This is a genomic window from Flexivirga alba, assembly GCF_042661025.1.
GTDB lineage: Bacteria > Actinomycetota > Actinomycetes > Actinomycetales > Dermatophilaceae > Flexivirga > Flexivirga alba.
The window spans coordinates 1,643,969-1,755,607 of record NZ_JBHSWH010000001.1 but is presented as its reverse complement, the minus strand read 5'-3'; the positions used below and the strand labels follow the sequence as shown (position 1 = coordinate 1,755,607).

109 protein-coding genes, 4 tRNA genes, 3 pseudogenes and 1 riboswitch (2 of these 117 only partly in view) are annotated in these 111,639 nt (G+C 67.2%); of the genes and pseudogenes, 40 read left to right on the top strand and 76 right to left on the bottom strand.

Annotated features, from left to right (window positions below; translation table 11 throughout):
- On the top strand, window positions 1–180 hold the 3' portion of the coding sequence (locus tag ACFQDH_RS08560; protein WP_382400344.1) for a type II toxin-antitoxin system PemK/MazF family toxin. Its footprint begins 123 nt before the window's first position; the window shows 180 of its 303 coding nt (coding positions 124–303); its start codon lies off the left edge, out of view; its stop codon occupies window positions 178–180.
- Here ACFQDH_RS08560 and ACFQDH_RS08555 read toward each other — a convergent pair whose 3' ends face one another.
- Window positions 181–1,974, bottom strand: coding sequence for an alkaline phosphatase family protein (locus ACFQDH_RS08555; RefSeq protein WP_382400342.1), 1,794 nt, complete (start codon window positions 1,972–1,974; stop codon window positions 181–183).
- A gap of 124 nt (window positions 1,975–2,098) precedes the next feature.
- A complete protein-coding gene (locus ACFQDH_RS08550; RefSeq protein WP_382400340.1) occupies window positions 2,099–3,574 on the bottom strand; it encodes an MFS transporter in 1,476 nt (491 codons plus the stop codon).
- Between the two features lie 126 nt (window positions 3,575–3,700).
- On the opposite strand from ACFQDH_RS08550, the gene ACFQDH_RS08545 reads away from it, so the two are divergent.
- Window positions 3,701–3,955 carry a hypothetical protein gene (locus ACFQDH_RS08545; protein WP_382400338.1) on the top strand — a complete coding sequence of 85 codons (255 nt, stop codon included), beginning with the start codon at window positions 3,701–3,703 and terminating at the stop codon, window positions 3,953–3,955.
- Here ACFQDH_RS08545 and ACFQDH_RS08540 read toward each other — a convergent pair.
- From ACFQDH_RS08540 to ACFQDH_RS08515, 6 genes are all read right to left on the bottom strand, one after another.
- Window positions 3,928–4,227 (bottom strand): metal-binding protein, encoded by a 300-nt coding sequence (locus tag ACFQDH_RS08540; protein ID WP_382400336.1) that lies wholly within the window; start codon window positions 4,225–4,227, stop codon window positions 3,928–3,930. The two genes, ACFQDH_RS08545 and ACFQDH_RS08540, sit on opposite strands and share 28 nt — an antisense overlap.
- Before the next feature lie 6 nt (window positions 4,228–4,233).
- On the bottom strand, window positions 4,234–4,848 hold the full coding sequence (locus ACFQDH_RS08535) for a methylated-DNA--[protein]-cysteine S-methyltransferase (RefSeq protein WP_382400334.1): 615 nt from the start codon (window positions 4,846–4,848) through the stop codon (window positions 4,234–4,236).
- Window positions 4,845–5,345, bottom strand: a complete 501-nt coding sequence (locus ACFQDH_RS08530; protein WP_382400332.1) for an RNA polymerase sigma factor — start codon at window positions 5,343–5,345, stop codon at window positions 4,845–4,847. Before ACFQDH_RS08530 ends, ACFQDH_RS08535 begins: the two co-directional genes overlap by 4 nt.
- Window positions 5,346–5,390: 45 nt before the next feature.
- Window positions 5,391–5,873: a hypothetical protein gene (locus tag ACFQDH_RS08525; RefSeq protein ID WP_382400330.1), complete on the bottom strand. Its 483-nt coding sequence runs from the start codon at window positions 5,871–5,873 to the stop codon at window positions 5,391–5,393.
- 102 nt (window positions 5,874–5,975) lie between these two features.
- Complete coding sequence (cspE, locus tag ACFQDH_RS08520) at window positions 5,976–6,179, bottom strand: transcription antiterminator/RNA stability regulator CspE (protein ID WP_382400328.1); 204 nt, start codon at window positions 6,177–6,179, stop codon at window positions 5,976–5,978.
- Window positions 6,180–6,419: 240 nt separating this feature from the next.
- Window positions 6,420–7,841 (bottom strand): MFS transporter, encoded by a 1,422-nt coding sequence (locus ACFQDH_RS08515; protein ID WP_382400326.1) that lies wholly within the window; start codon window positions 7,839–7,841, stop codon window positions 6,420–6,422.
- A gap of 75 nt (window positions 7,842–7,916) precedes the next feature.
- On the opposite strand from ACFQDH_RS08515, the gene ACFQDH_RS08510 reads away from it, so the two are divergent.
- Window positions 7,917–8,792 (top strand): EamA family transporter, encoded by an 876-nt coding sequence (locus ACFQDH_RS08510; protein WP_382400324.1) that lies wholly within the window; start codon window positions 7,917–7,919, stop codon window positions 8,790–8,792.
- Between the two features lie 60 nt (window positions 8,793–8,852).
- Here ACFQDH_RS08510 and ACFQDH_RS08505 read toward each other — a convergent pair.
- Window positions 8,853–8,937, bottom strand: a tRNA-Tyr gene (locus ACFQDH_RS08505).
- Between the two features lie 125 nt (window positions 8,938–9,062).
- Here ACFQDH_RS08505 and ACFQDH_RS08500 point away from each other — a divergent pair.
- Window positions 9,063–9,560, top strand: a complete 498-nt coding sequence (locus ACFQDH_RS08500; protein ID WP_382400322.1) for a YajQ family cyclic di-GMP-binding protein — start codon at window positions 9,063–9,065, stop codon at window positions 9,558–9,560.
- Between the two features lie 24 nt (window positions 9,561–9,584).
- Here ACFQDH_RS08500 and ACFQDH_RS08495 read toward each other — a convergent pair whose 3' ends face one another.
- From ACFQDH_RS08495 to ACFQDH_RS08485, 3 genes are read right to left on the bottom strand one after another with little or no spacing between them, the layout of a single operon-like run.
- The gene (locus tag ACFQDH_RS08495; protein WP_382400320.1) at window positions 9,585–10,376 is read right to left on the bottom strand and encodes an SRPBCC domain-containing protein; all 792 of its coding nucleotides are present in this window, start codon (window positions 10,374–10,376) and stop codon (window positions 9,585–9,587) included.
- 24 nt (window positions 10,377–10,400) lie between these two features.
- On the bottom strand, window positions 10,401–10,862 hold the full coding sequence (locus ACFQDH_RS08490) for an SRPBCC family protein (protein ID WP_382400318.1): 462 nt from the start codon (window positions 10,860–10,862) through the stop codon (window positions 10,401–10,403).
- Window positions 10,863–10,893: 31 nt separating this feature from the next.
- A complete protein-coding gene (locus ACFQDH_RS08485) occupies window positions 10,894–11,499 on the bottom strand; it encodes a TetR/AcrR family transcriptional regulator (RefSeq protein ID WP_382400316.1) in 606 nt (201 codons plus the stop codon).
- A 134-nt stretch (window positions 11,500–11,633) separates the two neighbouring features.
- Between ACFQDH_RS08485 and ACFQDH_RS08480 the strand changes: the two genes are divergently transcribed.
- From ACFQDH_RS08480 to ACFQDH_RS08460, 5 genes are all read left to right on the top strand, one after another.
- A complete protein-coding gene (locus ACFQDH_RS08480) occupies window positions 11,634–12,437 on the top strand; it encodes an SDR family oxidoreductase (protein WP_382400314.1) in 804 nt (267 codons plus the stop codon).
- A complete protein-coding gene (locus ACFQDH_RS08475) occupies window positions 12,434–13,420 on the top strand; it encodes an NADPH:quinone oxidoreductase family protein (protein ID WP_382400312.1) in 987 nt (328 codons plus the stop codon). The genes ACFQDH_RS08480 and ACFQDH_RS08475 overlap by 4 nt, the downstream gene beginning before the upstream one ends.
- 42 nt (window positions 13,421–13,462) lie before the next feature.
- Window positions 13,463–14,218: a 3-oxoacyl-ACP reductase FabG gene (gene fabG, locus ACFQDH_RS08470; protein WP_382400310.1), complete on the top strand. Its 756-nt coding sequence runs from the start codon at window positions 13,463–13,465 to the stop codon at window positions 14,216–14,218.
- A 280-nt stretch (window positions 14,219–14,498) separates the two neighbouring features.
- A complete protein-coding gene (locus ACFQDH_RS08465) occupies window positions 14,499–14,705 on the top strand; it encodes a hypothetical protein (RefSeq protein WP_382400308.1) in 207 nt (68 codons plus the stop codon).
- Between the two features lie 128 nt (window positions 14,706–14,833).
- A complete protein-coding gene (locus tag ACFQDH_RS08460; protein ID WP_382400306.1) occupies window positions 14,834–17,707 on the top strand; it encodes a helix-turn-helix transcriptional regulator in 2,874 nt (957 codons plus the stop codon).
- A gap of 3 nt (window positions 17,708–17,710) precedes the next feature.
- Here the strand turns inward: ACFQDH_RS08460 and ACFQDH_RS08455 are convergent, their stop codons facing one another.
- From ACFQDH_RS08455 to ACFQDH_RS08375, 17 genes are all read right to left on the bottom strand, one after another.
- On the bottom strand, window positions 17,711–18,514 hold the full coding sequence (locus ACFQDH_RS08455) for a serine hydrolase (protein WP_382400304.1): 804 nt from the start codon (window positions 18,512–18,514) through the stop codon (window positions 17,711–17,713).
- Complete coding sequence (pepN, locus tag ACFQDH_RS08450) at window positions 18,511–20,988, bottom strand: aminopeptidase N (RefSeq protein WP_382400302.1); 2,478 nt, start codon at window positions 20,986–20,988, stop codon at window positions 18,511–18,513. The genes ACFQDH_RS08455 and pepN (ACFQDH_RS08450) overlap by 4 nt, the downstream gene beginning before the upstream one ends.
- Window positions 20,989–20,993: 5 nt before the next feature.
- Entirely contained in the window at window positions 20,994–23,534 is a 2,541-nt protein-coding gene (gene pepN, locus ACFQDH_RS08445) for an aminopeptidase N (protein WP_382400300.1), read from the bottom strand.
- Window positions 23,535–23,596: 62 nt separating this feature from the next.
- Window positions 23,597–24,478: a zinc metalloprotease HtpX gene (htpX, locus tag ACFQDH_RS08440; protein ID WP_382400298.1), complete on the bottom strand. Its 882-nt coding sequence runs from the start codon at window positions 24,476–24,478 to the stop codon at window positions 23,597–23,599.
- 42 nt (window positions 24,479–24,520) lie between these two features.
- The gene (locus ACFQDH_RS08435) at window positions 24,521–25,969 is read right to left on the bottom strand and encodes an NADH-quinone oxidoreductase subunit N (protein WP_382400296.1); all 1,449 of its coding nucleotides are present in this window, start codon (window positions 25,967–25,969) and stop codon (window positions 24,521–24,523) included.
- Window positions 25,966–27,468, bottom strand: coding sequence for a complex I subunit 4 family protein (locus ACFQDH_RS08430; protein ID WP_382400294.1), 1,503 nt, complete (start codon window positions 27,466–27,468; stop codon window positions 25,966–25,968). Before ACFQDH_RS08430 ends, ACFQDH_RS08435 begins: the two co-directional genes overlap by 4 nt.
- Entirely contained in the window at window positions 27,462–27,857 is a 396-nt protein-coding gene (locus tag ACFQDH_RS08425; RefSeq protein WP_382400292.1) for a hypothetical protein, read from the bottom strand. Before ACFQDH_RS08425 ends, ACFQDH_RS08430 begins: the two co-directional genes overlap by 7 nt.
- Entirely contained in the window at window positions 27,818–29,518 is a 1,701-nt protein-coding gene (locus ACFQDH_RS08420) for an NADH-quinone oxidoreductase subunit 5 family protein (RefSeq protein ID WP_382400290.1), read from the bottom strand. Before ACFQDH_RS08420 ends, ACFQDH_RS08425 begins: the two co-directional genes overlap by 40 nt.
- Window positions 29,515–29,820 carry an NADH-quinone oxidoreductase subunit NuoK gene (nuoK, locus tag ACFQDH_RS08415; protein WP_382400288.1) on the bottom strand — a complete coding sequence of 102 codons (306 nt, stop codon included), beginning with the start codon at window positions 29,818–29,820 and terminating at the stop codon, window positions 29,515–29,517. Before nuoK (ACFQDH_RS08415) ends, ACFQDH_RS08420 begins: the two co-directional genes overlap by 4 nt.
- Window positions 29,817–30,368 (bottom strand): NADH-quinone oxidoreductase subunit J family protein, encoded by a 552-nt coding sequence (locus ACFQDH_RS08410; protein WP_382400286.1) that lies wholly within the window; start codon window positions 30,366–30,368, stop codon window positions 29,817–29,819. Before ACFQDH_RS08410 ends, nuoK (ACFQDH_RS08415) begins: the two co-directional genes overlap by 4 nt.
- Complete coding sequence (locus tag ACFQDH_RS08405; RefSeq protein ID WP_382400284.1) at window positions 30,355–30,903, bottom strand: NuoI/complex I 23 kDa subunit family protein; 549 nt, start codon at window positions 30,901–30,903, stop codon at window positions 30,355–30,357. Before ACFQDH_RS08405 ends, ACFQDH_RS08410 begins: the two co-directional genes overlap by 14 nt.
- The gene (nuoH, locus tag ACFQDH_RS08400) at window positions 30,900–31,862 is read right to left on the bottom strand and encodes an NADH-quinone oxidoreductase subunit NuoH (RefSeq protein ID WP_382400282.1); all 963 of its coding nucleotides are present in this window, start codon (window positions 31,860–31,862) and stop codon (window positions 30,900–30,902) included. Before nuoH (ACFQDH_RS08400) ends, ACFQDH_RS08405 begins: the two co-directional genes overlap by 4 nt.
- Complete coding sequence (locus ACFQDH_RS08395) at window positions 31,863–32,366, bottom strand: NADH-quinone oxidoreductase subunit C (RefSeq protein ID WP_382400280.1); 504 nt, start codon at window positions 32,364–32,366, stop codon at window positions 31,863–31,865.
- Between the two features lie 15 nt (window positions 32,367–32,381).
- Entirely contained in the window at window positions 32,382–32,972 is a 591-nt protein-coding gene (locus ACFQDH_RS08390) for an NADH-quinone oxidoreductase subunit B (RefSeq protein WP_382404836.1), read from the bottom strand.
- A gap of 7 nt (window positions 32,973–32,979) precedes the next feature.
- Entirely contained in the window at window positions 32,980–33,390 is a 411-nt protein-coding gene (locus ACFQDH_RS08385; protein ID WP_382400278.1) for an NADH-quinone oxidoreductase subunit A, read from the bottom strand.
- 192 nt (window positions 33,391–33,582) lie between these two features.
- Window positions 33,583–34,455, bottom strand: coding sequence for an SGNH/GDSL hydrolase family protein (locus ACFQDH_RS08380; RefSeq protein WP_382400276.1), 873 nt, complete (start codon window positions 34,453–34,455; stop codon window positions 33,583–33,585).
- 161 nt (window positions 34,456–34,616) lie between these two features.
- A complete protein-coding gene (locus tag ACFQDH_RS08375; protein ID WP_382400274.1) occupies window positions 34,617–35,021 on the bottom strand; it encodes an NUDIX hydrolase in 405 nt (134 codons plus the stop codon).
- Between the two features lie 159 nt (window positions 35,022–35,180).
- Window positions 35,181–35,309, top strand: a riboswitch (SAM riboswitch).
- A 90-nt stretch (window positions 35,310–35,399) separates the two neighbouring features.
- Here ACFQDH_RS08375 and ACFQDH_RS08370 point away from each other — a divergent pair.
- The 4 genes from ACFQDH_RS08370 to ACFQDH_RS08355 all read left to right on the top strand — a co-directional run bounded on the left by ACFQDH_RS08370 (window position 35,400) and on the right by ACFQDH_RS08355 (window position 39,186).
- On the top strand, window positions 35,400–36,374 hold the full coding sequence (locus tag ACFQDH_RS08370) for a MetQ/NlpA family ABC transporter substrate-binding protein (RefSeq protein ID WP_382400272.1): 975 nt from the start codon (window positions 35,400–35,402) through the stop codon (window positions 36,372–36,374).
- Entirely contained in the window at window positions 36,371–37,441 is a 1,071-nt protein-coding gene (locus ACFQDH_RS08365) for a methionine ABC transporter ATP-binding protein (RefSeq protein WP_382400270.1), read from the top strand. Before ACFQDH_RS08370 ends, ACFQDH_RS08365 begins: the two co-directional genes overlap by 4 nt.
- Window positions 37,438–38,100, top strand: coding sequence for a methionine ABC transporter permease (locus ACFQDH_RS08360; RefSeq protein ID WP_382400268.1), 663 nt, complete (start codon window positions 37,438–37,440; stop codon window positions 38,098–38,100). The genes ACFQDH_RS08365 and ACFQDH_RS08360 overlap by 4 nt, the downstream gene beginning before the upstream one ends.
- Before the next feature lie 129 nt (window positions 38,101–38,229).
- The gene (locus ACFQDH_RS08355; RefSeq protein ID WP_382400266.1) at window positions 38,230–39,186 is read left to right on the top strand and encodes a GNAT family N-acetyltransferase; all 957 of its coding nucleotides are present in this window, start codon (window positions 38,230–38,232) and stop codon (window positions 39,184–39,186) included.
- Window positions 39,187–39,188: 2 nt separating this feature from the next.
- On the opposite strand, the gene ACFQDH_RS08350 is transcribed toward ACFQDH_RS08355, so the two are convergent.
- The 4 genes from ACFQDH_RS08350 to ACFQDH_RS08335 form a co-directional block, all read right to left on the bottom strand.
- Window positions 39,189–39,986 carry an isocitrate lyase/PEP mutase family protein gene (locus ACFQDH_RS08350; RefSeq protein WP_382400264.1) on the bottom strand — a complete coding sequence of 266 codons (798 nt, stop codon included), beginning with the start codon at window positions 39,984–39,986 and terminating at the stop codon, window positions 39,189–39,191.
- A gap of 49 nt (window positions 39,987–40,035) precedes the next feature.
- The gene (locus ACFQDH_RS08345) at window positions 40,036–40,725 is read right to left on the bottom strand and encodes a hypothetical protein (RefSeq protein ID WP_382400262.1); all 690 of its coding nucleotides are present in this window, start codon (window positions 40,723–40,725) and stop codon (window positions 40,036–40,038) included.
- Window positions 40,726–41,250: 525 nt separating this feature from the next.
- Complete coding sequence (locus ACFQDH_RS08340; RefSeq protein WP_382400260.1) at window positions 41,251–42,327, bottom strand: DNA polymerase IV; 1,077 nt, start codon at window positions 42,325–42,327, stop codon at window positions 41,251–41,253.
- A gap of 36 nt (window positions 42,328–42,363) precedes the next feature.
- Window positions 42,364–42,807, bottom strand: coding sequence for a carboxymuconolactone decarboxylase family protein (locus ACFQDH_RS08335; protein WP_382400258.1), 444 nt, complete (start codon window positions 42,805–42,807; stop codon window positions 42,364–42,366).
- 161 nt (window positions 42,808–42,968) lie between these two features.
- Between ACFQDH_RS08335 and ACFQDH_RS08330 the strand changes: the two genes are divergently transcribed.
- Window positions 42,969–43,604, top strand: coding sequence for a GNAT family N-acetyltransferase (locus ACFQDH_RS08330; RefSeq protein WP_382400256.1), 636 nt, complete (start codon window positions 42,969–42,971; stop codon window positions 43,602–43,604).
- 52 nt (window positions 43,605–43,656) lie between these two features.
- On the opposite strand, the gene ACFQDH_RS08325 is transcribed toward ACFQDH_RS08330, so the two are convergent.
- Window positions 43,657–43,884 (bottom strand): helix-turn-helix transcriptional regulator, encoded by a 228-nt coding sequence (locus ACFQDH_RS08325; RefSeq protein ID WP_382400254.1) that lies wholly within the window; start codon window positions 43,882–43,884, stop codon window positions 43,657–43,659.
- A complete protein-coding gene (locus ACFQDH_RS08320; RefSeq protein WP_382400252.1) occupies window positions 43,884–44,297 on the bottom strand; it encodes a hypothetical protein in 414 nt (137 codons plus the stop codon). The genes ACFQDH_RS08325 and ACFQDH_RS08320 overlap by 1 nt, the downstream gene beginning before the upstream one ends.
- Before the next feature lie 191 nt (window positions 44,298–44,488).
- Between ACFQDH_RS08320 and lon the strand changes: the two genes are divergently transcribed.
- Window positions 44,489–46,867, top strand: coding sequence for an endopeptidase La (gene lon, locus ACFQDH_RS08315; RefSeq protein WP_382400250.1), 2,379 nt, complete (start codon window positions 44,489–44,491; stop codon window positions 46,865–46,867).
- A gap of 19 nt (window positions 46,868–46,886) precedes the next feature.
- Window positions 46,887–47,321, top strand: a complete 435-nt coding sequence (locus ACFQDH_RS08310) for a CoA-binding protein (RefSeq protein ID WP_382400248.1) — start codon at window positions 46,887–46,889, stop codon at window positions 47,319–47,321.
- Here the strand turns inward: ACFQDH_RS08310 and ACFQDH_RS08305 are convergent.
- Genes ACFQDH_RS08305 through ACFQDH_RS08290 form a run of 4 tightly spaced genes read right to left on the bottom strand, consistent with a single transcriptional unit; the run spans window position 47,281 to window position 50,871 of the window.
- Entirely contained in the window at window positions 47,281–48,135 is an 855-nt protein-coding gene (locus ACFQDH_RS08305) for a hypothetical protein (RefSeq protein WP_382400246.1), read from the bottom strand. The two genes, ACFQDH_RS08310 and ACFQDH_RS08305, sit on opposite strands and share 41 nt — an antisense overlap.
- Before the next feature lie 48 nt (window positions 48,136–48,183).
- Complete coding sequence (locus tag ACFQDH_RS08300; protein ID WP_382400244.1) at window positions 48,184–48,783, bottom strand: AAA family ATPase; 600 nt, start codon at window positions 48,781–48,783, stop codon at window positions 48,184–48,186.
- A gap of 4 nt (window positions 48,784–48,787) precedes the next feature.
- Window positions 48,788–50,104 (bottom strand): cytochrome P450, encoded by a 1,317-nt coding sequence (locus ACFQDH_RS08295; RefSeq protein ID WP_382400242.1) that lies wholly within the window; start codon window positions 50,102–50,104, stop codon window positions 48,788–48,790.
- 5 nt (window positions 50,105–50,109) lie between these two features.
- Entirely contained in the window at window positions 50,110–50,871 is a 762-nt protein-coding gene (locus tag ACFQDH_RS08290) for an alpha/beta fold hydrolase (protein ID WP_382400240.1), read from the bottom strand.
- A 53-nt stretch (window positions 50,872–50,924) separates the two neighbouring features.
- On the opposite strand from ACFQDH_RS08290, the gene ACFQDH_RS08285 reads away from it, so the two are divergent.
- The 5 genes and pseudogenes from ACFQDH_RS08285 (at window position 50,925) to ACFQDH_RS08265 (ending at window position 56,308) form a co-directional block, all read left to right on the top strand.
- On the top strand, window positions 50,925–51,827 hold the full coding sequence (locus tag ACFQDH_RS08285) for a GNAT family N-acetyltransferase (RefSeq protein WP_382400238.1): 903 nt from the start codon (window positions 50,925–50,927) through the stop codon (window positions 51,825–51,827).
- A 95-nt stretch (window positions 51,828–51,922) separates the two neighbouring features.
- Complete coding sequence (locus tag ACFQDH_RS08280; RefSeq protein ID WP_382400237.1) at window positions 51,923–52,351, top strand: carboxymuconolactone decarboxylase family protein; 429 nt, start codon at window positions 51,923–51,925, stop codon at window positions 52,349–52,351.
- Window positions 52,303–53,208: a sigma-70 family RNA polymerase sigma factor gene (locus ACFQDH_RS08275; protein ID WP_382400236.1), complete on the top strand. Its 906-nt coding sequence runs from the start codon at window positions 52,303–52,305 to the stop codon at window positions 53,206–53,208. The genes ACFQDH_RS08280 and ACFQDH_RS08275 overlap by 49 nt, the downstream gene beginning before the upstream one ends.
- A 144-nt stretch (window positions 53,209–53,352) precedes the next feature.
- Window positions 53,353–55,227 carry a 2-oxoacid:acceptor oxidoreductase subunit alpha gene (locus ACFQDH_RS08270; protein WP_382400235.1) on the top strand — a complete coding sequence of 625 codons (1,875 nt, stop codon included), beginning with the start codon at window positions 53,353–53,355 and terminating at the stop codon, window positions 55,225–55,227.
- Window positions 55,224–56,308 (top strand): annotated as a pseudogene (locus ACFQDH_RS08265) (2-oxoacid:ferredoxin oxidoreductase subunit beta). Before ACFQDH_RS08270 ends, ACFQDH_RS08265 begins: the two are co-directional and overlap by 4 nt.
- Window positions 56,309–56,320: 12 nt before the next feature.
- Here ACFQDH_RS08265 and ACFQDH_RS08260 read toward each other — a convergent pair.
- Complete coding sequence (locus ACFQDH_RS08260) at window positions 56,321–57,247, bottom strand: hypothetical protein (protein WP_382400234.1); 927 nt, start codon at window positions 57,245–57,247, stop codon at window positions 56,321–56,323.
- Between the two features lie 153 nt (window positions 57,248–57,400).
- On the opposite strand from ACFQDH_RS08260, the gene rarD reads away from it, so the two are divergent.
- On the top strand, window positions 57,401–58,369 hold the full coding sequence (gene rarD, locus ACFQDH_RS08255) for an EamA family transporter RarD (RefSeq protein WP_382400232.1): 969 nt from the start codon (window positions 57,401–57,403) through the stop codon (window positions 58,367–58,369).
- A 5-nt stretch (window positions 58,370–58,374) separates the two neighbouring features.
- On the opposite strand, the gene ACFQDH_RS08250 is transcribed toward rarD, so the two are convergent.
- From ACFQDH_RS08250 to ACFQDH_RS08145, 22 genes and pseudogenes are all read right to left on the bottom strand, one after another.
- Window positions 58,375–58,917 carry an SRPBCC domain-containing protein gene (locus ACFQDH_RS08250; protein ID WP_382400230.1) on the bottom strand — a complete coding sequence of 181 codons (543 nt, stop codon included), beginning with the start codon at window positions 58,915–58,917 and terminating at the stop codon, window positions 58,375–58,377.
- Window positions 58,847–59,230, bottom strand: coding sequence for an ArsR/SmtB family transcription factor (locus tag ACFQDH_RS08245; protein ID WP_382400228.1), 384 nt, complete (start codon window positions 59,228–59,230; stop codon window positions 58,847–58,849). The genes ACFQDH_RS08250 and ACFQDH_RS08245 overlap by 71 nt, the downstream gene beginning before the upstream one ends.
- A 180-nt stretch (window positions 59,231–59,410) precedes the next feature.
- Window positions 59,411–60,709 carry a D-arabinono-1,4-lactone oxidase gene (locus ACFQDH_RS08240; RefSeq protein WP_382400226.1) on the bottom strand — a complete coding sequence of 433 codons (1,299 nt, stop codon included), beginning with the start codon at window positions 60,707–60,709 and terminating at the stop codon, window positions 59,411–59,413.
- Window positions 60,702–61,880, bottom strand: a complete 1,179-nt coding sequence (locus tag ACFQDH_RS08235; protein ID WP_382400224.1) for an alanine racemase — start codon at window positions 61,878–61,880, stop codon at window positions 60,702–60,704. Before ACFQDH_RS08235 ends, ACFQDH_RS08240 begins: the two co-directional genes overlap by 8 nt.
- Window positions 61,877–62,479 carry a TetR/AcrR family transcriptional regulator gene (locus tag ACFQDH_RS08230; protein ID WP_382400222.1) on the bottom strand — a complete coding sequence of 201 codons (603 nt, stop codon included), beginning with the start codon at window positions 62,477–62,479 and terminating at the stop codon, window positions 61,877–61,879. The genes ACFQDH_RS08235 and ACFQDH_RS08230 overlap by 4 nt, the downstream gene beginning before the upstream one ends.
- 80 nt (window positions 62,480–62,559) lie before the next feature.
- Window positions 62,560–63,546 carry a polyprenyl synthetase family protein gene (locus ACFQDH_RS08225; RefSeq protein WP_382400220.1) on the bottom strand — a complete coding sequence of 329 codons (987 nt, stop codon included), beginning with the start codon at window positions 63,544–63,546 and terminating at the stop codon, window positions 62,560–62,562.
- Window positions 63,543–65,030, bottom strand: a complete 1,488-nt coding sequence (gene nuoN, locus ACFQDH_RS08220; protein WP_382404835.1) for an NADH-quinone oxidoreductase subunit NuoN — start codon at window positions 65,028–65,030, stop codon at window positions 63,543–63,545. The genes ACFQDH_RS08225 and nuoN overlap by 4 nt, the downstream gene beginning before the upstream one ends.
- Window positions 65,031–65,083: 53 nt before the next feature.
- Window positions 65,084–66,751 (bottom strand): NADH-quinone oxidoreductase subunit M, encoded by a 1,668-nt coding sequence (locus ACFQDH_RS08215; RefSeq protein WP_382400218.1) that lies wholly within the window; start codon window positions 66,749–66,751, stop codon window positions 65,084–65,086.
- Complete coding sequence (gene nuoL, locus ACFQDH_RS08210; protein WP_382400216.1) at window positions 66,751–68,646, bottom strand: NADH-quinone oxidoreductase subunit L; 1,896 nt, start codon at window positions 68,644–68,646, stop codon at window positions 66,751–66,753. Before nuoL ends, ACFQDH_RS08215 begins: the two co-directional genes overlap by 1 nt.
- 22 nt (window positions 68,647–68,668) lie before the next feature.
- Window positions 68,669–68,968, bottom strand: a complete 300-nt coding sequence (nuoK, locus tag ACFQDH_RS08205; RefSeq protein WP_325550996.1) for an NADH-quinone oxidoreductase subunit NuoK — start codon at window positions 68,966–68,968, stop codon at window positions 68,669–68,671.
- 67 nt (window positions 68,969–69,035) lie between these two features.
- On the bottom strand, window positions 69,036–69,830 hold the full coding sequence (locus ACFQDH_RS08200; RefSeq protein WP_382400214.1) for an NADH-quinone oxidoreductase subunit J: 795 nt from the start codon (window positions 69,828–69,830) through the stop codon (window positions 69,036–69,038).
- Complete coding sequence (gene nuoI, locus ACFQDH_RS08195; RefSeq protein WP_382404833.1) at window positions 69,827–70,396, bottom strand: NADH-quinone oxidoreductase subunit NuoI; 570 nt, start codon at window positions 70,394–70,396, stop codon at window positions 69,827–69,829. The genes ACFQDH_RS08200 and nuoI overlap by 4 nt, the downstream gene beginning before the upstream one ends.
- 67 nt (window positions 70,397–70,463) lie before the next feature.
- Window positions 70,464–71,842, bottom strand: a pseudogene (nuoH, locus tag ACFQDH_RS08190) (NADH-quinone oxidoreductase subunit NuoH).
- A pseudogene (locus ACFQDH_RS08185) lies at window positions 71,839–74,324 on the bottom strand (NADH-quinone oxidoreductase subunit G). The pseudogenes nuoH (ACFQDH_RS08190) and ACFQDH_RS08185 overlap by 4 nt, the downstream one beginning before the upstream one ends.
- Window positions 74,321–75,643 (bottom strand): NADH-quinone oxidoreductase subunit NuoF, encoded by a 1,323-nt coding sequence (gene nuoF, locus ACFQDH_RS08180; protein ID WP_382400212.1) that lies wholly within the window; start codon window positions 75,641–75,643, stop codon window positions 74,321–74,323. The pseudogene ACFQDH_RS08185 and the gene nuoF overlap by 4 nt, the downstream one beginning before the upstream one ends.
- Complete coding sequence (gene nuoE / locus ACFQDH_RS08175; protein WP_382400210.1) at window positions 75,643–76,506, bottom strand: NADH-quinone oxidoreductase subunit NuoE; 864 nt, start codon at window positions 76,504–76,506, stop codon at window positions 75,643–75,645. The genes nuoF and nuoE overlap by 1 nt, the downstream gene beginning before the upstream one ends.
- Window positions 76,506–77,789 carry an NADH-quinone oxidoreductase subunit D gene (locus tag ACFQDH_RS08170; RefSeq protein ID WP_382404832.1) on the bottom strand — a complete coding sequence of 428 codons (1,284 nt, stop codon included), beginning with the start codon at window positions 77,787–77,789 and terminating at the stop codon, window positions 76,506–76,508. The genes nuoE and ACFQDH_RS08170 overlap by 1 nt, the downstream gene beginning before the upstream one ends.
- Before the next feature lie 128 nt (window positions 77,790–77,917).
- Window positions 77,918–78,679, bottom strand: a complete 762-nt coding sequence (locus tag ACFQDH_RS08165; RefSeq protein ID WP_382400208.1) for an NADH-quinone oxidoreductase subunit C — start codon at window positions 78,677–78,679, stop codon at window positions 77,918–77,920.
- Window positions 78,676–79,230 (bottom strand): NuoB/complex I 20 kDa subunit family protein, encoded by a 555-nt coding sequence (locus tag ACFQDH_RS08160; RefSeq protein WP_188836747.1) that lies wholly within the window; start codon window positions 79,228–79,230, stop codon window positions 78,676–78,678. The genes ACFQDH_RS08165 and ACFQDH_RS08160 overlap by 4 nt, the downstream gene beginning before the upstream one ends.
- A gap of 11 nt (window positions 79,231–79,241) precedes the next feature.
- A complete protein-coding gene (locus ACFQDH_RS08155; RefSeq protein WP_382400206.1) occupies window positions 79,242–79,607 on the bottom strand; it encodes an NADH-quinone oxidoreductase subunit A in 366 nt (121 codons plus the stop codon).
- Window positions 79,608–79,651: 44 nt separating this feature from the next.
- Window positions 79,652–80,965, bottom strand: a complete 1,314-nt coding sequence (locus ACFQDH_RS08150; protein ID WP_382400204.1) for a geranylgeranyl reductase family protein — start codon at window positions 80,963–80,965, stop codon at window positions 79,652–79,654.
- 147 nt (window positions 80,966–81,112) lie between these two features.
- Complete coding sequence (locus ACFQDH_RS08145; RefSeq protein WP_382400202.1) at window positions 81,113–81,814, bottom strand: demethylmenaquinone methyltransferase; 702 nt, start codon at window positions 81,812–81,814, stop codon at window positions 81,113–81,115.
- A gap of 70 nt (window positions 81,815–81,884) precedes the next feature.
- Here ACFQDH_RS08145 and ACFQDH_RS08140 point away from each other — a divergent pair, with 70 nt between their 5' ends.
- Window positions 81,885–83,150 carry an isochorismate synthase gene (locus tag ACFQDH_RS08140; RefSeq protein ID WP_382404831.1) on the top strand — a complete coding sequence of 422 codons (1,266 nt, stop codon included), beginning with the start codon at window positions 81,885–81,887 and terminating at the stop codon, window positions 83,148–83,150.
- Here the strand turns inward: ACFQDH_RS08140 and ACFQDH_RS08135 are convergent.
- The 3 genes from ACFQDH_RS08135 to ACFQDH_RS08125 form a co-directional block, all read right to left on the bottom strand.
- Entirely contained in the window at window positions 83,123–83,434 is a 312-nt protein-coding gene (locus ACFQDH_RS08135; RefSeq protein WP_382400200.1) for a DUF1330 domain-containing protein, read from the bottom strand. The genes ACFQDH_RS08140 and ACFQDH_RS08135 overlap by 28 nt on opposite strands.
- Before the next feature lie 31 nt (window positions 83,435–83,465).
- The gene (locus ACFQDH_RS08130; protein WP_382400198.1) at window positions 83,466–84,347 is read right to left on the bottom strand and encodes a diacylglycerol/lipid kinase family protein; all 882 of its coding nucleotides are present in this window, start codon (window positions 84,345–84,347) and stop codon (window positions 83,466–83,468) included.
- A gap of 82 nt (window positions 84,348–84,429) precedes the next feature.
- The gene (locus ACFQDH_RS08125; RefSeq protein WP_382400196.1) at window positions 84,430–86,004 is read right to left on the bottom strand and encodes an FAD-binding oxidoreductase; all 1,575 of its coding nucleotides are present in this window, start codon (window positions 86,002–86,004) and stop codon (window positions 84,430–84,432) included.
- A 63-nt stretch (window positions 86,005–86,067) separates the two neighbouring features.
- On the opposite strand from ACFQDH_RS08125, the gene ACFQDH_RS08120 reads away from it, so the two are divergent.
- The 3 genes from ACFQDH_RS08120 to ACFQDH_RS08110 are packed head-to-tail and all read left to right on the top strand — an operon-like array spanning window position 86,068 to window position 88,225.
- Entirely contained in the window at window positions 86,068–86,712 is a 645-nt protein-coding gene (locus ACFQDH_RS08120; RefSeq protein WP_382400194.1) for a TetR/AcrR family transcriptional regulator, read from the top strand.
- On the top strand, window positions 86,709–87,218 hold the full coding sequence (locus ACFQDH_RS08115; RefSeq protein ID WP_382400192.1) for an FAD-dependent oxidoreductase: 510 nt from the start codon (window positions 86,709–86,711) through the stop codon (window positions 87,216–87,218). The genes ACFQDH_RS08120 and ACFQDH_RS08115 overlap by 4 nt, the downstream gene beginning before the upstream one ends.
- Complete coding sequence (locus ACFQDH_RS08110) at window positions 87,182–88,225, top strand: glycerol-3-phosphate dehydrogenase/oxidase (RefSeq protein ID WP_382400190.1); 1,044 nt, start codon at window positions 87,182–87,184, stop codon at window positions 88,223–88,225. The genes ACFQDH_RS08115 and ACFQDH_RS08110 overlap by 37 nt, the downstream gene beginning before the upstream one ends.
- Before the next feature lie 3 nt (window positions 88,226–88,228).
- Here the strand turns inward: ACFQDH_RS08110 and ACFQDH_RS08105 are convergent, their stop codons facing one another.
- The gene (locus ACFQDH_RS08105; RefSeq protein WP_382400188.1) at window positions 88,229–89,464 is read right to left on the bottom strand and encodes a polysaccharide deacetylase family protein; all 1,236 of its coding nucleotides are present in this window, start codon (window positions 89,462–89,464) and stop codon (window positions 88,229–88,231) included.
- A 237-nt stretch (window positions 89,465–89,701) separates the two neighbouring features.
- Here ACFQDH_RS08105 and ACFQDH_RS08100 point away from each other — a divergent pair, with 237 nt between their 5' ends.
- Genes ACFQDH_RS08100 through ACFQDH_RS08090 form a run of 3 tightly spaced genes read left to right on the top strand, consistent with a single transcriptional unit; the run spans window position 89,702 to window position 92,503 of the window.
- On the top strand, window positions 89,702–90,952 hold the full coding sequence (locus tag ACFQDH_RS08100) for an MFS transporter (RefSeq protein ID WP_382400186.1): 1,251 nt from the start codon (window positions 89,702–89,704) through the stop codon (window positions 90,950–90,952).
- A 28-nt stretch (window positions 90,953–90,980) separates the two neighbouring features.
- Window positions 90,981–91,544 carry a hypothetical protein gene (locus ACFQDH_RS08095; RefSeq protein ID WP_382400184.1) on the top strand — a complete coding sequence of 188 codons (564 nt, stop codon included), beginning with the start codon at window positions 90,981–90,983 and terminating at the stop codon, window positions 91,542–91,544.
- Window positions 91,541–92,503, top strand: a complete 963-nt coding sequence (locus ACFQDH_RS08090) for a threo-3-hydroxy-L-aspartate ammonia-lyase (protein WP_382400182.1) — start codon at window positions 91,541–91,543, stop codon at window positions 92,501–92,503. Before ACFQDH_RS08095 ends, ACFQDH_RS08090 begins: the two co-directional genes overlap by 4 nt.
- 13 nt (window positions 92,504–92,516) lie before the next feature.
- On the opposite strand, the gene ACFQDH_RS08085 is transcribed toward ACFQDH_RS08090, so the two are convergent.
- The 3 genes from ACFQDH_RS08085 to ACFQDH_RS08075 form a co-directional block, all read right to left on the bottom strand.
- Window positions 92,517–93,389 (bottom strand): arylamine N-acetyltransferase family protein, encoded by an 873-nt coding sequence (locus ACFQDH_RS08085; protein ID WP_382400180.1) that lies wholly within the window; start codon window positions 93,387–93,389, stop codon window positions 92,517–92,519.
- Window positions 93,390–93,456: 67 nt separating this feature from the next.
- Window positions 93,457–95,535: an acyltransferase family protein gene (locus tag ACFQDH_RS08080; protein ID WP_382400178.1), complete on the bottom strand. Its 2,079-nt coding sequence runs from the start codon at window positions 95,533–95,535 to the stop codon at window positions 93,457–93,459.
- Window positions 95,536–95,621: 86 nt separating this feature from the next.
- Window positions 95,622–96,089 (bottom strand): hypothetical protein, encoded by a 468-nt coding sequence (locus ACFQDH_RS08075; RefSeq protein ID WP_382400176.1) that lies wholly within the window; start codon window positions 96,087–96,089, stop codon window positions 95,622–95,624.
- 42 nt (window positions 96,090–96,131) lie between these two features.
- Between ACFQDH_RS08075 and ACFQDH_RS08070 the strand changes: the two genes are divergently transcribed.
- The 4 genes from ACFQDH_RS08070 (at window position 96,132) to ACFQDH_RS08055 (ending at window position 97,549) form a co-directional block, all read left to right on the top strand.
- Window positions 96,132–97,178 (top strand): PHP domain-containing protein, encoded by a 1,047-nt coding sequence (locus tag ACFQDH_RS08070; protein WP_382400174.1) that lies wholly within the window; start codon window positions 96,132–96,134, stop codon window positions 97,176–97,178.
- A gap of 101 nt (window positions 97,179–97,279) precedes the next feature.
- Window positions 97,280–97,352, top strand: a tRNA-Glu gene (locus ACFQDH_RS08065).
- Between the two features lie 31 nt (window positions 97,353–97,383).
- Window positions 97,384–97,457, top strand: a tRNA-Asp gene (locus ACFQDH_RS08060).
- 16 nt (window positions 97,458–97,473) lie between these two features.
- Window positions 97,474–97,549 (top strand) — tRNA-Phe (locus ACFQDH_RS08055).
- Window positions 97,550–98,389: 840 nt separating this feature from the next.
- Here ACFQDH_RS08055 and ACFQDH_RS08050 read toward each other — a convergent pair.
- Window positions 98,390–100,219: a LuxR C-terminal-related transcriptional regulator gene (locus ACFQDH_RS08050; protein ID WP_382400172.1), complete on the bottom strand. Its 1,830-nt coding sequence runs from the start codon at window positions 100,217–100,219 to the stop codon at window positions 98,390–98,392.
- Window positions 100,220–100,317: 98 nt separating this feature from the next.
- Complete coding sequence (locus tag ACFQDH_RS08045) at window positions 100,318–101,106, bottom strand: AAA family ATPase (RefSeq protein WP_382400170.1); 789 nt, start codon at window positions 101,104–101,106, stop codon at window positions 100,318–100,320.
- Window positions 101,107–101,219: 113 nt separating this feature from the next.
- Here ACFQDH_RS08045 and ACFQDH_RS08040 point away from each other — a divergent pair, with 113 nt between their 5' ends.
- The 4 genes from ACFQDH_RS08040 (at window position 101,220) to ACFQDH_RS08025 (ending at window position 104,956) form a co-directional block, all read left to right on the top strand.
- Window positions 101,220–102,299 (top strand): class I SAM-dependent methyltransferase, encoded by a 1,080-nt coding sequence (locus ACFQDH_RS08040; protein ID WP_382400168.1) that lies wholly within the window; start codon window positions 101,220–101,222, stop codon window positions 102,297–102,299.
- A gap of 127 nt (window positions 102,300–102,426) precedes the next feature.
- Window positions 102,427–103,665, top strand: a complete 1,239-nt coding sequence (locus ACFQDH_RS08035; RefSeq protein WP_382400166.1) for a glycosyltransferase — start codon at window positions 102,427–102,429, stop codon at window positions 103,663–103,665.
- A gap of 20 nt (window positions 103,666–103,685) precedes the next feature.
- Window positions 103,686–104,063 (top strand): nuclear transport factor 2 family protein, encoded by a 378-nt coding sequence (locus ACFQDH_RS08030; protein ID WP_382400164.1) that lies wholly within the window; start codon window positions 103,686–103,688, stop codon window positions 104,061–104,063.
- A complete protein-coding gene (locus ACFQDH_RS08025; protein WP_382400162.1) occupies window positions 104,060–104,956 on the top strand; it encodes an alpha/beta fold hydrolase in 897 nt (298 codons plus the stop codon). The genes ACFQDH_RS08030 and ACFQDH_RS08025 overlap by 4 nt, the downstream gene beginning before the upstream one ends.
- A gap of 246 nt (window positions 104,957–105,202) precedes the next feature.
- Here ACFQDH_RS08025 and ACFQDH_RS08020 read toward each other — a convergent pair whose 3' ends face one another.
- From ACFQDH_RS08020 to ACFQDH_RS08010, 3 genes are all read right to left on the bottom strand, one after another.
- Window positions 105,203–105,508, bottom strand: a complete 306-nt coding sequence (locus ACFQDH_RS08020) for a type II toxin-antitoxin system PemK/MazF family toxin (RefSeq protein ID WP_382400160.1) — start codon at window positions 105,506–105,508, stop codon at window positions 105,203–105,205.
- A 405-nt stretch (window positions 105,509–105,913) separates the two neighbouring features.
- On the bottom strand, window positions 105,914–106,588 hold the full coding sequence (locus tag ACFQDH_RS08015) for a response regulator transcription factor (protein ID WP_382400158.1): 675 nt from the start codon (window positions 106,586–106,588) through the stop codon (window positions 105,914–105,916).
- Between the two features lie 30 nt (window positions 106,589–106,618).
- The gene (locus ACFQDH_RS08010; RefSeq protein ID WP_382400156.1) at window positions 106,619–107,842 is read right to left on the bottom strand and encodes a sensor histidine kinase; all 1,224 of its coding nucleotides are present in this window, start codon (window positions 107,840–107,842) and stop codon (window positions 106,619–106,621) included.
- A 164-nt stretch (window positions 107,843–108,006) separates the two neighbouring features.
- Between ACFQDH_RS08010 and ACFQDH_RS08005 the strand changes: the two genes are divergently transcribed.
- The 3 genes from ACFQDH_RS08005 to ACFQDH_RS07995 all read left to right on the top strand — a co-directional run bounded on the left by ACFQDH_RS08005 (window position 108,007) and on the right by ACFQDH_RS07995 (window position 109,751).
- On the top strand, window positions 108,007–108,729 hold the full coding sequence (locus tag ACFQDH_RS08005) for a DUF4352 domain-containing protein (protein WP_382400154.1): 723 nt from the start codon (window positions 108,007–108,009) through the stop codon (window positions 108,727–108,729).
- 50 nt (window positions 108,730–108,779) lie between these two features.
- The gene (locus tag ACFQDH_RS08000; protein ID WP_382400152.1) at window positions 108,780–109,400 is read left to right on the top strand and encodes a copper resistance CopC family protein; all 621 of its coding nucleotides are present in this window, start codon (window positions 108,780–108,782) and stop codon (window positions 109,398–109,400) included.
- 153 nt (window positions 109,401–109,553) lie between these two features.
- Window positions 109,554–109,751 (top strand): DUF3073 domain-containing protein, encoded by a 198-nt coding sequence (locus ACFQDH_RS07995; protein ID WP_382400150.1) that lies wholly within the window; start codon window positions 109,554–109,556, stop codon window positions 109,749–109,751.
- Window positions 109,752–109,810: 59 nt separating this feature from the next.
- Here the strand turns inward: ACFQDH_RS07995 and purM are convergent, their stop codons facing one another.
- Window positions 109,811–110,920, bottom strand: a complete 1,110-nt coding sequence (gene purM, locus ACFQDH_RS07990) for a phosphoribosylformylglycinamidine cyclo-ligase (protein ID WP_382400148.1) — start codon at window positions 110,918–110,920, stop codon at window positions 109,811–109,813.
- 34 nt (window positions 110,921–110,954) lie between these two features.
- On the bottom strand, window positions 110,955–111,639 hold the end of the coding sequence (gene purF / locus ACFQDH_RS07985; protein WP_382400146.1) for an amidophosphoribosyltransferase. The gene runs 905 nt beyond the window's last position; 685 of the gene's 1,590 nt are visible here — the last part of the coding sequence; the start codon falls outside the window, past its right edge; it ends in the stop codon at window positions 110,955–110,957.

Genomic DNA, 111,639 nt, shown 5'->3' with positions numbered 1-111,639 from the left:
CTGCACAGCGAGGTGGCGGTCGGGCGGGACAACGGGCTGGACCATGAGTCGGCCGCCAACCTCGACTTCATCACCACGATCTCGCGAAGCGCCCTCATCCGCCCACTAGGGGCATTGCTGCCGCAGCAAGAGCGTGATCTGACGAGGGCCTTCCACGAGGCATTCGACCTGGAGGACTGATCACCGCGCCGATCGTGCAGTGATCCCTGGCAATACGCGCGTGCCCTCGGTCTGAACGGCAGTCAGCTTCGTCGGTTGGAGCCCGAGTAGCGCCAGGACTGTCGGCGCGACCTGTGTGGTCTCGACCGGAGCGGACTCGACACCGGACCGGACGCCCGCGCCGCTGACGAGCATCAGCACGTGCCGATCACCGGCGTTCATACCGCCGTGCTCGGCCAGTTTTGTGGGGCCGCCGTACACGATGCCCTCCTGAACCTTGCCGAACACGTCGGGGTAATGCCCGTTGTCGACGGCAACGCCGAAGAATTTGGCGGCGCCGGCACCCGCCCAGACCTGGGCCAGACCGGAGTGCTGGACCGTGACCGGCTTCTTGTTGACGTCATACCCCTGCGCGGTGTGGTCCCACAGGTAGCCCTTGACGAATTCGTCTGCGGCCGCTGAGTTGTCGGAGAGGTAGGACTGCCACAGGTCGTCGTTCGTCCCGGCCACGATCAGCTTGGCGTTGCTCGGGTGCGTCTTGTGCCAGGCGGCATTGACCGCGTCGACGATCGGGCCGTCCGGCACCGTCGTGAGCTTGTTCGGGTCCTGCGGCGACTGTCCGTGCTTGGCGGTCACGATGATCGTCGTCGAGCTCGCCAGACCGTCCTGGTGAACTCGGGAGGCCATCCGGCCGAGTTGCGTGTTGACGTAGTCCAGGGCGCTCGAGACGACCGGCCCGGGCACGAGCTTGCCGCCGGCCCACTGATAACCGCCTGCCTGCGGAGCACTCGTCGTGTACGTACCGTCGGCGTGCTTGATCAACGTCGTCGACGTCGAGCGGCTCTTCTGCGCGACCGAGAGCGCCTGGAAGTTCATGCCGAAGATCGCCGGCGTGCCCACTGTCGTCTTACCCGTGTGGTCCCGGCCGTTGATCTCGTTGAGAACGGCGTTCACCTTGTAGCCGTCGTACTGCTTGGTGGCGGCGTCGATGTGGGCCCAGTCGTCATCCTGCGGATACGGGACGCCATTCGGCTCGACGGCCTGCGAGTCGATCTCCGGCCCGAAGTAGTCGTCGATGCTCTTGCCGTTCGAACCCGGACCGTTGAACGACATGTAGACGGCGTGCTTGTCGGACCACGCGGTGCGCAGGCCGGCCCGGTGGATGACCTTGAAGATCGTGTTGTCGCCCAGGTAGTCCCACGGCGTGATGCTCTTGCAGGTCGCCGGGTCGACGGGGAACGTCTTGCTGTTGAACGACGATGCGTTGTTCTGCAGCCGCATGATCGCGGCCGGGTTCTTGTCGACACCGTTCGCATAGACCGAACCGTTCTCGTCGAACGACGGGAACGTCCCATTCGTCGGGTTGATCAAGTCCGGCACGTTGGCCAGGGCGTCGTCCGGGGAGTCGTAGACGACGTCGCCGCCGGTGGCCGGTTGGCCCGGGGTGCACGCAGCACCCGGCTCGTCGGTCTTGTGGCTGTACTCGACGTCGTAGTAGACACCTGTCGTCCTGGGGTTGCCACCCGTCATCAACGCGGTGCCGCCCGGATCGGAGTCCGACGGGTTCGAGGTCGCCGCGTGCGTGTACTGGAGCCCGGTGTGCGCCAGCTTGGCGAGGGTCGAGCTCGGATGGTGGGCGACATACCAATCAAGATCGCTCTGGTGCATACCGTCGACGGAGACCAGGAGGACGTGCCTCTGCTTGTGCCCGGTCGGGTGGTTCGGCGACGCTTGCGCGGTTGCGGCCGTGGCGGCGCCGAGGCTGACGGCGACAGCGGCGGCCAAAGTCATGGCCGTGGTGCGATGACGATGCATCAACAAATCTCTCTTCTGGTGACGATCCCGAGTGCTCGCCAACACCATCGGCCGAAGCTGGGACGACCCTTCGAGCACGGCCAACGGCACGTGAACCCCAGCCGAAGGCTAGAAGAGCGCTCGCTCAGCTCTCCTCGACCGCGTGGGAGTCGGTGAGGGTCAGAGCACCGACGGTGGCGATGACGCCGACCACTACGGCCAGCACGGCATACGTGATGCGTTCGCCGTGGAAGAAGGACTGCACGAGGCTGTTGCTCCACGTGCCGGCCGGCAATTGGGCGGTCACGAGTGCCGCGATGAGAGTGCCGACGACCGCGACGCCCACGCTCGTGCCGACTTCCTGAGCGGTGTCGTTGAGCGCGGTGCCGATGGACGTGCGGTTCTCCGGCATGGCGTCGACGAGGGCGACCGCGCAGATCGTCATCACGGTGCGTAGGCCGACGGTCATGACCACCATCGAGACCGCGATCGCGACGTAGCCGTGTTCGACGCCCCACGCCATACCCGCTAGCGAGGCAGCCAGGCAGGCGGCACCGACCAGGCAGGCGATGCGGTGGCCGAAACGCTTGGCGAGCCACTCCGACAACGGGGTCGCGACGAGCATGGTCGCGATCATCGGCAGGTTCGCCAGGCCGGCACGGACCGGACTCCAGCCGTAGGCGTACTGGAAGTGCAGGATGAGCCCGAACATCACTGACGCCATGGCGATCGCGGTGCCGATCTGCGCGAGGAGAGCGCCGCGGACGGTGCCGTTCGACAGGACTGAGAGGTCGAGCATCGGCGACTTGGTGGTGCGTTCGCGACGGACCCAAGCGACGGCGGCAAGGATCGCGCCGGCGATCGATCCGAGGGTGGCCGGTGCCAGCCAGCCGTGCTGGACGCCGCTGGTCAGCGAGTAACACGCGAGGCCGATCATGGCGATGCTGAGTGCCGCACCGGGCAGGTCGAGCTTGTCGTTGGTCAAGTCTTCGCGTCGGTCGGCGGCCACACCCCGCCATACACCGATGGCAGCGATCAGGGCGATCGGCGCGTTCACGACCAGCAGCCATTCCCAGCGGATGTGCGCCAGGGCGGTGCCACCGAGGAGTGGGCCGAGGATGAAGCCGGACATGCCGACGACAATCATCACTGTCATCGCCCGCATCCGCAGGGCCTTCTCGTCGAAGAGCCGGAAGACCAGTGAGTTGGTGATCGGCGCCATCCCGGCGGCCGCGACCCCGAGTGCGGCGCGCAGGGCGATGAGCTGGCCGGTCGAGTCGACGAAGATGACGCCCAGGCTGAGTAGCCCGAAGAGACCGAGTCCGATGAGCAGCACCCGGCGTCGGCCGAAGCGGTCGGCGATCGAGCCGGCGGTCAGCAGCAGTCCGCCGAAGGTCAGCGAGTAGGCGCCGCTGACCCATTGCAACGCGGTCGTGCCACTGCCGAGATCGCGGCCGATGGTCGGGAGCGCGATCGACAACAGGGTGTTGTCGACCATCTCGACGAAGAACGCCAGGCACAGCGCGGCAAGCGGGATCCAGGCAGCACGTATTGACGGATAGGCCCGTGCCTCAGGTGTTTTCGTGGGTGGTGGAGTGGGAGTGAGAGTGGTGTTCGTCATGGCGGCCTCCTGGCAGCGTGCGTGGAAGATCTGTCTGCCAAGGAAGCTAGGGAGCGCGACTTTCAAGGTGGTTTCGCCGCGCCTTCACGGGTTTCACCGGCGGTTTCAGGTGCGACAATCCGTCCCATGGATCTCGTCATGGAACCGGTGGCCGTTGTCCGCGAGGGACGAGCCACGCCGGAGGACGACTACTGGGGCGACTCGGTATGCCGGATCGAGCTGACCGCGGCATACGAACCGGACAGCCTGGCGGGGCTCGGCGACTTCTCGCACCTCGAGGTCGTCTACGTCTTCGACCGGGTGGATCCGGAGTCGGTGGAGACGGCCGCTCGGCATCCGCGCAAGCCAACTCGTTACCGCTGCTGGGCCTTCCACTCCTGATACTTCTCCCGAAGACACGTACCGCACGGTCTGAATCCCGCTGCGACAGCAGTGGATTCGTCGGCGAAGAACACCCGGTGCTCCACGTAACCACCGCACTCGATGGCTCGTAGCGCCGACGGGCAGTCGAGCTTGCCGTAGAGACGCCCGAGACCGTTGCCACCGAGCCGGCCCGGGCTTGCCGACAAATATGGCACTCGGTCGGCGCCGAGCAGTGTGAACCGCTTGGCGTCAGTGCTGGTTTCGCGTGTCGAGAACTTTTCGGGTTGCATGACTGGTCACGCGGCACCTTCCATGGTCAGCAGCGTCGTCTTGGCGTCGACTCCCCCGACATACCCGCCGTAGGAACCGTCGCTACGCACCACACGGTGGCACGGCACGACGATCGGCAACGGATTTGTTGCGCAGGCAGTGCCCACTGCTCGCACCGCGCGCGGCCGGCCGACCAGCGTCGCGATATCGCCGTATGACGCTGTGTGGCCGTAGCCGATCGTCGGCAGGCTGCGCTGCACCTCGGCGCGGAATCCCGAGGAGAGCGAGTGGTCCAGCGCCAGGTCGAAGGTCGTACGCCGGCCGGTGAAGTATTCGTCCAGCTCGCGCGCCACGGCGTCCAGTCGTGCCGGCGTCCGCAGAATGCGCGAGCTCACCCGCTGGGCGATCGTGTCGAGCACCCGCTCGAACTCCTCGCGTTCGTAGGCGACCCGCACCAGTCCGCGCTCGGTGGCCGCGAGCAGGAGCGTGCCCAGTGGTGAGTCGATGGTCCGGTAGGTGACGTCGAGCAGCCCGTCCTGATCCGCTGCGCGCGCCAGTCGGTCGCGCAGTGTGTCCAGCTCTTCCGGCTTCACCGGCAGGGCCGCGGACAGGTCGAGCGCCGGAGTGTCATTGGTGTTCATCGTGCTGTTCCTTCCTGAGCTGCGCCCGATGCGTAGGTCTTTCGCAGCGTCTTGATGCCGTCGGCAGCGGCTCGGCGAACCGCGTCAGTGGTGCCGCCGATCAACTCGGCGGTCTCCTTGTGCGGCAGGCCACCGACGTAGTGATAGGCCACGGCAAGCCGCTGCCGATCGGGCAGCGACGCAACCGCGGACCACAGGTCCGGGTCCTGGTCGTGGGGTATGCCGTCAGTGCTCGGCGCCGACATCGGCAGGTCGTCGACCGGCACAGGCTGCCGCTTGCGCACCCGGGTCACGTCGATCGCCTTGCGATGGGCGACCCGCACCAGCCATGCCTCGACGTTGGTGTCGTCGGGCAGGTCCGGCCAGGCACGCAGCGCGGCCAGGAACGTCTCGGACCAGGCATCGTCGGCATCCGCTGTCACACCGAGGACAGCTCGACATACCCGCAACACGGTCGGACCGTGTGCGTCGATCGCGTTCTCGAATGGTTGCTTCATCATCACCGGGTAGTCGCTGTGGACCGCCGAAACGTGAGGTCGCGGTCAGCCCTCGCCGTATGAGTAGATCCGCCACTGTTGCGAGCTGCCGTGCCGGACGAGTTCGAACGAGTACACGTGGCCCTCGGGGTCCGGCTGGCCGTCGAAGTTCACCACCGTTTCCGTCGTGTCCACCACGACGGTCTGCTCCCAATGGCGCAGGTCCGGATCGGACCACGGGTCCTTCGCTGCCAGACGACCCGTGGTGACGTCGGCGACGTCGTCGATCTTCAGGTCGCGGATCTCGGGACCGTGCAGAGTCGTCCAGTTGGCCCGGGCGTCGCCGGCGTCGCCCACACCCATCCGCTTGCAGGCACCGAAGTCGCGTTCGTTCATCGCCCGCGCGTAGCTCCGAATCACTTCGGTCGGTGTCGTGGCCGCGGTCGGCAACGGCACGTGCGCCCGCGGCCGTCCCCACAACCACAACCCACCGACCGGCACCGCGACGATCAGCACGATCGCCAGCAACATCCCCCAATACCACCGCATCTGCTGAGTATGGCGGAACGGGGCGCCATACAACGAGCAAAGCGAAGCGGGCGCACCCGGGAAGTCCCGGATGCGCCCGCTTCGGTTAAGCGGTTCAGACGATCAGATCGCGCGAACGTTCTCGGCCTGCGGGCCCTTCTGACCCTGGGCGGAGTCGAACTCCACGCGCTGGTTCTCCTCCAGCGACTTGTAGCCGCTGCCGCTGATCGCGGAGAAGTGGACGAACACGTCGGGGCTCCCGTCCTCGGGGGCAATAAAGCCGAAGCCCTTTTCCGCGTTGAACCACTTCACGGTTCCTGTTGCCATAATGGCGATTCCCTTCGATTGCTTCCGGGCCGTGCACCTTGCGCGGACCGGGGCCAAATGTTGACGTCAAGTATGTCGGACATTGGGTCGTCTATACCTTTTCGTCGAGCGCTGCGTGTATCCAGCGCGCTCAAGACGTGAAGGAACAACTGCAAACAACTGCTGACCGCTGAACAGTCTACCTGCCGCCGGGGGTGCACGTGGCACGCCGGCCCGTCCGTCTCAAATTCGTGGTGCAAATCAATTCACGTCGGCCGTCGTCGCAGAGGTGCGACGCAGGCCGACCGCGGCGAGCAGACCACCGGCCAGGACGAGTCCGGCGCACCACCACATCGAGGCACGGTAGGAGTGCCCGACGGCAATTCCGTCGCGGTATGCCGTGCCCGACAATCCGGTGAGCAGCGGCAGCACCGCGACGGCAATGAGACCGGCCGTGCGGGACACCGCGTTGTTGACGCCGCTCGCGAGCCCCGACTGACCGTCCGGCACGGCGGCCAGCACTGCACCGGTGAGCGGCGCGACGAGTATCGACAGGCCCAGCCCCATGACGAGCACGCCCGGCAGGATCTGGCCGATGTATGACGGGTCGTCCGGCGCGAGCGCCAGCCAGGCGAACCCGACAGTGAGCACGGCCGCCCCGCAGACCATCAACGGACGCGCCCCGAATCTCGTTGCGAGTGAACCGAATCGGGATGCCAGGAAGAACATCAGCACCGAGATGGGGACAGTCGCCGCACCAGCCTCCAGTGGCGTCCAGCCGGCACTGACCTGCAGGAAGATCGCCAGGAAGAGCAGGGCTCCGGTGAGCGCGGCATACACGAAGAGCGTGACGATGTTGATCACCGAGAAGTCGCGCGAGGCGAACAAGCGGGGCGGCACCATCGGATGCCGCGTGCGCAACTCAACCACGACGAACGTCATACCGGCGAGCACGCCGACCGCGAGCGCGCCGACAGTGGTCGGCGACGCACCCGAATCGGGCCACGAGGTCAACGCCCAGGTGACTCCGGCCAGCGAGACCGGGGCCAGCAGAACCGCCCACCAGTCGAGCCGGTGCGATGCTGCCTGGTCGCGGGATTCAGGTGCAGAGCGCAGCAACCAGAGGACGACCGCCGCGATCGGCGGGTTGATCCAGAAGGCGATCCGCCAGTCGATCCCGACCAGCCAACCGCCGACGACCGGCCCGGCCGCGGTCGCGATGCCCAACGTGCCGGTCCAAGCACCGACCGCCCGCATCCGGTCCTCCTTGCGGAAGGACGCCTGCAGCATCGCCAGCGAGCCGGGGGTGAGCAGGGCGGCGGCTACTCCTTGCAGGACGCGAGCGAGCACCAACAGTTCGATGGTCGGACTCAGCGCGACCAGGGCTGACGCTACGGCGAATCCGGCGATGCCCCAGCCGTAGACGCGCTTGCGGCCCAACCGGTCGCCCAGCGATCCGCCGACCAGGATCAGCGAGGCCAGCGCGAGCGTGTAGCCGTTGACCACCCACTGCAGCCCGGCGAGGTCGGCGTGCAGGTCGTCGCCGATGTGCGGCAGGGCGACATTCGCGATGGTGCCGTCCAGGAAGCCGAGTCCGGAACCGAGGACCGTCGTCGCGAGCAGGCGACGGCCGGCCGGCTCGCCCATCGCGAGCAGCCGGGTCGGCTCGGTTTCCTCGGTCACCTGCAGGTCAAGGTCGCCATGGCCGACAGCATTCCCTACGCAGGCCGATCCGGCGCGTTCGATAGCGTGAAGTGGGTGACGGCATCCGCTCTGGCCATGGTCCTCAGCGCGGCCGTGTTGCACGCGATCTGGAACATCGCTGCCAAACGCGTCGCCGACGGCGGCTACCCCTTCGTCTTCTGTTATGCCGCACTGTCGGCCGTGCTGTGGCTCCCCGTCGGGCTGATCGTGCTGGCAGGGAGCGACGCCGGTCTCAGCTGGGCCCTGCTCGGAGCGTCCGCGTTGTCGGGTGTGCTGCACATCGCCTACGCGAACGCGCTGCAGACCGGTTACGCCAGAGCCGAACTCGGCGTCGTCTATCCCGTCGCGCGCGGCAGCGGGCCGCTGCTGACGATGCTCTTCGCGGTCCTGGTGCTGGCCGAGCGGCCAGGCACCGTCGGGGTGGTCGGTGGACTCGTGGTCATTGCCGGGGTCGCGATCGTGGCATCGGCGCGCCCGCCGGGTGCGGGGACGCCCGGATCGAAGGGGGCCGCCATACGCGGGGTGAAGTGGGGTGCGCTGACCGGGCTGGCCATTGCGTCATACACGTTGTGGGACGACCGATCGATGACCAGCCTCGACCTGCTGCCGATCCCCTACTTCGCGATGGGCACCGCCTGGCAGAGCGTGCTGATGGTGCCCGGGCTGCACGGCCGGGGAGCGGGGCTCTGGCGGGTGGCCCGGAACCATTGGCGCGAAATCCTATGTATCGCAGTGCTTTCGCCACTCGCGTACGTCCTCGTGCTGCAAGCGATGACGACGACTTCGGTCGCGCTGGTCGCGCCCGTCCGCGAGTCGAGCATCGTGGTCGGGTCGCTGCTGGCCTGGAAGCTCTTCCACGAACCCGCTCCGGCACGGAAGTTCGCCGGCGCAGTCGTGGTGCTGGCCGGCATTGCCCTCATCGCGGTATGACGTCCGGTCGCACCCGCCGCATGACGAAGGCCCCGACAATTTGTCGGGGCCTTCGTGCACTGGTGCCAGGTCTAGGATTCGAACCTAGGTAGCTTTACGCGGCGGATTTACAGTCCGCTCCCATTGGCCGCTCGGGCAACCTGGCGTGGTGCGTGGATGAGGATAACAAGCATCGGGCGGCCTGGGCCAATCGGAGTCCCCTGCCCGTCATACCTGCTGCGGCGCGGCATACTCGGGGCGAGGACCGCACCCGCCCGAAGGAGCAGCACCATGGCCGACTCGTCGTTCGACATCGTCAGCAAGACCGACAAGCAAGAGGTCAGCAACGCGCTGAACCAGGCGGCCAAGGAGATCTCCACCCGCTACGACTTCCGCAACATCGGCGCAGTGCTGGAGTGGTCCGGGGAGAAGATCCTGATGAAGGCCAACTCCGAGGAGCGCACGCTCGCGGTGCTCGACGTCTTCCAGACCAAGCTGGTCAAGCGCGGCGTCTCGCTGAAGTCGCTGGAGCTGTCGAACGACGGCGAGCCGGAGCTGTCCGGCAAGGAGTACCGCCTCGAGGCGACGCTGAAGAACGGCATCAGCCAGGAGGACGCCAAGAAGATCTCCAAGATCATCCGCGACGAAGGCCCGAAGTCGGTCAAGTCCCGCATCGAGGGCGACGAACTGCGTGTCACCAGCAAGTCACGCGACGACCTGCAGGAGATCCAGCGGATGCTGAAGTCGGCCGAGTTGGACGTCGCGCTGCAGTTCACGAACTATCGGTAGACCCACTGGGTCAACGCCGCGCGATCAGCTGTCGTCGGCGAGGGCTTCTTGGAGGGCGTCAAGCAGTTGGCTCCAGCCGATGTCCAGTCCGGCGACAGCCGAAGCCGCTTCGCGGTGGACGTCGGAAACCTCGATCGTCAACCGCAGGAGTGTGGGTCCGGCGCCGTCGATCGTGACGGTGTGGACCGCGGTGAATAGCGGCTGCCCTTCGGCGTCCAGCGGGGCCAGGCTGAAGACGAGGCGACGGCCGGGGTCGACCGCGGTCACCTGCCCGGCCGACCTGTAGGTGTCAGACCTTCCTTCGCGCAGAACCAGCCGGATCGGCGCACCGACGTGCGGTGCGATCTCGAAAGCCTGGACCGCGAAGTGTCGTGGCGCCCACCAGGTGGCGGCACGTTCGGGGTCGGTCCACGCGCGCCATACCTTGTCCGGCGAGGAGGCAAACGAGCGCTCGAAGTGCAACGTGCGAACCGCTGCCGTCCCCGCATCCGCTGCTGCCTCGACGGCGATCGCGCGTTCGTAGGACTCCAGCGCCGCGTCGTCGGGATTCCTCCTGGCGAGGCCATCGAGGTAGCCGGCCAACTCCCCGAACGTGTCGCGATTGAGGTTGGCGACCCGGCGGCGCCCGAGCTTGTGCACCTCGATCACGCCGGCGGCCGCGAGCGCCTGAAGGTGTTTTGTCGTCTGTGGTTGCAGGGCCCCCAGTGCGTCGGCGACCTCGCCCACTGTCATCGCCCGCTCACCGAGCAACTCCATGATCCGGAAGCGGGTCGGCTCTCCGATCGCTCCCAACGCCTGTTGGATGTCGAGACTCATGGTCTCCCTTCAGTGCTTGCAACGTCAGGCGAGCAGCCGGGCGAGGTTGTCCAGCTCATTGGACCGGCCCGCCACCAGCCGCTCGGTCCAGACCTCATCATGCATCGGCTCGACGCGCATCACGATCCGGGTGCCGCCGTCGACCGGCTCGAGGTCGATCTCGGTGAGTTGCTCGTATGGCGCGTGGTCTGGCACGAAGTCCACCAGCGACTGATAGCTGAGCTTGGTCGGCTCCGCGATCTCGACGAAACGCTTCCGCGACTCGGTGACCAGCGGCATTCCGTTCTGCTCCATGAAGGCGACCTGCTCCGGGCCGACAGCGGTCATGGTGTAGACGAGTTCGCCGTCAGGCCGCAGATCGAGCCGGGTGACGTCGGTGCGGAATCCATCCGGAGCCCACCACTGGCAGATGCCTTCGGGCGTGACCCAGAGGTTCCAGACGCGGTCAGGGGTCGCGGTCACGGTGCGTTCAATGAGTGTCGTCATGACTGCCAATATATTCGTTTACACGAATGTGTCAATGCCGCGAGTCGGTCGCCCCCGCCATCCGCAGCGCCATCCGCGCACCGTGCTCGGCGATGCGCTCCGGCTGCCAGGCATCGCGCTCGTCATACCAACGGGCGACGTCGATGGACATGCCCATGATCGCGTTGGTCGTCATACCGACGTCGACGCAGTCGAATGCGCCCGTCTCCACGCCGTCGACCAGTGCCGTCCGGATGGATTGCTGGATGTCGTGTCGCAGGGCGTCGATGATCACCCGATGCTCGGGCGTCAGGGCGGCGAGTTCGTAGTTCACCACTCGCGCCATCGTGTGGTCGAGCACGTGGCCGAGGACAAGTCGCCGCACCATCGCCGCGAGCCTCCCGCCCGGCTCGGCCTCGCCGGCAGCGGCGTCAGCGAGAGCCCGCAAGGTCGCCTGGTGGCCGTCCAGCGAGATCGCGAAGAGCAGCGACTCCTTGGTGCGGTGATGCACGTAGACAGCCGCCGGCGACATGCCAGCCGCTGCCGCGATGTCTCGGGTCGTGGTGCCGTGAAAACCCTTGGCGGCAAAGGCATCCCGCGCGGCGTCGAGCAATCTGCGCTGCGTGGCGCTCGGCGGCGCATCCACCGGCTCGGCCATCGCGCTCCCTTGTCGTCGACTCACGCCGGACGATTCCCGGTGCGTTGACGAGCATGCCGCAGCGTGCCACGCTAAGCAAGCGCTTAGTAGCGTGCATTCGGCACGCCCCATTGACCAAGCCCGAAGGAGCCGCGGTGCCCAGACCACTCACGACCTGGCAGGACCAACGAGTGGTGGTCACCGGGGCCGCGCGCGGTATCGGCGCTGCGATCGCCGAGCGCCTGGTGTCGCTCGGGTCACGGGTGCTTGTGACCGACCTCTTGCAGGACGAGCTCCGTCGGACAGCGGATCGCATTGGCGCGCAGTACATTTCGGCAGACATCTCGACGGAGGAGGGCGTTCGCTCCGTTGTGGATGGCGCACGCGACAGACTGACTGGAGTCGACGTCTGGATCGGCAATGCAGGCGTCGCGCGGGGATCCGGCCTCGAAAGCCCCGACCTCGACTGGGAGATCTCCTGGTCGGTCAACGTGCTGGCTCACGTGCGAGCGTCCCGGCTGCTCCTTCCCGAGTGGCTTGAGCGGGGGTCGGGGCGTTTTGTCATCACTGCCTCCGCGGCCGGGCTGCTCACGGTGCTCGGCCAGCCGTCATACGCAGTGACCAAGCACGGTGCCGAGGCATTCGCCGAGTGGCTGGCCGTCACCTACGGGCATCGCGGCATCGACGTCCATGCGATCTGCCCGCAGGGCGTGCACACCGACATGTATCCCGGCCCCGGCAACGACCCGGTTGCCGATGTCATCGGCCACGACGGCGCTCTCCAACCGGCGGATGTCGCCGATGCTCTGGTGAAAACCCTTGCGAACGGCGACTTTCTGGTGCTTCCGCATCCTGAGGTGAAGGACTACTTCGCGATGCGTGCAGCGGACACTGACCGGTGGTTGACGGGTATGCAGCGACTACAGGCTCGGGTCGACGAAGCAGGAGAAGCGCGATGAAGGCATGGCAGGTGCAGGAGCTGGCAAAACCGGCAGATGCGTTGGAGCTGACCGAGGTGGCCGCGCCCACGCCCGGGACGGGTCAGGTGCAGGTGCGGGTTCTCAGCGCTGCGCTGAACTTTCCCGACGTGTTGATGTGCCAGGGGCTCTACCAGATCCGGCCGGAGCTGCCCTTCACTCCCGGCGCCGAACTCTGCGGCGAGATCACCGCTCTCGGCGACGGCGTGACTGACCGCAAGGTCGGCGACCGGATCATCGGGATGGCTGCACTGCCGCACGGCGGGTTCGCCGAAACCGCGCTGATGCCGGCGGACAGCCCGCTCGCGCCCGAGCAGCTCGATGACGACGCGGCCGCCGTTCTGACCATCGCCTATCAGACCGCGTGGGCGGCGTTGTTCCACCGCGCGCAGCTGACCAAGGACGACACCGTGCTCGTCCAGGCGGCCGCCGGCGGAGTCGGATCGGCCGCCGTACAGCTGGCGAAACTCAACGGCAACCGGGTGATCGCAGTCGTCGGCGGGCCTGAAAAGGCCCAGGCCGCAAAGGGTTTAGGGGCTGATGTAGTGATCGATCGCAAGGTCGAGGACGTCATCGCGCAGGTCAAGGCGGCAACCGATGGGCGCGGCGCCGACGTCATCTTCGATCCCGTCGGGGGCGATGCCTACGACTTGCTGGCCAAGTGCGTGGCGTTCGAAGGACGCATTGTCGTGGTCGGTTTCTCCGGCGGTCGCATCCAGGCGCCGCCCCTCAACCACGTCCTGCTGAAGAACTACTCGATCCTCGGATTGCACTGGGGCTATTACCAAACGATGCGCCCGTCGGTCATCGCCCAGGGCTATGCGGAGCTCTCCCGGCTTGCCGCCAACGGCGACATCCGGCCGTTGATCAGCGGGCGGCTCAGCTTCGATGAGCTCCCGCAGGGCTTGACCGAGCTCGCCGCCGGCAAGACCGTCGGCCGGCTGGTCTGGCACCCGACCCACTGAACCCAACGAAACACTGAACCCAACGAAACACCCAGGAGAAAAATGACGGAGAAACGAACCGCCATAGTCACCGGATCGGCGCGTGGTATCGGCGCGGAGATCGCCCAGCGGCTCGCCGCTGATGGCCTTGCCGTCGCCGTGCTCGACCTCGACGAAGGCGCCTGCCAGACCGTCGTCGACGACATCACGGCGGCCGGCGGCAAGGCCCTCGCCGTCGGCTGCGACGTCAGCGACGAGGAGTCCGTGGCTGCTGCGGTCGAACGCGTCGCGACCGAGCTCGGCGCACCGACAGTGCTGGTCAACAACGCCGGAGTGCTGCGCGACAACCTCATCTTCAAGATGTCCGTCGATGACTGGGACACGGTGATGAACGTGCACCTGCGCGGCAGCTTCCTGATGACCCGTGCCGCCCAGAAGTACATGACCGAGGCGCGCTACGGCCGCATCGTCAACCTGTCGAGCACCTCGGCGCAGGGCAACCGCGGCCAGGTGAACTACTCCGCTGCCAAGGCCGGCCTGCAGGGCTTCACCAAGACGCTGGCCATCGAGCTGGGGAAATTCGGAGTCACCGCGAACGCCATCGCACCGGGTTTCATCGTCACCGACATGACCAAGGCGACCGCCGACCGCGTCGGCATCGACTTCGACGAGTTCCAGCAACTGGCCGCCAAGGACATCCCGGTCCAGCGCGTCGGCCGCCCGGCCGACATCGCCAATGCCGCCGCCTTCTTCTGCGGCGAGGGCGCCGGCTTCGTCAGCGGTCAGGTCTTGTATGTCGCCGGCGGCCCCTACGACTGATCGGGCGGGCTGCGATCGGACACCACCCTCACCGAGAGGACACCCAATGACCGAGGGGACAGGGGAAACCGCCCGATTCGGGCCTGTTTTCCCTGTCCCCTCGGCGAACGGGTGTCCTCTCGGTAGTTGGGGTGTCCGCTCGGTGTGAGGAGTCGGGAGGTGCCGGCGCCCGTCTGAGGTAGTACCTCAGAGCAGGAAATAAGGCATCCGCCCGACGCGGTGGGCTACCTCAGGCGACGACTGTCGATGTCACAAGCACAAGACATCGAAAGGCACGCTGATGAACTTCTCGTATTCCACTTCACCCATCGTCGACGCAGAGATCGCGTTCCGGCAGCAGCAGATCGCGCACGACTTCGCAGTCGCGCACGGCTGGGAGCTGAGCGTCCGTCGCCTCTTCGGGCGCCGCCGCCGTCCCGCGGAGCGCAAGCCCGCGCCTCGGCCCAGCACCGACCTGGTGACGCCGGGCCGCCTCGGATGGCGCTGAACGTCGGCGGATCGGCTGTCCGGCCGAAGGACGGCCATGGGCACCAGCGCTGGCGCAAAGATGAGGGACGAATCTTCGCGCCAGTATTATCCGATCCGCCGGAGTCGGAGACAGGGAACAATGGTCCGGTGATCTCCGACGCCGCTCCCGATGGACCGATCTTCGGCCGAGTTGCAGAGATCGACGACTTCGCACGGTTGTTACGCGACCGCGCGCAGTCGTCGATCACCCTGCTCGGCGGAGATGCAGGCATCGGCAAAACCCGCCTCGTGCGGGAGATCGCCGCATCCGGTCGGCAGGCCGGCGGCGTGGCGCTCGTGGGGCGTTGCCTGGACCTGGGCGACAGCGCGGCGCCATACCTGCCGATCACTGACATCGTGCGATCGCTGCGCGACCTGCCGACGGCGGACGGCGTGGAGTCGATCGAACGGCTCGTCCCGACCGACAGCCCGCGACCGATCGAGTTCTTCGAAGCCATCGCGACGATGCTCGACGAGCTCGCCGGCCGCGCACCCGCGCTGGTCGTCTTCGAGGACGTCCACTGGGCCGACCGGTCCACCCGCGAGCTGCTGACCTACCTCTTCACCCACGGCGTCCCGGCCGGAGTGCACCTGATCGCCACCTACCGCACCGACGACCTGCATAGGCGACACCCGTTGCGCCCGGCGCTGGCCGAGTGGTCCCGCCTCCCCCAAGTGCGGCGAGTTGCGCTGGAACCACTCGAGGTTCAGCCCGCCCGCGACTTGGTGCGACACCTGCAGCCCGAACTCGCCGATGACGCTGCTCGCCAGATCATCCGCCGCGCCGGCGGAAACCCGTTCTTCACCGAAGAACTCGTCGCCACCTCGATGTGCTGCGACCCCAACGAACCCTTCCTGCCCGCCGACCTTGCCGACCTTCTGCTCGTGCGGACCGACGCCCTGACCGACGATGCGCGGCTCACACTGCGCGCCGCATCGGTTGCCGGTTCCGACGCATCGGAGGCCACGCTGCTGGGCCTGACCGAGTTGCCCACCGACCGCGTACACACTGCTCTCCGGGCTGCCGTCGATGCGCGTCTGCTGATCACCACCCGTAACGGACTCTTCGACTTCCGCCACGCACTGCTGGCCGAGGCAATGTATGACGATCTGCTGCCCGGCGAGCGAGTGCGTCTGCATGACCGCCTCACCGATCTGCTTCTCGCGCAGGGCGGTCCGGGCACCGCGGCCGCCGTCGCACTCCACGCCGAACGCGCTGCCCGATTCGGCGACGCCCTACAGGCCAGAGTGGTGGCCGGGCAGGAAGCGCTCGACAAGGCGGCGCCGGCGAACGCCGCACGGCACTTCGAGAGCGCGATCGCAATCGCCGCCGGTCATCCGGAACTGACCGAGGTCCCCAGCAACCTCTCTGAGCGCGCCGCTGAAGCGCTGCTCGCCGCCGGCGACCCGCATCGGGCCGCAGGCCTGATCCGACACGTTCTCGCCGGCTTCAGCGGGACCGATCTCGACCGGGCTCGCCTGCTGCGGCTCTACCTCTCCGCGGTGCTGCTGACCGACATGCCGACGATTGAGGTCAAGCTCCGTATCCCGGACCTGCCCAACGAGGCGGACAAACTGCTCGACGCCGCGATCGGCTGGACGAGGGACGCCGGCGACGACGTGTTGCTCGGCCAGTTGCTGGCCCTCAAGGCGCACTACCTGCTCGCATACGAGCGGCATGACGAGTCGGCCGTCGCGGCCAACGACGCGCTGACCATCGGCCGCGTGGTCGATGAGCCGTCGATCATCAGCGATGCCATGACCACCCAGGCGAAGCTCGACGGACTCGCCGGAGACATGACGTCCGCGTTGGCGACCCTCGGGCAGGTTCGAGAGCGGGCAGCGGCCGAGGACGACATCCGGGCGGAACTGCGTGCGCTGCATCAGATCGCCGGCTTGCAGTTGCGCACCGACCAGAACGCCGAAGCCGCCCGCACCTATACCGAGGTGATCCGCCGCGCGGCCGAGGCCCACGCCCGAACCGAGATCTATGCCATCGACTCGGTCATCTTCGCCGCAACCCTCGCGGCGAAGATGGGCGACTGGGAGTCTGTCGACCGTTTGCTCGCCGAGACCGAGGACCTTCCGCCGTTGGCGCAGGCCTCCGCCGGCGCTGTGCGGCTGACCGTCGACGTCGCGCGTGGCCGGTTCGACCAAGCGCTGTCCACCCACGAGGCGCTGCATCAGCACTGGTCCCGTGAGATGTTCATCCTTGTCAACGATGCCGCGGGGACGATCGACGTGCTCGGAGCGACCGGTGATCTCGACGGGGCTTTCGCCACGTTCGACGAAGCAGTCGCCACCGTGGACAAGGTATGGCGCCTGTCGGTCTTCGACGCCCAGATCCGAATGGCGGCGCTGCTCCTGACGCATCTGGCCGACGACGTTGCCGAGAAGCCACGTTCGGCGGCGGGGTGGGCGCCGCGCATCGAGCAGTTGGATCAGGTGCTGGACGCCGTCCTCGCCGTGCGCGGCTGGCGGGAGTCGCTGGGCGTGGAGTCACGTGCCTGGTTCGCGCGTGCCCGAGCCGAGCTCGCACGTCTGGCGAGCGACGACGAGCTGGCAGTCACCGAATACCGTGAGTCGATAAGGCTTTTCGACGAAGCTGGGTTTGTCTACGAGCGAGCAGTCGTCGAGTTCCTCCTGTCGCGTGAGCTGCAGGCACGCGGTGAACGATCGGAGGCACGAGCACTGTCGGAGCAAGCGCTCGCGACCGCTCGGCGACTCGGCGCGGCATACCTCGTCACCCAACTGCGCGGTCGGTCCCACGGCGAGAAGCCTCGCGACAGCGCGCTCACCCCACGGGAACTGGACGTGCTGCGACTGGTCGCCGAGGGTATGACGAACGGGCAGGTCGCCGCCCGGCTCTTCATCAGCACCAAGACGGCCAGCGTCCACGTCTCGAACATCCTGGCCAAGCTGGGCGCCGCGACTCGCACCGAAGCCGCCGATCTGGCCCGGCAGCGCGCACTGCTTGACTGACGGTCAGACCTGGGCCATCCGGTCGCGAATCTCCGCGCCGATACGCCGCATTCGTTCCATCACCGAGGCAAGACCGGGCGGAGACTCGTCGGTCGGCCAGTTGGCGATCACTGCATAGCCGACGGCACGGGCGCCGTCGCGGACCAGTCCGACGTCGGCTCGAATGCCGTCGTCGGTTCCGGTCTTGTTGATCAGCCTCGGATGACCCGGCTCACCGATCGTGTTGTGCGCCAACGGATCCTCGCCGAAGGCAGCGGCGACCATGGACAGGTCGGTGCTCAGCGACATCCACTCCTCCACCCTTGGCGAGACGGTGCCGTCATACAGCCGGCGTAGGTAGTGCACGAGTGACGCCGCGCTGGCGCGCGAAAGTGTCGGCGGGGTGCCTGGGACGGAGAGGTCGCGGGCTTCACCACTCACGTAGTCGAGCATCTCCATCGGCTTGGCACCGATCGAATCACCGTATGCCGCAACGGCATCCAGCCCGACAAGATCGATCAGCACGTTGGTCGCAAGATTGTCACTCACGGCGCCGACCAGTCGACAAGCATCGACGACGGTCAACTCCTCCTGGTCGAGTGCGTGCCACAGGCCGGAGTCCCGCACGAAGCGCGCCTCGGTCTTGCTCACCCGCTGGTCCGCTGCCAACTCCCCGCCGTCGATCCGGCGGGCGACGTCCCCGAGCACCAGCAGCTTGCCCACCGACGCGGTCTTCAGGACGAGGTCGGACGACTGCTCGATCCACGGCTCGGCATCCGGCTGGTCGAGCCGCACCGCGAGGACGCTCCAGTTGATCCCGTTGGTCATCCGAACCTCTCCTGAGAACGCAACTGCTCCCGCAATCTGCTGGTGGCGTCGACGAAGGAGCGGCGGACGCCTGCCGGCAGGTCGCCGTGCAGGGCGCGCTCGGCCAACTCGACGGTGCTTTCCTCCACCACAGTGGTGGGGTAACCATCCGCGGCGAGCAGGTGCAGCACCATGTCACCGAGCTTGCTGGACAGTTTCGGCAACTCGGTGAAGAAGCGCTCGACATACGGTCGGGTGATCTCCTGTTCGGTCGCACCGAAGAAGGACCGCGCCACTGCGCCGAGCTCATGGCTGCTCGGGTTGTCGTTGGCCTCAGTGAGCTGCGACCAGGCCCACGCCTTCGTCTCTTCGGAGGGGATCCGGGTCCGTGCCGACAGCGACCTCAACACCCCGCTGACAGAGGGGTCCTTCGTCCGCCAGTCCTCGATCTCCGCGATCTCCATCGCCCCCAGAGACGCCAGGCGGCCGATGACCGACCACCGGAACTGGTCGTCGTCCGTCAGGAAGGCGGGGAGCCCACGACCCGCGAGCCATTCGCGCAGCAGCTGGATATCTGCCGAGGTGGCGACCACCAGGCGGGCCGCGGTCAGGCGCCGCGAGTCACTGGCCGCCGCTGCCTCGAACACCCGAATCCCTGTGGCGGCAAGGCGATCAAGCGCGGCCGGGGTGTGTGCCACCGTCAGGAACCTGCCCGGCAGGAGCCCGGTCGTCATGGTTGCGACGGCTTCCAGCAGCGGGTCGACGTCTTCGACCGGCCAGGCCGCCTCGAAAGTGTCGAGCAGCAGTGCCGGGTTGACGGTGCCGAGCGCGAGGCCGTTGAGCAACGACGACCACACGACCCCGCGGACGGTCGCGTCCTCAATGTGAGGCAGCTCGTCCGGTAGCTTCGCCTGGGTCGTTTCGTCAAGCGCGACGATCGCCCAGGTGCGGTCAGATTCATTGGGCAGCAAGAGGTTCGGGGCCTGCCCGAGCTTCAACCCGTGCACCTCGGTCCGATCGGAGTCGATGCGCACGTCCGCCCGAGCAACCTGCACGCCGTGCCGGTAGGCCGCGATGTCGGTGACGTGCGGCCGTTGTGCCGGGAACTGCTCCGGCGTCGACCTGTTGATCACCACGCGGTCGCCGTCAGTGGAGATCTCCAGAACATCGGTGCCGGGTGTCAGCAGCCACGCCTGCGCCCAGTCCTCGATGTTCTGGCCGCTCGCCTCGCTCATCGCGTACAGAAAATCCTGCAGGCTCGCGTTCCCGAACTCATGTGTTTGCAGGTATTTTCGCACTCCGGAGAGGAAGACGTCCTCCCCGATGTATGCCGCGAGCTGACGCAACGCCGAAGCGCCTTTGGGATAGGTGATGCCGTCGAGGTTCTCCAAAGCCGAGTTCGCGTCGGGCGCGGGCGTCCCGGCGATCGGGTGGGTGGACGGCGCGCGGTCGGCGGCATACCCCCAGTTTTTGCGTATGGCGGAGAAGTCGACCCATGCCTCGGAGAACTCCGTCGCCTCCGCCGTGCCCTGCTGGGCGAGGAACTCGGCGAAGGATTCGTTGAGCCACAGGTCGTCCCACCACTGCATGGTGACCAGGTCGCCGAACCACATGTGCGCCATCTCGTGGATGATGACGGTCGCCCGCAGCAGGTGCTCCGCCCGCGAGGCGTGTCCCTGGAAGACGAACTCGTCCCGCAGGGTCACGCAACCCGGGTTTTCCATTGCGCCCATGTTGAATTCGGGCACGAAGACCTGGTCGTACTTACCCCATGGGTACCGGATGCCGTAAACGCGGTGGTAGTAGTCGAAGCCCTGTTGCGTGACGGTGAAGATCTCGTCGGCCTGCTCGGCGAGCTGGTCGGCGAGCGTCGCTCGCACGTAGATGCCCAGCGGGATCCCGTCGTGTTCTGCCTGCTGGACCGCGAACGGTCCCGCGCATACCGTGAAGAAGTAGGTCGCGATCGGGCGAGTGGTCTCAAAGGTGCGCCAACCGTCGGCGGCCTCACGTGCAGCACCGTTCGCGATGACGGCCCACTCCTGCGGCGCCTTCACGCGCACGTTGTATGGCGCCTTCAGGTCGGGTTGCTCGAAGCAGGCGTAGATCTTCCCCGCCGTCGAAGAAGCCGGGCTGCCGTAGAGATATGCCTGCCCGTCCTGCGGATCGATGGCCCGGTGCATGCCCTCGCCGTCACGGACGTAGGCCATCGTCGCGTCCACGACCAGCTCGTTGTCTGCTTCGAGGTGGTCCAGCCACAAGCGACCGTCTTTCACGTCGGAAACGTCAATCGGGTTGCCGTTCAACGTGATTGAGTGGACTTCCTGAGGTCTGAGCTCCACGAACGTCGAGGCGTGCGGCGTGGTGCAACCGAAGCGGATGGTGGTGGCAGAGCCGAAGAGCTCATCGCCCTTCGTCAGATCCAGAGCGATGTCATAGGACCGGACGTCGACGAGCGACGCACGTTCCTCCGCCTCGGTGCGCAACAGGGACGGCACTGTGATCAACCTTCCGTGGTCGGGTGTTTCGGGGACTCGGTCGTGAACCGCCGATGAGCGACCAGTGCACGATCCGTGCGGTCCAACGCATCGACCAGTGCTCGACGGACGCCGGCCGTGTTGGCGCGGTCATCGATCGCCGATCGGGCAGCATCCGCGATTCCCTGTTCGACAACACCGTGCGGGTATGCCGTCAGCACGAATTGTTCGGACGACATGTCACCGAACTTCTTGGGGACACAAGCTAATTCGGTGAAGAATCGGTCAGCGTAGGCCCGCAGCAGCGCTGTTGCGTCGTTCTCGCCGTACCCGGCGAAGAAGCCCTGCGCGATCGCCATACCTTCGTAGTTGGACAGCTGATGCTCGTCGCCATACAGCTGGCTCCACGCCCAGGTCTTGGACTCCTCGAGCGGCAGAGCTGCTCGCGCCTGTAGGGCGGAGAGGTGACCGTTGAGGCTGTCGTCGCGACCGGCAGCCTGCTCGATCGTCTCCCGGTCGATGAGACCGAGTTCGGCCTGGCGGGCAAGGGCGATCCAGCCGAAGTCCTTGTCACCTGCGGCAGCTGCGGGGCGATCGACATCCGCGGCCCATGCCGACAGCAGGACGGCGTCGCTGCTCGTGGCGGCCACGAGTCGCGCACCGGTAAGGGCCGCCGGTGCTGCTGGGTCGACGAGCGCCAGCCGACGTTGGCCGGCTTCGGCGAGCGCTGCCTTGGCCGCGGCCGAATCACGCTGCGGCACCAAGCGATAGGGGTAGTACGTGTCGATCAGCCGAGCGAGCGCGTCACCGAGTGAGGCCACTGTCTCCGCCGGCCACGTGGCAGCGAAGGTCCGCACCACCATGCGCGGGTCGATCTGCCCCGTGTCGGCACCGCCCAACAGCGCCGACCACAGCGCGAGGCGGACCAGCGGGTCCTGCGCAGCCGCCAGCTCCGTGTCGACGGCTTCCAACGAGGTGGGGTCCAGGATCGTCGTCGCCCAGGTCAGATCCGAGATGTTCGGAAGCAGCAGTTTGGCGCGCGGAGAGCCGGCAAGCTCGGGCAGCTCGGTGCTGGCGGCATCGGTCTCTACACGGATCCGCTGCAACTCCCGGGCGTCACTGATCGCGCCGATCTCGAGGACGTGCGGCCGGCCACCCGAAGCGCCTACCGGCGGCGTCACGACGAGGTCGGCACGTTCGATCACGCCATCCCGCTCGTGCACGTCGAGCCGAAGATCGTCGACGCCCGACGACAGCAACCACGCCTTGGTCCACGCAGCAAGCGACTTGCCGCTCTCGTGCTCGACCGCACCGAGAAAGTCGCTCATCGTTGCGTTCCCGAAACTGTTGTCGCTCAGGTGCTTTCGTACGCCCGCGATAAATGCGTCGTCACCGACAAATGCCGAGAGCTGGCGCAGTGCGGAGGCGCCCTTGGCGTAGGAGATGCCGTCGAAGTTGGTGAGCGCCGATCCCGCATCGGGTGCGTCCGCACCGGCTACCGGGTGGGTTGCCGGGCTGCGGTCCACGCCGTACCCCCACGTCTTGCGTGAGATGCCGAAATCGACCCAGGCCTCGGTGTAGCGGGTCGCGTCCGCGGTCGTGCGATGGGCCATGTATTCGGCGAACGACTCGTTGAGCCACAGGTCGTCCCACCACTGCATGGTGACCAGGTCGCCGAACCACATGTGCGCCATCTCGTGGGCGATCGTGTTCGCGCGGGTCAACAGCTCGGTGCGGGTGTGCGCGCCGCGGAAGATGTATTGGTCGCGCAGCGTGACACAGCCGGGATTCTCCATCGCACCGGCGTTGAACTCGGGCACGAAGAACTGGTCGTATTTGCCCCAGGGATAACGGATTCCGAAGAGCCGGTGGTAATAGTCGAAGGACTGCTTGGTCACCTCGAAGATGTCGTCGCGTTGCTCGTGCAACTGCTCGGCAAGCGATGCGCGCACGTAGATCCCGAGCGGGATGCCGTCGTGCTCGTCGGTCTCGACGGCATACGGGCCGGCACAGATCGTCACGAAGTATGTCGACAGCGGTGGCGTCGTTGCGAGCGTCCACTCACCGGGCGCGGTCTGCTCCGCGGCGCCGTTGCCGGCGACGATCCACTCCTGCGGGGCACGCACCCGCACGTCATACGGAGCCTTGAGGTCGGGCTGGTCGAAGCACGCGAAGATCGACGGTCCGGCGTCCAGGAACGACATGCCATAGACGTAGTGCTTCCCGTCGGCGGGGTCGACCGCGCGATGCAGGCCCTCGCCGTCGTGCCGATAACGCATCGTCGCCACAATTCGCACGGTGTTCTCGGCACGCAGGTTCGAGAGCGTCACGCGCTGATCGGCGACCGACGCCGGATCGATCTCGTTGTCGTTCAGAGTGATCGACGTGATCGAGACTGCGTCCAGGTCGAGAAACGTCGACGCCTCCGGCTCCCGGCAACTGAAACTGATCGTCGTCTCGGAGCCGAACGTCTCCTCGCCCTGGTCCAGGTCGAGCGCCACGTCATACGAAGTGACAGCGATCAGATCGGCACGTGCCTGTGCCTCGGTGCGTAGCAGAGAACCCATGTGCCGACCTTCTCACGTCCTGGACAACGCGGTTTCGATACGCTCCCCCGCTACTCAACCCGCTAGGACCGGATCTGCCGACCGTATGCCTGATCCTCGAGCCGCTTGATGCGCTGCTCGGTCGGTGGATGTGTCGACATCAGCCGCGAAACATCCTGTGCCCGGAAGGGATTGGCGATCATCATGTGGCTCGCGTTGACGACCTTCGGCTCCGGCGCGAGCGGCGTCTGCGCGGTGCCGACCTCCAGCTTGCGCAGCGCCGACGCGAGAGCGAGCGGGTCTCCGGTCAGCTGCGAGCCGTCCTCGTCCGCGTCGTATTCACGAGTCCTGCTGATCGCCAGCTGGATCATGCTCGCGGCGACCGGCGCCAGGAAGGCCATCGCCAGCATCGCCAATGGGTTGGGGCGGTCGTCGTCGTTGCCGCCGCCGCCACCGAACATGCCGAACCACATCATCATCTGCGCGATGGAGGTGATGATGCCGGCGAGGGCGGCGGCGATCGACGAGGTCAGGATGTCGCGGTTGTAGACGTGCATCAGCTCGTGGCCGAGCACGCCGCGCAGCTCGCGCTCGTCGAGCAGGTCGAGGATGCCCTGGGTGCAGCAGACGGCCGCGTGCTGTGGGCTGCGCCCGGTCGCGAACGCGTTGGGTGCGTCGGTGGGCGAGATGAACAGGCGCGGCATCGGCTTGCCCGCCTTGGTCGACAGCTCCCGGACGATGCGGTACATCGCCGGCGCCTCCATCTCACTGACCGGGTAGGCCCGCATCGCCTTGATGGCGAGCTTGTCGGAGTTCCAGTAGCTGTAGGCGGTGGTTGCCACGCCGATCAGCGCGAAGATCCAGATGTAGCGGCCGCCTGCGACCAGCCCGCCGATGCCGAGCAGGACGACCCAGATACTGCCGAAGAGCGCGGCTGTCTTCAGGCCGTTGAAGTGACGGTGCATACCGGGGAAACGTGCACGACCAGCGGGTTTGTTCCGGAGCCGTTACCGGCCCACGAGTTGCAGCAAGGAGTGCGGTGCGATGCTCGTCACCACCAGCGCCAGCGCGCCGACGATCACCAGAGCACGATGCACCGGGTGCAGCGGCGCCGCGTGCTCGGGATCCTTGCGCGCACCGAAGAGGATCCGCAGCCAGCGCAGGTAGACCGCGACACCGAGCATGGCGTTGATCGCGGCGATAATCGCCAGCACCCACAGCCGGCTGCCCGCGACGGGGCCGATCGCGGCAACCTTCGCGACCAGGCCGATCAGTGCAGGGGGCAGACCCATCAGGGTCAGCAGGGCGAGTGCGAGCGTCACCGCGAGCAACGGCCGCCGCTGCAGCAATCCCCCGTATGACGACAGGCGTCTCGCGTGCTCACGCCCGTCGGCATGGGCGAGGGCGGTGACCACGATGAAAGCGACCAGCGTCGCGACGGCATAGACGATCAGGTAGGCGGCGGCCGACCGCACCGCGCGCGAGGAGACCGTCGCGAGCGGCAGCACGACCCAGCCGGCCTGCGACACGGTCGACCAGGCCAGGAAGCGCAGCGTGCTCTTCTCGCGCAGCGCCATCAGGTTGCCGAGCGTCATGGACAGCGCCGACAACACACCGATCGCGGCCAGCGCCGAGGTGCCGAGCACGGTCACTCCGCGGAAGATCACCAGCAACGCCGCGAGCGCCGCGACCTTGGAGGTGACCGCGAGGAACGCGCCGATCGGGACGGACGCCCCGCCGAACGCCTCGGGTGTCCAGGCATGGAACGGGACCAGGGACAGCTTGAACGCGAGCCCTGCAACGATGAAAACGACTGCAAGCACGAGGATTCGGCGTGAATCGGGGTCCTGGGAAGCCTGCAGCACGGCGTTGCCGGAGAAGAACGCGGACCCGGTCGCCGCGAACCACAGAGCTGCGCCCATGACCGTGATCGCGAAGCTCACCAGTGATGTCGTCAGCAGCGCCAGGGAACCGTCGACGGCGGCGCGGCGGGCGCGCAACGCCACCAGTGCGATCGCCGGCAGCGTGGCCAGCTCGAGCATGACGAGCCAGGACCCGAGGTCGCGTGCCGCCACCACTCCGGTGGCCCCAGCGGTCGCCGCGAGCACGAGGGTCGCCTGCACGGCGGCGCGTTCGGCGGGGACGCGGATCGGCAAGGCCAGCAGCGCGACCACCGCGCCACTGACCAACGCGGTCAGCTGCAGTCCGACGCCGACGTGGTCGACGGCATACAGGCAGGTGTTCTGGGGCAGGCAGAGCGTCTGGCGCGGGTTGTCGGCCGACGGCAACGCACCCGGCACCGCGGTGCCCGCGCCGATCAGCAGCAGCACGGCAGCGAACGCCCAGTGCAGCCGACCGAGGCGGGGTGCGATGGCATCGACCATCAGAAGAAGGATGGCGCCGACGGCGGGTACGAGGACGGGTGCGAGCAGCCACCAGTCGTAGGTCAGCTTCATCGGCCGATCACCGCCATCAATTGGTCAACGGCACCGGAGGTGGTGTTCAGCAGGATCAGAGGTATGACGCCGAGCACGACGACTGCAGCACTGAGCACGCCGGTGACCAGCCATTCGTTGCCACGGGCATCCGTGGCCGGCTCCGGCTCGGGCGGCGCGTCACCCTGGGACGAGCCCTGCCAGACGATCCGCAGCACTCGAAGCGCGTAGCCGGCAGCAAGGACAGCACCGATCGAGGCGAACGCCGTCAGCACCCGGAACCAACCGATCGGTCGGTCGCCGCCCGGGGTCCAGGCTCCGAAGATCGCCAGCACTTCGCCCCAGAAGCCGGCCAGGCCGGGCAGGCCCATCGACGCCGCGAAACCGATGACCAAGGCCAGGCTCAGCCGCGGTGACACATCCCGCAACGACCGCGGTATGACGTCCAGGTCGTCGTCGCCCCAGCGGTGCTTGAGCCCGCCGACGACGGCGAAGAGCAGCGCGGAGATTGCGCCGTGCGCGATGTTGGCGAACAGCGCCGCCTGCAATCCGATGGTGGTGCCGCTCATCAGGCCGAGCATCACGAAACCCATGTGCGCGACGGACGACCAGGCAACGAGCCGCTTCAGATTGCGCTCGACCAGGCAGACCAGGCCGCCCCAGATGATGCCGATGACCGCGCAGGTCCCGATGTATGGCGCCAGGCGCTCGACACCGGCGGGCAGTGGCGCCACGACCAGGCGGACCACGCCGTAGGTGCCCATCTTCAGCAGCACCGCGGCGAGCAGCATCGACCCGGCTGTCGGCGCGATGGTGTGCGCACGGGGCAGCCAGGAGTGCAGCGGCCACATCGGCACCTTGATGCCGAGACCGATCAGCAGGATGAGGGCGACGGCGGTCTGCTTGCCGGGCGACATCTGGTTGGCGGCGATGCCGGCCAGATCGGTGGTGCCGGCGGCGAACGACATGGTCAGGATGCCGACCAGCATCAACGTGGAGCCGAGCACCGTGTAGAGCACGAAAGTGTTTGCCGCACGGGAGCGTTCGCGCGCGGCGCGTCGGTCGCCGAAGCGTCCGATGAGCACCCACATCGGCACCAGCACGACCTCGAAGGCGAGGAAGAAGCTGATCGCGTCCTGCACCAGGAAGGTGGCGATGCCGCCACCGATCACCAGCAGCAGACAGCCGAAGAACGTCGCCGGCGTGCCACCCGCGGGGAGTTCGTGCCGGGCGTGCAGCACGACGAGTACGCCGACGGCGGCGGTCATCAACAGCAGCGGCACGCTGATGCCGTCGACCGCCAGATGCAGGCGCATCCCGATCTCGGGCACCCACTGCCGGTCAAGCACCGGACGCTGTATGGCGATCAGGATCGACGCAACGAGGGCGGCGAGAGTCGCGACCAGGGACACGATGTATGCCGTGTGGCGGCCCACCGAGCGGATGCTGCGGTCTCCCACGACGAGGGCCAGTCCGGCGACGACGGGCGCCAGCGGTGCGACGAAAAGCGTTGCTACCACAGGATGACCCCCATCAGACCGACCACGACGAGTCCGACCGACACAGCCATCAGTCCACTCGTCGGGCGGTGCGTGTGCACGCGCTCGGCACGCTTGACCAACTCACCGGACAAGGCAGGGAGTCGTTGCACACCGTCGTCCAGTCGTTCGTCGGTCCGCGCGACCAGGTGCGCGAGACCGAGGACCGAGCGACCGAAGGCGACATACAGCCGATCGACGTCGAAGCCCCGGGATGCGGAGGCTCGCGCGAAGGTCGGGATGCGGGCGGCGGCATCGCCGTAAACGGTGCCGACGGACATCAACCGCACCAACAGGGCGACCGCAGCCATCAGCAGCAGCGAGGCGCCGATCAGCCAGACGTTGGGGTGCTTCCAGTCGACGTCGAGCATCGGCGAGAAGACCAGCAGGCCGCCGACGACGGACAGCAGCGCGAGCAGTTGGAGGCCGAATCGCGCTCCCCGCCTGGCTGTTGGTCGGACAGCGGCGGCTCGTCATCGTCCAGCGGTTGCTCGATCGGACCGGTCTGATCCGTCTGCCGTCCGTGGATGTCGACCTGCGGCAGGTCGGTCAGCATCTCCACGATGCCGACGTCCTGCACGTCGTAACTGTCGTCGACCCATTCGCGCACCTGCACCCGCTGAGCGCCGGTGCGATGGATCAGGATGAGCCACATCCGCATCGTGTAGGCCGCGGTGAGCAGCACGACACAGGCCAGCGCGGCGAACGCGATGCGGGCGGTGAAGTCGCCGTCGATGCCACGTCGGGCGGCCTCGTCGATGATGAGGTCCTTGGAGGCGAAGCCGGCCAGCGGCGGCACGGCAGCGAGCGCGAGCAGGCCGATGCCGACCATGCGTCGGGCCTCCGGATGCTTGCTCAGCGCACCGGACATCCGCTCGACCGTCGTGCCACTCACCAGCACCGACACCCAGCCGATCATGAGGAACAGCAACGCCTTGAACATCGCGTGCGAGAGCAGGTGGGCGATCCCGAGGTCCGCGGATCCGTCGGTCGCGACCACGGCGAGACCGAGCAGCATCAATCCGACTTGGGACACGGTCGACCAGGCGAGCAGTCGCTTCAGGTCGTGCTGGCAGAAGGCGAGGATCCCGGCACCGACCATCGAGACCGACGCGATGATCGCGAGGACGACGCGCGCGGTGTCGGACAGCTCCAGCAGCGTGATCAGCTTGCCGAGCACCACGGTGCCCGCGGCGACCATCGTCGCGGCGTGGATCAGTGCGGAGGCCGGGGTCGGGCCCTCCATCGCGTCGGGCAGCCAGTCCTGGAAGGGCACCTGCGCGGACTTGCCGGCCACCGCACAGATCAGGCAGAGCAGCGCTGCGGTCAGTGCGCCGCCGCTCGTGTCGGCGACCGCCGACCAATGGCGAACGATGTCGCCGATGCCGGTGCTGTGTGCGCCGAGCGACAGGATGGCCAGGCCGATCACCAACGGGGTGTCGGCGACGCGGGTCACCATGAACGCCTTGTATGACGCCCGGCGCGCCTTCTTCCGCTCGGACTCGTGACCGATGAGCAGGTAGGAGCACCAACCCATCAGCTCCCAGCCGACCAGGATCAGCAGCACGTCGCCGGACAGCACCACCAACTGCATGGCAGCGGTGAAAAGGCCTACGCCAGCAGCGAACTGGCGATACCGAGGATCGCTGTAGAGGTACCAGCGGGTAAACAGTTGGACCGCCCAGGAGACCAGGCCGACCGCCACCGCGACGAGCACAGAGAGCCGGTCGACCTGCAGGTGCAGCGGCACCGCGAAGCCGGGCCCGAGCGGGAGGGACCCGATGGTCTCTGGTCCGGCGACGGCACCGCCGCGGGTCTGCTGCAGGAGCAGTGCGATGGCCGCGACGAGGCCGAGGAAGCTGAACACGCTGGCGATCGCGAAGGCGTGGGAGCTGCGCCGGGTGCACAGAATGATCAGCACCGGGATCGCCACTTGCAGCAGCACGGCAAGGTGACTGGGCTGGATCGGGAAATCGACCGCGAGCGTGCTGACGTCGAATCGACCGTTCGACCCGACAAGACTGAGGATCATTCGGACTCCCCCGGCTGCGACATGTCCACGTTGCCGCGGGCACGGAAGACCGCCAGGATCACGCCCAGCGCGACCGCGATCTCCGCGGCGGCGATGGTGATGACGAAGATCGTCATCACCTGACCGGCGCGCATCGCGTCGGAGGTCAGCGAGCCCACGGTGACGAAGAGCAGCCCGGCCGCCGCGAGCATCAACTCGACACCGATGAGGACCAGCACGGCGTTGCGCCGGGCGAGGACGCCATACAGACCGATGCCGAAGAGCAACCCGACGACGATCATCGGCGGCGCGGCGTGGATCACTTCGCGGCTCCCCTCACCGTGACACGTTCCGCGTCGTGCCCGAGGCCGCGACCGATCGGCAGGCGCGCCAGGCCCAGTGCGGCGATCAGGGCGACCAGGAGCAACGCCGAGAGGAGTTCGAAGGGCCAGACCCAGCTGCCGAAGAGTCTGGTCGCCAGCGCGTGCGTGGTGCCACCGTTGACGCGCGTCTTCTCGTTGCCGAAGGCGCTGATCAGGACTGTCGCGAGCAACGCCGCCGTGGCCGCGCCGACGACGAGCGCCGCCGCACGCTGCATCAGCGAGGTGTCGTGCTCGTGGCTGCGACCGATCGGTGCGCGCGTGAGCATGAGGGCGAAGAGGACGAGTATGACGACAGCGCCGACATAAACGAGAAGCTGCACCAACGCTACGAATTCGGCGCCAAGCACCAGGTAGCACCCCGACAGTGCGGCCAGGCTCACGATCAGCCAGAGCGCGGAGTGCACGAGATGCTTGGTGCTGACAGCGAGCAGGCCGGAGGCGACGCTGATCGCCCCGGCAATGGTGAACAGCACGTCATACGTGGTCACGACCTCCCCCGAAGTTCTCCTCCGCTGCGCTCCCCCGATACTTCGCGGGGGCCCCGGATCCACGTTCAGGGTTCTCAGCCTCGTCAACATGTGCCGGCGGCGGCACCGTCGGCATCCACTCGCCCAGCTTGTCCTTCTCGTGCAACAGGTTTCGGATGTCGCCGTCGGCGTATTCGAATTCGGGGCTCCAGAAGAGCGCGTCGAACGGGCACACGTCGATGCAGATCCCGCAGTACATGCACAGGCTGAAGTCGATCGCGAAACGGTCGAGCATGTTGTGCTGCCGGGCGCGACCGCCCTCGGTCTCGGCCGGCGTCGTCTCCTTGTGGGAGTCGATGTAGATGCACCAGTCGGGGCACTCGCGGGCGCAGAGCATGCAGGAGGTGCAGTTCTCCTCCAGCAGGGCGATGACGCCACGGCTGCGCTGCGGCAGATCGGGTCGCACGTGCGGGTACTGCTGCGTGTGGGCGTGCGTGACCATGGTGCGACCCGTGGTCGCCATACCCTTCGCCAGGCCCGTGAGAAATTTGCTCATTGCGACGTCACCACCACTCCGATTGCCGTTATTGCCAGCTGCAGCAACGCGATCGGCACGAGACCGAGCCAGGCGACGCGCTGCAGTTGGTCCTCGCGAAGCCGCGGCCAGGCGACGCGGATCCAGATGATCAGGAAGGAGAAGACGAAGCCCTTGAGCAGGACCCACAGCCAGCCGATGGCGTGGTCGAAAGGTCCGGTCCAGCCGCCGAGCCAGAGCGTGGCCAGCAGGAACGACATCACCACGATGCCGGCGTATTCGGCGAGCAGGAAGAGCGCGAAGCGCAGTCCGGTGTATTCGGTGTAGGGGCCCATCACCAGCTCGGAGTCGGCGACCGGCATGTCGAAGGGCGGGCGCTGCAGCTCGGCGGTCGCCGCGATCAGGAAGACGAGCGCACCCGGCAGCTGCCAGATGAGCCACCACGGGTTCCACGCGTGTGCGATGCCGACCAGTGACAGTGAGCCCGCGGCGATGGCGAACGACGCGCTCACCAGGATCAGCGGCAGCTCGTAGGAGACCAGCTGCGCCGCGGTGCGCATCGCGCCGAGCAGCGAGTATTTGTTGCCGCTCGACCAGCCGGCCATCAGCGTGCCGACCGTGCCGACGCCGCTGACCGCGAGCACCCAGACCAGGCTGCCCGGGACGTCGGCTCCGAAGAAGTGCGGCCCGAACGGGATCACCGCCAGCGCGAGCAGGTAGGACACGATGCCGAGCGCGGGTGCCACGCGGAAGACGCTCTTGTCCGCGGCGAGCGGGACGATGTCTTCCTTCTGCGCGAACTTCACGCCGTCGGCGACCAGCTGCGCCCAGCCGTGGAAGCCACCGGCCTCCATCGGGCCGAGGCGACCCTGCATGTGCGCCATCACCTTGTGCTCGGTCTGCCCGACCAGCAGCGGCAGCACGAGGAACGCCGCGAGGACACAGACGGAGCGCAGCACGATCTCCAGGAAGTCACTCATCTACCGGGGACCCCAGGACTCGTCGGGGACGCCGGGTGGCTGCATGCGACGGCGGGGCGCACGGGCCGGCTTGCCGTCCGTGCCACCGCCGCCGGGTTCCTTGGCACCGGGCCAAGGCTTGCTCGCGCGGGCGACCAGCACGAACGACTTGCGTAGCGGGTGACCGTCGAAACCGTCCGGTAGCAACAGTTTTCGCAGCGTGCCATGGTTGGCGTCGGTATACCCGTCGAAGCCGATGTCGAACATCTCATGGGTCTCGCGCTCGTGCCACGCAGCACCGGACCACAGGCTCGTGCAGCTGGCGATCGAGTCGCCGTCGGCCACCCTGGTCCGGACGAGCGTCTCGCGCAACGCGCCGGGTGTGGCGTCATACAGGTGCACGACGACGTCGAAGCCGGGCGTCTCCTCGGCATCGGTCTGGTCGACGGCGGTGAGGAAGTCGAAGAAGTCGAAGCCCTCGCCGCGGACGCGCTCCAGGGTGGCGAGCCACTCCCCTGCTCGCAACTGACGGCGGGGACCTCATAGGTCTCGTCGGTCACGCCTTTTCCCCTCAGCGGGAGGCGCGACCAGTGGACGGCTCACCTCGGCGGCCGAGGCCTTGCGCCCGGCATACCCACCGAGCTTGGTGCGCAAGCCCTTGGTCTGCAGCCGCTCGTCGGCGATCTGTTGCTGCAGCACCTGTATGCCGTGCAGCAGCGCCTCGGGACGCGGCGGGCAACCGGGCACGTAGACGTCGACCGGGATCAGCTGGTCGACACCCTTGGTGACGCAGTAGGAGTCCCAGTAGGGACCGCCGGAGTTGCTGCAGGCGCCGAAGCTGATGACGTATTTGGGCTCGGGCATCTGGTCGTAGAGGCGACGGACGGCGGGTGCCATCTTGTCGGTGACGGTGCCGGAGACAACCATCAGGTCAGCCTGGCGAGGGCCGGGCGCGAAGGGGATCACGCCGAGCCGGATGAAGTCGTGGCGGGCCATCGACGCGGCGATGAATTCGATGGCGCAGCAGGCCAATCCGAAGTTGAAGACCCACAGTGAGTAGCGGCGACCCCAGTTGAGGACGATGCGCATCGGCTTCGGTGCGACGGCCTGGCCGACGCCGACACGGGGCATGGGTAGGTCAGTGGTCACTGGTCTGGTCCTCCCTGTCGGCGGCACTGTCCGACCACGTCAGCATGCCGCGCCGAGCGGCGTGCAGCAGGCCGACGAGAACCACCGCGATGAAGATCGCCATCTCCACCAGGCTCGCGACTCCCAGATCGTGATCGCGCAGCACCAGAGCCCACGGGAAGAGGTAGACGGCGTCGACCGCGAAGACGACATACAGGAACGCATAAGTGATGTACCGGAAGTGGGTCTGCGCCCAGCCGCCGCTCGCCGGATCGACGCCCGACTCGTAGGTGGTCAACTTCGCCAGGCTCGGTGCGCTGGGCGCCAACAGCCGCCGAGAGGCCATCGCGGCAACGAAAAGCACCGCTCCGGCGACACCGACGCCGAGCAGCACCAAGTAACCGGTCACTCCCGAGGACACCCGGAGAGCCTAACCAGCAGGCGGGGTCTCGTGCGTGAGGCTCTCCCGGAATGGACGGTACGTCCGGTCTGCAGCGCCGTTTCGGGCATCCTGAGCGCGCCGAGAGGTCGATAGATGTCGTGAGAAAGCTCGCTCACAGCATCTATCGTCCTCTCGTGCTCAACTCCGTCTGTGCCGCCCGGCAGACTTCGGTCAGAGGCCGAGCCGGGCGACGTACTGGTCGGCGTATGCCTGCTCGCCCGCGGCGTTCGGGTGGACCGGCACGTAGTTCGTGCCCCAGAGCGCGGGTTCGACCCACCGAGTGCCGACCGGCTTGCACGCGTCGTGACCGACGGTCGGGGCGGACATGTCCACGTACGTGGCCCCCGTTGCGGCTGCGGCGCGCTGCACCGCACTGTTGAGCGTCGCCTCGATCGAGTTCACGTAGGCGACGTCACCGGATGCGATGGGCATCACGGCGAAGCAACTCGAGTTGTCCGCCGGCATCACGTGCGGGTAGCCGGCGATCGCGACCCGGGCATTCGGCGCCTTTGCCCGCACGGACTTCAGGGCGGAGACGAGGTTCGGGTAGGTGGAGTTGGTGATGCTGTTGGCGAAGCTGTCGCCATACAGCGTCTTGCAGGGGCTGCCGAACCCGAGCGTCGCCATACCCGCACTGCCACACGCAGCGATCATGTTGATGAACGTGTTGTTGTCGTTGCCGCCGATCGTCAGGGTGACCAGATCGGTGGAGGTGCTGAGCGCGTTGAGTTGCGGTGCCACGACGCCGAACTGCTTGCCCGCGAAGTCAGCAGTCGTCGCGCCACCGCACGACACATCAGTGAGCGCGAAACCCTTGGCCGCGGCGATGACGTGCGCGGAGTTCAGCGATGACTGGGTGCACAGGGGCGTGGCATCCGACAGCGGAAGGATGCCGGAGCCGGCGCTGTAGCTGTCGCCCATCGCGACGTAGTTGAGCGGAGCCGCTGAGGCGATGGCTGCCGGCGCGGCGAGTCCGGCGGATGCGACAACGGCTGCTGCGAGTGCGACAGCGGCCCGGCGACGTTGGTGTTTCAAGGGATTCACGGGTCATCCGATCGTTCGAGATCATGCAGGGGCAGGAACTGCAAGGGGACCGTGTCGTCCGGACGACACCCGCGGACGACGCCACAACGGTTGTGACGCACAGCACGCAGGGGCAACTGTGGAGCACAAGTTACCGGCCGGTCAAGACCCTCGGCGCCCGATCAGCGACCAGCACGCAAGGCTGGGAACACGCTGAGCGCGAGCAGCGGCGCGAGATCGGCCGGCGCCTCGGAAGACAAGTCTGGCCAGCGCAGTTCGGCGATTTCGGCGGCAGGCGCCGCCACCGGAACATAGGCGTGCTCGTACACCGTCGCGGTGACTGTGTGGCCGGGCTCGTTGGCGGCATCCGAGCTGAACGTGCCCACCATGCGCAGGTCGTCGGCCCGCACCTGTATGTCGAGCTCCTCACCGACTTCTCGAACGGCCGCGTCGACGGCGTGCTCGCCCGGCTCGAGCTTGCCGCCGGGGAACATGAACATCTCGGTGCCTGACTTTCGGACCGTCAGCACCCGGCCTTCGGGATCCCGGAACACGACAGCGCTGACGACGATCTCCGAACCGGGCACACGCCGAGGCTACCGAGGGTTTGGCGACGGGAAGGACTCGAGTTCCGTCGGCCCGATCAGTCACGGCGGCCCGCCTGCCACGTACGTGAGCCAGGTCACAACGTGGTAGCAACGCTACCGATTTTGACTTATCCGGTAACTACTCCTTATGTTTGAACCAGTCACGAGTCCCAGCGACAAGCCCTGGCTTGCTGGGCGGCAACCCTCACGCACGTGGCGGGGTGCCCCAGGTGAATGACTAGGCCGCAGTGCGCAATCCATCGATTTGCAGTGCGGCAAGCACGGCAGTTCCCCATTGCCCGTCCGCTCGCCGATCGCGTGCGGACGAGTTCGAGCACGGCCGGGCGCATTCGTCATACCAGCGACCCTGAGGACCTCATGCCTGACAAGAACATCCCCGATCCGTCCAACGTCCCGTCCCTGCCGGACCGACCGACTCTGCCGCCGCGTCGCACCCACACCCGACGCAGCTGGATCGGCGCGGCCGTCGTCGGCCTGGTGGTCGGCGGCGGGGGCGGATTCGCAGCCGGTCGCTCGTCGTCCGACAATTCAACCTCCGGCACGAAACTGACCACGGTGAAGATCGGCGTCACCGACGCGGATCAGGACTACTGGACGGTCTTCAAGAAGCTTGCCCGCGATCGCGGCATCAAGGTGCAAACCGTCAACTTCTCCGACTACACCCAGGCGAATCCCGCTTTGGCACAAGGACAACTGGACCTCAACCTCTTCCAGCACCTGGTCTTCCTCGCGACATACAACGACCAGTCCCACGAGACGCTGACCCCGGTCGGATCGACGTATGTCGTGCCACTCAGCCTCTACTCCCGCAAGCACAAGTCGGTGTCGTCGATCCCGGCCGGGGCGAAGATCGCCATCCCGAACGATGCGACCAACCAGGCCCGGGCGCTGCTGGTGCTGCAGAAGGCCGGGCTGCTGAAGCTCAAGGGCGGCGGAAATATCCTGTCGACACCGGCGGACGTCGACAAGGGCGCATCGAAGGTCCAGGTGACCCCGGTCGACGCGTCGCAGACTGTGACGTCACTGTCGTCCGTCGACGGCGCGGTGATCAACAACAACTTCGCGCTGGACGGGAAGCTCGACCCGACGTCGGCGCTCTACTCCGACGACCCGAAGTCGGCGACCGCGCAGCCCTACATCAACGTGATCGTCGCCCGGGAGCAGGACAAGGACAACCCGACGTATGCCGAGTTGGTCAAGCTCTACCAGGACCCGCGCGTCTCGAAGCTCGTCGTCGCCGAGTCCAAGAACACCAGTGTCCTGGTGCGCAAGCCGGCTGCTGCCCTGCGCAAGCTGCTGACCGGTCTGGAGAAGACGGTGGCCTCGAAATGACAGCGACACTGGGACAGACCGTTGAGCCTGAGTCGAACTCGGCGGATGCATTGGTCCGACTGGACGCCGTCAGCAAGGTCTTCGGTAAGGGCGACGACCAGCACCGAGCGCTGTCGGACGTCGACCTGGACATCCGCCGCGGCGAGATCTTCGCGGTGATCGGCTACTCCGGTGCGGGCAAGAGCACCCTCGTGCGGTTGATCAACGGACTGGAGAGAGTCAGCTCGGGCACGGTCACCGTGGACGGGGTCGACATCACCAGCCTGAGCGGAAAACCGTTGCGCGCCATACGACGTCGCATCGGGATGATCTTCCAGCAGTTCAACCTGATGCGATCCCGGACCGTCTTCGGGAACGTCGCCTACCCGCTGCAACTCGCGGGTTTGAGCCGCGCCGAGCAGGAGGACCGGGTGGCCGAGTTGTTGTCGTTCGTCGGCCTGCTGGACAAGGCATGGGCCTACCCGGAGGAATTGTCGGGTGGCCAGAAGCAGCGCGTCGGCATCGCCCGGGCTCTGGCCAGCGAGCCGGACCTGCTGCTCGCCGACGAGTCGACGTCGGCGTTGGACCCCGAGACGACCCGCGACGTGCTCGCCCTGCTGCGGCGGGTCAACGAGGAGCTCGGGATCACCATCGTGGTGATCACCCACGAGATGGATGTGGTGCGAACGATCGCCGACCGCGTTGCGGTGCTGGACGCCGGACGGGTCGTCGAGGTGGGCGCCGTCCGCGACATACTCGGCGCTCCGCAAGCCGAGACCACGCAGCGCTTCGTCGCCGCGACGGTTGGCAATCGGCCGGATGCTGGCCGTTTGCAACAACTTCGGGACACGTATGACGACACGCTCGTCACCGTCGCGGTGAGCGACGAGCGCGCCTTTGGGTCGGTCCTCAGCGCCGCAGCGCGTGACCACGGGGTCGACTTCGAGATCGTGTATGGCGGGATCACTGACCTCAAACACGAGTCTCTCGGGTCGTTCACGCTCGCGTTGCGCGGACCGGACGCCGGAGTGCGCGCGACGGTCGAGGCGTTGAACGCCGCGGGCATCGTGGAGGGGACGAAGCGATGACCACAGACTGGTCGACCTTGTGGCCGACGTTCCAGACCGCGATCTGGCAGACGCTGCTGATGGCGGTCGTGACGATCCTGATCGGCGGGATCCTCGGACTGATCCTCGGCGTCGCGCTCTTCACGACGCGCGGCGGCGGACTGATGGAGAACCGCGCGGTCAACGCTGTGCTGAACGTGCTGGTGAACATCGTTCGCCCGATCCCGTTCATCATCTTCGTGACCGCGGTCGCTCCGCTGACCCTGCGTGCGATGGGATCGACGATCGGCACCAAGGCGGTGCTCTTCCCGCTCGTCATCGCGGCAACGTTTGGAGTGTCTCGCATCGTCGAACAGTCTTTGGTGTCAGTGGATCCCGGTGTCATCGAGGCTGCCGAATCGATGGGCGCGGGACCGGCGCAGATCGTCCGGAGCGTGCTGGTGCCCGAGGCGCTGGGTCCGCTGATCCTCGGCTACACGTTCATCTTCGTCGCAGTCGTCGACATGACGGCGATCGCCGGAGCTGTCGGTGGCGGCGGACTCGGCGACTTCGCGATCACCTACGGCTACCACCGGTTCGACTGGGCAGTCACCTGGGTTGCAGTGGCGGTGATCATCGTGCTGGTGCAGCTCGCGCAGTTCGGTGGTAACGCGTTGGCGCGCAGGGCGCTGCGCCGCTGATATATATCCGTTGCTGCGGCCCTGCGCCGCTTCCTAGAGTGGAATCCCCGACGAGAGAAAGGAGGCGGCGATGACCACTCCACCGGCCGGCCTCCGGAAGCAGGCCGGTTCCTGAACTCGAGGAACTCCATGGCAATCCCAACGACTCTGCATTTCTACTCGCCCACCACCGACGTGGAGGCGATCGATCTCTTGGCGTCGTCACCCACGCCGTTCGATTCACCGACGCAACGTCGTCTCCGTACCGAGCTCCATCTGCTCGACGCGTTCGGCACCGGCCGCCGCCGCCCCGAATGGGTATGGGCCGTTCGGGACGACACCGACAGGCAACTGGGCGTGCTGGCCGCACTCGGCGCGGACCAACCGTCCGATCAGGCCTACGTGCTCGACATCTTCGGGCTGCCCGACGACCCGCAGGTGGCGCTCTCACTCACCGCCCGCGCCACCTCGGCCGTCCTCGCAGCCGGCGCAGAGGAAGCGTGCATCTACGCGCCGCCAGGGACGACCTACGACGCCCCAGCGCTGCGGTTGCTCGCCGACGCGCTCACCGGCGCCGGCTGGCGCTTGTTCGTGGAGCGCCGACACTACGAATTCGAACCGCCGGCGGGCCTCGGTGACGGTCCGACGACGGAGCTGTCGTTCACCGGGGTGACCGACCCCGGTGATCCTGCCCTCGCCGCGTGTCACCGGGAGGTCATGCGCGAGACACTGGACGCCCACGACGCCGATCGCATCACCCGACTCGGTTTCGAAGCTGCCTGCGAGCAGTCCCTCGCAGATCTGTTGGAGGCAGACCCGGTCGAGTGCATTCACTTGGCACGCAACGCTTCCGGTGCAGTCGTCGGCATGGTGTCCGGGCGCGTGTTGCCGACTGGGCGTGCCTTCGTGTTGTTCGTGGGCACAACGCTGGAGCATCGCGGTCACGGCTACGGACGTCAGCTGCTCGCCTGGCAGACCCGCCGGTTGCTCGCCGAACGAGCCACCGTGCTGATCGCCGACACCGACAACGCGAACCTTCCGATGGCACGAGCGTTCGCCGAGGTCGGCTGGCCGCAGACGGAGACCCGGATCGACCTGCGGCGCTGACATCAGCCGAACAGGCTGTTCATCTCGCCCCAACTGCGTGGCCCGGCCAGCTCGTCATACGTGCCGACCTCGAGAAGTTCGCGGGTCGCCCGCTCGACGTGTCCGAAGATCGCGCCGGCAAGTGACGACCCGGCCGACACCCGCCACGCTCCGGCCTTCTTCAGTGCAGGGATGGCCGGAGCGCCGGGACCGGTCAGGATGTTCACCGGTGCGTCGATCGCATCGGTCAATCGCGTCACCTCGTCGAGGTCGGTCACTCCCGGCACGAAGATGCCGCTGGCGCCCGCGTCGAGGTATGCCGCCGCACGTGCCACGGCGTCGTCGAAGTCGGCGGCGCCGAGCAGGTAGCCGTCGGTGCGGGCGTTGAGGTAGAGGTTCACGCCTGCTGCCTCTGCCGCTTCACGGACCACCCGCACCCGATCGGCTGCCTCGTCGGCGGGCCGCAGCGCGCCGTCGAACGCGTCCTCGAGATTGACGCCGACCGCTCCGGCCTCGATCACCAAACGCGTCGTCTCGGCGAGATCCGCTGCGCTGTCACCGAATCCGCCTTCCACGTCGCACGACACCGGCACCTTCGCAACCGCACAGATGCGCTGCAGGTGCTCGAGCATCAGCCCACGGTCGAGCATGTTGCCGTCCTGGGCACCCAGTGACCAGGCAACTGCCGCACTGGAGGTCGCGAGAGCCTTGGCCCCGGCGTGCTGGATCACCGCCGCGGAGGCCGCGTCCCAACAGTTGGGGAGCACGAGGAGGTCGTCGTGGAGGTCGTGGAAGGCGGCTGCGCGTTCGGTCTGTGTCATGGCCTCAACGGTAGAAGGGACGCTGTTCTGCTGCTCGCGAGTTCCGACGTCAAGCACCACATTGCCCGGCGGCGGCCGCGTTGCACAGGATGATGCTCGCCGAGCCGCCGACCCGAAGTTGCAGGAACTTGCCCGGTGACGCGGGCGCCAGTGTGACGACGACCGACTGTCCGACGGCGTAGTTCTTGGCGTCGGACGTTGCCGTCACCGAGCCAGTGCCGCTGGTTGCGGTCATCGCGGTGAGCTTGAACGCCATACTGCCGCGTGGCGCGTTGCCCATGGAGCACGACGGGCAGCGCGTGAGGTCGGGGTAGCTCAGCGTGCCGTTGCCGTGCGCGTCGATGGTCAACCCCGTCTCGTGACCACCCCACGAACCAACCATCGACCCTGTCGACGTCGGTGGTTGTCGCGTCGAGGTGAGCGACGATGTCGGCGCGGTGGGGCTGGCCTGCACCGCACACGGCTGCAGGCCGAGACTCCGCACCACCGACACCGGGACCGCCGCATAACCGTCGATCGGCTGTGGGACATCTCTGTCTCCGCAGAAGGTCACGTTCGTCGGTCCGACCACCGTGCGATTGTCGAGGTTGACGATGACCTCGTCGACATCGCTCGCCGGCTGACCGCTCGGGAGATAGAGGGCGACGGTGGCGCGGACCCACGCCGAATCGACCTGCGAACGTTTGATGTTCGTCGCCTTGCACACCACGTTGCTCGACGCCGCGCGAGGAAGCACCAATGCACAGATGCTGCGAGACAGGGACGGGACGCGTGCCGCCGACGCGGTCGAGACCGACGAGCTCGTCGAGGTGGGAGTCGCACTGGTCACTGACGAGCGAGCCGCGGTCGACGTGCTCCGCGGCGGTCGGGAGATGGACGTCGTCGACGCGACCAGTGGGGAGCTCGTGGTGGACGAAGCGGTGCTCGTGCGCGTGGCGGCGATCGGTGACGTGGACGTTCCGCTGCCGGTCGTCCCTCCGCCGCCACACCCGGACAACGCGAGAGCTGCGGCGCAACAACAGCCCACGAACGCAACGCGCCGACGAGTCAGGTGTCGGGGCGCCGCGTCGTTGCGACACGGTCGACTCGTTCGGACGGAACTCGGATCAACGGGCATGGCGACTCCCGCACAACGTGAGGTGATGAGTTGGCAAGTGGGCGATGACACGCCGGCAGATCGGACCATCGGAATCGGTGCGGAGATCTTATTCGCCCCTCGCCGGCGCTGCGGCTTTATTGAAGTCCGACTCTCCTCACCGAGAGGTCACGGATTGCCACGACGCCCGTGGGTGCGGGGTGCGTCATACCCACCCTCGGGCGGGACCATCTCGCCACGTATCCCGAGCAATCGGACCGGTCGATCGTCGGCGAGCTTGGTGTAGAGCGCGAACGCCGTGTCCACGATCACTGCCGGATCGTATGTCGGCTCCGGGAGCTTGCGGACCCGGGTGAACGTGAAGAACGGCGCGAAGCGGATCTTCAGGTGGACCCGCTGACAGGGGCGTTGCTCCTGCCGCAAGTCCTTCTCGACCAAGGCCGCCAGATCACCCAGCGCCGCCCGGATCGCGTCGGGAGTCGTGAGGTCCTGCTGATAGGTGGTTTCGTGCCCGTGGGCGCGCGCGATCCATGGCGTGTCGTCGACCACCGCGCTACCCGCGCCCCGGCCGAGGCGACCGATGTGCGGACCGGTGTTGGGCCCGAACTCCGCGGCAAGGACGTCGTCTGCGGTGGCGGCGAGATCGTTCACGGTGCGGATGCCGTGTGACTCGAGTCGTTTCGACGTCTGACTGCCGATACCCCACAACGCCTTCACCGGCCGATCACCCATCACCTCCAGCCAGTTGTCGCGGGTCAGCCTGAAGACGCCGCGTGGCTTGCCGAGGTCGGTGGCGACCTTGGCGCGCATCTTGGTGTCGCCCACACCGACGCTGCAATGCAGGCCGGTCGCGTCGAAGACGGCGCGACGCACGGCGTGGGCGGTCTCCATCGGGTCCTCGCTGTCGATGCCGACGAAGGCTTCGTCCCAGCCCAGCAACTCGACAACGGCGCCCGGGAAGTCGCGCAGCGCTTGCATGACTTTCGCTGAAACCGCTTCGTAGACAGGGAAGTCCACCGGAAGGAAGATCGCCTCGGGACAGCGGCGTACGGCGATCTTGAGCGCCATACCCGAGCGGATGCCGAATTCGCGCGCCTCGTAGGACGCGGTCGAGACGACGGCCCGCTCGGTCGGATCGCCGCGGCCCCCGACGACGACCGGCTTGCCCGCGAGCTCGGGGTGACGCTGGATCTCGACGGCAGCAAGGAATTGATCCATGTCGACGTGCAGGACCCAGGCCGTCATGGCGCAAGCCTGCCACGGGCCGGCCCCGCCTGGCGATCAGCGCGTGCCGGCGGTCTGGCGGGTGGTGACGTTGATCCGGTTGAAGAGGTTGGTTGTCGCGATCCAGGCGACGAGCGCGGCGAGAGCCTGCTCGTCGTACCGGTCAGCGACCTCGCCCCAGACGGTGTCCGGGACGGGGTCGAGGCTGTCCGCGATCCGCGTCACGTGCTCGGCGAGCAGCAGCGCCGCGCGCTCGTCGTCGGTGAAGTACGGCGCATCGCGCCAGCCGGCGATCGAGATCAGTCGTTCGTCGCTCTCGCCCGCCTTCTTCGCGTTCTCCATGCCGTACTGCAAGCACCACGAGCAGCCATTGATCTGGCTGACCCGCAGGTGGACGAGTTCCAGCGTCGTGTCCGGCACCCCCTGTCCGCGGACGGACGCGGCCAACGCTTGAATTCCCTTGATACCGGCCGGATCGAGCAGGTAGGCGGGGTTCGTCATACGGGGTTCCATCGGGTGCTCCTTGAAGTTGATCGGTTCGTTCGCAACAGGAGACGTATGGCGACCGAAGAATGTGACACGTGCAGCGGAGTCGTCCGCGGAGGACCCGATCAGTCAGGCGCCTGGATGACCGACATCGCACCTTCTGCGAAGCTGACGTCATGACAATGCGGTGGCCGTTCGACGACCTCATGCTCAGCGCGTCGGGCATCACACTTCGCCCGGTGCGCGACGTCGACCTCGCAGGCTTCGTGGCGATCTTTCCCACCGACTTCGACCTCGACCCGGCCTATCCACCGCTGCCCGGAGTGCCGCCTGCGACCGATCGTGAGCGCCGGCTGGTCCAGAGCATCTGGCGGCATCGCGGATGCTGGTCGGTCGACGACTGGGCCGTCGACTTCGGTGTATGGCGAGACGACGAGCCTCTCGGCATACAGACTCTCGAAGGCACCGACTTCCCACAGAAGCGCACCGTCGACAGCGCATCCTGGATCGCAAAAACGTTCCGTGGCAACGGATTCGGCATACAGGCACGCGAGCTGATGCTTGCGTTCGCATTCGAGCAACTCGGCGCCGAGCAGGCGATCACGTCCGCATTAGTCACCAACGAGGCTTCCCTCGGGGTGAGCCGGCACCTCGGCTATCGAGACACCGCGGTCGAACCGCACGACACCGGAGGTGAAGTCGTCGCACTGCAGCACCTGGCCATGGACCGGCCCGACTGGGTGGCGCAACGCCGAACCACCAGCACTGTCAGCGGTTTTGACCCGTGTCGGCCATTCTTCGGGCTGGGCTGACCGGACGCCAACGATCCAACCGATGACGACCGCACACCCACGTTCAGCCACATCAATCGATCGCCGCATCCTTGACAACCAGCGATCGACCTTCCGGAAAGAAGATCCCCTCGATCGGCTTGTCGAACACCTTCGCGATGCGGAATGCCAGCGGGAGAGACGGGTCGTACTTTCCCGTTTCGAGCGCCACGACAGTCTGGCGGGATACCTCCAGGTGCGCGGCAAGGACCACCTGGGTCCAACTGCGCGCCTCACGCTCGGAACGAATCCGGTTCTCCATCAGGCGGTCGGTGCCTTGACGAGGCGGGTGGTGACCGCCCATGCGAGCAGCCCGACGATGGCGACCGGCCAGCCCCCGGAAACTGAAAGTCCGGCGGCGTCCAGGGTGCCGACCGCGAAGGCGGCGAAAACCGTCGCGGCGAAGCCGACTGCCAGCCCCGGAAAGGCCAGCTTGATCTGGTACTCGTCCAGCTGCCGCATCCGCATCGCGACGACGCCCACCACCCAGGCGAGGAAGAAGAGCGGCAAGGCAGCCCACGCAACACGCCACGAACCGGCCGAATGCCCCCATTGGTCGAGCGCGAGACTGGTCAGCAGGTAGCACGCGAGCCCGGCCCAGATCCGCACTCGGACGCTGCGCCGGCGTCTCAGCTCGACCGGCGTTTCCTCGTCCAAGTCAAGATTCCTTGTCATCTCTGCACGGTATGACGCAGCTCCTGGACCTGTCAAGCACCCTTGACATTCCGATCGCTCGCACCGCCGGGAACAAAACCGCCGCGCGCAGCCTTGAGCGGATAAGACTCAACTTTCGCAGCGACACGACCCGTCCACCGGCACCGGCCGACGAACCCGTTCGTGTCGCCATACGCCTCACAAGGAGAGCGATGACCCGATCAACCCAGCTGCCGGTGCTGTTCCTGCACGACCAGGTGGCACTGCCCGGCATGACCCTGCCCATCGAGCTCGACGACGAGGCACGTGCCGCAGTCGACGCTGCTCGCGCGGCCGACGGTGAGCAGTTGCTGCTCGCACCGCGCATCGACGACAAATACCCGACGGTCGGCGCGGTCGTCACCATCGAGCAGGTCGGGCGTATGCCGAACGGCGAGCCCGCCGCCGTCCTGCGCGCCACCGACCGCGCTCGTATCGGCCGCGGTGTGACCGGACCCGGCGCCGCCCTCTGGGTGGAGGCGGAGCTGGTCGAACCCGGCGCGCCGACCGAGCGCACCCAGGAACTCGCTACCGACTACAAGCGGCTGGTGGTCGCGACCCTCAAGCGCCGCAACGCGTGGCAGGTCATCGATCACGTCGAGTCGACCACCGACCCGCACGCCTTGTCCGACCTCGCCGGGTGGGCGTCATTCCTCTCCCCGCAGCAGCGCGTCCAGCTGCTCGAGGAGACCGACGTCGACAAGCGACTCGAGACCCTCATCAAGTGGACCGGCGATCACCTTGCGGAGCAAGAGGTTTCGGACAAGATCGCCCATGACGTGCGCGACGGCATGGACAAGAGCCAGCGCGAGTTCCTGCTGCGTCAGCAACTCGACGCCATCCGCAAGGAGCTCGGCGAGAACGAGCCCGAAGGCGCTGACGACTACCGGTCGCGCGTCGAGGCGGCCGACCTGCCCGACCCAGTCCGCGAGGCCGCGCTGCGCGAGGTCGGCAAGCTGGAGCGTTCCAGCGAGCAGAGCCCGGAGGGCGGCTGGATCCGCACCTGGCTCGACACCGTCCTCGAACTGCCCTGGAACGACAAGACATCCGACCGCACGGACATCACTGCCGCGCGTGAAGTGCTCGATGCCGACCACCACGGCTTGGACGACGTCAAGGACCGCATCGTCGAATACCTCGCCGTGCGCGGCCGCCGCGCGGAACGCGGCATGGAGGTCGTCGGCGGACGTGGCTCAGGCGCGGTGCTCGCTCTCGTCGGCCCACCCGGCGTCGGCAAGACGTCCCTCGGTGAGAGCGTGGCGCGTGCTCTCGATCGCAAGTTCGTGCGCGTCGCCCTCGGTGGTGTGCGCGACGAGGCCGAGATCCGTGGCCACCGGCGGACGTATGTCGGTGCTCTGCCCGGCCGAATCGTCCGCGCCATCAAGGAAGCCGGCTCGATGAACCCGGTCGTGCTGCTCGACGAGATCGACAAGGTCGGCTCCGACTTCCGCGGTGACCCGGCGGCAGCGCTGCTCGAGGTGCTCGACCCGGCACAGAACCACACGTTCCGCGACCACTACCTCGAGCTCGACCTCGACCTGTCCGACGTGGTCTTCATCGCCACGGCCAACACCCTCGAGACGATCCCGAGCGCGCTGCTGGACCGCATGGAGCTCGTCGCGCTCGACGGTTACACCGAGGACGACAAGGTCGCCATCGCGTCCACGCACCTGCTCCCCCGGCAGCTGGAGCGCGCTGCTCTCACGGCGGACGACGTGACCATCGACGACGCCGCATTGCGTGAGATGGCAGGCAATTACACCCGCGAAGCCGGAGTCCGGCAGATGGAGCGGATGCTCGGCAAGATCCTCCGCAAGGTGGCCACCAATTTGGCGACCGACAAGGCCGAGGCGCCCGTGCAGGTGACCGTCGATGACCTCAAGGACTACCTCGGCCGGCCGCGCTTCACTCCCGAGTCAGCGGAACGCACGGCAGTGCCCGGTGTCGCCACCGGACTGGCAGTGACCGGCATGGGTGGTGACGTGCTCTTCATCGAAGCAGCCAAGCCGGCAACTGTGAAGCTGCAATCCGCCTCTGCTGACATGGAATCCGAGTCCGAGCCGCACCTGACCCTCACCGGACAGCTCGGCGACGTCATGAAGGAGTCCGCTCAGATCGCGCTGTCCTACCTGCGCGCGCACGGGACCGAGCACGGCGTCGACGTATCGACGCTCGCCGGATCGATCCACCTGCACGTCCCGGCCGGCGCAACACCGAAGGACGGACCGTCCGCCGGAGTCACCATGGTGACGGCGCTCGCCTCGTTGGCCACGGGTCGCCCGGTCCGCAGCGACGTCGGTATGACGGGAGAGGTGACCCTGAACGGTCGCGTCCTACCGATCGGAGGCGTCAAGCAGAAGCTGCTGGCTGCCCAACGTGCCGGTTTGACAACGGTTTTCATTCCACAGCGGAACGAACCCGACCTGGACGACGTGCCGGACGAGGTGAAGGCCGCGCTCGACATACGACCGGTGAGTGACGTTGCGGAGATCCTTGAGCTCGCGTTCGAGGATGCCTCGACCGACGGCACCCAGCTGCCGCATGCGGGCTGACCGGACCTAGCGTGAGGTCATGACCGAACGTTGGAGACCACCGACCACCGCAGAGACTCGTGAGGTGTTGCAAACCGCACGGACCATCGCGGTGGTCGGTGTCTCGGACAACCCGGCGCGGCCGAGCCATGGAGTGGCGGCATACCTCATCGAGCACACCGATTACGAGGTGTGGCTGGTGAACCCGAATCTGACCACGCTGTTCGGCCGGACCGTCTATCCGAGTCTTGCCGACCTGCCGTCCGCGCCGGACATCGTCGACGTGTTCCGCCGCGCCAGCGAGTTGCCCGGCATCACCGACGAAGCCATCGCCGCGCGCGCACGAGTGCTGTGGTTCCAGCTCGGCCTGTATGACGAGAACCTAGCAACCGTAGCCACTTCGGCCGGTCTCACGGTCGTGATGGACCGTTGTCTCAAGGTCGAACATCGGGCGCTGGCCGGCCCGGCAGACTAGTCGCGGCATCCCGGCGCGGATCCATCAGATCGATCGTCTGCAGGATCCAGAAGGCTGCGAAGAGACCCAAGAGCGCGATCTCCAGCCCCAGCATCGCGTAGTCCCACGACGTCCGAAAGATCGCGAACCCGACCGCGGCGCAACCCATTCCGATGAGCACCACCCAGTAGGCCTTGTCGAAGCGGGTCCGGCTCACGGCCGTTTTCCGAGCGATCACCCGCACACCCCAGTCGGTGTTGAGCGCCACGACCCCGGCGAACGGCAAGAAGGTGAACAACGCCGCCAGCGCATGCGCGTGGCCGGCGAACGTGGTGCGATCCACCGCCAGCCACACCACCCCGACAACCCACGCGAGTGCGACCGACGCCAGGCCGATCACACTCCAGGCGGTCACGCGCTCGTGCCGGCGCACTCGCCGAACGGCAAACCCCAACACGACGAGGTAGCCGATGCCCAGCACGGTCAGGAAGGTCGCGGCGTTGTTGGTGATCGCGACGACGTCCGGCGACCGCCCACTCTCCGGTGTCGGCACGAACGCCACCATCGGGGCGCTGACCCCTGCGAGTTTGAGGCAGACGTTCTCCGCATCGGTGTAGCCGCGCAGCGCGACAAGACACGCCCCGACGCTCGCCAACACCGCAACGAACACCGGCCCCGCAGGCGTGTAGTAGTAGGCGCTGATCGACGTCTGCCAACCGCCGCGGACCGTCTCGATACCGACCGAGACAGTCAGTGCCAAGAGCAGTGCCAGCAGGCAGGACCGCAAGTAACGGTAGGTCGTCACCTCGGCGGTCATCTCCAGATTGTCTTCCATGTCATCAAGGAGTGCGAGAGACGGCGTGTTGATCCATCCCGGCCGGCATCAGAGCCGAATGTGCCGTATGCCGACGCCGAGGCGACGCAGCTGATAGCGCGCCGGTCGCATCCGCTCGGTCACCAACGGCAGCCCGGCGTCCTCGGCGATCCACTCGACGACCTCGTCGATCGTCAGGTCGTCGGTCGGCACGTGGGTCGCGTAGCGTGCTTCGTTCAGCGCTGAGACACAACGATCGATGTTGCTCAAGGCCCAAGTGTCTTCGTGGCCTCGTAGGGTGGAAAGTCTTGACCTCAAACGCTTTCGGAGCGCCTCGGGTGTCGCAGACAGTGTGTAGTGCCGTATGTCGACACCGCGCTCGCGCAGGCCACCAACTATCTCGTCAAAGTAGTCGTCACGCACGATCGTCATCGGCACGATGACCGGCCCACGAGCCGCACCCTCCGCCTGCTGCAAGACATCACCGACACCAGACCGCCACTGCGGGATGTCCTGGAAGTCGTTGCGTTCGTATGCCGGAAGCATCTTGTGCAGCGCATAACCGAGCAGCTCGGGGTCTGCCACGTGTGCGGTCTCCACGCGACGTTGTAGCTCGTGAGCGGTCTGTGTCTTGCCCGACCCGAACGCCCCGTTGATCCAGATGAGCACGAGATCACGCAGCCCAGCGGATCGGCAGCCGCTTGACGCCGCGCTGGAAGTTCGAGCGCAGCAACGCCGGCTCGCCGCCGAGTTGTATGGCGCGCGTGCGCCCCAGCACTTCACGAAAGAGATGCGCCATCTGCACGCGAGCAAAGTGTGCCCCGACGCAGACATGCGGGCCGTGTCCGAAAACTCTGTGGTTGTTGGGCTTTCGACCGATGAGCAGCTCGTCCGGACGCTCGAACACGGCCGGGTCGCGGTTGGCGCCGAGATAGGACACGACCACCTTGTCCCCCGCCCGAACAGAGGTCCCGGCCAGTGACGTGTCACAGGTCGCGGTGCGGCGGAAGGTCATCACCGGCGTCCACCAGCGCAGCAACTCGTCGACTGCGCCCGGGATGAGCGATGGGTCGTTGCGCAGCGCGGCCATCGCTTCCGGGTTCGAAAGCAACGCGATCATCGCTCCGGGCAGACCGTTGCGCAGCGTCTCGTTGCCCGCGACGGCGAACAGCCAGAACATGTTCTCGAACTCTTCGACCGAAAGCTCGCCACCGTCGTCGGTCCGCTGCGCGAGCAGGATCGACATCACGTCGTCTCCCGGATCGGCCCGCTTGGCATCGCCGAGCAGGTGCGCGTAGCGGTAGAGGTCCGGCATACCGTCACGACCGCGGGGGTCCGGCATCCGACCGTCGGCATCGGGCGAAGGACGCAGCGCGACGGCTTCGCGTGCCAGTGAAGTCCCTTGCCCTGCATCGAAACTCGCTGAGCTGGCATAGTCGGCGTCCAGGAAGCCGATCACCCGGTTGGACCAGTCGAACATCAACCCGCGATCCTGCGCCGGCACACCCAGAATGTCCGCGAGCGTGAGCAGCGGCAGGTCGGCCGCGACATCCTTCGCGAAGTCGCACTCCCGTGGCCCGTCGAGCATTCGATCGACAATTCCCTTGGCATGCCCGGAAATTCGCTCCTCCAGCGCGCGCACCGCACGCGGCGTGAACGACGCCGCGATCAGCTTGCGCAGCCGAGTGTGCTCCGGCGGGTCCATGTTGAGCATCATCCGGCGCACGTAGTCCAGGTCGCGTGGCGTTGCAGGGTCGCGGATCTGCGTGCCGCCGAGCGCCGAGGAGTACGTCGCCGGGTCACGCACGACTTCCGTGACCGGCGCGTGGTCGATCACCAAGTGGTAGCCGGAGCCTTCCGGTAGCCCGGGCAGTGCCGGCTCGTCAACCCAGTGCACCGGGCCGCTCGCCCTCAACTGCTCGATCAGCTCGAACGGAACTCCATGGGTGTACGTGTCCGGATCATGCAGCGCGGCAGTCGGATTCGCCATCCGGCTCAGACCAGTGCGTCGAGCGTGCGGTTGAGGTGGGACATGAAGTCAACCGGCGACTCATACATCGGGTAGTGACCGGCGTCGTCGATCACGTTCAGCTCCGCACCGGGGAAGAGCTGCAGCCAGGTCGCCTCGCAGGTCTGCGGGCCGAGGGCCGCATCGCGAGCGCCGGCGATGACCCGCAGCGGGACGCCGACCGCTGGCACCTCGGCGGAGAAGTCGGTCTTGCCCCACGACGGCAGGTAGGCGCCGAAGGCATCTCGCCGGGAGTTGGCCACCGAGAAGCGCACCATCTGCTGCACCCACTCCTGCGGGTGGACGTCGCCGGTGGTGATTCCGATGATCGTGGCGCGGTTCTCGTCCTTGTCTGCCGCGCCGTCGAACAATGCCCACGACTCGTCGTCGAACGGCAGACCGGTCGGCGGGACCGGTGACACGCCCACGAGGGCCGTCACCCGCTCGGGAGCGTCGGCGAAGGTGCGCATCATCGCCGTCCCGCCCATCGAGTGGCCGATCAATGCGTAACGCTCCCAGCCCAATTCGTCTGCGAGCGCCCGGGCATCCGCGCTGATCTCAGCGAGCGTGTAGTCGCCGGTCTCGTCCTTACGACTGCCGTAACCGCGATAGTCCAGGAACGCGACCGTGTAGCGCTCCCGGTCGAGGTGTTGTGGCAGATCGCCCCAGCCTTCGGCCGAGCCGAACCAGCCGTGCAGCGCAATCACCCGGACGGGGCCGGAGCCCACGAGAACGTGTCCAACCGTCATGTTCGAACGATAATGCGTAGCGGAGCTCAAATGCCTTGACTAGCGTCCCTCGTATGACGACTGGCTTTGCCATCCGACCGGCTCGACCCGAGGACGCCGAGGCCGTGGCAGCTGTCCGGCGGCTGGTTTTTCCCTACAAGGTCATGTCGGCGGGGATGGTGCGACACGCGATCACTGCCGAACGGCGCCGTGAGCGGTTCCTCTCACTCGTCGCCGAGCAGCACGGCAACGTCGTCGGCTGGGGCAACGCCGGCCTGAACATCTGGACCAGCACGCCCGGACAGGGCAAGGCGGCGATCTTCGTGCATCCGGATCATCGACAGGCGGGCATCGGCAGCGAGCTCTCCGAGCGCCTCCACCAGCACCTCGCCGACGCCGGCGCGCAGCGAACCCAGTCCTTCATCCAGCAGGACAGCTTCGGCTTCGCCGCCACGCGCGGGTATGACGAGATCCGCCGGATGCACTTCTCGGGTGTCCCGCTGACGGAGTTGCCGAAGCAACCGGAGACGCCGAACGGCATCACCCTGCGCTCGTATGACGAACTGGACCCGCGCGCCGCGTACACCGCCGAGATGCTCGCGTCCGTCGATGAACCCACCGACACACCGACGGACTCGATCGACTACGACGACTGGATCAAGGACTTCTGGAACGACCCGGCGATCGACAAGCGGCTCAGCTTCGCCGCACTCGCCGGCGAGGAGGTCGTGTCGTTCACCCTCGCCGAGACCGACGGCGACCGACTGTGGTCGGCGTTCAGCGGGACGGTCCCGCAGCACCGCGGACGCGGGTTGTCGAAGCTGGTGAAGTCTGCCGCGCTGCATCGCGCGGCCGACGCGGGTGTCGCGACGGCATACACCTCGAACGACGACCGGAACGGCGCCATGCTGACCGTCAACGACTGGCTGGGCTACCGACGCACCGCAACCGAGATCGGCGCCGCGCGCACGCTCTGAGCGGGTCGTTTTCGTGCTGTCACGTTTCGGTGATCGTCGTTCGTCATACCTTTGACAGAGCATCTCGTTAGAGAGGAACACCCATGGAACCGCGGATGAAGATCGCGAACGTCGTGCCGGAGGCCTACGAGAAGGTCATCGCGCTCGAGCAGTATGCCGCCGCCAACGTCGACCCCACGCTGTACGAGCTGGTGAAGTTGCGCGCGTCGATGATCAACGGGTGCGGGTTCTGCGTCGACATGCACAGCCACGACGCCATGAAGGCCGGCGAAACCCCGCAACGGCTCTTCGAACTGATGGCCTGGCGCGAGGTCGGTTGCTACACCGACAAGGAGCGCGCGGCCCTCGCACTCGTCGACCAGGTCACCCGGCTCGGTGAGGAGGGCGTGACCGACGAGGTCTGGGACAACGTCACCGACGAGTTCAGTGAAGCCGAAGTCGCCAACCTGCTGGTCGCGATTGCGACCATCAATGTGTGGAACCGTGTCGCCATACCGACCCGAATGCAGCCACCGAAGCGGTGACGCCCGCCGACTGCGGAGCCCGGACCACCGATCGTGCGGCGGCCTGGGCTGCGGCACGCGGTCGGATGCTCGCCCATGCCTACCGGATGCTGGGTTCCTGGCAGGACGCCGAGGACGTCGCCCAAGAGGCGTGGCTGCGGATGGCGGCCGCCGACGAGGTGCGCAGTCCGGACGCGTTCCTCACGACGACCGTCACCCGACTGGCGATCGACCGGCTGCGGCAACGACAGCGTCGCCAGGAGGACTACATCGGGCCGTGGATCGCCGAGCCTGTCGCCTCCGACTTGCTCCCTGAGGACGCGGCAATCGACCGAGACCTGTTGTCCCTGGCGGCGATTCAGCTCTTGGAGCGACTCAGTCCCCCGGAGCGGGCGACCTATGTGTTGCGTACCGGTTTCGCCTATTCGTTCCGGGACATCGGCGTCGTCATCGACCACACCGAGACCGCGTGCCGGCAGTTGTATCGCCGGGCGACAGCACGACTCGGCGCCGACGCACGCTTCGACGCCGACCCCTCGACCCACACGCGTCTGCTCGACGCGCTGCTGCAGGCGGCGCGCCACGGCGCACTGCGTGAGTTGGAGACGCTGCTCGCGCACGACGCGGTGCTGTGGGCCGACGGAGGCGGCAAAGTCAGCTCCGCTCTCAAGCCGATCAACGGCCCCGCCAAGATCGCCCGCTTCCTGGTCGGGATCACCCGCGAGACGGACGTGATCCGCGTCGTGGACATCAATGGCCAGCCGGCATTGGAGATCCACCCCGACGGTCTCACCAGGCTCGTCAGTCTCCGGGTGAAGGACGGGCGGATCGAGGAGCTCCTGCTGACCGGCAACCCTGACAAACTCCGCGCGACCTGAGTCTGACGTGGACGGCCGACCGGCCACAGCCGAAACCTCCAGCAGGCTCGAACTATAAGTTCGAGTTATGCCTTTCCACCCGGCTGTAATCAGTGGGAGCCGGCCGCGTAGATTTGGCCATAGAGGCCGATAGCGGGAGATTTCGTGAGCAACCTGAAACAGATCAACAGCGTCGTCGTGCGGTTCGCCGGAGACTCCGGCGACGGCATGCAGTTGACCGGCGACCGCTTCACCAGCGACTCGGCGGTCCTGGGCAACGACCTGTCCACGCTGCCCAATTTCCCCGCCGAGATCCGCGCGCCCCAGGGCACCCTGCCCGGCGTCTCGAGCTTCCAGGTGCACTTCGCCGACCACAGTGTGCTGACGCCCGGCGACGCTCCCGACGTCCTCGTCGCGATGAACCCTGCGGCGCTCAAGGCCAACCTCGGTGACCTCCCTCGCGGCTCGACGATCATCGTCAACACCGACGAGTTCAGCAAGCGCAATCTTGCCAAGGTCGGCTACACCGACAACCCGCTGGACGACGACTCCCTGGAGGCCTGGCAGGTCCATCCGGTGCCCCTCACCTCGATCACCGTCGAGGCACTCGCCGACTTCGACCTCGGCCGCAAGGACAAGGAGCGCGCGAAGAACATGTTCGCGCTCGGCCTGCTCTCGTGGATGTACACCCGCACGCTCGACGGCACCCGCGCATTCCTGACAACGAAGTTCGCCGATCAACCGGACATCCTGGAAGCCAACCTCGCCGCACTCCGCGCCGGTCATGCGTATGGCGAAACCACCGAGGCGTTCTCCGTCCAGTACGCGGTCGCTCCGGCACCGATGGAAGCCGGCACCTACCGCAACATCACCGGAAACGTCGCCACGGCATACGGATTGACCGCCGCAGCGCACCGCGCGAAGTTGCCGCTCGTGCTCGGCAGCTACCCGATCACCCCGGCTTCGGACCTGCTGCACAACCTGTCGCGCCTGAAGCACTTCGGCGTCACCACCATCCAGGCCGAGGACGAGATCGCCGCGATCGGCGCGGCGCTCGGAGCTTCCTTCGGCGGATCGATCGGCGTAACGACCACCAGCGGTCCGGGCCTGGCGCTGAAGTCCGAGACCATCGGCCTGGCAGTCTCTTTGGAGCTGCCGCTGATCATCATCGACGTGCAACGCGGTGGCCCGTCGACCGGACTGCCCACCAAGACCGAGCAGGCCGACCTGTTGCAGGCGATGTTCGGGCGCAACGGTGAGTCGCCCGTCGCGGTGATCGCACCCAACTCACCCTCCGACTGCTTCCACGCCGCCATCGAGGCGGTCCAGATCGCGACCACCTACCGCACCCCGGTCATCCTGCTGAGCGACGGCTACCTCGCCAACGGGTCCCAGCCGTGGCGCCTGCCGGCCACCATCGACGAGTTGCCCACGGTCGACGTTGAGTTCGCGACAGAGCCGAACGCCACTGATGCCAAAGGCAACCCGGCATTCCACCCCTACCTGCGGGACGCCGACACCCTCGCCCGTCCCTGGGCTGTGCCTGGCACCGCCGGTCTCGAGCACCGCGTCGGTGGCATCGAGAAGGCCGACGGCACCGGCGAGATCAGCTACGACCCCGCCAACCACGACCACATGGTCCGCACCCGGCAAGCCAAAATCGACGGCATCGCGGTCCCCGACATCGAAGTCGACGACCCGAGCGGTGACGCGAAACTCCTTGTCATCGGCTGGGGTTCAACATACGGACCGATCGCTGCGGGTGCGCGCCTTGCACGGGCCACGGGCGCCAAGGTCGCACGGGCGCACCTGCGGAACCTGGCGCCACTGCCGGGCAATCTCGGCGAGGTGCTGCGGTCCTACGAGCGGGTCGTGCTGCCGGAGATGAACCTCGGCCAGCTCGCCCTGCTGCTGCGTGGCAAGTACCTCGTCGACATACAGAGCCACACCGCGGTTCGCGGATTGCCTTTCACCGCAGCGGAAATCGCCGCAGTCATCGGCGAACATCTTGACGCATTGGGCGAAGGGAACCACGCATGAGCACCATCGATCTCGGTATGCCGGGCGCCACCGGCGTCGCCGGCGTCCCGCTACTGGCCGACGGCGAGAAGCAGACCAAGCGAGACTTCACCTCCGATCAAGAGGTCCGCTGGTGCCCCGGGTGCGGTGACTACATCATCCTCAGCGCGGTGCAGAGCTTCCTGCCGGAGCTCGGATTGCGTAGGGAGAACATCGTTTTCGTGTCGGGTATCGGCTGCTCGAGCCGCTTCCCCTACTACCTCGACACCTATGGCATGCACTCGATCCACGGGCGTGCGCCGGCGATCGCGACCGGGCTGGCCACAAGTCGCCCGGATCTGTCGGTCTGGGTCGTCACCGGTGACGGCGACGCACTCTCGATCGGCGGCAATCACCTGATCCATGCCCTGCGCCGCAACGTCAACCTGAAGATCCTGCTCTTCAACAACAAGATCTACGGGCTGACCAAGGGGCAGTACTCCCCACCTCGGACGTCGGCGCGGTGACCAAATCGACCCCGCTCGGTTCGGTGGACCGACCCTTCAATCCGGTGTCGCTGGCGCTCGGCGCGGAGGCGACTTTCGTTGCGCGCACCATGGATTCGGACCGCAAGCACCTCACCGAAGTGCTGCGTGCCGCAGCACAGCACCGCGGGACGGCCCTGGTCGAGATCTACCAGAATTGCCCGATCTTCAACGACGGCGCATTCGATGTCCTCAAGGACGCCGACCAGGGCGAGGGGCGGATCCTGCGACTGGCCGACGGCGAGCCGGTGCGAGCCGGCGAGGGCGACCAGGCCCGGGTCGTCATACGCAATGCGAGCGGCGGACTCGAATTGGCGCGCGAAGCAACGGCCGACCCCGCGCAGGTGCTGCGCCATGACACATCCGCGGACGACCCGTCCACTGCATTCGCGCTCTCCCGCCTCGACGGTGCGGACATGACGAGCGTGCCGATGGGCATCTTCCGCAACGTGCAGCGACCGACGTATGACGACGGTGTGCGCGCCCAAGTCGCGGCAGCGTCGCCGGCCGGACCGGCCGGCGACGAGGAACTACTGGAGCTGCTGCGTGGCAAGGACACCTGGAACGTCGCAGGCTGACAACGAGGAGGGTCAGTCGGTAGCGCCGGCGGCAGCCACCCGTTCCTGGTCCTCCCTCGTCGGGAACGCATACCAGCGCACCGCGAATTCGCGGGTGTGCCCGTTCGGCTCGGCGTGCAACTGCGCATAGCGCATCACCAGGTCCAGATATTCGTGATCGAACCTGGTCAGGTCACGTTCGGTGAGCAACATCCGCGACCGGCTGCCCTTCGTCCAGTCAGCGAGGACGGCGCGCTGTGCCGCTGCCCACTCGAAGAGCTCCAACTCCTGCTGCAGCTTGCTGTCGTAGAACGACTCGATCGTCTCCCGGTCAGCCGGGTCCAGGGAGTCCGACGCCGGACGCAGCAACGAGATCGGCACAGCCATCCACCGACCACCTCTGCCCCGCCGGACCTGTCGCGAGCGCCGCAAGCCGCGCAGCGTCTCGTCGACCAGCGACGGCTGCAGACCGGTCACCTCCACGATGCGGTCCGCGGTCGCCGGCCCCTCACCGAGCAGGTCCAGAACCTGCGACGTGCTGGGCCGACGCTGCAGCTGCACGTCCTCCGCAGTGATGGTATGGCGCGCCATACCGCCGGAAAGCAGTTGCCTGCCGGAGAGCAAAAGGACTGCAGCCAAAGGGATTTCGACGATTGCGGCCGAGGCGAAACTGACCCACACATCGTCCGACCCCCAGTCCAGCACGATGTCGAACCAGGCATCGCAGACCAGCAGTGCGGCGGTCGCCGTCATCACCGACGTCGCCATGCGGTGCCGATGTTGGCCCAGCCAGAGCGCGGTCGCGAGCAGGAGCAGCAGGCCGATGTCGAAGCCCACCCACGCAACCCGCCAGCCGTCGGCCTCACGGCTGGCGGGCAACGTGTGCCCGAGGTAGGCCGTCCACGGCAGCAGCACTGCCGCACAGAGCGCGAGGAGGACCAGGAGGAGGCGGCGGGTCATGAGTCAACGGTATGCCGCACCCGGCACAACCACACTCGGTGACGCCCCGGGCGGATCACCCATCCCGCCGGAGCGCAACGCTGCAGTGACGCTTCACGGTCGTGAAGGAGATTTCGCTGGTGCTTCATGATGGTCGTGCGCGACAGTGAGAGGATGACAGCCGTGCGCGCCACCTCGACGAAGACTTCCGCCCGGGAGCCCTCGGCGAGCGACGGCAACGGCGCGGCATACGGCTTCACCGCGTATGTGATCTGGGGCGCCTTCCCGCTCTACTTCAACGCACTCAAGCCAGCGGGCGCATGGGAAGTGCTGTCGCACCGCATCGTCTGGACCCTGGTCGTCTGCCTGGTGGCACTCGCGGTCACTCGCAACCTGTCGTTCCTGCGGCGGTTGGCCGCCAATCCACGCCAACTGGTCGCCACGTCGCTCGCCGGACTCTTCATCGCGGTCAACTGGACGGTCTACATCCAGGCTGTCATCACCGGACACACCGTCGAGGCCGCGCTGGGCTACTTCCTCAATCCGCTGGTCACGGTCGGCCTCGGCGTGGTCGTGCTGCACGAGCGGTTGCGCCTGCTGCAGTGGGTCGCCGTCGGCGTCGGTGCGCTCGCCTGTGTCTACCTGGCCATCGACTACGGCCGGCCGCCGTGGATCTCGATCGTCCTCGCGCTGTCGTTTGCCAGCTACGGCTTCATGAAGAAGCGGATCGGTGGGTCGCTCACCGCCATCGAGAGCCTGACCGCCGAGAGCGCCGTGTTGACGCCCATCGCGATCGTTGTCCTGATCGTCGTCGGTATGACGGGCAACTCCACCTTCAGCGGGCACGGGGCGAGTCACTCCCTGCTCCTGCTCGCTGCGGGAATCGTGACAGCGGTGCCGCTGCTGCTCTTCGCGGCCGCGGCCAGCAGGGTGCCACTGGTGACGATCGGCTTGTTGCAGTTCATCACCCCGATCCTGCAGCTGCTGTGCGGCGTGCTGCTGCTCGGCGAGCACATGCCCTTCGCACGCTGGATCGGGTTCGGCATCGTCTGGGTTGCGTTGGTGCTGCTGACTTTCGACTCGGTCAAGGCCGGCGCCCACGCTCGGCGGCTTGCCCGGGCGGCCGAGAACTGCGCAATCTGAATCGCTCAGACACCGGCCTTCTCGTAGACCGGGATCAGCTCCTGGAAGCGGGTGTCGAACGCGGCCGCCGGACGCTGGTCGGACCAACCGCCGGGGTGAACCGGCTTCCCGGTGGAGAGCGTCGTGGCCAGGTCTTCCAGATGTGACTGCCAACCGGCGCAGTAGAAATGCAGCTTGTCCGCCGGCAGGCCGCGTTCCTCGACCACCAGCCGCGTCTTGGATCCCTCGGCGGTGAGCCAGATCTCGGTCTCGCTGTCGCCATCGAGATCGTCCCGCTGCTCCGATGACTCAGGGACCGAAGCGACCAGCAGATGACGCGGCGGGTCGCACTCCACGATCTTCGATGCGCCTGAAGCGGTGCTCGTGTAGGTCGCGTGAATGACGCCGCCGGGTCGCAGGTCACCCTCGACCTGTGCGATCCAGCGTGCCAGCCGCTCCGGCTTGGTGCACGCCTCCCACAAGTCGTGGATATCGGTGTCATAGACGTCTTCGACACGGACCGCACCGCTCGTTTCGTTGAGCTTTCGTGTCGTGGCAATGGTTTTCACTTGCGGGCCTTCTTCCCTCTGGCGATTTCGGTATGCAGTGCGTCGAGGCGGTTCTGCCAGAGGGCTCGGTAGTCCTCCAGCCAATCATCAACTGGCACAAGCGCTTCCGGACGCAGCGCATAGATCCGTCGTTGCGCCTCGTGACGAACGTCGACCAGGCCGGCCTCCTCAGCACCCGCAGGTGCCGAGAGACGCCTGGCCGCGCGATCGGCAATGCGTCGGCCAGTTCCCCGGCCGTCGCCTCGTGATCGCGCAGGATCTCCAACACGGTGCGGCGACTCGGGTCGGCCAGCGCCTGCAGAACTGCGTCCATAGCAGCAATGTACCAATATGGGTACGTACCCGCAAGGGTACGCAGATGAAAGTCCCGAGCCACACACTCGTCGAGAGGCTCACAAGCGCCTCGAGAGGCTCAGAAAAACCACATCGATCGGCTCGTGTTTCTGAGCCTCTCGGTAGGTTTCTGAGCCTCTCGACGGGTTCGCGGCGCGGCTTACCCCAGGACGCGGTCAAGGTAGGGGTTGCTGAAGACACGCTGCGGGTCGAGGCGATCTCGCAGCGCGACGAAGTCGTCGAACTTCGGGTAGCGAGAACGCAATTCGGCAGCACCGAGGTCGTGCATCTTGCCCCAGTGCGGGCGCGCGTCGAGGCCATCGAGCATCGACCAGAACGCCTCGAAATAGCGACGGTGGTCGCGCGCGACATACTGATGTATGGCGATGTAGCCCGTCTCCCGCTCGTATGCCGTCGACATCCACAGCTCGTCCGGCGCGGCGAATCGCACCTCGACGGGGAACGTCACGACCTCGACCTTGCGCGCCAGCCAGGACCGCAGCTCACGCAGCACCTCCGGGACTGCATCCCTCGGTATGGCGATCTCGGTCTCGCGGAAGACGACGTCCCGCTCGGAGGCGAAGACGCGGTAGGACCAGTCGGTGAACTCGCGACGGGACAACGCCCGGGCAGACACCTGGTTGACCGCCGGGATGATTCCCGGCGCACGGGTCGCGGCCTTGTTGAGCACACCGAAGAGCTTGTTGGACAGCAGGTCGTCGTCGAGCCGACTGCGCCAGGCCGGCAGCGGCGCGCGCTCCGACTCATCGTCGAGGCGGGTGTTGCTCTTGGTAAGCACCCGGTCGGTGTGCGGGAACCAGTAGAACTCGAAATGGTCTGTGCTGTCGACGCGTTCGGTCAGTCCGTCGAGCGTCTCGTCGAGGGCGGCCGGAGCCTCCACCGCATGCAACAGGAACTTCGGAACGCACTGGATCTCCAGTGCCGTCACGATGCCGAGCGCACCCAGGCTCAGCGCGACCGCGGGCAGCAACTCGGAGTTCTCCGACTCGTTGACGGTGAGCAGCGAACCGTCGGCCCGGACCAGCTCGATGCCGGTCAACTGCCCGGCCAGGCCGGTGAAACCGGCCCCCGTGCCATGGGTTCCGGTCGACACCGCACCCGCGATCGTCTGCCGGTCGATGTCACCCAGGTTGGTCATCGCCAGGCCGCGACGCTGCAGCTCCGGGCCGAGGACGTGCAGCGGCGTGCCGGCGTGCACCCACACGCGGCCCGTCGACTCGTCGACCGAGCGGATCCCGGAGAGCCGGTCCATCCGGACCAGCACGTCGGTCGGCTCCGCGATGCCGGTGAACGAGTGACCTGCCCCGACCGCCTTCACCCGCCGCCCGGCAAGCATCGATTCCTCGCACAACAGCTGCAGGTGCGGGATGTCGCGCACCAGGACCGTCTCCTCCGGTCTGCTGGTGACGGTGCCGGCCCAGTTGCTCCACTCAGCCAAAGTTCTGCCCTTCTCCACGGTAGGTCGGCATCCGATCGACGATCGCACCGTCACGCACCAGCACGATCTCGTTGAAGCGTTCACACATCTCGCCGGCCTTGGCATGGCGGAACCACACCAGGTCACCGAGCTCCAGGCCGCGGGCTCCGTTGCCCCGCACCGGAGTCTGCACTTCGCCGGCCCCTTCGGTCCGGATCAGGGCCAGGCCCTTCGGGTGCACCGGTCGTGGTGTTCGAGAGGGGCCGGCGACGCCGGAGGCGGCATACCCGCCGCTGAACGCCACTGCGACATCGCGCCGCGGTTTGCGCACCACAGGGGTGGCGAAATAGGCGGCCGGCTGCAGATCCGTGTCGTCATACCCGTCGAACAACGTAGGTGTGAAAAGCCCTGACCCTGCTGCGAGTTCGGTCACCGAGCTGTCCCAGTCGGCGTGCAGGCTGCCGGTGCCGCCAGCGTTGACCAGCTCGAGCTTCGTGTGCTGCTCCACGGCCGCTCGCACCTCCTGGCGACGCACCCGCAGGTCGTCGGCGGACTTCCGCTTCACCAGTCGTATGGCGGGACCGGTGTCCTGCATGCCGGCGATCTGCGCGTCGTAGAACATCAGACCGATGAGCGCCAACGAATCGAAACCTGCTGCCAGGCGGGCGAATTCGCCCGCCTCGTCGGGTGTGTGCACGCTGGAGCGGTGCACCCCCAGGTGCACCGGACCCAGGTCGAGCGAGCTGTCGATGTCGAGACAGACCCGCACCTGCGCACCTTGCGCTGCACGGCCCAACAACCGCAGATGGTCGGGCAGGTCGGCCATGAAGGTGACCCGCTCGCGCAGCATCGGGTCCGCCGCGACGGCGGAGACCGTCGCGACGTCGACGGTCGGGTAGGCGACCAGCACGTCTTCGACACCGTGCTGCGCCAACCACCGTGCCTCGGCCGCCGAGTAGGCAAGAACACCGTGGTAACCGGGCTCCGCAAGCACCTTGTCGATGAGCCCACGGACGCGAATCGACTTGGAGGCCAAGCGAATCGGCAGGTCACCGGCCCGTGAACTCATCTCGGCCACGTTGTGATCGCAGGCGTTCAGATCGAGCACAGCAACCGGTGCGCCGACACCCGACACGGCATCCCACACAGCGGTCCCCCGGCGGTCCCGACGCCGCGGTATGCCGAGCCTCATGCGGACGCACTCCCCTGGTCGAAGAGTGCTGCCAGCAACCGCGCGAAGGTCTCCAGGACGACCTGCGCCTGCGCGTCGTCGCTGGTCACGATCCACGCGAGGCTCACGCCGTCGGTCACGGCGATGATCAGGCGGGCGAGAACCTCCGGCTCCACGGGCAACTCGCGCCCGAGGTCCTCGGCATACGCACGCAGCGCACCCAGGACGGCGCCATACGCACGATCGAGCAGCCGGCGGGCGATCTCTCGGCTGGCTTCATCGCCCCGCGAGAGGTGTGCGAGCAGTTCGTAGATCAGCAGCTGACGACGGCGATCACTGCCGATCTGCTCCCAATACGCGCGGAACGCGGCGAAGAGGGCTTGGTCGGTCGGCAGTGCCTCCAGCAGGGCGACATCGATGCTCGGCTGCTCGATGCTGTCCGCGACAGCGCTGATCAGCGCGGCCTTGGACCCGAAGCAGTAGTGCACGGTGCCGAGCGGCACGCCCGCTTCGTGGGCGACGCGGCGCACGGTCGCGGCGTCCAGTCCCTCGGCGACCGCGACCCGCACCGTCGCGTCGATCAACTCGACTCGGCGGTCTTTCGCAGACAGGCGTGGCATGCCGGCAAGTCTAGTCACGAACTTGGACGGTCGTCCACGAAATCTCGATACGCTCCCCCGCTACTCGACCACCTTGATGGTCACACCGTCCGGGACGCGACCTGTCCGGGTAGTGCGCGCAGCACGGTGAGTGCGTCACTGTCACCCAGCGGCTCGAGCAGCGCAACCGCCTGCTCCGCCACGGATGCTGTATGGCGCTTGGCCTGCTCCAAGGCCGGGTGGGCACGCAACAACTGCAGCGCCTCCGCGTGCTCGGCGTCATCCGTGAGAGGTCGCGACACGAGGTCCTTCAGCCGGCCATCGGCAGGGTCCTTCGACGCGCGGACGTAGAGCACCGGCAACGTGGTGACACCCTCGCGCAGGTCCGTGCCGGGCGTCTTGCCCGACTCGTCGGACACGATGTCGAGCACGTCGTCGGACAGCTGGAAGACCATGCCGACGTATTCGCCGTACTGCCGCATCAGCTCGACGGTCTCCGTCGAGCAACCGCCGAACATCGCGCCATACCGAGCGGCGGTGGCGATCAACGAGCCCGTCTTGTCCGCCAGCACGCCGAGATAATGCTCCATCGGATCCGCGTCAGCCGGAGCCTGCCGGTCGTCGCGGATCTGCCCGGCGCACAGCCGGACGAACGTCTGCGCCTGGATCCGCGCGGCTTCGCTACCGAGCCCGGCCACGATCTCCGACGCACGACCGAAGAGCAGGTCGCCCACGATGATCGCGGTGATGTTGTCGTACTCCGCGTTGACGCTGGCCTTGCCGTGCCGTCGCTCGGCGGCGTCCATGACGTCGTCGTGGTAGAGCGAGGCTATGTGGGTCAGCTCGACCCCCACCGCGGCGTCCGTGACGGCGTCGTTGACACCGGTGCCCAGCTCCGAGGCCAGCAGCGTCAGCAACGGGCGGAAGCGCTTGCCACCGGTCAGCAGATGCTGCGAGGCACCGGCGATGAACTCGTCCTCGTGCTGCACCACCTCGGCCAGCCGCGACTCGACCGCGACCAGCCCGTCGGTGAGCCGCTCGGCCAGCGCATCGCTGGCCGACGGCATCAGGGACTGCGCTTTGTTCATCGGATGAAGAGCGAGGAGTGCTGCGCCAGGTTCAGCAACGGCGCCGGCGCCACACCCAGGACCAGCGTGGCGAGCGCGCCGATCGTCACCGCGACACCGGTCAGCGGCGACGGGATCAGCACGTGCGTGTCACCGGTCGGATCGGAGAAGTACATCAGCACGATGATCCGGATGTAGACGAACGCGGTGACCGCGCTCATCAGCATCGCGATGACGACCAGCCAGGTCGACCCGTGACCGACCGCACCGGAGAACAGCGCGAACTTCGCGGTGAAACCGGACGTCAGCGGTATGCCGGCGAAACCGAGCAACAGGAACGAGAACGTCGCCGCGAGAACCGGGCTGGTCTTGCCCAGGCCGGCCCACTGCGACAGGTGCGTCGCCTCGGAGCCGGCGGAGCGCACCAGCGGCACCATGCCGAAAGCGGCCAGCGTGGTGAAGCTGTAGGCCACCAGATAGAACATCGTCCCGGACAGGCCGGTCTTGTTCAGTGCCACCACACCGACCAGCAGGAAGCCGGCGTGCGAGATGGAGCTGTAGGCCAGCAGTCGCTTCATGTCGGTCTGTGTCACGGCGAACACCGCACCGACCACCATCGTCAGCACCGCGACGATCGCGATGACCGGCTGCCAGTTCCAGCGCAGGCCCTCCAGCGCGACGTAGAACAACCGCAGCATGGCACCGAAACCGGCAACCTTGACCGTGGTGGCCATGAAACCGCTGACCGGGGTCGGGGCGCCCTGGTAGACGTCCGGCGTCCAGGCGTGGAACGGCACGGCACCGACCTTGAAGAGCAGGCCGACGGCGACCAGCAGGACACCCGGGATGAGGATGTTGTCCTTGCCGCTCACGGTGCCCAAAGCGTCGGCGATGCCGCTGAACTTGATGCTGCCGGTGGCGCCGAAAACGAGCGCCGAGCCGAACAGGAAGAACGCCGAGGAGAACGCGCCGAGCAGGAAGTACTTCAGCGACGCCTCCTGCGACAGCAGCCGCCGGCGCCGGGCCAGCCCGGTGAGGATGTAGAGCGGCAGCGAGAGCACCTCGAGCGCGATGAACATGATCAGCAGGTCGCCCGCGGCGACGAAGAGCATCATGCCGCCGACCGAGAAGAGCACCAGTGGGTAGACCTCGGTGGTCGTGGCCCCGAACCGGACCGCGTTGGTCTCCATCGGCGAGCCGGGGACCGAAGCACCCGACTGGGTGAACGCGTCCGCCGACTTGGTGTCGAACCGCTCGGCCATCATCATGACCGCGAGGAACGACAGCACCAGGATGGTGCCCTGCAACAGCAGCGCGGGACCGTCGATGACCACCGCGTCGGCCGCGGTGATGCCCTTGTTGTTGCGCGAGATCAGCACCAGCGTCAAGAAGCTCGCGACGAGGCCGACGAAGGTGACGCCGAGTTGCGTCCAGTAACGCTGCGCGCGGGGCACGAAGGCCTCGACGAGGACACCCACCATGGCCGCACCGAAGATGACGAGCATCGGCACGACAGCGGCATACGAGATGTGTGCCTGGGTGAAGGTGGCGGGCGTGGTCACTTGCTGCTCCCGTCTGTGGTGACGCCGGCATGCGGTGCCGGGTCGTGAACATGGACGTGCTGCAGCGTCGAGGTGACCGCCGGCCTCAGCAGGTCGAGCGCGGGCTTCGGGAAGAAGCCGAGCACGACCATGAACGCGATCAGCACGCCGGCGACGACCCGCTCACGCAGGTTCAGATCCTGTATGGCGGAACCCCGGACCTTGGCAGCGTCCGGTACGTCCTCCTTGGCGATCTCCGGCTCGTCGAAGAGCGTGTCGGTGATGCCGGTCGACGGGCGCAGGCCGCCCTCGCCCAACGCGAGGGTTCCGTCGGCCGCGGCCACCAGCTCCTGCTTCGGGCCGGTGAAGACGTTCTTGTACATCAGCAGGATGTAGAGCGCCGCGAGCACCACCACGGTGACCGAGATGCCGGCCGCGACCGGGTAGCGCTGGAAGGTGCCGACCAGGACCAGGAACTCGGAGACGAAGGAGTTCAGGCCCGGCAGGGACAGCGCCGACAGGCCAGCGGTCAGGAAGACACCGCCGAGGATCGGGGTGGTCCGCTGCCAGCCGCCGTAGTCGGTGATGTTCTTGCTCTTGCCGCGGACGATCAGGAAGCCGACGAAGAGGAACAGCGCCGCGGTGGTGAAGCCGTGGTTGATCATGTAGAGCTGCGAGCCGATCATCGAGGTCTGGGTGACCGCGAAGATGCCCAGCACGATCAGCCCGAAGTGGCTCACCGAGGTGTAGGCGATCAGCCGCATCATGTCGTTCTGGCCGATGGCCGCGATCGCTCCGTAGATGACCGAGATGACGGCCAGGATGATCACGACCGGCGTCGCCCACTTGCTGGCGTCCGGGAAGAGCTGCAGGCAGAAGCGGATCATCCCGAAGGTGCCGACCTTGTCCAGCACCGCGACCAACAGCACCGCAACGGCCGGTTTGGCCTCGGTCGCGGCGTCCGGCAGCCAGGTGTGCACGGGCCACATCGGGGCCTTGATCGCGAAGGCGAAGAAGAAGCCGACGAAGAGCAACCGCTCGGTGCCCTGGGAGATGTGCAGCCCGGTCAGCGAGCTGACCAGGAAGCCGTGGTCGCCACCGGGACCCTGCTGGTAGAGCGCGATGACCGCGACCAGCATGATCAGGCCGCCGAGCAGCGAGAAGAGCAGGAACTTCATCGCGGCGTACTGCCGGCGGGCACCGCCATACAGCCCGATCAGGAAGTAGATCGGGACCAGCATCGCCTCGAAGAAGACGTAGAAGAGGAAGACGTCGGTCGCCGCGAAGACGCCGATCATGAAGGTCTCGACGACCAGGATCAGCGCGAAGTAGGTCTGCTCGCGGCGTCCGCGCTCGGGCACGTCGTTCCAGGCGGCCAGCAGCGCGATCGGCACCAGCACGATGCTCATCAGGATGAGCGCGAGCGCCATACCGTCGACACCGAGGGCGTAGGAAACGCCGAATTGCGGGATCCACGAGTGGGTTTCGGCCAGCTGGAACTGCGGGTGGCCGCCGCCGGTCTTGAACTGCGTCGCGGCGAGGATGCCGACCACCAGGGTGAGCAGCGAGAACGCCAGCGCGACGGGTCGCACGTTGCGGGCTGCGCCCTTGGGCAGCAATGCGATGACGACCGCACCGACCAGGGGTATGACGCCGAGCGTCGTCAGCCAGGGAAAGTCAGTCATCACTGCACCACCCACAGGGCGCCGAGGATTGCTACGACGCCGAGGAGCATCGTCAGGGAGTAAGTACGCACGTATCCGTTCTGCATCTTCTTCAGTCGAGCGGAGCTGCCGCCAATGCCGGCTGCCGAACCGTTGCCCACGCCGTCGACGACCTTGTTGTCGAAGAAGACGAGCGCGCGGGTCAGGTGGAGACCTGGACGTTGTATGACGGCCTGGTTGAAGTCGTCCTGACCGAGGTCACGACGGGCGGCCTGGGTGAGCGGCGAACCGACCGGTGGAGTGACCGGCACGTCGTCGCGCCAGTACATCCGCCACGCCATGGCGATGCCGATCACCATCAGCACGAAGGTTGCCACCATCAGCGGGGCGGCGCCGAGGACGTGCTCGCCGCCTTCGTGCTTGCCCACGACCGGCTCCAGCCAGTCGGTGATGATGCCGGTCGGGCCGAGGATGAGACCGAGGAAGGCCGAGCCGACGGCGAGCACCATCATCGGGATCGTCATGGTCAGCGGCGACTCGTGCGGGTGGACGTCCTCGGTCCACCGGCGCTTGCCCATGAACGTCATGAAGAACATCCGCGACATGTAGAACGCGGTGACACCGGCGGCGATCAGGGCGGTCAGGCCGAAGACCCACGGCTTCCAGCCGCTGCCCTCGAATGCTGCCTCGATGATCTTGTCCTTGGACCAGAAGCCGGACAGGCCGGGGAAGCCGATGATGGCCAGGAAGCCCAGCCCGAAGGTGACCCAGGTGATCTTCATGACCATCCCGAGTCCACCGAACCGGCGCATGTTGACCTGGTCGTTCATGCCGTGCATGACCGACCCGGCACCGAGGAACATCCCGGCCTTGAAGAAGCCGTGCGTCACCAGGTGGAAGATCGCGAAGGCGTAGCCGACCGGGCCGAGCCCTGCGGCCAGCACCATGTAGCCGATCTGCGACATGGTCGATGCGGCGAGCGCCTTCTTCAGGTCGTCCTTGGCACAGCCGATCACCGCTCCGGCGAACAGCGTGATTGCGCCGACGATGCAGACCGCGAGGCGGGCGTTCTCGGAGGCGTTGAAGATCACGTGGCTGCGCACGATCAGATAGACACCGGCGGTCACCATCGTTGCCGCGTGGATCAGGGCCGACACGGGTGTCGGGCCGGCCATCGCGTCGCCCAGCCAGGACTGCAGCGGGAACTGCGCGGACTTACCGCAGGCGGCCACCAGCAGGGCGAGTCCCATCGCGAGCAGCGTGCCCTTGCCGGCGTGCGCGACACCGGCGTTGACGCCGGCGAAGTCGAGCCGGCCGAACGCCCAGAACATCACGAACATCGCGATGAGCAGGCCCATGTCGCCGATGCGGTTGAGGAAGAAGGCCTTGTTGGCCGCGGTCGCGTAGGCCGGGTTCCAGTTCCAGAAGCCGATCAGCAGGTATGACGCCAGACCGACGCCTTCCCAGCCGACGAACAGCAGGAGGTAGGAGTCCGCGAGGACCAGCAGCAACATGCTGGCGACGAAGAGGTTGAGGTAGGCGAAGAACCGGCGCTTGTCGGGGTCGTGCTCCATGTAGCCCAGCGAGTAGACCAGGATCAGCGACCCGACGAAGGTGATCAGCATGACGAAGGTCAGCGACAGCTGGTCCAGCAGCAGACCCGCGTCGAGGTTGATCTTGCCGGCCGGCAGCCAGGAGTAGAGGTGCAAGTGCATCGCCCGGTCGTCGGCAGGCTTGCCGCGCAGTTGCAGCAGCACCAGCAGGCCGATGACGAACGAGGCCCAGGACAGCAGCACCGCGAGCAGCGGCCCTGCCTTGTCCAGCTTCTTCCCGCCGATCAGCAGCAGGGCAGCGCCCAGCGCAGGCAGGCCGATCATCAGCCAGCCGATTGATGCCACACCTGTGGCGTCATGCATGGTCACAAATACTCCCTCAGACTCACAGCTTCAGCAGGTTGGCGTCGTCGACCGACACGGACCTGCGGGCGCGGAAGATGGCCATGATGATCGCGAGGCCCACCACGACTTCCGCGGCGGCCACCACCATCACGAACAATGCGATCACCTGACCGTCGAGCGACCCCTGCATGCGAGCGAAGGTCACGAAGGCGAGGTTGGCGGAGTTGAGCATCAACTCGATGCCCATGAAGACGATGATCGCGTTGCGACGCAGCAGCACGACGGCGCTGCCGATCGAGAACAGGATCACCGACAAGTAGATGTAGCTGGTGAGCGTCATGATTTTGCCGCCCCTCTTCCCTTCGCTCCGGGCCTCACTACGTTCGTGTCCTCACTCAGGTCGGGGCTCATGAGCGCTGGTCACCGACTTCCTTGCTGCTCATGTCGCCGGCTTCGCCCTCGATCTCCTGGGCGGCCGCGACGTAGGACTCGGCGGACCCGACCTGGCCGCGTGCCTTGAGGACCCGCTGCACCGAGGCTTCGGCGGGCGTGCCGTCGGGCAGCAGCGCCGGGACGTCGGCCGCGTTGTGCCGGGCGTAGACACCCGGCACCGGTAGGCCGGCGACGAATTCGTTGCGCCGGACCCGACCTCGCGACCAGTCGGCCTGGGATGCCTTGGGATGCAGCCGCTCACGGTGGGCCAGCAGCATCGCGCCGATCGCCGCGGTGATCAGCAGCGCCGAGGTGACCTCGAAGGCCCACACATAGGGGCCGAAGATCAGGTTGGCCAGCCCGCTGACGTTGCCGGTGTCGTGGTTGACCTTGGCCAGGCCCTTGGCGCCACCGAAGCCGATCTTCCCGACGCTGACCAGCAGGCTGATCATCACCGCGAGCGCCAGCAGCAGGCCGGCGACACGTTGTCCCTTGATCGTTTCGACCAAGGAGTCCGAGGAGTCGACGCCGACCAGCATGACGACGAAGAGGAAGAGCATCACGACCGCGCCCGAGTAGACGAAGACCTGGATGATGCCCAGGAATTCCGCCTGCTCGGCGATGTAGAACACCCCGAGCATGACCATGGTGAGCGCCATACCCATGGCGGCGTGGACCGCCTTGCGAGCGAACAGCAGCGCCAGCGCACCGACGACCGCGAGCGGGGCGCCGAAGAAGAACAGCGTTGCCTCCGCACCACCTAACCTCATGCGGTCTCCCCTTTACCCTCGTGCTCGGCCACCCAGTCCTGCTGGGCGGTCGTCGCGCCGGTCACTTTGCCCTGGTAGTAGTCGCGCTCATCCATGCCCTCCACCATCGGGTGCGGGGCCGGCGTCATACCGGGCTGAAGGGGTGCGAGCAACTGGTCCTTGGTGAAGATCAGGTCGGCGCGGTTGTTGTCGGCCAGCTCGTATTCATTGGTCATCGTCAGCGCGCGCGTCGGGCAGGCCTCGATGCACAGTCCGCAGAAGATGCACCGCAGGTAGTTGATCTGGTAGACGCTGCCGTAGCGCTCGCCCGGCGAGAACCGCTGCCCCGACTCATCGTCGTTGTCGGCGCCCTCGACGAAGATCGCGTCAGCCGGGCAGGCCCACGCGCACAGCTCACAGCCCACGCACTTCTCCAGGCCGTCGGGGTGCCGGTTGAGCTGGTGCCTGCCGTGGAAGCGCAGCTGGGTGGGCCGCTTCTCCTCGGGGTACTCCTCGGTGGTGACCTTGCGGAACATCGTCGAAAAGGTCACACCGAAGCCGGCCACCGGTGCGAACAGCTCGGACAGGAAACCCTGTCCTTTGTCGGCGCTGTCAGTGTGGGACGGGGTCGGCTTGTCGTTGCGCTTGTCGTTGTCAGCCACGAGTTTCCTCCTCCTCGGAATCGGTCTCGTCAGGTCGGTATGCCGCGGACGGCGTCAGTGCAGGAGCCGGCTCGCGCAGGGTCTGGCCCGGCAGCGGCGGCACGGGGTAACCACCGGCGAAGGGGTCGACCTCGGTCGCCTGCTCCGGGATCGCCTTCTCCCGCGCGGCGGCCTTGTAGTCGTAGATCCACGCTGCGGCGAGCACCAGCAGCACGATGATCACGATGGTGATGAGCGTCGACCGATGCAGCCGGCCGCCCCAGATCATCGACTTTCCCAGGAAGCCTTCGTTCGAGGCACGCAGGAAGGCGACCGCGACGACCCACACCAGGGTGGACGGGATCAGGACCTTCCAGCCCAGCCGCATGAATTGGTCGTACCGGACACGCGGCAGCGAACCGCGCAGCCAGACGAAGAAGAACATGAACAGCCACAGCTTGATGACGAACCACAACACGCCCCACCAGCCACCGTTGAACATGCCGCCGCCGATGGCGGCGATTCCCGGAGGGCCTGCCAGCCGCCGAGGAACAGCGTCGTGGCCAGCCCGGAGACGGTGAACATGTTGACGTATTCACCGAGGAAGAACATCGCGAACTTCAGCGAGGAGTATTCGGTGTGGAAGCCACCGGTGAGCTCGCCCTCGCCCTCGGCGAGGTCGAACGGCAGCCGGTTGGTCTCACCGACCATGGTGATGATGTAGACGCCGAACGAGAAGAACGCCGGGATGCAGAACCACAGGTTCTTCTGGGCCAGCACGATCTGGCTGGTCGACATGGACCCGGCATACAGGAACACAGCGACGAGCGCGAGGCCCATCGCGATCTCGTAGGAGATCACCTGGGCGCTGGAGCGCAGGCCACCGAGCAGCGGGTATGTCGAGCCCGACGACCAGCCCGCCAGCACGATGCCGTAGACGCCGACACCGGCGACCGCGAGCACCAGCAGCACCGCGACCGGCACGTCGGTCAGCTGCAGCGGGGTGTAGTGACCGAACATCCAGACGTTGCCGGACAGCGGGATGATCGCGAACGACACGAACGCCATCGCGCCGGCGATGATCGGCGCCAGGATGAACATCAGCTTGTCCGCGTTGCGGGGCGTGATGTCTTCCTTCAGCGCCAGCTTCACGCCGTCGGCCAGGGTCTGCAACAGACCGAAGGGACCGGTGCGGTTGGGTCCGGGACGTTCCTGCATCCGGCCGATGACGCGGCGTTCGAACCAGATGACGATCAGCGTGTTGACCAGAAGGAAGACGAACAGCAGGAGGGCCTTGATCAGCGACAGCCACCAGGGCGTGTCGCTGAAGTCGGCCGCCGGGTTGTCGGTGCTGGCGGCCAGCGCCGGGCCGGCGAGTGCCAAGACGGTCACTGCACACTCTCCTTGGTAGCGGTCGCCGGTGCCTTGGCCAGTGTCACGATTGCGCCGCCGTCGGCACCGAGCGTGGCACGCACCGCGCTGTCGGTCGAGTTGGTGGGCAGCCACACGACGTAATCAGGCATGTCGGTGATGACGACCGGCAGGGTGATCGAGCCGTCCTTGGTGGACACCTCGAGCCGCTCCCCCTCGCGCACACTGACGCTGGCTGCGGTAGCCGACGACAGGCGGGCCACCGACGAGAAGGCGGTGCCGGCCAGGAACGGCTCGCCGTCCTGCAGTACGCCCTTGTCCAGCAGGTGGGTCCAGGTCGACAACACGGCTTCGCCGATCAGCGGACGCGGTACGCCACGGGACTTGACCCGGGGCCGCGACGGACGCTCGCCGGTGAACGCACCGAGCTCCTCCATCTCCGCGCGGACCTCGTCGGTTGTGCGCGTGCCGAGGAATTCGCCGAGCTCGGCCGCCAGCAGGTCGAGTGCGCGGAAGTCGGAGATGCCGGAGGTCTCGATGGCCTTCTCGAAGGGCCGCACGCGACCCTCCCAGTTGACGTAGGAACCGGACTTCTCCTGCTGCGCAGCAACCGGGAGTATGACGTCGGCGTATGGCGCAACGGCGCTCTCGCGAACCTCGAGCGACACCACGAAGGCCTTCTCCAGACCGGCCTGGGCCGTGAGCTGGTCGGGCAGGTCACGCGGGTCGACGCCTCCGACGACCAAGCCGGCCAGCTCGCCCGAAGCAGCGGCCGCCAGGATCGCACCGGAGTCACGACCGACCTGCTCGGGCAGGTCGGCGGCGCCCCACACGGCGCCGACCTCGCTGCGCGCGGCCGCGTCGCCCACCGGACGACCGCCCGGCAGCAGGTTGCCGATGGCACCGGCCTCGAGCGCACCGCGCTCACCGGCCCTTCGCGGCACCCAGGCCACCCGGGCACCCTTGGCCTGAGCCAGGGCGAGCACGGACGAGAGGGCACCGGGCACGGTCGCCATACGCTCGCCGACCATGATGATCGACCCGGAGCTCAGCTGCGCCGCGGTCTCGGCCAGGTCGCCGCTGGCGGCGGTGATCGCGTCGAGCACCTCGGCCTCGGTGCCGGGGGCGGCCGCGATCAGGGTGCCGCCCATCTTGGCCAGGCCACGCGTCACGAACGGCGCGACCGACATGACCTTGGTGCCGTTGTTGCGGTTGCCCTTGCGCAGCCGCAGGAAGATGATCGGCGACTCCTCCTCGGGCTCGATGCCGACCAGCAGCACCGACGGCGCCTTCTCCAGGTCGGTGAATGTGACCGAGCGATCGTTGTCCGGCCCGGTTGCCACGACGGAGTTGGCCAGGAAGTCGGCCTCCTCGGCGGACAACGGCCGGGCGCGGAAGTCGATGTCGTTGGTGTCGAGCACCAGACGCGCGAATTTGCTGTAGGCGTAGGCGTCTTCGGCGCTGATGCGGCCGCCGGTGAGCACACCGACACCGCCTGCGGCCTTGGCCTGCGCGATGCCCTTGGCGGCGATCTCCAGGGCCTCGGGCCACGCGGCGACCCGCAGGTCGCCGTTCTCGTCACGCACCAGCGGGGTCTCGACACGGTCGCTGGTGGCGTACTTGAACGCCCAGCGACCCTTGTCGCAGTTCCACTCCTCGTTGACCGCCGGGTCGTCCAGCGCCATTCGGCGCAGCACGACGCCGCGACGGTGGTCGGTGCGGATGGAGCAACCGCTGGCACAGTGCTCGCACACCGAGGGCGTCGACATCAGGTCGAACGGCCGGGACCGGAAACGGTATGCCGCGCCGGTCAACGCACCCACCGGGCAGATCTGCACGGTGTTGCCCGAGAAGTAGGACTCGAAGGGCTTCTCCTCGTAGATGCCGACCTGCTGCAGCGCACCGCGCTCGATCAGTGCGATGAACGGGTCGCCGGCGATCTGGTCGGAGAAGCGCGTGCACCGGGCGCACAGGATGCACCGGTCACGATCGAGCAGCACCTGGGTGGAGATGTTGATCGGCTTGGGGTAGGTGCGCTTGACGTCCTCGAAGCGCGACTTGGGCCGACCGTTGGACATCGCCTGGTTCTGCAGGGGGCACTCGCCGCCCTTGTCGCAGACCGGGCAGTCCAGCGGGTGGTTGATCAGCAGGAACTCCATCTGCCCGTGCTGCGCCTTGTCGGCGACCGGGAGGAGACCTGGGTCGCGACCTTCATGCCCTCGGCGACGGCCAAGGTGCAGGAGGTCTGCGGCTTCGGCATACCGCGGCCGTTGCCGGCGTCGGGCACCTCGACGAGGCACTGCCGGCAGGCGCCGACCGGGTCCAGCAACGGGTGGTCGCAGAATCGCGGGATCTGGACGCCGATCTTCTCGGCGGCCCGGATCACGAGCGTCCCCTTCGGCACGGTGACCGGGACGCCGTCGATCGTCAGCGAGACGGTCTCCGGCGGGGGCGGCGGGGTCGCGGCGTCACCGCCGGATGCGGGTGAGGTGACGGTCGTCATACGGACGCGGCCTCCTTCTGGGTAACCGGGAAGAGAGCAGAGTGCTCCGGCGGGTAGGCCTCCCACCACGGGGTGTGGGTGCCCAGCTCGAACTCCTCGCGGAACAGCTGGATGCCGGAGGTGACCGGCGAGGTCGATGCATCACCGAGCGCACAGAACGAGCGACCGAGGATGTTGTCGCAGACGTCGACCAGGGTCTCGATGTCCTCTTCGGTGCCTTCACCGTGCTCGAGGCGGGTCATGATCTGCTTCATCCAGTAGGTGCCCTCACGGCACGGCGTGCACTTGCCGCAGGACTCGTGCGCGTAGAAGTCGGTCCACCGCGCGACCGCATGGACGACCGACACCGTCTCGTCGAAGATCTGTAGCGCACGGGTGCCCAGCATCGACCCGGCCGCAGCGACCGAGTCGAAGTCGAGCGGCACATCGAGGTGCTCGGCGGTGAAGATCGGCGTCGACGAGCCGCCGGGTGTCCAGAACTTCAGCTGGTGGCCCTCGCGGACACCGCCGGCCATCTCCAGCAGTTCGCGCAGCGTGATGCCCAGCGGCGCTTCGTACTGACCCGGTCGGGTCACGTGGCCGGAGAGGCTGAAGATGCCGAAGCCCTTGGACTTCTCGGTGCCCATGCCGGCGAACCAGTCGGCACCGTTGGCGATGATGCTCGGAACCGACGCGATCGACTCGACGTTGTTGACCACGGTCGGGCGGGCGTAGAGGCCCTCGACTGCGGGGAACGGTGGCTTCAGACGGGGCTGGCCGCGCCGTCCCTCGAGCGAGTCGAGCAGCGCGGTCTCCTCACCGCACTCGTAAGCGCCGGCGCCGGCGTGGACGGTGACGTCCAGGTCGAAACCGGTGCCGTTGATGTTCTTGCCGAGCAGGCCCGCGTCATACGCCTCCTGTACGGCGTTCATCAGCCGGCGGTAGACGTGCACGACCTCGCCGCGAAGGTAGATGAACGCGTGGTTGCAGCCGATGGCGAACGACGTGATCGCGACGCCCTCGACGAGGAGATGTGGCGTGGCCATCATCAGCGGGATGTCCTTGCAGGTGCCCGGTTCGGACTCGTCCGCGTTGACGACCAGGTACCGCGGGCCGCCGTCCGGCTTGGGAAGGAACGACCACTTCAGGCCGCTCGGGAACCCCGCGCCGCCGCGGCCGCGCAGGCCGGAGTTCTTGACCTCTTCGATCAGGGCCGCGGGGTCCATGCCGAGCGCCTTGTCGAGGGCCTGGTAACCGCCCTCGCGCCGGTAGGTCTCCAGGGTCCAGCTGCGGGGATCGTCCCAGTGCTTGGTGAGCACCGGGGTCAACGTGGTAGCCATCAGTCCTCCTGGCTCTCAGCCGAACTGTGCGGGTGGCCGGGCAGCGGGCCGCCGGTCTGGTCGGTGGTCGCCTGGTTCTGCTTGGTGTCCTGCTGGTCCTCGGACAGCGGACCGCCCTCGTCACCCGGCGCACGCCAGTCGTTCTGGTGCGCGAGCCGCAGGCCCTCCAGGGACGGTTCGCCGGCGCCGATGCCCTCATTGGCGTGGCCGTCCGGGAAGCCCGCCAGCACACGCTCGACGTGCTTGAAGGAGCACACCTTCGCAGCGCCACGGGTCGGCGCGACGTCCTTGCCGGCGCGCAGGTCGTCGGCCATCTGCACGGCCGACTCGGGCGTCTGCTTGTCGAAGAACTCCCAGTTGGCCATGACCACCGGGGCGTAGTCGCACGCAGCGTTGCACTCGACCCGCTCGAGGGTGATCTTGCCGTCCTCGGTGGTCTCGTCGTGGCCGATGCCGAGGTGGTCCGAGAGGCGCTCGTAGATCAGGTCGCCGCCCATCACCGCGCACAACGTGTTGGTGCAGACACCGATCGTGTAGTCGCCGTTGGGGTGGCGCTTGTACTGGGTGTAGAAGGTCGCGACACCGCTGACCTCCGCGTCCGTCAACGACAACCGCTCGGCGCACAGGCGCACGCCGCGGCCGCTGACGAAGCCGTCGACGCTCTGAATCAGGTGCAGCATCGGCAGCAGCGCGGAGCGCTTCTCCGGGTATCGAGCGATGATCTCGTCGATGTCCTGGTTGAGCTGCGTCAACTGCTCTTCGGTGTACGGCTCGTCACTGGCGTGCAGCGGCGCCTGAGGGTGCAGGATCGCGTTGGAGGGGTGGCTCCGCTCCTCCGCGTGCACCTTGTTGATCTCACTCATCAGCGGTCGACGCCTCCCATCACGGGGTCAATGGAAGCGACGGCGACGATGACGTCGGCGACCGAGCCGCCCTCGGCCATCGCGGCGACCGCTTGCAGGTTGTTGAAGGACGGATCCCGGAAGTGCGCCCGGTAGGGACGGGTGCCTCCGTCGGACACCGTGTGACAGCCGATCTCGCCCTTGGGGCTCTCGATCGCGGCATACGCCTGGCCGGGCGGCACCCGGAAGCCCTCGGTCACCAGCTTGAAGTGGTGGATGAGGGACTCCATCGACTCGCCCATGATCTCCCGGATGTGGTCCAGGCTGTTGCCCTGGCCGTCTGACCCGACGGCCAGCTGAGCCGGCCAGGCGATCTTCTTGTCCTCGACCATGACCGGGCCGGGCTGCTCGTCGAGCCGCTGGATGACCTGCTCCACGATGCGCAGCGACTGGTACATCTCGTCGACGCGCACGCGGTAACGGGCGTAGGCGTCGCAGGTGTCGCGGACCGGGACCTCGAAGTCGTAGGTCTCGTAACCGCAGTAGGGGTCGGCCTTGCGCAGGTCGTGCGGCAAGCCGGTCGATCGCAGCACCGGGCCCGTCATACCCAGCGCCATACAGCCGGTGAGGTCGAGGTAGCCGACGTCGCACATGCGCGCCTTCAGCACGGGGTTCTCGTTGAGCAGTGCCTCGAGCTCGCCGATGCCCTTGCGGACCAGCGGGATGTTCTCGCGGACCTGGTCGATGGTGCCTGCCGGCAGGTCGGAAGCGACGCCGCCCGGGCGGATGTAGGCGTGGTTCATGCGCAGGCCGCTGATCGCCTCGAAGATCCGCAGGATGCGCTCGCGCTCCCGGAAGCCGATGGTCATGACGGTCGTCGCGCCCATCTCCATACCGCCGGTGGCCAGGCAGACCAGGTGCGATGTGACGCGGTTGAGCTCCATCATCAGCACCCGGATGGCCTGGGCACGGGCGGGGATCTGGTCGGTGATGCCGAGCAGCTTCTCGACGGACAGGCAGTAGACCGCTTCGTTGAACAGCGGCATGACGTAGTCCATGCGGGTGCAGAAGGTCACGCCCTGGGTCCAGGTGCGGTATTCCATGTTCTTCTCGATGCCGGTGTGCAGGTAACCGATGCCCGCGCGGGCCTCGGTGACCGTCTCGCCATCCAGCTCGAGGATCAGCCGCAACACACCGTGCGTCGACGGGTGCTGCGGACCCATGTTGACGACGATCCGCTCCTCGTGCAGAGCTGCGGCCTCGTCGACCAGGTCGTCCCAGTCACCGCCGACGGCGTTGAGCACCGGGGTGTCGTCGTCGACGTCATGGGTGGTGGCGCCGAATGGGTCGGTCGACGAAGTGCCTGTTCGTGGCTCGTATGCGTCGGTCCTGGCTTGCTTCGCTGCGCCAGAACCGGCCGTCGCCTCGGGTGTCACTTGTACGACCTCCTGTCGTCCGCCGGCGGCACGGTGGCGCCTTTGTACTCCACCGGTATGCCGCCCAGCGGGTAGTCCCTGCGTTGGGGGTGGCCGGGCCAGTCGTCCGGCATCAGGATCCGGGTCAGCGCCGGGTGACCGTCGAAGATGATCCCGAACATGTCCCAGGTCTCGCGCTCGTGCCAGTCAACGCCGGGGTATGTCGGCACGATCGACGGGAGGTGCGCGTCACCGTCGGGCACTGCGACCTCGACGCGAACTCGCTTGCTGCCATTGGTGATCGACATGAAGTGGTAGACGGCGTGCAACTCACGGCCGGTCTCCTCCGGGTAGTGCACACCGCTCACACTCAGGCACTGCTCGAAACGCAGCGCCGGCTCGTCACGCAGCGCCTCTGCCACCAGCGGAAGGTGCTCGCGGGCCACGAAGAGCGTCAACTCGCCGCGGTCCACGACCACGCGCTCGACCGCAGCAGCGTAATCGCCACCGCGCTGAGTCAATGCCGCCTCGAGCGAGTCGGTCAACTGGTCGAAGTAGCCGCCATACGGCTTGCTCGCGGTGCCCGGGAAGAACACGGGGCGGTTCAGTCCGCCATACCCGCTGGTGTCGCCGCCGAGCGACGGGCCGAACATGCCCTTGCGGTCGGCGATCTTGATCGGCTGGCCGACGGTCGTGGTCTCCACGAGTTCGTTCGGGGTGACCGCGTCGGTCGTCGTCGCCTCGCTGCTCGGCGCGTCCGGCTTCTTCTCATCACTCACGCGAGGAGGCCTTTCATCTGATGCGTCGGCGTCGCTGCCATCGCCGCCTGCTCAGCCGCACGTGCGGCCTCGACCCGGTTGACGCCCAGCTTGGTGTTCTGGATCTGCTTGTGCAGCTCGAGAATCGCGTTGAGCAGCATCTCCGGCCGCGGCGGACAGCCCGGCAGGTAGATGTCGACCGGTATGACGTGGTCGACGCCCTGCACGATCGCATAGTTGTTGAACATGCCGCCCGAGCTGGCGCACACACCCATCGAGATGACCCACTTGGGCTCGGGCATCTGGTCGTAGACCTGACGCACGACGGGTGCCATCTTCTGGCTGACGCGGCCGGCGACGATCATCAGGTCGGCCTGGCGCGGAGTCGCACTGAAGCGCTCCATGCCGAAGCGGGCGATGTCGTAGTCGGGCGTGCCGACGGCCATCATCTCGATCGCGCAGCAGGCCAGCCCGAAGGTGGCCGGCCAGACCGAGCTCTTGCGCATGTAGCCGGCGACCTGCTCGACCGTGCTCAGCAGGAAGCCCGCGGGCAGCTTCTCTTCGATTCCCATGTCGGTAGACCTCAATCCCACTCAAGTCCGCCGCGGCGCCATACAAAGGCGTAGGCGACGAACACAGTCACGACGAAGAGCACCATCTCGATCAGGGCGAACAGCCCCAACCGGTCGAACGAGACGGCGAACGGGTAAAGGAACACCGACTCGATGTCGAAGATGATGAACAGCATCGCCGTCAGGTAGTACTTGATCGGCACACGGCCGCCGCCCTCGGCGTGCGGGCTCGGCTGGATGCCGCACTCGTAGGCGTCGACCTTGGCGCGGTTGTAACGCTTCGGGCCGGCCAGCGTGCTGGCGCCGAGCACCGAGAAGATCGCGAAGGCGGCACCGATGCCCGCGAAGAACAACAGCGGTGCGTAGGAGTAGTTCATTGCTTACGAGTCCTTCCGAACGTCGCTGTTCGAAACCTTGAGGCTCATGCTGCCGGCACCACGCGAGCCAGCATCGACATCACTCGGTCGTCGAGTTTGCCACCGTGCTCGTCGCCGAGGTTGGCCATCACCTTCAACAAGAATCGCATCATCGTCTTACGCGGCAGGCCGTAACGCACCGCAAAACGCATGATTTCCGGATGGCCGATGAGTTGCGCGAAGTGGCGACCCACCGTGAAGTAGCCGCCGAGCGCATCCTTCATCACCGTCGGGTAGGACTGCAGCACGCGCTCGCGCCCGGCGTCGTCGGTGCGGGCAAAGGCCTGCGCGACCACTTCGGCGGCCAGCCGGCCGGACTCCATCGCGTAGGCGATGCCCTCACCGTTGAACGGGTTGACCATGCCACCGGCGTCGCCGACCAGCAGCAGACCGTCGGCGTAGTGCGGCTGCCGGTTGAAGCCCATCGGCAGTGCGGCACCGCGGATCGGCCCGGTGATGGTCTCCTCGTTGTAGGTCCACTCCTCCGGCATCGTCTCGACCCAACGACGCATGACGTCCTTGTAGTCGGTCTTGCCGAAAGCACTGGAAGTGTTGAGGATTCCGAGGCCGACGTTGCTGGTGCCGTCGCCGACGCCGAAGATCCAGCCGTAACCCGGCAGCAGGACGCGCTTGCCGTTCTTGTCCTTCGACCACAGCTCGAGCCACGACTCCAAGTAGTCGTCGTCGTGGCGAGGACTCGTGTAGTAAGCACGAACCGCAACACCCATCGGGCGGTCGTCACGCTTGTCGCGACCCATGGCCAGCGAGAGGCGGGAGGAGTTGCCGTCGGCGGCGATGACGAGCGGCGCGCGGAAGGTCAGCTTGCGACCGGTCGGCCGGTCGTCGTCGCCCATCTCCTTGGCCTCGACGCCGACGATCGCGCGGGTGCGCTCGTCCTTGATCGCGCCGTTGACGTTGACGCCTTCGCGCAGCCGAGCACCGTGCTTGACGGCGTGCTTGGCCAGGATGTCGTCGAAGTCCTGGCGCGTGCGCACCAAGCCGTATGGCGGGAAGCTCGCGACATCCGGCCACTCCAGCTGCAAACGCATGCCGCCGCCGATGATCCGCAGGCCCTTGTTCTTGATCCAGCCATCGTCTTCGGGGGTCGGCACGCCGAGCGTGATCAGCTCACGCACGGCTCGTGGGGTCAGACCGTCGCCGCAGACCTTTTCCCGGGGGAAGTGGGTCTTCTCGAGCAACAGCACGTCGAGGCCGGCCATTGCGAGGTATGCGGCTGTGGCTGATCCACCAGGGCCGGCGCCGACGACGATGACGTCGGCGCTCTCGTCCAGGGCAGGGCTAACGCCGGGGAGGCTCACTCGGGGATTTCTTTCTAGCTTGTGAACGTCTTCACTAACCCATGCACTGTATTCCCAGCGGGAACGCCGCACCTACTTAGGCGATCCTAAGATCAAGCTGGTCGAGTTGGGATGGAGGAGCGAAGCGGGGACATCGCGTATCGAGATCTACATCGTCGCCGGTTTGGTCGCGCGGTGCAGGGCCACGATGCCGCCGGAGAGGTTGCGCCATTCGACCTTGGCCCAGCCGGCCTCCTGCAGCTGCGCTGCGACACCGGCCTGGTCCGGCCAGGCCTGGATCGACTCGGCCAGATAGACATAGGAGTCGGCGTTGGAACCGACCCGGCGAGCGACACGCGGCAGGGCCGACATCAGATATTCGCTGTAGACCTTGCGGAAGGCTGCGTTGGTCGGCGTCGAGAACTCGCAGATCAGGATCTTGCCGCCCGGCTTGGTCACCCGGCGGAACTCGCGAAGCGCCTCCTGCGTCGAGTGCACGTTGCGGAACCCGAAGGACATGGTGACCGCATCGAAGACTCCGTCGGCGAACGGCAACTGCGTGGCGTCGGCCGCGGTGAAGGCCATGTCGGGACGCCGCTGCTTGCCCGCGCGCAGCATGCCGAGCGAGAAGTCGGCCGGTATGACGCGAGCGCCGAGACGCTCGAAGGGCTCGGTGCTGGTGCCGGTGCCCGCCGCGATGTCGAGCACCAGATCGCCCGGCCGGGCCGCGACGGACTCGACGACGGCCTTCCGCCAGCGCCGGTCCTGGCCCATCGACATCACGTCGTTGGTGATGTCATAGCGCGCCGCGACTTGGTCGAACATCTTCGCGACGTCACGGGGCTGCTTGTCGAGGCTCGCGCGATTCATGCTGGACATTGTTCCGTATGGCGAGAGCCGATCTGCATCCACGTGCGGCGTAAGGTATCCGGTCGTGACCATGCCGTTGCCGCAATCCCACCCGGCTCTGGTGGTGCGCTCGGTGCGCATCCCGGACCCGGGAGATCTCGTCTCGTTGATCCCTGCCGACGCCGAAGCACCCGTGTGCTGGCTGCGCGAGGGCGACGGATTCGTCGGATGGGGCACCGCCACCGCCATACAGACACAGGGAACGTCGCGGTTCGCCGACGCCGAGCAGTGGTGGCGCGGCATCGTCAAAGACGCTGTCGTTCGGAGCCAGGTCGACCTGCCCGGGTCCGGTCTGATCGCCGTCGGTTCGTTCGCCTTCGCCGCCGCGTCCGAGGCGGGCGGCGTGTTGCACGTACCAGCGACCGTCGTCGGGCGCCAGCACGGCGTCGCGTGGATCACCACGGTCAGCACGGCGGCCGACCTATCGGGCGCCGCTCCCCTCGAAGCGAGCGAATGTCCAGACGCACCAACGATTTCCGAAGTCGGCAACGGCGCATTGAGCGGGTCCGAATGGATGGCGGCGGTGGGCACCGCCGTCGAGCGCATCCAGTCCGGCGCGCTCGACAAGGTCGTAATGGCACGCGACGTCGTCGTCCGGTCCGAGACTCCGATCGATCCGCGCTACCTACTGCGCAACCTGTCCGACTCCTACCCCAACACCTGGACCTACAGCGTCGACGGCCTGATCGGCGCAACCCCGGAGATGTTGCTGCGGCGGCAGAAGGGCCTGGTCACCTCGCGCGTGCTGGCAGGCACCATCCGGCGCACGGGAGACGACGAACACGACCTGGCGCTGGCCGGATCGCTGGCCCGCTCCAGCAAGGACCTGGAGGAGCACGAATACGCCGTGCGCTCGGTCGCGGATGCGCTCTCCCCTCACTGCTCCTCGATGAACGTGCCCGAGTCGCCTTTCGTGCTGCACCTGCCCAACGTCATGCACCTGGCGACCGACGTCGCGGGAGTGCTGCACGAGGACGTCTCGTCACTCAGCCTGGCCGCGTCCTTGCACCCGTCGGCCGCCGTCTGCGGCACTCCGACACTGGCGGCGCGCGATCTCATCGCCGAGCTGGAGCTGATGGACCGTGGCCGGTATGCCGGGCCGGTCGGCTGGCTGGACGCCGCCGGTGACGGCGAATGGGGCATCGCGCTGCGTTGCGGCGAGCTCGAAACCCCTTCCCAGATGCGGCTTTTCGCCGGCTGCGGGATCGTTGCCGGCTCCGAGCCGGAGTCCGAGCTCGGCGAGTCGGACGCCAAGCTGGTGCCGATGCGTCAGGCGCTGGGCTGCGGCCCTTCATAACCCTCGACCAGGACGATCTCACCCTCGGCCGCACGTTGCCGGATCGCGCGGGCCGCGGTGTATTCGGGCGAGTTGTAGCAGTCCAGCGCTGCCTGGTAGCTCGGGAACTCGATCACCACGTTGCGGGGCCGTGAGCTGCCCTCCACGCCCTCACACTGCCCGCCGCGCACGATCGGTGTGCCGCCGTGCGCGGAGTAGACCGGATTGGCCGCGGCGACATACTCGGCGTAAGCGGCATCGTCGTGCACCGAGATGCGTCCGATCCAATATCCCTTGGCAGTCATACGGATTCCTTCGGTCTGTGGGAGGTGCGACTCAGTCATTCAACAGCAGCCGGAGCGCACCCGGGAGGGCGCGGGCAGTGACCGGCGCTGGGGCGACCGGATCGCCGTCGGCATACGCCATGACGTCGTCGGCCTCGATCCGCACCGTCGCGCCGCGCGCCACCGTGACTTCGGGGTTCTTCAGGTGTGTGCCGCGGTAGAGCTGTGGCAGGGCCTTCACGAACTTCGCCCGGCTGCCGGCACCGACCATCACGACATCGAGCATCCCGTCGTGCACGTCGGCGTCAGGTGCAATGTGCATACCTTTGCCGTAGTAGCCGGAATTGGCTGCAATCACTGTGAACCCGCGGTAGTTGAAGACCTCGTCATCCACTTGCACGCGATAGTCACGCGGGCTGAACTGCAACAGCCCGCGAACCGAGGCGAGCTGATATTGCACCGATGACGGCAACCGTTTCGAGCTGGAGTTGACCAACTCGGACACGCGGGAGTCGACGCCGGCATAGACGCTGCCCACCACAATGCGGTCCGCAACCTCGATGGCGTCGGTCCTGGTCTCCACACCACCGAGCGCCAATCGCGCTGCGTCATGGATGTTTTCGGGTATGCCGAGCTGGCGTGCGAAGTCGTTCCCTCGGCCGCTGGGGATGATCGCTGCGGTGATGTCGTACTTGTGCAACGGTCCGGCCATGGTGCTGACCATGCCGTCGCCGCCGACCACGACGCAGATCTCCCCCGCCGCCGCGGTGTCACGGACGAGACCGTCGGCCGATTCGATCCCCGGTGAGAACGTGATCCGCACCGCGCTGCCGCTGTCACCGAGATCGGCAGCAACTTCGCGGGCGGCCTGAACAGCCCTGCCTCCACCGGACAGCGGGTTGGCGATGACATGGAACGACTTAGCTGTCTTCATGGCTCAAGAATCCTGGGTCGAAGGAATCGGGGCCCCCACGAAGTATCGGGGGAGCGAAGCGGAGGAGAACTTCGTGGGGTGATCAAGGGATCAACACTCCAGGGTTGAGGATGCCCTCAGGATCCAGCGCCTGCTTGACCGCGCGCAAGGCCGCCACGCCGGGCGCGCCGATCTCGTCCGCCAGCCACGGCTTGTGATCGCGCCCGACTGCGTGGTGATGGGTAATGGTGCCTCCGGCGTCGCGGATCGCATCGCCCGCTGCTTGCTTGATCGGCGCCCACTGGGCGGCGCCGTCATCGGCCTCGCGCACCGCGACGGTGAAGTAGAGCGATGCCCCCGCCCGGTAGACGTGGGAGATATGACAGAGCACCAATGGGTCGACGCCCTGCGCGCCGGCGGCATCTGCGATCGCGGACTTCACCGCGTCGTAGAGCGCCGACAGGTTGCTCCAACTGGTCGCTGTCTCAAGGGTTTCCACCAACACACCTTCGTCCAGTAGCGCATCGCGCAGGTATGGCGCACTGAACCTGCCCGACGCCCAGGCCTCGCCTCCCTGCGCTCCGGCCAGCTCACCGCCGAGCCCGGTGAGGACGTCGGTCACCTCGGACCGCATGCGCGCGACCCTGGCCGGCGTGCCCTCGTAGCCGCACACCATCTGCACCCCGCCCGCGTCGGAGATCCCGATCGCCGACGGGTCGCTGAGGTTGATCGCTGTCTCGGTCTCATCGGACAGCCGCAGCACGGTCGGATTCAGATCGTCCTGCACGAGGGTGCGCATCGCGGTCGCCCCGTCAGCGAAGGACGCCCACCGCCACGTCTCGTAGACCCGCTCCGTCGGGATCCGTCGCACCATCACCGTGACATCCGTGATGACACCGAAGGTGCCTTCGGACCCGAGCACGAGCTGCCGCAGGTCTGGCCCTGCTGCGCTGGCCGGAGCGCGCCCCACCTGCCAGGTGCCACCCGCGGTCGCGACTGTCAGACCGATGACCATGTCGTCGAATCGTCCGTATCCAGAAGATGAGTGACCACTGGATCGGGTTGCCGCGAAGCCGCCGATGCTGGCGAACTCGAAAGACTGCGGATAGTGCCCGAGCGTGATTCCGTGCTCAGCCAGCAATGCCTCTGCCTGCGGGCCGAGCAGCCCGGCCTGCAGGGTTGCCGTCATCGAGACCTCGTCGACCTCGACAAGGCGATCGAGTCGCCGAAGGTCCAGGGACACGATCCCCGTCAGGTCGCCGCGGTCCGCGACGAGACCGCCGACCACCGACGTGCCACCGCCATACGGGACGACAGCGACCCGGTGCGCGGCACAGGCGCGCAGTACACCGACGACCTCGTCGCCGTCCGCGGGCTCGACGACCAGATCGGGAGCGTCGCCGAAATCACCGTCGCGCGCTGCCAGCAGGTCCGGGGTCGACTTGCCGCGGGTGTGGTGGATCCGGTCCGAGTCCGCCTGCGAGACATGGCCAGGACCGACGATGGCCGCCAGTGCTGCACGGGCATCGGCCGGCACCTCGTCCGTCGGCAGCTGGACGGCGTCCAACGCGACGCTCTCCCGTGGCCGAATCTCCCCGAATGCCAACGCCATCAAGTCATGAGCGCCGTCGGGAAGAGCTGTCGTGTGATCGGGATCGCCCCAACGTGACCAGTGCATCAATCTCTCCCAGGTGCGGTTCGCGACGTCGTTCGCCGTCGCGGTGATGTTACAGTGTGACACATGACAGCACTCCGTAACAGCTCCGCGATTTCGGACGACCGGTTGTTGACCGCGGCCCGTGAGTGCCTCCTCGCTGTCGGCTGGCGCCGTACGACGATGACCGACGTCGCTCGCCGTGCTGGCGTCTCTCGCATGTCGGTCTATCGGAGATGGCCGGACATGACGGCCCTCATCGGCGATCTGATGACCAAGGAGTGGTCGACCGTCGGCGCCGAGCTCGCCGAACGCGACCCGCACCCGAGTGCGGACGGGATAGCCCAGGCCGTCGGCGCGGTTGCCGCGCAGATTCGCCAGGGTGATCTCTTCCAGAAGATCGTGGATGTCGATCCGGAGCTGCTGATCCCCTATCTGCTGGTCCGCCGTGGACGCACGCAGGACGCCATGCTCGAGTCGATCGAAGCGGCGGTCCGGGCCGGCCAGGACTCGGCGGACGTGCGGGACGGGAACCCCTCGCTGCTCGCCCGATCGGTGTTGTTGACGGCCATGGGCTTCGTCTTCTCCGCGCCGACCATGATCGGTGAATCCATCGACGAGGCAGCACTTTTCAGTGAGCTCGTCGTCGCCGTACGAAGCTACCTCCAACGTCACCCCACGAAGTTTCTCCCCCGCTCCGCTCCTCCGAATACTTCGCGGGGGCCCCGATGAGCGGCGGCTCCGCGTCCCTGAACGCAGCGCGCCGAGCACGAGAGCTCGCCGAATCGACCGCCGGTCGCGTCGCCGACCTCTTGGTGATCGGCCTCGGTGTAACCGGCGCCGGCGTGGCACTCGACGCCGCAACGCGCGGCCTCGACGTCGTTGCGATCGACGCGCACGATCTCGCGTTCGGCACCTCGCGGTGGAGCTCGAAACTGGCCCACGGTGGTCTTCGCTACCTGGCCACCGGACAGGTCGGCATCGCCCACGAGAGCGCCGTCGAACGCGGCATCCTGATGACCACCACCGCGCCGCATCTCATCCGCAGCGTGCCGTGGGTCGTTCCGCACTACCGGACCGGGTCCCGCCGCGAGAACTTCCTGACGATGGGCGGATTCGTCGCAGGCGACGTCCTACGCCGAGCCGCCAGAACACCGAGCTCGGTCCTCCCCGCCCCCGGCGCCTGTCGGCCGCCGAGGCGGTGCAGCTCGCCCCCGGAGTGCGGCCGGACGATCTGACCGGCGCGAGCCTCGGATGGGACGGCCAACTCGTCGACGACGCACGGCTGGTCACCGCGATCGCCCGCTCCGCGGCGCTGTATGGCGCAAAGGTCCTCACCAGGGTCCGCGCAATCGAGACAACCGGGGCAGGGGCCCGCGTCCGGGACGGTCTGACCGGGGAGGAGCACGACCTCAAGGCCCGGGCGGTCATCAACGCCACGGGAGTGTGGGCCGACCAGCTCGACCCACGGATCCACCTGCGACCGTCGCGTGGCACCCACCTGGTGGTGCGGTCGACTTCGCTGTCATCGATGGATTGCGTTGTCAACGCTCCGGTTCCAGGTCATTTTGGGCGCTTCGTCTTCACGCTCCCGCAGCTGGACGGCACCACCTACATCGGCCTGACCGATGAGCCTGCCGGCGGCGACGTGCCCGACATACCAACTGCGACCGACCCCGAGATCGACTTCCTGCTCGACACGATCAACCCGGTGCTGGCCACCACGCTGACCCGGGACGACATCATCGGCACGTATGCCGGGCTGCGACCGCTGCTGGAGGCCGACGGCGACACGAGCGACATCTCCCGACGACATGCCGTGCTCACCGCGCCCGACGGGCTGGTCACCGTGGTCGGCGGAAAGCTCACGACATACCGCCGCATGGCGCAGGACGCGGTCGACGCCGCCGTCCGGGCACGGTCGCTGACCGCCGGCCCATGTGTCAGCGCCACCACGCCGCTGGTGGGCGCGGAAAGCGCCCCGACGAACCGCGCGGCTTCCGCCCGACTGGTTCGTCGCTATGGCAGCGAAGCCGGCGCGGTCCTCTCCGGCGATCCCTCGCGCAACCAGCCGATCAGCCCCGACCTACCCACGACGCCTGCGGAGTTCGACTTCGCCTTACAGCACGAGGGTGCGCTGGACATCGATGACCTTCTCGACAGGCGCACCCGCATCGGTCTCGTTCCGGCCGACCGGGCGGTCGCGGAAGTCGTTGCTGCAGAAGCAGTTTCGGCATACAGCTGACCGTCAGGACGCGAGGAACTCCTTCCACCCACCGGGCGGCTTCGTGCCGTAGGCGACCGTGCGCAGCTTGGCCAGCACGACTGGATCCTGCGCCTCGATCCAGTCGACCAGTTGCCGGAAAGACACGATGCGAGCGTCGGGATAGGTGGCGATCTTGCGCATCACCTGCTCGACGGCCGTCATGTAGATGCCGCCGTTCCAGCCCTCGAAGTGGTTGCCGATGATCAGCGGCGCCCGGTTGGAGTCGTAGACGCGGCGGAATCCGGCCAGGTAGGTGTCGACGGCCTGCTGCTGCCACTGCGGGCGCATCGAGGGTTTGCCCCGGGTCGTGCCACCGGTCTGGTTGTACATGATGTTGTAGTCCATCGAGATGACCTGACCGGTGTGCCCCGCGAACGGGATCGACTGCATGGACAGGTCCCACAGGTTGCGATCCTTCGACGGCCACATCTGGATGCCGGTCTTGCTGCTGTCATATCGCCAACCGAGCTTGGAGGCGGTGACGCGCAGGTTGTCGGCGCCCTCCAGGCACGGAGTGCGACCGCCGACCAGCTCCTTCTCGTAGTCGAAGGGCAGCGGTGGCAGATCGCTGAATCCGGTGTTGGTGCGCCAGTTCTCGACGAACTGCTTCGCCTGCTCGATCTCGCTGCGCCAGTCGGCCGGTGACCACTGGCAGACCCCGGTCGGGCCGCAGAAGTGGCCGTTGAAATGCGTGCCGATCTCATGGCCCTCCCGCCACGCCTCGCCGATGTTCTTGATCGTGGCGTGTATGTCGCCGTCCTCGAGATAACCGATGTCCGACGCCCCGATGTCGTGCCGTGGCGGGTGGTAGAGGTCCTTCTTGGCGCGCGGCAACAGGAACAGCCCGGACAGGAATAGCGTCATCGATGCGCCGGTGTCCTTGGCCACTTCGCGGAAGTGGGACAGCAGGTTCAGTCCGTCGATCTCGCCGGCGCCGTCCCAGGAGATGACGACGAACTGTGGCGGCGTCTCACCGGGCTTCAGCCGATGCGGTGTCGGCTGGTGCGGCTGCGGGCCGGTGTCGGAGGTCGACCCGTCGCCGATCAGTCGCACCTCCGGCAAGGACGAGCTCGCCGAACCGGTCGAATCCTTTGACCCTGCAGTGGCTTTGGCTGCGGGTGGCGCGCTGCTGCCGCTGATGCCACAGCCACCGAGCACCGCAGCAGCGCTTGCTACAGCCCCTGCGGCCAACGCCTCCCGACGAGACACTCGCGTCATACGCTCCCCAACTCCTCGAGTTGCCGGGCAACCGCCACCCGAACAGCTACCCGACCTCCACCGTCGCAAAGATCATCGGAAATCGAAAGGTGCCGCGCCGTGCGGCACCAATGGTCACGTGGTATGTCGCCCCGCGAAACGGCGCTAAACTGGACTGCAGCAAAGGGACTGGCGCGACTGTGAGGTGGGAAGTCGCGCGTTGATATCTGTCGACCCTTTCGAAAGGCGTTCCACCGCATGTCGCCCGCTGCGTCATACCGCCACCTCTTCGGCCTGACCGGTCGCACCTACATCGTCGTGGCGTTCCTCGCCCGGCTCCCGCTGGCCATGAGCCAGATGGGCGTCCTGCTCCTCATCGCACACACCACCGGCAGCTATGGCGCCGGTGGTGCCACCGCCGGCGCATTGGCCGTCGCCAACGCAGTCGGCGCACCGCTGCTCGGTGCGGCCTCCGACCGACTCGGCCAGCGGATCGTGGTGCTGGTCCAATCGGTGATCAGCGCGGTCGGCCTGGTCGCTGTCGTGGTCGCCGCCGAGAGCGGTATCCCCTGGGGCTGGGCGGCTGTCGCCGCAGCGGTCGGCGGGTTCTTCATCCCGCAGGCCGGTCCGCTGGCGCGAGTGCGCTGGCGGCCGATCATCACCTCCAGTGGGCGCCCCGGCTCGCCGGTGCGGCTGATCGACACCGCGTTCTCCTACGAAGGGTCCGCCGACGAGGCATCGTTCGTGCTCGGCCCGGCGCTGGTCGGCTCCATTGCCGCCGTCGCCGACCCGGGCGTCGGGATCTGCGTCGCCGCCGCACTACTGGCGGTCTTCGGCACCTGGTTCGCCATACATCCGACGGCGCGGCTGCGTGCCTCACGCACCGGCGTCGCCGCCGCCGGGCGCTTCCTGACGCCCGCGCTCGCGACGCTGATGCTGGCCCAGCTGATCATCGGGATGATCTTCGGCTCCGTGCAGACCGGCACCACCGTCGTCGCGACCGCGGCCGGCCACGCCGGGGTCGCGGGCCTCGTCCAGGCGCTGCTGGGCGTCGGGAGTGTCGTCGCCGGATTGAGTATGGCGGCGCTGCCGGCCCGGATCGGTTACGTCACCCGGTGGCGCGTGACGGCGACCGGACTCTTCGTGCTGGCGACACCGCTGCTGCTGGTGCACTCCCTCGCGTTGCTGTGCCCCGTGCTGGTCGTGCTGGGGTGCTGCGTGGCGCCATACATGATCACGACGTTCACGCTCGGCGAGCAGCTCACACCGCCGTCCCGCACCGGCGCCGCCATGACGTTGCTGGCCGCAGCAACCGGTCTCGGGTATGCCGTGGGCGCCGCCGTCGCCGGGCGTCTGGGCGATGTGTCCGGCGCGACCGCCGCCTTCAGTGTCACCGTCATCGCAGGCGGACTCGCCTGTGTGCTCGCCGCGCTGGCCGGCCCGATGCTGCGACGCGCACACGCCGCGGTCCAGACCGTGGCACCGGCGGACGTACCGCAGGCGGCCTGACCGACGCCTGGGCGTCTAGGGTTTTCCCATGGCGATCTCCAAGCAGACCACTGCTCTCAACCTTGCGTCGGCCGCGGCCGCCGGTGCGATCACGCTGCTCCGTCCGGGGCGCTTCCCGAAGTGGGCGCGTCGCGGCCTGCGCTGGGCGAACACCGCGGGCACTGCGGGCTCGATCTTCCTGGTGGTTCGCGGGAACGACGTGCCGGAGGACCACCCGCTGCACAAGGCCCTCAGTGCCAGTGACGTCATGGCCGCCGCATCCGGTGGACTCATGCTGGTGACCTCCGGGCTCGGCCTGAAGGCCGACGCCAAGATCGAGGCGTTCCTGCGGGGGCACGGCGTGAAGCATCCACGTGTCCTCATGGCGGCCGGTGTCGTCGTGGTGCTGTTCGCGGTGAAGACCTTGCAGGACGCCAAGAGCAAGGACGCGGCGCAGCCCACCGAGGCAACGCGACCCAAGTCTCCGGCGACCTCGAAGCCCGCCAACCCGATGCTGCCGACCTCGACCGGGACCACGGCACCGACCGCGAGCAGCGCGAACTCCCTCTCGAAAGACCCGGAGCACGACACTCGTCCCGACACGACCCGATGACCGCATTCGGCCTGCTGGACGTCCAGGACGCCGCACGACGGCTCGATGGCGTCGCGCACCGCACCCCCGTCGTCACCTCGACGCGGCTCGACGCCGAGCTCGGTGTCGAGGTGCACCTGAAGTGCGAAAACCTGCAGCGGATGGGCGCTTTCAAGTTTCGCGGTGCCTACAACGCACTCAGCAGACTCGAAGACGCGGCACGTGCCGCCGGTGTCGTCGCCTTCTCCTCGGGCAACCACGCGCAGGCCGTCGCGCTCGCCGCGCGACTGCTCGGCATACCCGCCACGATCGTGATGCCGACCGATGCGCCGCAGATCAAACTCACTGCCACCAAGGGGTATGGCGCCCAGGTCGTCACCTATGACCGGCGCACCGAGGACCGTGCCGAGATCGCTCGCGAGCTGGCCGCACGTGACGGCCGGACCGTCATACCGCCGTTCGACAACGCGCAGATCGCTGCCGGGCAGGGCACCGCCGCGCTCGAGCTGATGCAGGACGTCCCCGATCTGGACGCGGTGATCGCGCCGCTCGGCGGTGGTGGCCTGCTCAGCGGTACGGCGATCGCAGCACGCGGAATCCGTCCCACCGCAAAGATTTTCGGTGCAGAACCAGCTGCCGGCGATGACGGGAAGCAGTCCTTCGACGCGGGGCGCATCGTGCAGATCCCGGTGCCCGACACCCTCGCAGACGGTGCGCAGACCACCGCGTTGGGCGAGCTGACCTTCCCCATCATCCGGGAGCTGGTCGAGGACATCGTGCGGGTGACGGACGACGAGCTCGTCGACGCCATGCGGACGTTGGCGCACACCTGCAAGCTGGTCGTCGAGCCGACCGGAGCACTCGCACTGGCCGCCGCACGCACGCTCGCACCGTCGATGCAGGGCGCCAAGGTCGGCGTCATCCTGTCCGGCGGCAACGTCGATCTTGCCCGCTACGCCAACCTGCTGACCTCGAACTGAACCGACCTGCGGCTCAACCCTGCTCGGCCTCCCAGCGGCGGTGCCCGTCCAGGACCGTTGCCCAGAGCCGATCACACACGCCGGGATCGCTGTCGTCGAAACGCAGGCCGAAGAGATCGGCGAGCAACTCGAACCATTCGTCCCGACGTGTCATCGGGTCGGCGACGAACGCGCCACTGCCGATGCGACTGCGCACGAGTCCGCGCACGACATCGACACCTCCGGCGTCCCGTCGCTCTGCCATCGCGACCTTGACGAAACCCGACTCAGGCGAGGTCGACAGCCAGCGGTGCTGCGTCTCGAAATCGGTCAACCGGGCAGTGTCAATGGTCCAGCTCATTCCGCCGAATCCACCCGAGGGATCGTGGGTGAGGTGCCACGACGAACCGGCGGTCACCTCCTCGAGCGACAGCCCGAAGGGCGGGCAGTCATACGTCCCGGCGACCAGCGGCAGCGGGCTGTGCAGGGCGTCGCCCAGGCCAGCGTCGACATACCAGACACCACCGGGGTTGTCGTCGGTCGGCAGCCCGTCGACCGTCAGCACCAGGTGGTTGCCGCGCTCGGCATCGGTGGGTCCGTCCGGACCGTGCACTCCCCCGACGTGCGCATGCACCGAGTAGCCGAGCGACGCCAGCAGCAGTCCGAGGGCGCCGTTGAGGTGGTAGCAGTAGCCGCCGCGGCTCTGCGTCGCGATCCGTCGAGCCGCTTCTGCCGGGTCGATGTCCCAATGCTCGCCGCCCTGGATCCACAGTGTTTCGTAGGGCACTCGCTCGACCTGTCGCTGCGCCAGCAACGCCAGTCCTGCTGCCGACGGCGGCTCAGGCTGGACCCCGAGACGCGCCAGGTAGGCGTCCCTTACTTCCGGCGCCAGCGCCGACTCGAGCATCCGACCATTGTCGCGCCGGTCGCTCGGCCTTGTCCGCGGATCGCCTCGCCCGGACACCGCCGGAGCGTCAGTCCGTCGCTTGGCTCAGTTTCACGGCGAGCTCGGGACCAAGCGTCAACGCGAAGGTCTTCGACACATGGCCAGGGTTGAAGAAGACCGTCACGCCTCCGATCACCGGTGGGCACGACCCGCGTCGGCAATAGAGGTCCTCGACGTTCACGAATGTCACGCCGGCCATGGCCCGGGCTGCCTGCTGCTGTGCCTCGTATGAGGGGAAGGCGGCGGATTGCTTGAGCGCACAGTCCTTTCCGCCCGAAATGCCGGCGTGTACGACGCAGTCCAGCGTGTTCTGCTGCGCTTGCGGCACGTCCTGCAGGACAATGACCCGCTTGCCCGACTTGGTGAGCCGCTTCCACGCCTGCTGCATACCTTGCTCGGTCGCGTGCCGATCCGTCGCCGAAGTGCGGGCCGCGTCGCTGGATTCCTTCCGCGTGACGATCACCAGGTCGATCGAGGGGTCGGTCGCGATCTTGTCGAGCATCTGGTGCCGCCACGAATGGCAGGCGTCCTTGTCCCGGTCGACGACAGGGATCTCCGCGGTCGTCAGGTAGCAGCCGGCCTTGCCCGCGACGTCGATCCGCCAGTCGAGCTTCTTGGCTGCCGTGACGTATGCCGGGATCAGCGAGTTGTTGTGGGAGTCGCCGATCGCGAGCGCGTGTACCTTCGCGCCGGACTTGGGCCCGAGCGTGCACGTCTGCAGGGTCGGATCGCCCTGGGACGCCCAGCATGCCGCGCGGTTGCCGTCATCCTTCGGCAGCGAGGCGAGATCCGGTGTCAACGCTGCCGGAGCCGCGCAGTTCGCCCGCCCGAGCGCGGGAGCGCCGACACATGGGTTCGCGCTGGCGAGGATGGCGGCCACCCGCTGACGAGACTGTGCTGCGTCGTGCTGCACCATGCTCAAACCGCTCGTGCCGATGACCAGCGCGGTCACGACGCCGCCGATGACGATCGCACCGCTTCGCCCGCGCCAGGTCACAGGTCCATGCGGGCGCAGGGGTGCCTCGACGAATCGCATTGAAGCCCAACCGATCCCGATCGAGCCGAGCATGATCACCGCGCGAGGGACGACACCGAGCGGGTGGCCGACCACCCATGGAACGATGACGAAGACGGGCCAGTGCCAGAGGTAGATGGAGTATGACGCGTCGCCGATCAGCTGCACCGGTCGTGAGTCCGCGACGAGTTTCCAGACGTTGTCGTGCCGCACGGTCGCAAGCACGAGCGCACCACCGAGAGTGGGCAGCGCTGCGGCATTACCCGGGAACGCCGTGCCAGCGCTGAACTCCCAAGCTGCGACGAGAATCGCCGCCAGGCCCACCCACGCGACGGCCGGTGGCACCTTCTGCAATCGACCGTGCCCGAGCAGTACCAGCAAGGCGCCGATCCCGAACTCCCACGCCCGCGTCGTGGTGACGAAGTACGCCGAGGCGGAGTTGGTCGCCGTCAGGTGTACCGACCACGCGAATGACGCCAGCGTCACTACACCGAGGACGACAACGAAGCGGGCCCGCCAGGTCCGCCGACTCGACACCGCGAGCACGGCGACGAGCAGCAGGGGCAGGACCAGGTAGAACTGCTCCTCGACCGACAGGGACCAGAAGTGCTGAAACGCGGTGGGCGGGTCCGTCGAGCTCAAGTAGTCGGTCGCGCTGGACGACAGCAACCAGTTCTGCACGTAGAACGCCGAGCCCAAGGCCTGCTGCAGTCCGGAGCGCCATACGTTCTCGCCCGCCCAGGCGAACATCGCCAGGGTCGTCAGCACGATCACCAGCAACGCCGCAGGGAGCAGCCGGAAGGCACGGCGGGTCCAGAACGTCGTCAGCGAGACGCGTTCGGTGCTATCCGCTTCACGCGCCAGATGCCCCGTGATGAGGAAGCCGGAAATGACGAAAAAGACGTCTACGCCGATGAATCCGCCGGTGAGTCGGCCCGGCCACAGGTGATAGCCGACCACGAGAAGAACCGACAGCGCACGCAGTGCCTGTATGTCGGTGCGGACTGCACTGCGACCATCCGCCGTGGACCCGGTATGCCGGTCAGTGGCTATCGATTGAGTTGTGGTCGGGGCAGGAACTGAGGAGGCCATCGCAGCCGGACGCTACCGAGCGTTCCGGTCACATCGGCCGATTCCGCACGCGTCGATGCGAAGTTCATCCAGAGACCGCCGAAGGTTCACCGAACGTGGTGCCACGCGACGACGGCGATCGCCGCCAGGAAGATCAGCGAACCGACGAACGCGAACGGCCGCCCGGCAGCGGCGATAGCTTCGGCGATGGGCGCACGAGCACCCAGCTCGACCATGCGTTGTTGCGGCGGACGACGCAGCTTCCCGATGCGCACCCGCACCGGCGCGAGTTGGGTCGATATCGGCACATAGACCGAGATCACCAACAGTGCCAACGGAATCCGCACCCAGAAGGCCCGGTGTGCCTGCTCCGCCCAGATCGCGACGGCCAGCATGAGGATCGCGAGCACGGCCGCGACCAACTGGCTGCCGGCGGTGATGTTGCGCGCCCTCGCGGTGCTCTCTCCGGCCCGACGGATCAGCCACTGCAACTGCCGCTGCTGCAGTCGGCGGCGAACCCACCACGCCCAGGCGACACCGATCACCAGGAGAGGCAACTCGATCCAGATCCGCACGCCGAGCAGCCTACGGCCACCCCATCCGGCAAGCTGGGTCGTATGCCGCACGACGAGCCCATCGAGCCGATCGATGCCTTGCGCCGAATCGCCTTCCTGCTGGAGCGTTCCCGCGCGGGGACCTACCGGGTCAAGGCGTTCCGCCAGGCCGCCGATACCGTCATCAGCACCCCTCGCGACGAGCTCGAGCAGCGGGCCGAGCAGGGCACGTTGCACGACCTGCCGGGCATCGGGAAGTCGACCGAAGCGGTCGTCCGGGAGGCTCTGGCGGGAGACCGTCCGGCATACCTGACCAGCTTGGAAGAGAAGTCTCCCGAGCGTCTCGTCGAAGGCGGCGAGCGTTACCGCGACGCGTTGCGTGGCGACTGCCACAGCCACTCCGACTGGAGTGACGGCGGCTCACCGATCCCCGAAATGGTCGCTACCGCAATGGAACTCGGCCACGAATACCAGGTGCTCACCGACCATTCGCCCACCTTGCGAGTCGCGAATGGGCTCAGCGCCGAGCGCCTCACCAAGCAACTGGCGCTCATCGACCGGATCAACGAGCACACCGGCGACTTCACGCTGCTCAAGGGCATCGAGGTCGACATCCTGGACGAGGGCGAGCTCGACCAGACCCCGGCGATGCTCGACAAGCTCGACGTCCGGGTTGCGTCCGTGCACTCCAAACTGAAGATGGCCAAGTCGCCGATGACCCGACGGATGATCGCCGCGGTCCGCAACCCGCACACCAACATCCTGGGTCACTGCACCGGCCGGATGGTCGACGGCGAGCGCCGGGGCAAGGCACTGCGCCGCGACCAATCCGCCTTCGACGCGGAGGCGGTCTTCGCCGAATGCGCCGAGCACGACGTCGCGGTGGAGATCAACTCCCGCCCGGAACGCCAGGACCCGCCGGACGAACTGATCGATATGGCGCTCGCCGCCGGCTGCCTCTTCTCGATCGACAGCGACGCCCACGCACCCGGCCAACTGGACTTCGTGGAGTACGGCTGCGAGCGGGCACAACGCCTCGCCATACCCCTCGACCGGATCGTCAACACCTGGCCGAAAGAGGAGCTGATCGCATGGGCGGCGGGTCGCTGACCCCCTCGTTTTGGCGGATCGCCCGACGCTCCCTTATAGTCGTCTAGTCCTCGACACCAGCCGAGGTGGCTAACGCTTGAGGACTGGTCGTCAAGGCTGAAGTCCCCATCGTCTAGCGGCCTAGGACCCCGCCCTTTCACGGCGGTAGCACGGGTTCGAATCCCGTTGGGGATACGCATTGCACATGCGATGATGCACGAAGTAAGGCCCTGTAGCGCAGTTGGTTAGCGCGCCGCCCTGTCACGGCGGAGGTCGCGGGTTCGAGTCCCGTCAGGGTCGCTCTTTCTTTTCGAAAGGCCAGATAGCTCAGTTGGTAGAGCGAGCGACTGAAAATCGCTAGGTCGGCGGTTCGACCCCGTCTCTGGCCACCACGGTCGCACTGGCCGGACAAACGGACTCGCCCTAGGGCGGGTCCGTTTCGTGTATGCCGAGCCGGCTTCCGCAGAGCAGACCGGCCCTGGCCGCCAGCCGCATCTGTACCTCAACTCCGAACTTGCACTGCTGACGAGCCTGAGGCTGGTGGTGCCAGAAGTCAGGCCGTGCCCGGTGCCGTATGACCTGCCGTTCCCGGTGTGGGCACCCGGACGAGCCCTGCGGGACGGGCGTCCGCGGACTGGCCCAAGAGGCCCGGGGTATTTCCACGAGCGATGTTGAGCTGGAACGTGTCCACAATCTTGAGCCGTACATCGCGGGACGCCGCGCCCACCTGCGCAACAGACGTGGCGAACCGTTACCGACCCCGCGTCAGTGACGGCTCGTCACGTACAAGACACCGTGTTGGGGTCTGGAGATCTGAGCGCCGACCTCCGATCCGTCGCCGGTGATCGTTCGTGTTGCGGGACATGCACGAGCCGAGGTCGACGTCCACCTCGGTCGACACTGCGCTGTTGACCCAGCTCGCGAAGGGTGGATCGGTGCTCTCGTGCCACTAGACCGCCCACTCGTCGTACACCCTGCGGCCCATGAGGAACGCCTCGTTCGTCTCCAAGCCGACGCCGACCACCTCGCCCATCGTCGTTGAAGTTGCGGGAAGTGGCACTGATCCTGCGCCTGGACGACTCCGCCGAGGGTGATGAAGGCAGTCGAGATGACCTGCCCTTGGTCTGCGCTTCCTCAATGCGGGTGTGACGGCCGAAACGCGGCGGAACTCATCGCCGGTCCGCTGTCGCGGTCGCGGTCGCGGTCGCGGTCGCGGTCGCGGTCAACCGACGCTAGCGCAGCAAACACTTGGCCAGCTCCGCGCGCGACCGGATACCGAGCTTGGTGTAGACCTTGCGGAGGTGGTACTCCACTGTCTTGGGGCTCAGGAACAGTGCCGCTGCCGTCTCCCGCGTGGTTCGCCCCTCAGCGAGCAGCAACGACACCTGTAACTCCTGGGGCGTGAGCGAGGTAATGCCGGCGGGGTCCCGTCGAGGCACTCTCTCGCCGGTCGCGTCGAGCTCCACAGCCGCCTGGTCGGCCCACCTGTCGGCACCGAGCCCGGTGAAGATCTCAAATGCGCGGTGGAGCTCCGCTCGGGCGTCCACCCGCCGGCCGATACGCCGGAGCCGGGCGCCGTAGGCGAGCCTGGTCCGCCCAGTCTCGAAGGTATCGAGGGTCTCGGCGTGGATCTTCAGAGCCTCCCGGAAAGGCTCGTCGAACTGCCCGTGCGGCGCCACTAACCCCCGAGCCCGTTGCGCCCGGGCAACTGCCCACGGCTGCCCCTTGGAATCTGCAGCGATCAGGTAGCCCGAAACGCAAATTCGGGCCTCCTCCACCTTTCCCAGCCGAAGGAGGGCGTCGGTCAGCTCCGGCGACGCCGACAGATCCGGATCACGCAGCCCCAGGCGCTGGAGCAGCCCCTCGAGCCGGAGAAACTGCTCGACGGCCGCCCCGGGGTTGCCCAGCGCAAGCTCCAGATCGCCGAGCGCGAAGTGGACCCAGGCCTCCGGGAGGTGGATGTTCCGGTTGACGCAGATCGGTAACGCCTCTGCGGCGTGGGTGCGGCACGCCTCGGCTCGCCCCTGCCTGGCCTCCAGACAGGCGAGCCCTGCCAGGGACACGGCGAGCTCCGTGCTTTGACCGGTGTCTCGGGCAAGCCGGATCGCCTCGGAGTAGTTGGCCTCGGCGCGGGTCCACGAATCGGTGGTGGCCTGGTCGCGGGCGACGTGGAAGAGCAGGTTCGGTAACTCGCCGACCCCGGCCCGGTTGCGCGCTTCGTCCACGACCAGGCGCAGTTCGCGTCCGGCAGCGTTGGAGTCCCGGAGGAAGAGCGGGGCGAGCATCAGCCACGCCGGCCGCCGGGAATCACTGCGAAGCTCGGTGCACTCCGCAAGTAGCGGCACGGCCGAGCGAAGTTCCTCTACCCCGCCTTGGTTGGTGAGCACCTTCGCCATGCCGGTCGCCACCAGGCCCAGTGCTCTTGCCTGACTACTCGTCGCCTTAGCCAACGCCGCCGTCAGCTTCGCGGCCAGTCGGCGTGACGAGTCGGTGTCGGCGAGGTAGAAGGTCGCGTGGAGGGCGTCCGCCAGCAGCATGACCGCGGTATCGGCGTCAGGCTCCAGCCCGGCCGCGTGCTCCAGCAGGTCGCGGGCCACCACCAGTGACCCGGTCCGGGCCGCAATCGCGGCTCGCAGCTGCAGATCAGCCGTCCCCATCTCCGCATTTCCGGGCAGCCCTCGTAACTCGTCGAGAAGGCCCAGGGCCCGCTGGGCGAGGCCGGCCGCCCAGGCGTTCTCGGCCGCTCTGGTGAGGCTGATCAGCTGCTGCTTCGGCTCGGGGCTCAACCGCGCTGCCCGTTCGTAGGCGGTGGACGCGACGGAGTACGCAGTCCGTGCGGCGGCGTGCTCCGCAGTCAACGTCATCAGATCGGCCACTTCCGCATCGGGGGACCAGCTCGCTTCCGACAGATGCCAGGCGCGGAGGTCGATGTCGTAGTCCGGAAGGGCTCCGGCCACCGCCCGGTGCGCGGCCCGCCGTTCCTCTGGGGCGGCGTCTGCGTAGATCGCTGCGCGGACCAGGGGATGCCGGAATCCGATCTGACCGCCGAGGACAGTGATCATCCCGATATGTTCGGCTTGGCCCAGGCTGGCCGGATCGAGCTGGAGGCGTGCGCAGCCGGCCGAGGTGAGGCGGAGGTCCCCATTTGCGACCACGGCGACTAGCAGTGATGACCGGGCCGTCTGGTCGAGGGCGCGGATCCTCTTGCCGTATGACGCCACGAGGGCGACCGGCACGGCTGGGGGACTTCCGGACCGGTCTGCGCGAGCAGCGCGGGGTCGCCGCCGAGCTCCAACATCGCGAGCGGGTTGCCCCCGGTCAACTGGTGGAGCCGGGCGAGCTGCTCGTCGGTCACTGGCAGGGCCGTTAGGGACCGGACCAGGTCGCCCGCCGGGCCGATCTCGAGTCCTGCCATTGACAGGTGCGGGAGCCCGGTTGTCACGTCGTCTGACTCGCCTGTGCGGGCCGCAAGGAGCACGGCGACCGGGTCGGCGCTGAGCCGCCGCGCAGCGAAGGCCACGGCTTCCGCCGACGGCCGGTCGAGCCACTGCAGGTCGTCGACGACGACGGCTACCGGGATCTCCTCGGCGCAGCGGCAGAGCAGGCTGAGCGTGGCCGCGCCGATCGCGAACCGGTCGCCGGGCGTCCCGGCCTGAAGTGCGAGGGCAGCGGAGAGCGCCTCGGCCTGGGGGCCCGGAATGCTGTCGAGCCGGGTGAGGACCGGGCGGAGCAGGGAGAGCAAGCCGGCGAACGGGATCTCGCGTTCCGGTTCGGTCCCGGTGCCGCTCAGCACCTGGAAGCCGTCGAAACGGGAGCGGGCGTAGTCGAGGAGGGCGGTCTTGCCCACGCCTGCCTCCCCCGTGATGGCCAGAACCCCGCTGTTTCCGATCCGGGCCCCGGCGACGAGTTGGTCGATCAGTTGCCGTTCGGCGACACGCCCCACCAGCATCGTCCGATTCTAGGCTCCAGCAGGTCCACGGCTCCCGAACCAGGGGGTCCCCTGATGCGGTGGAAGGCCACGGCTTCCTACGGTCGAGGCCTCATCAAACAAGGGAGAACGAGATGACCACGACCGAGGCACCGACCGAAGTCGACACCGACAAGCTGATGCAGTTCGTGTTCCGGGCCGTGGACGAGGTCGGTGCCACGCTCAATGCAGCCCTGGTCGTCATGGGCGACAAACTCGGCTACTACCGCGACCTGGCCGCCAACGGGCCGAGTACGCCGACCCAGCTCGCCGAGCGCACCGGCACCGCGGAGCCGTATGCGCGCGAGTGGCTGAACGCGCAGGCGGCCGGGTCCTACCTGACCTACGACCCGTCGTCGGGTCACTACACGCTCCCGCCGGAGCAGGCGGTTGCGCTGACTGTGGAGGACAGCCCGGCGTTTTTGCCCGGCTTCTTCCAGATCGCGCTCGGCACTGTGCACGACACGTCTCACATCCTGGAGGCGGCACGCAGCGGAGCCGGGTACGGCTGGCACGAACACGACACCGACGTACACGTGGGCTGCGAGCGCTTCTTCCGCCCCAGCTACAACGCCAACCTGATCGACGGTTGGCTGCCAGCCTTGGATGGTGTTGTGGCCAAGCTGCAGCGCGGCGCGCGAGTGGCCGACGTGGGGTGCGGTCACGGGGCCTCCACGATTCTGATGGCCCAGGCCTTCCCGAACTCCACGTTCGTCGGGTCCGACTACCACGCACAGTCGATCGAGACCGCGAAGGAACGGGCGGCCGCTGCCGGGGTGGGGGATCGGATCCGGTTCGAGATCTCACCCGCCGACGGAATCACGGGAACCGGCTACGACCTGGTCACGATGTTCGACTGCCTGCACGACATGGGCGACCCCGTGGGAGTGGCGAAGCAAACGCGGCACGCACTGGCGGACGACGGCACCTGGATGGTGGTCGAGCCCATGGCCGGCGACCACGTCGAGGACAACCTCAACCCGGTGGGCCGCGCCTATTACGGCTTCTCGACCCTGCTGTGCACCCCTTCATCGCTGTCGCAGGACGTCGGTCTCGCGCTGGGCACCCAGGCCGGACCGGCCCGGATCCGCGACGTGGTGACAGCCGGCGGCTTCACCAGGTTCGCCAGCGTCGCGGAGACGCCGTTCAACCGGGTGCTCGAAGTTCGCCCCTGACACTCCGCCGCTCACACAGCGAGCGCCACTTCCTGGGCGGAGACCCCACCCAGACTGACCGAAATGGCCTTCACATTCGGTAGGAAACGACGATGGTCAAGAGCCCGGCCGGGCGGGAGACTGGATCATGAGCACGAGGACCTGGACTAGGGCGCCCGCCCGACCACTGCGGGCGCTCTACCTGTCCTCGCCGATCGGTCTGGGACACGCCCGACGGGATCTGGCCATCGCCCAGGAACTCAAGCTGCTACGCCCCGACCTGCAGATCGACTGGCTCACCCAGCATCCAGTCACCCGGATGCTGGAGGATGCTGGCGAACTGGTGCACCCGGGATCGGCCTGGCTGGCCAGCGAGTCGGCCCACATCGAGTCCGAGTCCGGCGAGCACGACCTGCATGTATTCGGTGCCATCCGCGACATGGACGAGATCCTGGTCAACAACTTCATGGTCTTCAACGACGTCGTGGAGCAGACGCCGTACGACCTGGTGATCGGGGATGAGTCCTGGGACGTCGACTACTTCCTGCACGAGAACCCCGAGCTGAAGCACTTCTCCTTCGCCTGGCTGACCGACTTCGTCGGCTGGCTGCCGATGCCGGACCTCGGTGAGCGCGAAGCGCTGCTGACCGCGGACTACAACGCCGAGATGCTGGAGCAGCGGGCCCGGCACCGCCGGATCCGTGACCGACAGGTCTTCGTGGGCAACCCGGAGGACGTGGTCGACGAGTCGTTCGGACCGGGCCTGCCGAACATCCGGGAGTGGACGACCACCAACTACGACTTCGCGGGGTACGTCACCGGATTCGATCCACCGACACCCGGGGAGGTGGCGCGGTCCCGCCGCGAGATGGGCTACGGCACCGACGACATCCTGTGCGTCGTCGCGGTTGGTGGGTCCGCGGTCGGGGAGCCGTTGCTGCGACGGGTGCTCGACGCCGTACCCTTGGCCCGGGCGAGGCTTCCCGAGCTGAGGTTCCTCATCGTCACCGGACCCCGCATCGACCCGGCGACGTTCCCGTCGGTGGAGGGCGTCGAACTTCGTGGCTACGTGCCCGACCTCTACTTGCGCATCGCCGCAGCGGATGTCGCGGTCGTCCAGGCCGGCCTCACCACCACCATGGAGCTCACGGCAGCACGGGTGCCGTTCCTCTACGTGCCGCTGCGTCATCACTTCGAGCAGAGCTTCCATGTCCACCACCGACTGCAGAACTATCGCGCAGGGCGACGGGTGGACTACGACGACGCCAGCGATCCGGAGTGGTTGGCGGACGCGATCCTCAAACAAATTGGCTGCGAGGTCACGTCGCTGCCTGTGGAGTCAGGAGGCGCCGGACGCGTCGCCGCCATGCTGGAGGAACTGTTGTGAACGACATTGGAGGAACTGTTGTGAACGACACCGCTGACGTCATCTCGACCGCCCTGGACTACTTCGAGGGGTGGTACGACGCCAACCTCGCGCGGATCGAGGCCACCCTGCATCCCCAGCTCGTCAAGCGCTCGGCCATGCAGGCCAACGGCCAGGGTCCGAGTGTGACGACGAAGGAGAGGATCCTCGAGCTCGTACGCGAAGGCGGCGGAACCGAGGACAAGACCGACGACCCGATCGAGGTCACGGTGGTCGACATCCACCACGACATCGCCGCTGCAGTCGTCCGGTCCGCGCAGTACCGCGAGTACCTCCACCTGCTGCGAACCCCCGAGGGGTGGCGCATCGTCAACGCGTTCTGGCAGCTCACCGACCCCGAGCCAGAGCCACCGACATGAGGATCCTCGCCCCCGATGCCGAGGCCTACGTCGAGAGTGAAGGCGTCCGGATCCACTTCGACGTCACCGGCACCGGTGGTCCCACCATCCTGTTGCTGCCAACATGGACGGTCATCCACAAGCGGTTCTGGAAGGCCCAGGTGCCCTACCTGTCGCGGCACTTCCGCGTCGTGACGTACGACGGACCGGGCAACGGCCGCTCGGACCGGCCTCTCGACTCCGCGGCGTACGACCACGACGTCCAAGTCCGACACGCACTGAGCGTCCTCGATGCCACCGGCACCGACCATGCGGTGGTCGTCGGCCTCTCGCAGGGCTGCGCCTGGGCTCTGCAACTGGCGGTCGAGTACAGCGACCGCGTGCTCGGGGCGATCCTCATCGGGCCATCGGTCGCCATCACCGACGGACACCCGGTCCGGCTCGCGAAACGTGACCCGTCGGACCTGCCCGCTTCGCGGGTGCCGTTCCTCAAGCGCGATCCACTGCAGCACTGGGCGAAGTACGACACGGGGTATTGGCAGGGCCACCACGAGGACTTCCTGTGGTTCTTCTTCGGCATGTGCTTCCCCGAGGCACACTCCACCAAGCAGATCGAGGACTGCGTGGCTTGGGGGCTGGACACCACTCCCGACGTGCTCGCCGCGGAAGCGCAGGGGACACGGCCGAGCAGGCAGACCGTAGAGGACTGGTGCCGTGCCGTCGAACGTCCCGTGCTGGCGATCCACGGCAGCCACGACCTGATCAGCCCGCCGTCGCGCGCGCAACGAATCGCCGAGCTGACCGGCGGCGACTACGTCGTTCTGGAGGGCGCAGGCCACATCCCCCTGGCGCGCGACCCCGTGAGGGTCAACCTGCTGATCCGCGACTTCGCCCGCCAGTTCCACGTGCATTAGGGATGCGGTCGCCTCGAGGGCAAGGTCAGAACTGCAGAACTTGTAACTTGCCCAGTGTGCCGTCAGCCTGAGGCGGTTGCCTTTCGCTGCCCGCGGTGCGGTGGCTGGCGAGTCGGGCGAGGATCTCACCAGATCTGTGTCCGATGACGAGCCTGGGGTCCTCGTTCCAGGTCTGGGCCCAGTCCGGATGTCTTTGGCGAGTGGCCTCGCCCGTAAACCGAGCGTCATTCGGGACGCGCCTCGGTATCAGAGGGTTATAGGCCGACCACGATGGAGGTCCCGGTCGACCTCATCTTGCAGGCTGTCGGGCACGTAGCCGACCTGGCTGTCCAGGTCTGATTTGCTGAGCGTGACAACAGCGGTGACGTTCACAACAGAGTCTCGCGGCAGACCAGTCGCGGCAGCGGACAAAAACACGTTCCCAGGCATCGCGGTCAGGGCGGTGTTGGAGGTGCTAGCGACCACCAGCGCTGTTGCCAGACGGCTCTCGTTGAAGCTGTCGACCTGAATCACGAGGACTGGTCGACGTTTAGCCGGTCGGATGCCGACCATCGGGGCCCAGATCGGCCTAGCACACCATGCCCCGCTGGGTCACCACTCGTCGTCCGCGTCGCGGAGGAATCCATCTGCTGCCTCCACGGCTGCTGCATTGGATTCGTCCGACGCGCTGCACTTAGCCAATGCCGCGTCGATCTGCTGCGTTACCGAGTGCGCATCGAGTTCGTCAAGGTAGTTGACGGCGGCGCGCGCGAAAAACTCTGAGCGACCGGGCCGAGCGCCTTCGTACGACGCGATGCGCGGTCGAAGGTCCCATCCGGCCGGGAGATCGCGGTCTTCATAACCCAGGTGTGACCGGGTATGACCGGGTATGGCCCGTTTCGTACAAGCCGATCGTGAATCGGGCTGCTTACAGGAGAGTCTCCCGGGAACGCTCGTGGTCGATCCAGGTGATCGACCTCAGATCAGACCGGCCCGGGCGGCCAGCACGGCCAGCCGCACCCGCCCCTCGACACCGAGCTTGCGTTGCGCCGATGCCAGATGTGTCTTGACCGTCGCTTCGCCGACATACAGCTGCGCGCCGATCTGCTGGTTGCTCAGGCCCTCACCCACCAGGCGGACGACATCGCGCTCGCGGTCGCTGAGACCGTCGACCGCCGCTCGGGCCGTGGCCCGCGCCGCCCCGGCGCCACCGACCTGCTTGAAGACCCGACGCGCGCTGCGTGGTGACAACGCACCGTCACCGGCATGCACATTGCGGATCGCCTTGATGATCTCGCCGGCCGGGGCGGTCTTGAGCAGGAAGCCCGCCGCCCCCGCGCCGATCGCCCGCATCACGATGTCGTCGGCGTCGAAGGTCGTCAGCACGATGACTCGCGGCGGCGACGGGAGGGCGCACAGCGCTTCGGTCGCGGCGATGCCGTCGAGGCGCGCCATACGCACGTCGAGCAGCACGACGTCGGGGTAGTGCCGCTGGACGGCAGCCACGGCTTCGTCGCCGTCCCCCGCGGTCCCGACGACGCGTATGTCGTCGGTGCTGGACAGGATCAGCTCCAACCCGGAGCACACCAGCGGGTCGTCGTCGATCAGCAGCACTCGGATCGGCTGCACCTCGTCGGTGTCAGAGTCAGTCACTTGCGGTCCCTCTCCATTGCCACGGCAGCTTCACCAGGGTGCGGAACGCACCGTCGTCGTCAACCCACACCCACGACTCCCCGCCGGCCTGCTGCACCCGCTCATGCACACCGGTGAGGCCGTTGCCGGGCCGGATCGTGTGATCTGTCGGGGTGGGCGAGCGGTTGGCGGTGCTGATCTGCACCCCTTTTCCGGTCCGGCGTCGATCTGCAGCCGCACCGGAGCACCCGGCGCGTGCCGTCGAGCGTTGGTCAGCAGCTCCTGGGTGATCCGGTAGGCGCTGCGGCTGACCTGGTCGTGCAGCTCCGCTCCGCGATCGAGGAAGACACCGGCCGCGACCGGGCTGCCTGCCGCCAGTGACTCGTCGATCAGCTGCGGCAAGTCGACAAGCGTCGGGAGCGCCTTGCTGATGTCGGGAGCGCTGGGCTGGCGCAGCACCGCCAGCAACGAGCGCAGGTCGGCCATCGACTCCTGAGCGCCCTCGCGGACCAGTGCAGCGCTCTTGGCGAGCTTGGGGTCCTGGCTGGCAAGCTCGAGGCCCGACGCGTGCAGCGACAGCAGCGACAGCCGGTGCCCGAGCACGTCGTGCACCTCGCGGGCGATCTGCTCCCGCTCGGCCTGCCGTGCCACCTCCGCGCCGAGGGCGTGCAGCTTCGTCTCGGCGCGCACCTCATGGACTTGACTGGTGCGCAACGCTTTTCGGCTGCGGACCAGCATCGCCAACCCGATCGTCACGGCCAGGAAGAATGCCGTCTCCAGCACGACGAGCCACCACGGGAAGTGCGTTCCGTCGTTCATCGAGAACATGTCCCGGGCCCACGAGGAGACCCGGCTGCCGGTGCCGTCGCGCCATACACTTGCGAACTCGGCCACCGTCGCCAGTGCGACGCTCGCCCACATCCACGGGCCGGTGACGGCGAGCAGCACGGCATACAGGGCGAAGAGCGGCGTGATCGCGTCGAGCGGCAACGCGATCGTCAGCGCGCTGATCCCCAGCGAGATCCAGACCGGCCACTTGTGCCGCCAGACCAGCGCGACGACAACGGCGACGGCGACCAACGCGACCGGAAAGAAACGGTCGGACAGCTGCGCCGCGTCGGCCACGGCCTTGTTCGTGATGCCGTCATGCCGCGACTGCGCGTAGGTGGACGTCGTGATCTGGGTGCCGATGCACAGCACCACCACCAGCGCCGTCACGACGCCGCGCAGCAGGCGCGGTGAGCGCCACCAGGGCGAGACGGACGTGATCGGCATGACCGCACTGTAGAGCCGCCCACCGACGCCTCGTATCCACCTTCCGGGAACTGCCCCCTCCCCCGATCGGTGGAGGTATGACGAGCCGCTCGCCGGAAGTCGCAGGGCCGCCCGAGGCGGTCTGCTGAGGCATCGCAAGAACACGACCCAACGGAGGAGCAGCGATGACTCAGTACAACGGCCCACAGGACCCCACTCAGTGGAGCGGCCAGCCGCCGCAGGCCGGCGGTCCCTACCCGCCGGTGCCGCCGGGACCGGCGCCGAAGAAGCGGAACTGGTTCGCCCGGCACAAGATCCTGACCGGGCTCTTCGGCCTGGTCGCGGTCATCGTGATCGCCACCGCCGCCAGTTCCAGTGGCGGCTCGTCGGACCCGCAGCCGACGACGGCCGCGAGCCAGCCGACGAGCGCAACGAACGACGCCGCCCAGCACCCGGCCAAGCAGACGGCCAAACAGACGACCAAGAAGGCGGCGCCGAAGCCTGCCACCAAGAGCCCAGGCATCGGGACGCCGGTGAAGTCCGGCGACCTGCAGTTCACCGTCACCAAGGTGGTGCGCGACCAGACGCAGGTCGGTCAGCAATACCTGACCCAGAAGGCTCAGGGCCGTTACACGCTCGTCTACGTCACGGTCCGCAATGTCGGCAAGGAGTCCGAGACACTGGACGACTCCGAGCAGAAGATCAAGGACGCCGACAGCAAGACCTACGAAACCGACAGCATGGCGGAACTGTCGATGAAGAACAACGATGTCTGGCTGCAGCAGATCAATCCGGGCAACGCCGTGGACGGCATCCTCGTCTACGACATGCCGGCTGGTGTGAAGGCGACGGCCATCGACTTCAGCGGCGGATTCTTCGAGGACGCGAAGACGGTTCAGCTGAGCTGACAACGCACCTCAGGACCGGACGCATGGGCTCGGCCGACATAATCGGGCCCATGCGTCCCCGTCTCGGCATCCTGCTCCTCCTGCCACTGTTGCTGACGGCGTGGCTGGTCGGCGCCGGCCACGCGTCGGCGCACGACGAGCTGGTCGGGTCCAACCCGTCGGCCGGCACCGACCTGCACACGGCACCGACGTCGCTGCGGCTGACGTTCAGCGACACGGTTCGCGACATCGGCATCGCGATCCAGGTTGAGGACGCATCGGGCGCTCAGTTGCAGACCGGGAAACCGGTCATCAGCGACACGGTGGTCACGCAGCAGTTGAAGGCAGCGACGACCCCCGGCACGATCCGCGTCGTATGGCGGGTCACGTCTGCTGACGGCCACCCCGTGAGCGGCAACTTCAACTTCTCGCTGAACGCCGCCGACGCGCCGAAGACCACGACGACAGCGAAGGCGTCCTCCACCGCCAGCGGCGGCCTGCAGCGCGGCAGCTCGTCGAACAGCGTGGAGACCAGCTACTCCACCTCGGTCCCCAGCTTCCAGCGACCGACCGACAAGACCAACAACGAGCCACTGCTGATCATCGGTATGGCGGTGCTCGCCGTGCTGCTCGTCGGCGGCGTCGCAGCACTGATCCGACTGCGCGCACGGGGCGATGACGCCGATCTGTGACGCCGAGCGCCAGTCGATGCTTGGAATGTTCGGGGCCTGAGGTACCGTTTACCTCACGACATATACCCAGGATCCCGGGGTCCGATGGCGGTCTCGTGCACGCACGATCCTCCGCTTGTCGCACCCCGGCAACACACACGAGGGGGTCTCGCCATGGGGCGCGGCCGGGCCAAAGCCAAGCAGACCAAGGTTGCCCGGGAGCTGAAGTACTTCTCTCCCGATACCGATCTGAATGCACTCGAGCGCGAACTCAGCTCGGGCACTCACAAAACGGCGGAGGAAGCCGAGGAGTCGTCGCGCACTGACGACGACTACGGCGACTATGCCGACTGGGCGTCGCATCGCGATTGACCCTGTCCCCCAGTTCGATACGTCGCTGACCTCGGTGACCTCAAGTCACCGAAACCAGATCACTGCCGGTGCGCACCGATGAGCTGTGCACCACCGGACTTTGCGCCCTTGGCGCCCGTGACGATTTCCGCGACCGCTCCGTCGACCTCGTCGGTCGCCCGCACGGTGCCCATCACCCAGCTGGGTAGGTCGCACGCTGCAAGCAACGCGAGCGCTTCATCGACCGCATCTTCGGGCAGCACGACAGCGAAGCCGACCCCCTGGTTGAGCGTGCGCTCGATGTCCTGCTGCGGAACGTTGCCGAGCCCACCGATCACCGAGAAGACGGCCGGCGGTGTCCAGCTGCTGCGGTCCACCACGGCGGTCAGCCCGGTCGGCAGCACCCGCGCCAGGTTCGCGGCGAGCCCACCGCCGGTCACGTGCGAGAGCGCGTGGATCGGCAATTCCTTCACCAGCCGCAGGAGGTCGGCGGCATACACGCGAGTCGGGGTGAGCAACTCCTCGCCGAGAGTGGAGCCGAACTCCGGCACCTCGCGGTCCAGCTGCCAGCCGGCGGACGTGATGACGCGACGCACCAGCGAGAAGCCGTTGGAGTGCAGGCCGCTGGACGGTACGCCGAGCACGACGTCGCCCGCCTGCACGAGCTCCGGGGTGAGCAGGTCAGCGCGCTCGACCGCACCGGTGGCCGCGCCGGCCACGTCATACTCACTGGGCTCCAGCAGCCCGGGGTGTTCGGCCGTCTCGCCGCCGACGAGCGCGACGTTCGCCTGCTGGCAGGCCGCGGCGATGCCTTGGACGATCGCGGCGATGCGCTCCGGGACGACCTTGCCGGTCGCGATGTAGTCGGTCATGAAGAGCGGTTCCGCGCCGCAGACGACGATGTCATCGACGACCATGCCGACCAGGTCGAAGCCGATGGTGTTGTGCACATCCATCGCCTGTGCGATCGCGACCTTCGTGCCGACGCCGTCGGTGGAGGTCGCCAGGACCGGGTGTGCGAAGCGGGCGATCGCGGACGCGTCGAAGAGGCCGGCGAAGCCGCCGAGACCGCCGATCACCTCGGGCCGGGTCGCGCGCCGCACCGACTCCTTCATCAGCTCGACGGCCTTGTCACCCGCCTCGACGTCGACACCTGCTGCGGCATACGTGATCTGCGGGGAGTCGGGCATCGGGCGTCCTTCTTCAGCTGTGTATGGCGGTAGGTCAGGGCTGCAACAGGGAGTTCTCGGCGCCACCGGACAAGCCGAGTGACACTCCCTCCGCGTCACTGCGGCGGTCCTGCTCGGCGACATCCACCGAGGTGTCGTGGCCGGTGCGAACGTCGATCGGCAGGGTCTCCAGCACGTGCTTGCCGATGCGCCCGTCCTCGGGCAGCGGGATCGGGTATTCACCGGTGAAACACGCCCGGCACAGCTCGTCCTTCGGCTGCTTGGTGGCGCCGACCATGCCGTCCTCGGAGATGTAGCCGAGCGAGTCCGCGCCGATGGACGCCCGGATCTCCTCGGTCCCGAGGCCGGTGGCGATCAGCTCCGCACGAGTGGCGAAGTCGATGCCGTAGAAGCACGGCCAGGTGATCGGCGGGGAGGAGATGCGCACGTGGATCTCGGCGGCCCCGGCCTCGCGCAACATCCGGATCTGGGCGCGCTGGGTGTTGCCGCGCACGATCGAGTCATCGACGACGACCAGCCGCTTGCCCTTGACGGCGTGCTGCAGCGGGTTGAGCTTGAGTCGGATGCCGAGCTGGCGCAGCGTCTGGCTCGGCTGAATGAAGGTCCGGCCGACGTAGGCGTTCTTCACGAACCCCTGGCCGAACGGTATGCCGGACTCCTGCGCGTAACCGGTCGCCGCCGGAACGCCCGACTCGGGCACGCCGATCACCAGGTCGGCG

Excerpts from the sequence above, each read along its gene's own strand:
- ACFQDH_RS08500 (WP_382400322.1), top strand. The coding sequence starts at position 9,063 with ATGGCCGACTCGTCGTTCGACATCGTCAGCAAGACCGACAAGCAAGAG.
- ACFQDH_RS08535 (WP_382400334.1), bottom strand. The coding sequence starts at position 4,848 with ATGAACACCAATGACACTCCGGCGCTCGACCTGTCCGCGGCCCTGCCG.
- nuoE (WP_382400210.1), bottom strand. The coding sequence starts at position 76,506 with ATGAGTGAGATCAACAAGGTGCACGCGGAGGAGCGGAGCCACCCCTCC.
- ACFQDH_RS08285 (WP_382400238.1), top strand. The coding sequence starts at position 50,925 with ATGACGACTGGCTTTGCCATCCGACCGGCTCGACCCGAGGACGCCGAG.
- ACFQDH_RS08070 (WP_382400174.1), top strand. The coding sequence starts at position 96,132 with ATGCCGCACGACGAGCCCATCGAGCCGATCGATGCCTTGCGCCGAATC.
- fabG (WP_382400310.1), top strand. The coding sequence starts at position 13,463 with ATGACGGAGAAACGAACCGCCATAGTCACCGGATCGGCGCGTGGTATC.
- ACFQDH_RS08245 (WP_382400228.1), bottom strand. The coding sequence starts at position 59,230 with ATGGACGCAGTTCTGCAGGCGCTGGCCGACCCGAGTCGCCGCACCGTG.
- purM (WP_382400148.1), bottom strand. The coding sequence starts at position 110,920 with ATGCCCGACTCCCCGCAGATCACGTATGCCGCAGCAGGTGTCGACGTC.
- ACFQDH_RS08120 (WP_382400194.1), top strand. The coding sequence starts at position 86,068 with ATGACAGCACTCCGTAACAGCTCCGCGATTTCGGACGACCGGTTGTTG.
- ACFQDH_RS08465 (WP_382400308.1), top strand. The coding sequence starts at position 14,499 with ATGAACTTCTCGTATTCCACTTCACCCATCGTCGACGCAGAGATCGCG.
- ACFQDH_RS08235 (WP_382400224.1), bottom strand. The coding sequence starts at position 61,880 with ATGAGGCTCGGCATACCGCGGCGTCGGGACCGCCGGGGGACCGCTGTG.
- cspE (WP_382400328.1), bottom strand. The coding sequence starts at position 6,179 with ATGGCAACAGGAACCGTGAAGTGGTTCAACGCGGAAAAGGGCTTCGGC.
- ACFQDH_RS08550 (WP_382400340.1), bottom strand. The coding sequence starts at position 3,574 with ATGACGAACACCACTCTCACTCCCACTCCACCACCCACGAAAACACCT.
- ACFQDH_RS08115 (WP_382400192.1), top strand. The coding sequence starts at position 86,709 with ATGAGCGGCGGCTCCGCGTCCCTGAACGCAGCGCGCCGAGCACGAGAG.
- ACFQDH_RS08425 (WP_382400292.1), bottom strand. The coding sequence starts at position 27,857 with ATGCTCGACGTCGACTGGAAGCACCCCAACGTCTGGCTGATCGGCGCC.
- nuoL (WP_382400216.1), bottom strand. The coding sequence starts at position 68,646 with ATGCATGACGCCACAGGTGTGGCATCAATCGGCTGGCTGATGATCGGC.
- ACFQDH_RS08295 (WP_382400242.1), bottom strand. The coding sequence starts at position 50,104 with ATGGCGAATCCGACTGCCGCGCTGCATGATCCGGACACGTACACCCAT.
- ACFQDH_RS08555 (WP_382400342.1), bottom strand. The coding sequence starts at position 1,974 with ATGCATCGTCATCGCACCACGGCCATGACTTTGGCCGCCGCTGTCGCC.
- ACFQDH_RS08095 (WP_382400184.1), top strand. The coding sequence starts at position 90,981 with ATGGCGATCTCCAAGCAGACCACTGCTCTCAACCTTGCGTCGGCCGCG.
- ACFQDH_RS08100 (WP_382400186.1), top strand. The coding sequence starts at position 89,702 with ATGTCGCCCGCTGCGTCATACCGCCACCTCTTCGGCCTGACCGGTCGC.
- ACFQDH_RS08435 (WP_382400296.1), bottom strand. The coding sequence starts at position 25,969 with ATGAAGCTGACCTACGACTGGTGGCTGCTCGCACCCGTCCTCGTACCC.
- ACFQDH_RS08145 (WP_382400202.1), bottom strand. The coding sequence starts at position 81,814 with ATGAATCGCGCGAGCCTCGACAAGCAGCCCCGTGACGTCGCGAAGATG.
- ACFQDH_RS08135 (WP_382400200.1), bottom strand. The coding sequence starts at position 83,434 with ATGACTGCCAAGGGATATTGGATCGGACGCATCTCGGTGCACGACGAT.
- nuoK (WP_325550996.1), bottom strand. The coding sequence starts at position 68,968 with ATGACGCTCACCAGCTACATCTACTTGTCGGTGATCCTGTTCTCGATC.
- ACFQDH_RS08130 (WP_382400198.1), bottom strand. The coding sequence starts at position 84,347 with ATGAAGACAGCTAAGTCGTTCCATGTCATCGCCAACCCGCTGTCCGGT.
- ACFQDH_RS08260 (WP_382400234.1), bottom strand. The coding sequence starts at position 57,247 with ATGACCCGCCGCCTCCTCCTGGTCCTCCTCGCGCTCTGTGCGGCAGTG.
- ACFQDH_RS08325 (WP_382400254.1), bottom strand. The coding sequence starts at position 43,884 with ATGGAGAACCGGATTCGTTCCGAGCGTGAGGCGCGCAGTTGGACCCAG.
- ACFQDH_RS08200 (WP_382400214.1), bottom strand. The coding sequence starts at position 69,830 with ATGAGGTTAGGTGGTGCGGAGGCAACGCTGTTCTTCTTCGGCGCCCCG.
- ACFQDH_RS08495 (WP_382400320.1), bottom strand. The coding sequence starts at position 10,376 with ATGAGTCTCGACATCCAACAGGCGTTGGGAGCGATCGGAGAGCCGACC.
- ACFQDH_RS08355 (WP_382400266.1), top strand. The coding sequence starts at position 38,230 with ATGGCAATCCCAACGACTCTGCATTTCTACTCGCCCACCACCGACGTG.
- ACFQDH_RS08525 (WP_382400330.1), bottom strand. The coding sequence starts at position 5,873 with ATGCGGTGGTATTGGGGGATGTTGCTGGCGATCGTGCTGATCGTCGCG.
- ACFQDH_RS08020 (WP_382400160.1), bottom strand. The coding sequence starts at position 105,508 with ATGGTCGGCATCCGACCGGCTAAACGTCGACCAGTCCTCGTGATTCAG.
- ACFQDH_RS08090 (WP_382400182.1), top strand. The coding sequence starts at position 91,541 with ATGACCGCATTCGGCCTGCTGGACGTCCAGGACGCCGCACGACGGCTC.
- ACFQDH_RS08080 (WP_382400178.1), bottom strand. The coding sequence starts at position 95,535 with ATGGCCTCCTCAGTTCCTGCCCCGACCACAACTCAATCGATAGCCACT.
- ACFQDH_RS08485 (WP_382400316.1), bottom strand. The coding sequence starts at position 11,499 with ATGGCCGAGCCGGTGGATGCGCCGCCGAGCGCCACGCAGCGCAGATTG.
- ACFQDH_RS08545 (WP_382400338.1), top strand. The coding sequence starts at position 3,701 with ATGGATCTCGTCATGGAACCGGTGGCCGTTGTCCGCGAGGGACGAGCC.
- ACFQDH_RS08360 (WP_382400268.1), top strand. The coding sequence starts at position 37,438 with ATGACCACAGACTGGTCGACCTTGTGGCCGACGTTCCAGACCGCGATC.
- ACFQDH_RS08365 (WP_382400270.1), top strand. The coding sequence starts at position 36,371 with ATGACAGCGACACTGGGACAGACCGTTGAGCCTGAGTCGAACTCGGCG.
- pepN (WP_382400300.1), bottom strand. The coding sequence starts at position 23,534 with ATGGGTTCTCTGCTACGCACCGAGGCACAGGCACGTGCCGATCTGATC.
- ACFQDH_RS08155 (WP_382400206.1), bottom strand. The coding sequence starts at position 79,607 with ATGAACTACTCCTACGCACCGCTGTTGTTCTTCGCGGGCATCGGTGCC.
- ACFQDH_RS08290 (WP_382400240.1), bottom strand. The coding sequence starts at position 50,871 with ATGACGGTTGGACACGTTCTCGTGGGCTCCGGCCCCGTCCGGGTGATT.
- ACFQDH_RS08305 (WP_382400246.1), bottom strand. The coding sequence starts at position 48,135 with ATGGAAGACAATCTGGAGATGACCGCCGAGGTGACGACCTACCGTTAC.
- nuoN (WP_382404835.1), bottom strand. The coding sequence starts at position 65,030 with ATGCTCGTCATCTTCGGTGCGGCCATGGTGGGTGTCCTCGTCGAGGCC.
- ACFQDH_RS08350 (WP_382400264.1), bottom strand. The coding sequence starts at position 39,986 with ATGACACAGACCGAACGCGCAGCCGCCTTCCACGACCTCCACGACGAC.
- ACFQDH_RS08140 (WP_382404831.1), top strand. The coding sequence starts at position 81,885 with ATGCCGTTGCCGCAATCCCACCCGGCTCTGGTGGTGCGCTCGGTGCGC.
- ACFQDH_RS08215 (WP_382400218.1), bottom strand. The coding sequence starts at position 66,751 with ATGACTGACTTTCCCTGGCTGACGACGCTCGGCGTCATACCCCTGGTC.
- rarD (WP_382400232.1), top strand. The coding sequence starts at position 57,401 with ATGACAGCCGTGCGCGCCACCTCGACGAAGACTTCCGCCCGGGAGCCC.
- ACFQDH_RS08490 (WP_382400318.1), bottom strand. The coding sequence starts at position 10,862 with ATGACGACACTCATTGAACGCACCGTGACCGCGACCCCTGACCGCGTC.
- lon (WP_382400250.1), top strand. The coding sequence starts at position 44,489 with ATGACCCGATCAACCCAGCTGCCGGTGCTGTTCCTGCACGACCAGGTG.
- ACFQDH_RS08035 (WP_382400166.1), top strand. The coding sequence starts at position 102,427 with ATGAGCACGAGGACCTGGACTAGGGCGCCCGCCCGACCACTGCGGGCG.
- ACFQDH_RS08310 (WP_382400248.1), top strand. The coding sequence starts at position 46,887 with ATGACCGAACGTTGGAGACCACCGACCACCGCAGAGACTCGTGAGGTG.
- ACFQDH_RS08330 (WP_382400256.1), top strand. The coding sequence starts at position 42,969 with ATGACAATGCGGTGGCCGTTCGACGACCTCATGCTCAGCGCGTCGGGC.
- ACFQDH_RS08040 (WP_382400168.1), top strand. The coding sequence starts at position 101,220 with ATGACCACGACCGAGGCACCGACCGAAGTCGACACCGACAAGCTGATG.
- htpX (WP_382400298.1), bottom strand. The coding sequence starts at position 24,478 with ATGCACCGTCACTTCAACGGCCTGAAGACAGCCGCGCTCTTCGGCAGT.
- ACFQDH_RS08230 (WP_382400222.1), bottom strand. The coding sequence starts at position 62,479 with ATGCCACGCCTGTCTGCGAAAGACCGCCGAGTCGAGTTGATCGACGCG.
- ACFQDH_RS08160 (WP_188836747.1), bottom strand. The coding sequence starts at position 79,230 with ATGGGAATCGAAGAGAAGCTGCCCGCGGGCTTCCTGCTGAGCACGGTC.
- ACFQDH_RS08420 (WP_382400290.1), bottom strand. The coding sequence starts at position 29,518 with ATGATCCTCAGTCTTGTCGGGTCGAACGGTCGATTCGACGTCAGCACG.
- ACFQDH_RS08005 (WP_382400154.1), top strand. The coding sequence starts at position 108,007 with ATGACTCAGTACAACGGCCCACAGGACCCCACTCAGTGGAGCGGCCAG.
- ACFQDH_RS08475 (WP_382400312.1), top strand. The coding sequence starts at position 12,434 with ATGAAGGCATGGCAGGTGCAGGAGCTGGCAAAACCGGCAGATGCGTTG.
- ACFQDH_RS08390 (WP_382404836.1), bottom strand. The coding sequence starts at position 32,972 with ATGCCCCGTGTCGGCGTCGGCCAGGCCGTCGCACCGAAGCCGATGCGC.
- ACFQDH_RS08335 (WP_382400258.1), bottom strand. The coding sequence starts at position 42,807 with ATGACGAACCCCGCCTACCTGCTCGATCCGGCCGGTATCAAGGGAATT.
- ACFQDH_RS08340 (WP_382400260.1), bottom strand. The coding sequence starts at position 42,327 with ATGACGGCCTGGGTCCTGCACGTCGACATGGATCAATTCCTTGCTGCC.
- ACFQDH_RS08050 (WP_382400172.1), bottom strand. The coding sequence starts at position 100,219 with ATGATCACTGTCCTCGGCGGTCAGATCGGATTCCGGCATCCCCTGGTC.
- ACFQDH_RS08105 (WP_382400188.1), bottom strand. The coding sequence starts at position 89,464 with ATGACGCGAGTGTCTCGTCGGGAGGCGTTGGCCGCAGGGGCTGTAGCA.
- ACFQDH_RS07995 (WP_382400150.1), top strand. The coding sequence starts at position 109,554 with ATGGGGCGCGGCCGGGCCAAAGCCAAGCAGACCAAGGTTGCCCGGGAG.
- nuoF (WP_382400212.1), bottom strand. The coding sequence starts at position 75,643 with ATGGCTACCACGTTGACCCCGGTGCTCACCAAGCACTGGGACGATCCC.
- ACFQDH_RS08530 (WP_382400332.1), bottom strand. The coding sequence starts at position 5,345 with ATGAAGCAACCATTCGAGAACGCGATCGACGCACACGGTCCGACCGTG.
- ACFQDH_RS08320 (WP_382400252.1), bottom strand. The coding sequence starts at position 44,297 with ATGACAAGGAATCTTGACTTGGACGAGGAAACGCCGGTCGAGCTGAGA.
- nuoH (WP_382400282.1), bottom strand. The coding sequence starts at position 31,862 with ATGAGTGACTTCCTGGAGATCGTGCTGCGCTCCGTCTGTGTCCTCGCG.
- ACFQDH_RS08540 (WP_382400336.1), bottom strand. The coding sequence starts at position 4,227 with ATGCAACCCGAAAAGTTCTCGACACGCGAAACCAGCACTGACGCCAAG.
- ACFQDH_RS08405 (WP_382400284.1), bottom strand. The coding sequence starts at position 30,903 with ATGAGCAAATTTCTCACGGGCCTGGCGAAGGGTATGGCGACCACGGGT.
- ACFQDH_RS08085 (WP_382400180.1), bottom strand. The coding sequence starts at position 93,389 with ATGCTCGAGTCGGCGCTGGCGCCGGAAGTAAGGGACGCCTACCTGGCG.
- ACFQDH_RS08455 (WP_382400304.1), bottom strand. The coding sequence starts at position 18,514 with ATGACCAACGGGATCAACTGGAGCGTCCTCGCGGTGCGGCTCGACCAG.
- ACFQDH_RS08225 (WP_382400220.1), bottom strand. The coding sequence starts at position 63,546 with ATGAACAAAGCGCAGTCCCTGATGCCGTCGGCCAGCGATGCGCTGGCC.
- ACFQDH_RS08010 (WP_382400156.1), bottom strand. The coding sequence starts at position 107,842 with ATGCCGATCACGTCCGTCTCGCCCTGGTGGCGCTCACCGCGCCTGCTG.
- ACFQDH_RS08025 (WP_382400162.1), top strand. The coding sequence starts at position 104,060 with ATGAGGATCCTCGCCCCCGATGCCGAGGCCTACGTCGAGAGTGAAGGC.
- ACFQDH_RS08000 (WP_382400152.1), top strand. The coding sequence starts at position 108,780 with ATGCGTCCCCGTCTCGGCATCCTGCTCCTCCTGCCACTGTTGCTGACG.
- ACFQDH_RS08125 (WP_382400196.1), bottom strand. The coding sequence starts at position 86,004 with ATGCACTGGTCACGTTGGGGCGATCCCGATCACACGACAGCTCTTCCC.
- ACFQDH_RS08045 (WP_382400170.1), bottom strand. The coding sequence starts at position 101,106 with ATGCTGGTGGGGCGTGTCGCCGAACGGCAACTGATCGACCAACTCGTC.
- ACFQDH_RS08370 (WP_382400272.1), top strand. The coding sequence starts at position 35,400 with ATGCCTGACAAGAACATCCCCGATCCGTCCAACGTCCCGTCCCTGCCG.
- ACFQDH_RS08280 (WP_382400237.1), top strand. The coding sequence starts at position 51,923 with ATGAAGATCGCGAACGTCGTGCCGGAGGCCTACGAGAAGGTCATCGCG.